111 protein-coding genes, 1 tRNA gene, 1 other RNA gene and 1 pseudogene (1 of these 114 only partly in view) are annotated in these 109,653 nt (G+C 64.7%); 52 read left to right on the top strand and 62 right to left on the bottom strand.

Features of this window, described 5'->3' with window-relative positions:
* The first annotated feature begins 268 nt into the window (after positions 1 to 268).
* The 4 genes from GGQ64_RS11875 (at position 269) to GGQ64_RS11890 (ending at position 3,623) form a co-directional block, all read left to right on the top strand.
* Entirely contained in the window at positions 269 to 682 is a 414-nt protein-coding gene (locus tag GGQ64_RS11875) for a hypothetical protein (protein ID WP_183804324.1), read from the top strand.
* A gap of 2 nt (positions 683 to 684) precedes the next feature.
* Entirely contained in the window at positions 685 to 1,494 is an 810-nt protein-coding gene (locus tag GGQ64_RS11880) for a hypothetical protein (RefSeq protein ID WP_183804327.1), read from the top strand.
* 183 nt (positions 1,495 to 1,677) lie between these two features.
* On the top strand, positions 1,678 to 2,475 hold the full coding sequence (locus tag GGQ64_RS11885) for a DNA adenine methylase (RefSeq protein WP_183804330.1): 798 nt from the start codon (positions 1,678 to 1,680) through the stop codon (positions 2,473 to 2,475).
* Positions 2,476 to 2,624: 149 nt separating this feature from the next.
* Entirely contained in the window at positions 2,625 to 3,623 is a 999-nt protein-coding gene (locus GGQ64_RS11890) for a DUF2806 domain-containing protein (RefSeq protein ID WP_183804333.1), read from the top strand.
* A 932-nt stretch (positions 3,624 to 4,555) separates the two neighbouring features.
* Here the strand turns inward: GGQ64_RS11890 and GGQ64_RS11895 are convergent.
* The 3 genes from GGQ64_RS11895 to GGQ64_RS11905 all read right to left on the bottom strand — a co-directional run bounded on the left by GGQ64_RS11895 (position 4,556) and on the right by GGQ64_RS11905 (position 6,942).
* A tRNA-Met gene (locus tag GGQ64_RS11895) sits at positions 4,556 to 4,632 on the bottom strand.
* Between the two features lie 135 nt (positions 4,633 to 4,767).
* The gene (gene mnmA, locus GGQ64_RS11900; RefSeq protein ID WP_183805412.1) at positions 4,768 to 5,964 is read right to left on the bottom strand and encodes a tRNA 2-thiouridine(34) synthase MnmA; all 1,197 of its coding nucleotides are present in this window, start codon (positions 5,962 to 5,964) and stop codon (positions 4,768 to 4,770) included.
* A gap of 231 nt (positions 5,965 to 6,195) precedes the next feature.
* Positions 6,196 to 6,942 (bottom strand): helix-turn-helix transcriptional regulator, encoded by a 747-nt coding sequence (locus GGQ64_RS11905; RefSeq protein WP_183804336.1) that lies wholly within the window; start codon positions 6,940 to 6,942, stop codon positions 6,196 to 6,198.
* A gap of 426 nt (positions 6,943 to 7,368) precedes the next feature.
* On the opposite strand from GGQ64_RS11905, the gene sciP reads away from it, so the two are divergent.
* Complete coding sequence (sciP, locus tag GGQ64_RS11910) at positions 7,369 to 7,644, top strand: CtrA inhibitor SciP (RefSeq protein ID WP_183804339.1); 276 nt, start codon at positions 7,369 to 7,371, stop codon at positions 7,642 to 7,644.
* A 39-nt stretch (positions 7,645 to 7,683) separates the two neighbouring features.
* Here the strand turns inward: sciP and GGQ64_RS11915 are convergent, their stop codons facing one another.
* Positions 7,684 to 8,136 carry a paraquat-inducible protein A gene (locus tag GGQ64_RS11915; protein WP_183804342.1) on the bottom strand — a complete coding sequence of 151 codons (453 nt, stop codon included), beginning with the start codon at positions 8,134 to 8,136 and terminating at the stop codon, positions 7,684 to 7,686.
* A gap of 193 nt (positions 8,137 to 8,329) precedes the next feature.
* Here GGQ64_RS11915 and GGQ64_RS11920 point away from each other — a divergent pair, with 193 nt between their 5' ends.
* Positions 8,330 to 8,611, top strand: a complete 282-nt coding sequence (locus tag GGQ64_RS11920) for a GNAT family N-acetyltransferase (protein ID WP_183805414.1) — start codon at positions 8,330 to 8,332, stop codon at positions 8,609 to 8,611.
* 148 nt (positions 8,612 to 8,759) lie between these two features.
* Here the strand turns inward: GGQ64_RS11920 and GGQ64_RS11925 are convergent, their stop codons facing one another.
* Positions 8,760 to 9,110, bottom strand: a complete 351-nt coding sequence (locus GGQ64_RS11925) for a flagellar export protein FliJ (protein WP_183804345.1) — start codon at positions 9,108 to 9,110, stop codon at positions 8,760 to 8,762.
* Between the two features lie 525 nt (positions 9,111 to 9,635).
* Here GGQ64_RS11925 and ctrA point away from each other — a divergent pair.
* Positions 9,636 to 10,334 (top strand): response regulator transcription factor CtrA, encoded by a 699-nt coding sequence (gene ctrA / locus GGQ64_RS11930; protein ID WP_183804348.1) that lies wholly within the window; start codon positions 9,636 to 9,638, stop codon positions 10,332 to 10,334.
* A gap of 171 nt (positions 10,335 to 10,505) precedes the next feature.
* Here ctrA and GGQ64_RS11935 read toward each other — a convergent pair whose 3' ends face one another.
* Both GGQ64_RS11935 and chpT read right to left on the bottom strand, forming a co-directional pair.
* On the bottom strand, positions 10,506 to 10,868 hold the full coding sequence (locus tag GGQ64_RS11935; RefSeq protein ID WP_183804351.1) for a response regulator: 363 nt from the start codon (positions 10,866 to 10,868) through the stop codon (positions 10,506 to 10,508).
* Between the two features lie 106 nt (positions 10,869 to 10,974).
* Positions 10,975 to 11,619, bottom strand: coding sequence for a histidine phosphotransferase ChpT (gene chpT, locus GGQ64_RS11940; protein ID WP_183804354.1), 645 nt, complete (start codon positions 11,617 to 11,619; stop codon positions 10,975 to 10,977).
* Positions 11,620 to 11,831: 212 nt separating this feature from the next.
* Here chpT and GGQ64_RS11945 point away from each other — a divergent pair, with 212 nt between their 5' ends.
* Both GGQ64_RS11945 and GGQ64_RS11950 read left to right on the top strand, forming a co-directional pair.
* A complete protein-coding gene (locus tag GGQ64_RS11945; RefSeq protein WP_183804357.1) occupies positions 11,832 to 12,419 on the top strand; it encodes a DUF1134 domain-containing protein in 588 nt (195 codons plus the stop codon).
* A 239-nt stretch (positions 12,420 to 12,658) separates the two neighbouring features.
* Positions 12,659 to 13,819 (top strand): hypothetical protein, encoded by a 1,161-nt coding sequence (locus GGQ64_RS11950; protein WP_183804360.1) that lies wholly within the window; start codon positions 12,659 to 12,661, stop codon positions 13,817 to 13,819.
* Between the two features lie 37 nt (positions 13,820 to 13,856).
* Here the strand turns inward: GGQ64_RS11950 and GGQ64_RS11955 are convergent, their stop codons facing one another.
* The gene (locus GGQ64_RS11955; protein ID WP_183805416.1) at positions 13,857 to 14,690 is read right to left on the bottom strand and encodes a TrmH family RNA methyltransferase; all 834 of its coding nucleotides are present in this window, start codon (positions 14,688 to 14,690) and stop codon (positions 13,857 to 13,859) included.
* Positions 14,691 to 14,695: 5 nt separating this feature from the next.
* On the bottom strand, positions 14,696 to 15,082 hold the full coding sequence (locus GGQ64_RS11960; protein ID WP_183804362.1) for a hypothetical protein: 387 nt from the start codon (positions 15,080 to 15,082) through the stop codon (positions 14,696 to 14,698).
* Positions 15,083 to 15,119: 37 nt separating this feature from the next.
* Between GGQ64_RS11960 and GGQ64_RS11965 the strand changes: the two genes are divergently transcribed.
* From GGQ64_RS11965 to rpoH, 3 genes are all read left to right on the top strand, one after another.
* Entirely contained in the window at positions 15,120 to 16,142 is a 1,023-nt protein-coding gene (locus GGQ64_RS11965) for an RluA family pseudouridine synthase (RefSeq protein WP_183804364.1), read from the top strand.
* 406 nt (positions 16,143 to 16,548) lie between these two features.
* Positions 16,549 to 17,334, top strand: a complete 786-nt coding sequence (locus tag GGQ64_RS11970) for a class I SAM-dependent methyltransferase (protein ID WP_183804366.1) — start codon at positions 16,549 to 16,551, stop codon at positions 17,332 to 17,334.
* Positions 17,335 to 17,529: 195 nt separating this feature from the next.
* Positions 17,530 to 18,435 (top strand): RNA polymerase sigma factor RpoH, encoded by a 906-nt coding sequence (gene rpoH, locus GGQ64_RS11975; RefSeq protein WP_183804368.1) that lies wholly within the window; start codon positions 17,530 to 17,532, stop codon positions 18,433 to 18,435.
* 212 nt (positions 18,436 to 18,647) lie between these two features.
* Here the strand turns inward: rpoH and GGQ64_RS11980 are convergent, their stop codons facing one another.
* The gene (locus tag GGQ64_RS11980) at positions 18,648 to 20,924 is read right to left on the bottom strand and encodes a hypothetical protein (RefSeq protein WP_246422610.1); all 2,277 of its coding nucleotides are present in this window, start codon (positions 20,922 to 20,924) and stop codon (positions 18,648 to 18,650) included.
* A gap of 132 nt (positions 20,925 to 21,056) precedes the next feature.
* Positions 21,057 to 22,361 (bottom strand): adenylosuccinate synthase, encoded by a 1,305-nt coding sequence (locus tag GGQ64_RS11985; protein WP_183804372.1) that lies wholly within the window; start codon positions 22,359 to 22,361, stop codon positions 21,057 to 21,059.
* Positions 22,362 to 22,558: 197 nt separating this feature from the next.
* On the opposite strand from GGQ64_RS11985, the gene GGQ64_RS11990 reads away from it, so the two are divergent.
* Positions 22,559 to 23,446: an EamA family transporter gene (locus tag GGQ64_RS11990; RefSeq protein WP_183805418.1), complete on the top strand. Its 888-nt coding sequence runs from the start codon at positions 22,559 to 22,561 to the stop codon at positions 23,444 to 23,446.
* A 32-nt stretch (positions 23,447 to 23,478) separates the two neighbouring features.
* Here the strand turns inward: GGQ64_RS11990 and GGQ64_RS11995 are convergent, their stop codons facing one another.
* Positions 23,479 to 24,381, bottom strand: coding sequence for a LysR substrate-binding domain-containing protein (locus tag GGQ64_RS11995; protein WP_183804374.1), 903 nt, complete (start codon positions 24,379 to 24,381; stop codon positions 23,479 to 23,481).
* 309 nt (positions 24,382 to 24,690) lie between these two features.
* On the opposite strand from GGQ64_RS11995, the gene GGQ64_RS12000 reads away from it, so the two are divergent.
* Both GGQ64_RS12000 and GGQ64_RS12005 read left to right on the top strand, forming a co-directional pair.
* Positions 24,691 to 26,025, top strand: coding sequence for an MFS transporter (locus tag GGQ64_RS12000; RefSeq protein ID WP_246422612.1), 1,335 nt, complete (start codon positions 24,691 to 24,693; stop codon positions 26,023 to 26,025).
* 203 nt (positions 26,026 to 26,228) lie between these two features.
* Positions 26,229 to 26,648 (top strand): GlcG/HbpS family heme-binding protein, encoded by a 420-nt coding sequence (locus tag GGQ64_RS12005; RefSeq protein WP_183804377.1) that lies wholly within the window; start codon positions 26,229 to 26,231, stop codon positions 26,646 to 26,648.
* 303 nt (positions 26,649 to 26,951) lie between these two features.
* On the opposite strand, the gene serA is transcribed toward GGQ64_RS12005, so the two are convergent.
* The 14 genes from serA to ybgC all read right to left on the bottom strand — a co-directional run bounded on the left by serA (position 26,952) and on the right by ybgC (position 43,845).
* Entirely contained in the window at positions 26,952 to 28,547 is a 1,596-nt protein-coding gene (gene serA / locus GGQ64_RS12010; RefSeq protein ID WP_183804380.1) for a phosphoglycerate dehydrogenase, read from the bottom strand.
* Positions 28,548 to 28,633: 86 nt separating this feature from the next.
* Positions 28,634 to 29,815 carry a phosphoserine transaminase gene (locus tag GGQ64_RS12015; protein WP_183804383.1) on the bottom strand — a complete coding sequence of 394 codons (1,182 nt, stop codon included), beginning with the start codon at positions 29,813 to 29,815 and terminating at the stop codon, positions 28,634 to 28,636.
* Between the two features lie 378 nt (positions 29,816 to 30,193).
* Entirely contained in the window at positions 30,194 to 31,039 is an 846-nt protein-coding gene (locus tag GGQ64_RS12020; protein ID WP_183804386.1) for an outer membrane protein, read from the bottom strand.
* Between the two features lie 194 nt (positions 31,040 to 31,233).
* Complete coding sequence (locus GGQ64_RS12025) at positions 31,234 to 32,058, bottom strand: outer membrane protein (RefSeq protein ID WP_183804389.1); 825 nt, start codon at positions 32,056 to 32,058, stop codon at positions 31,234 to 31,236.
* Between the two features lie 250 nt (positions 32,059 to 32,308).
* On the bottom strand, positions 32,309 to 33,661 hold the full coding sequence (gene glmM / locus GGQ64_RS12030) for a phosphoglucosamine mutase (RefSeq protein ID WP_183804393.1): 1,353 nt from the start codon (positions 33,659 to 33,661) through the stop codon (positions 32,309 to 32,311).
* A 215-nt stretch (positions 33,662 to 33,876) separates the two neighbouring features.
* Positions 33,877 to 35,799 carry an ATP-dependent zinc metalloprotease FtsH gene (ftsH, locus tag GGQ64_RS12035; RefSeq protein WP_183804396.1) on the bottom strand — a complete coding sequence of 641 codons (1,923 nt, stop codon included), beginning with the start codon at positions 35,797 to 35,799 and terminating at the stop codon, positions 33,877 to 33,879.
* A 193-nt stretch (positions 35,800 to 35,992) separates the two neighbouring features.
* The gene (tilS, locus tag GGQ64_RS12040; protein WP_183804411.1) at positions 35,993 to 37,357 is read right to left on the bottom strand and encodes a tRNA lysidine(34) synthetase TilS; all 1,365 of its coding nucleotides are present in this window, start codon (positions 37,355 to 37,357) and stop codon (positions 35,993 to 35,995) included.
* 23 nt (positions 37,358 to 37,380) lie between these two features.
* Positions 37,381 to 38,364, bottom strand: a complete 984-nt coding sequence (gene ybgF, locus GGQ64_RS12045; protein ID WP_183804414.1) for a tol-pal system protein YbgF — start codon at positions 38,362 to 38,364, stop codon at positions 37,381 to 37,383.
* 216 nt (positions 38,365 to 38,580) lie between these two features.
* On the bottom strand, positions 38,581 to 39,105 hold the full coding sequence (gene pal / locus GGQ64_RS12050) for a peptidoglycan-associated lipoprotein Pal (protein ID WP_183804417.1): 525 nt from the start codon (positions 39,103 to 39,105) through the stop codon (positions 38,581 to 38,583).
* 258 nt (positions 39,106 to 39,363) lie between these two features.
* Entirely contained in the window at positions 39,364 to 40,668 is a 1,305-nt protein-coding gene (tolB, locus tag GGQ64_RS12055; protein WP_183804420.1) for a Tol-Pal system beta propeller repeat protein TolB, read from the bottom strand.
* Positions 40,669 to 40,717: 49 nt separating this feature from the next.
* Positions 40,718 to 41,785, bottom strand: coding sequence for a cell envelope integrity TolA family protein (locus tag GGQ64_RS12060; RefSeq protein WP_183804423.1), 1,068 nt, complete (start codon positions 41,783 to 41,785; stop codon positions 40,718 to 40,720).
* Positions 41,786 to 41,793: 8 nt separating this feature from the next.
* Positions 41,794 to 42,240 (bottom strand): protein TolR, encoded by a 447-nt coding sequence (gene tolR, locus GGQ64_RS12065; RefSeq protein WP_183804426.1) that lies wholly within the window; start codon positions 42,238 to 42,240, stop codon positions 41,794 to 41,796.
* Between the two features lie 30 nt (positions 42,241 to 42,270).
* Positions 42,271 to 42,987: a protein TolQ gene (gene tolQ, locus GGQ64_RS12070; RefSeq protein ID WP_183804429.1), complete on the bottom strand. Its 717-nt coding sequence runs from the start codon at positions 42,985 to 42,987 to the stop codon at positions 42,271 to 42,273.
* A gap of 399 nt (positions 42,988 to 43,386) precedes the next feature.
* Positions 43,387 to 43,845 (bottom strand): tol-pal system-associated acyl-CoA thioesterase, encoded by a 459-nt coding sequence (ybgC, locus tag GGQ64_RS12075; protein ID WP_183804432.1) that lies wholly within the window; start codon positions 43,843 to 43,845, stop codon positions 43,387 to 43,389.
* 134 nt (positions 43,846 to 43,979) lie between these two features.
* Between ybgC and GGQ64_RS12080 the strand changes: the two genes are divergently transcribed.
* The 3 genes from GGQ64_RS12080 to GGQ64_RS12090 are packed head-to-tail and all read left to right on the top strand — an operon-like array spanning position 43,980 to position 46,983.
* Positions 43,980 to 45,200 (top strand): NAD-dependent epimerase/dehydratase family protein, encoded by a 1,221-nt coding sequence (locus tag GGQ64_RS12080; protein ID WP_183805422.1) that lies wholly within the window; start codon positions 43,980 to 43,982, stop codon positions 45,198 to 45,200.
* Positions 45,197 to 46,090, top strand: a complete 894-nt coding sequence (locus GGQ64_RS12085) for a glycosyltransferase (RefSeq protein ID WP_183804435.1) — start codon at positions 45,197 to 45,199, stop codon at positions 46,088 to 46,090. The genes GGQ64_RS12080 and GGQ64_RS12085 overlap by 4 nt, the downstream gene beginning before the upstream one ends.
* Positions 46,087 to 46,983, top strand: coding sequence for an NAD-dependent epimerase/dehydratase family protein (locus tag GGQ64_RS12090; RefSeq protein ID WP_183804438.1), 897 nt, complete (start codon positions 46,087 to 46,089; stop codon positions 46,981 to 46,983). The genes GGQ64_RS12085 and GGQ64_RS12090 overlap by 4 nt, the downstream gene beginning before the upstream one ends.
* Positions 46,984 to 47,035: 52 nt before the next feature.
* Here GGQ64_RS12090 and ruvB read toward each other — a convergent pair whose 3' ends face one another.
* Genes ruvB through ruvC form a run of 7 tightly spaced genes read right to left on the bottom strand, consistent with a single transcriptional unit; the run spans position 47,036 to position 50,682 of the window.
* Positions 47,036 to 48,076 carry a Holliday junction branch migration DNA helicase RuvB gene (gene ruvB, locus GGQ64_RS12095; protein ID WP_183804442.1) on the bottom strand — a complete coding sequence of 347 codons (1,041 nt, stop codon included), beginning with the start codon at positions 48,074 to 48,076 and terminating at the stop codon, positions 47,036 to 47,038.
* On the bottom strand, positions 48,073 to 48,471 hold the full coding sequence (locus tag GGQ64_RS12100) for a type II toxin-antitoxin system VapC family toxin (RefSeq protein ID WP_183804458.1): 399 nt from the start codon (positions 48,469 to 48,471) through the stop codon (positions 48,073 to 48,075). The genes ruvB and GGQ64_RS12100 overlap by 4 nt, the downstream gene beginning before the upstream one ends.
* On the bottom strand, positions 48,468 to 48,755 hold the full coding sequence (locus GGQ64_RS12105; RefSeq protein ID WP_183804461.1) for an AbrB/MazE/SpoVT family DNA-binding domain-containing protein: 288 nt from the start codon (positions 48,753 to 48,755) through the stop codon (positions 48,468 to 48,470). Before GGQ64_RS12105 ends, GGQ64_RS12100 begins: the two co-directional genes overlap by 4 nt.
* A 56-nt stretch (positions 48,756 to 48,811) precedes the next feature.
* Positions 48,812 to 49,429: a Holliday junction branch migration protein RuvA gene (gene ruvA / locus GGQ64_RS12110; RefSeq protein ID WP_183804464.1), complete on the bottom strand. Its 618-nt coding sequence runs from the start codon at positions 49,427 to 49,429 to the stop codon at positions 48,812 to 48,814.
* A 13-nt stretch (positions 49,430 to 49,442) separates the two neighbouring features.
* Positions 49,443 to 49,856 carry a type II toxin-antitoxin system VapC family toxin gene (locus GGQ64_RS12115; RefSeq protein WP_183804467.1) on the bottom strand — a complete coding sequence of 138 codons (414 nt, stop codon included), beginning with the start codon at positions 49,854 to 49,856 and terminating at the stop codon, positions 49,443 to 49,445.
* Complete coding sequence (locus GGQ64_RS12120; RefSeq protein WP_183804470.1) at positions 49,856 to 50,110, bottom strand: AbrB/MazE/SpoVT family DNA-binding domain-containing protein; 255 nt, start codon at positions 50,108 to 50,110, stop codon at positions 49,856 to 49,858. The genes GGQ64_RS12115 and GGQ64_RS12120 overlap by 1 nt, the downstream gene beginning before the upstream one ends.
* A 59-nt stretch (positions 50,111 to 50,169) precedes the next feature.
* Positions 50,170 to 50,682 carry a crossover junction endodeoxyribonuclease RuvC gene (ruvC, locus tag GGQ64_RS12125; protein WP_183804473.1) on the bottom strand — a complete coding sequence of 171 codons (513 nt, stop codon included), beginning with the start codon at positions 50,680 to 50,682 and terminating at the stop codon, positions 50,170 to 50,172.
* 158 nt (positions 50,683 to 50,840) lie between these two features.
* On the opposite strand from ruvC, the gene GGQ64_RS12130 reads away from it, so the two are divergent.
* Positions 50,841 to 51,836, top strand: a complete 996-nt coding sequence (locus tag GGQ64_RS12130) for an LLM class flavin-dependent oxidoreductase (protein ID WP_183804476.1) — start codon at positions 50,841 to 50,843, stop codon at positions 51,834 to 51,836.
* Between the two features lie 121 nt (positions 51,837 to 51,957).
* On the opposite strand, the gene GGQ64_RS12135 is transcribed toward GGQ64_RS12130, so the two are convergent.
* Both GGQ64_RS12135 and GGQ64_RS12140 read right to left on the bottom strand, forming a co-directional pair.
* On the bottom strand, positions 51,958 to 52,704 hold the full coding sequence (locus tag GGQ64_RS12135; protein WP_183804479.1) for a YebC/PmpR family DNA-binding transcriptional regulator: 747 nt from the start codon (positions 52,702 to 52,704) through the stop codon (positions 51,958 to 51,960).
* A gap of 226 nt (positions 52,705 to 52,930) precedes the next feature.
* Positions 52,931 to 53,767 carry an MBL fold metallo-hydrolase gene (locus GGQ64_RS12140; RefSeq protein WP_183804482.1) on the bottom strand — a complete coding sequence of 279 codons (837 nt, stop codon included), beginning with the start codon at positions 53,765 to 53,767 and terminating at the stop codon, positions 52,931 to 52,933.
* A 168-nt stretch (positions 53,768 to 53,935) separates the two neighbouring features.
* Between GGQ64_RS12140 and GGQ64_RS12145 the strand changes: the two genes are divergently transcribed.
* A complete protein-coding gene (locus GGQ64_RS12145) occupies positions 53,936 to 54,475 on the top strand; it encodes a pyridoxamine 5'-phosphate oxidase family protein (protein WP_183804485.1) in 540 nt (179 codons plus the stop codon).
* 27 nt (positions 54,476 to 54,502) lie between these two features.
* Here GGQ64_RS12145 and GGQ64_RS12150 read toward each other — a convergent pair whose 3' ends face one another.
* The 4 genes from GGQ64_RS12150 to GGQ64_RS12165 form a co-directional block, all read right to left on the bottom strand.
* Complete coding sequence (locus GGQ64_RS12150) at positions 54,503 to 54,811, bottom strand: BrnA antitoxin family protein (protein ID WP_183804488.1); 309 nt, start codon at positions 54,809 to 54,811, stop codon at positions 54,503 to 54,505.
* Positions 54,798 to 55,052, bottom strand: coding sequence for a BrnT family toxin (locus tag GGQ64_RS12155; RefSeq protein ID WP_183804491.1), 255 nt, complete (start codon positions 55,050 to 55,052; stop codon positions 54,798 to 54,800). The genes GGQ64_RS12150 and GGQ64_RS12155 overlap by 14 nt, the downstream gene beginning before the upstream one ends.
* Before the next feature lie 84 nt (positions 55,053 to 55,136).
* The gene (locus GGQ64_RS12160) at positions 55,137 to 55,961 is read right to left on the bottom strand and encodes a TIGR00282 family metallophosphoesterase (RefSeq protein WP_183804505.1); all 825 of its coding nucleotides are present in this window, start codon (positions 55,959 to 55,961) and stop codon (positions 55,137 to 55,139) included.
* Entirely contained in the window at positions 55,961 to 56,563 is a 603-nt protein-coding gene (locus tag GGQ64_RS12165; protein ID WP_183804507.1) for a 5-formyltetrahydrofolate cyclo-ligase, read from the bottom strand. The genes GGQ64_RS12160 and GGQ64_RS12165 overlap by 1 nt, the downstream gene beginning before the upstream one ends.
* A gap of 307 nt (positions 56,564 to 56,870) precedes the next feature.
* Between GGQ64_RS12165 and GGQ64_RS12170 the strand changes: the two genes are divergently transcribed.
* Complete coding sequence (locus GGQ64_RS12170; protein WP_246422614.1) at positions 56,871 to 57,110, top strand: helix-turn-helix domain-containing protein; 240 nt, start codon at positions 56,871 to 56,873, stop codon at positions 57,108 to 57,110.
* A gap of 44 nt (positions 57,111 to 57,154) precedes the next feature.
* Here GGQ64_RS12170 and GGQ64_RS12175 read toward each other — a convergent pair whose 3' ends face one another.
* The gene (locus GGQ64_RS12175) at positions 57,155 to 58,138 is read right to left on the bottom strand and encodes a sugar-binding transcriptional regulator (RefSeq protein WP_183804510.1); all 984 of its coding nucleotides are present in this window, start codon (positions 58,136 to 58,138) and stop codon (positions 57,155 to 57,157) included.
* A 318-nt stretch (positions 58,139 to 58,456) separates the two neighbouring features.
* On the opposite strand from GGQ64_RS12175, the gene tal reads away from it, so the two are divergent.
* Positions 58,457 to 59,419: a transaldolase gene (gene tal, locus GGQ64_RS12180; RefSeq protein WP_183804514.1), complete on the top strand. Its 963-nt coding sequence runs from the start codon at positions 58,457 to 58,459 to the stop codon at positions 59,417 to 59,419.
* Between the two features lie 136 nt (positions 59,420 to 59,555).
* Here tal and GGQ64_RS12185 read toward each other — a convergent pair whose 3' ends face one another.
* Together GGQ64_RS12185 and GGQ64_RS12190 are read right to left on the bottom strand one after the other, a co-directional pair.
* Positions 59,556 to 60,701 (bottom strand): GumK N-terminal domain-containing glycosyltransferase, encoded by a 1,146-nt coding sequence (locus GGQ64_RS12185; protein ID WP_425488508.1) that lies wholly within the window; start codon positions 60,699 to 60,701, stop codon positions 59,556 to 59,558.
* 53 nt (positions 60,702 to 60,754) lie between these two features.
* A complete protein-coding gene (locus GGQ64_RS12190) occupies positions 60,755 to 61,669 on the bottom strand; it encodes an ATP-grasp fold amidoligase family protein (protein WP_183804520.1) in 915 nt (304 codons plus the stop codon).
* A 194-nt stretch (positions 61,670 to 61,863) separates the two neighbouring features.
* Between GGQ64_RS12190 and GGQ64_RS12195 the strand changes: the two genes are divergently transcribed.
* Positions 61,864 to 63,345: a lipopolysaccharide biosynthesis protein gene (locus GGQ64_RS12195; RefSeq protein WP_183804523.1), complete on the top strand. Its 1,482-nt coding sequence runs from the start codon at positions 61,864 to 61,866 to the stop codon at positions 63,343 to 63,345.
* Between the two features lie 144 nt (positions 63,346 to 63,489).
* On the opposite strand, the gene GGQ64_RS12200 is transcribed toward GGQ64_RS12195, so the two are convergent.
* The 4 genes from GGQ64_RS12200 to GGQ64_RS12215 all read right to left on the bottom strand — a co-directional run bounded on the left by GGQ64_RS12200 (position 63,490) and on the right by GGQ64_RS12215 (position 64,865).
* Positions 63,490 to 63,819, bottom strand: coding sequence for a hypothetical protein (locus GGQ64_RS12200; protein WP_183804526.1), 330 nt, complete (start codon positions 63,817 to 63,819; stop codon positions 63,490 to 63,492).
* Positions 63,820 to 63,971: 152 nt separating this feature from the next.
* Positions 63,972 to 64,130, bottom strand: a non-coding RNA gene (gene ssrS / locus GGQ64_RS12205) — 6S RNA.
* Positions 64,131 to 64,178: 48 nt separating this feature from the next.
* Positions 64,179 to 64,550, bottom strand: a complete 372-nt coding sequence (locus GGQ64_RS12210) for a cell division protein ZapA (RefSeq protein ID WP_183804529.1) — start codon at positions 64,548 to 64,550, stop codon at positions 64,179 to 64,181.
* A 42-nt stretch (positions 64,551 to 64,592) separates the two neighbouring features.
* Entirely contained in the window at positions 64,593 to 64,865 is a 273-nt protein-coding gene (locus tag GGQ64_RS12215; RefSeq protein WP_183804532.1) for a DUF4164 domain-containing protein, read from the bottom strand.
* 327 nt (positions 64,866 to 65,192) lie between these two features.
* Here GGQ64_RS12215 and tkt point away from each other — a divergent pair, with 327 nt between their 5' ends.
* From tkt to GGQ64_RS12240, 5 genes are all read left to right on the top strand, one after another.
* Positions 65,193 to 67,175, top strand: a complete 1,983-nt coding sequence (gene tkt, locus GGQ64_RS12220) for a transketolase (RefSeq protein ID WP_183804535.1) — start codon at positions 65,193 to 65,195, stop codon at positions 67,173 to 67,175.
* A 66-nt stretch (positions 67,176 to 67,241) separates the two neighbouring features.
* Positions 67,242 to 68,252 (top strand): type I glyceraldehyde-3-phosphate dehydrogenase, encoded by a 1,011-nt coding sequence (gene gap, locus GGQ64_RS12225; protein ID WP_183804552.1) that lies wholly within the window; start codon positions 67,242 to 67,244, stop codon positions 68,250 to 68,252.
* 340 nt (positions 68,253 to 68,592) lie between these two features.
* Entirely contained in the window at positions 68,593 to 69,789 is a 1,197-nt protein-coding gene (locus GGQ64_RS12230) for a phosphoglycerate kinase (RefSeq protein ID WP_183804555.1), read from the top strand.
* A 170-nt stretch (positions 69,790 to 69,959) separates the two neighbouring features.
* Entirely contained in the window at positions 69,960 to 70,985 is a 1,026-nt protein-coding gene (locus GGQ64_RS12235; RefSeq protein WP_183804558.1) for a class I fructose-bisphosphate aldolase, read from the top strand.
* Positions 70,986 to 71,437: 452 nt separating this feature from the next.
* Positions 71,438 to 72,430 carry an endonuclease/exonuclease/phosphatase family protein gene (locus GGQ64_RS12240; RefSeq protein ID WP_183804560.1) on the top strand — a complete coding sequence of 331 codons (993 nt, stop codon included), beginning with the start codon at positions 71,438 to 71,440 and terminating at the stop codon, positions 72,428 to 72,430.
* Between the two features lie 17 nt (positions 72,431 to 72,447).
* Here the strand turns inward: GGQ64_RS12240 and GGQ64_RS12245 are convergent, their stop codons facing one another.
* Positions 72,448 to 72,603: a hypothetical protein gene (locus GGQ64_RS12245; RefSeq protein ID WP_183804562.1), complete on the bottom strand. Its 156-nt coding sequence runs from the start codon at positions 72,601 to 72,603 to the stop codon at positions 72,448 to 72,450.
* A gap of 159 nt (positions 72,604 to 72,762) precedes the next feature.
* Between GGQ64_RS12245 and GGQ64_RS12250 the strand changes: the two genes are divergently transcribed.
* The 3 genes from GGQ64_RS12250 (at position 72,763) to rcdA (ending at position 75,156) form a co-directional block, all read left to right on the top strand.
* Entirely contained in the window at positions 72,763 to 74,073 is a 1,311-nt protein-coding gene (locus GGQ64_RS12250; RefSeq protein ID WP_183804564.1) for an MFS transporter, read from the top strand.
* Entirely contained in the window at positions 74,070 to 74,258 is a 189-nt protein-coding gene (locus tag GGQ64_RS12255) for a DUF1192 domain-containing protein (protein WP_183804566.1), read from the top strand. Before GGQ64_RS12250 ends, GGQ64_RS12255 begins: the two co-directional genes overlap by 4 nt.
* A gap of 379 nt (positions 74,259 to 74,637) precedes the next feature.
* The gene (gene rcdA / locus GGQ64_RS12260; protein ID WP_183804568.1) at positions 74,638 to 75,156 is read left to right on the top strand and encodes a protease adaptor protein RcdA; all 519 of its coding nucleotides are present in this window, start codon (positions 74,638 to 74,640) and stop codon (positions 75,154 to 75,156) included.
* 129 nt (positions 75,157 to 75,285) lie between these two features.
* On the opposite strand, the gene rpmE is transcribed toward rcdA, so the two are convergent.
* The gene (gene rpmE / locus GGQ64_RS12265; RefSeq protein ID WP_183804571.1) at positions 75,286 to 75,507 is read right to left on the bottom strand and encodes a 50S ribosomal protein L31; all 222 of its coding nucleotides are present in this window, start codon (positions 75,505 to 75,507) and stop codon (positions 75,286 to 75,288) included.
* A gap of 197 nt (positions 75,508 to 75,704) precedes the next feature.
* Between rpmE and GGQ64_RS12270 the strand changes: the two genes are divergently transcribed.
* Positions 75,705 to 77,528 (top strand): ABC transporter transmembrane domain-containing protein, encoded by a 1,824-nt coding sequence (locus GGQ64_RS12270; RefSeq protein ID WP_183804579.1) that lies wholly within the window; start codon positions 75,705 to 75,707, stop codon positions 77,526 to 77,528.
* Between the two features lie 36 nt (positions 77,529 to 77,564).
* Here the strand turns inward: GGQ64_RS12270 and GGQ64_RS12275 are convergent, their stop codons facing one another.
* From GGQ64_RS12275 to GGQ64_RS12305, 7 genes are all read right to left on the bottom strand, one after another.
* On the bottom strand, positions 77,565 to 79,208 hold the full coding sequence (locus GGQ64_RS12275; RefSeq protein ID WP_183804581.1) for an FAD-binding dehydrogenase: 1,644 nt from the start codon (positions 79,206 to 79,208) through the stop codon (positions 77,565 to 77,567).
* 370 nt (positions 79,209 to 79,578) lie between these two features.
* A complete protein-coding gene (locus GGQ64_RS12280; protein WP_183804583.1) occupies positions 79,579 to 80,610 on the bottom strand; it encodes a peptidoglycan -binding protein in 1,032 nt (343 codons plus the stop codon).
* 3 nt (positions 80,611 to 80,613) lie between these two features.
* Positions 80,614 to 81,696, bottom strand: coding sequence for a MotA/TolQ/ExbB proton channel family protein (locus GGQ64_RS12285; protein ID WP_183804585.1), 1,083 nt, complete (start codon positions 81,694 to 81,696; stop codon positions 80,614 to 80,616).
* A gap of 144 nt (positions 81,697 to 81,840) precedes the next feature.
* Entirely contained in the window at positions 81,841 to 82,641 is an 801-nt protein-coding gene (locus GGQ64_RS12290) for an inositol monophosphatase family protein (protein WP_183804587.1), read from the bottom strand.
* Positions 82,642 to 82,719: 78 nt separating this feature from the next.
* Entirely contained in the window at positions 82,720 to 83,283 is a 564-nt protein-coding gene (efp, locus tag GGQ64_RS12295) for an elongation factor P (protein WP_183804589.1), read from the bottom strand.
* A gap of 152 nt (positions 83,284 to 83,435) precedes the next feature.
* Positions 83,436 to 84,749 carry a sel1 repeat family protein gene (locus tag GGQ64_RS12300; RefSeq protein WP_343059467.1) on the bottom strand — a complete coding sequence of 438 codons (1,314 nt, stop codon included), beginning with the start codon at positions 84,747 to 84,749 and terminating at the stop codon, positions 83,436 to 83,438.
* Between the two features lie 4 nt (positions 84,750 to 84,753).
* Positions 84,754 to 85,407 (bottom strand): thiamine phosphate synthase, encoded by a 654-nt coding sequence (locus GGQ64_RS12305; protein WP_183804591.1) that lies wholly within the window; start codon positions 85,405 to 85,407, stop codon positions 84,754 to 84,756.
* 103 nt (positions 85,408 to 85,510) lie between these two features.
* Between GGQ64_RS12305 and GGQ64_RS12310 the strand changes: the two genes are divergently transcribed.
* Both GGQ64_RS12310 and GGQ64_RS12315 read left to right on the top strand, forming a co-directional pair.
* Positions 85,511 to 86,281 (top strand): sulfite exporter TauE/SafE family protein, encoded by a 771-nt coding sequence (locus tag GGQ64_RS12310; RefSeq protein ID WP_183804593.1) that lies wholly within the window; start codon positions 85,511 to 85,513, stop codon positions 86,279 to 86,281.
* 90 nt (positions 86,282 to 86,371) lie between these two features.
* Positions 86,372 to 86,632: an ArsR/SmtB family transcription factor gene (locus GGQ64_RS12315; RefSeq protein ID WP_183804595.1), complete on the top strand. Its 261-nt coding sequence runs from the start codon at positions 86,372 to 86,374 to the stop codon at positions 86,630 to 86,632.
* A 149-nt stretch (positions 86,633 to 86,781) separates the two neighbouring features.
* Here the strand turns inward: GGQ64_RS12315 and GGQ64_RS12320 are convergent, their stop codons facing one another.
* Positions 86,782 to 86,955: a YdcH family protein gene (locus tag GGQ64_RS12320; RefSeq protein WP_183805429.1), complete on the bottom strand. Its 174-nt coding sequence runs from the start codon at positions 86,953 to 86,955 to the stop codon at positions 86,782 to 86,784.
* 216 nt (positions 86,956 to 87,171) lie between these two features.
* On the opposite strand from GGQ64_RS12320, the gene GGQ64_RS12325 reads away from it, so the two are divergent.
* The 5 genes from GGQ64_RS12325 to GGQ64_RS12345 all read left to right on the top strand — a co-directional run bounded on the left by GGQ64_RS12325 (position 87,172) and on the right by GGQ64_RS12345 (position 89,963).
* Positions 87,172 to 87,375 (top strand): YdcH family protein, encoded by a 204-nt coding sequence (locus GGQ64_RS12325; protein ID WP_183804597.1) that lies wholly within the window; start codon positions 87,172 to 87,174, stop codon positions 87,373 to 87,375.
* 49 nt (positions 87,376 to 87,424) lie between these two features.
* Entirely contained in the window at positions 87,425 to 87,892 is a 468-nt protein-coding gene (purE, locus tag GGQ64_RS12330; protein WP_183805430.1) for a 5-(carboxyamino)imidazole ribonucleotide mutase, read from the top strand.
* Positions 87,889 to 88,944 (top strand): 5-(carboxyamino)imidazole ribonucleotide synthase, encoded by a 1,056-nt coding sequence (locus tag GGQ64_RS12335; RefSeq protein WP_183804599.1) that lies wholly within the window; start codon positions 87,889 to 87,891, stop codon positions 88,942 to 88,944. The genes purE and GGQ64_RS12335 overlap by 4 nt, the downstream gene beginning before the upstream one ends.
* 216 nt (positions 88,945 to 89,160) lie before the next feature.
* Complete coding sequence (gene ykgO / locus GGQ64_RS12340) at positions 89,161 to 89,286, top strand: type B 50S ribosomal protein L36 (RefSeq protein WP_034806120.1); 126 nt, start codon at positions 89,161 to 89,163, stop codon at positions 89,284 to 89,286.
* Between the two features lie 77 nt (positions 89,287 to 89,363).
* Positions 89,364 to 89,963, top strand: a complete 600-nt coding sequence (locus GGQ64_RS12345) for a tetratricopeptide repeat protein (protein ID WP_183804601.1) — start codon at positions 89,364 to 89,366, stop codon at positions 89,961 to 89,963.
* 234 nt (positions 89,964 to 90,197) lie between these two features.
* Here the strand turns inward: GGQ64_RS12345 and pyk are convergent, their stop codons facing one another.
* The gene (pyk, locus tag GGQ64_RS12350; RefSeq protein ID WP_183804603.1) at positions 90,198 to 91,637 is read right to left on the bottom strand and encodes a pyruvate kinase; all 1,440 of its coding nucleotides are present in this window, start codon (positions 91,635 to 91,637) and stop codon (positions 90,198 to 90,200) included.
* Positions 91,637 to 92,053, bottom strand: coding sequence for a DUF1036 domain-containing protein (locus GGQ64_RS12355; RefSeq protein ID WP_183805432.1), 417 nt, complete (start codon positions 92,051 to 92,053; stop codon positions 91,637 to 91,639). Before GGQ64_RS12355 ends, pyk begins: the two co-directional genes overlap by 1 nt.
* Positions 92,054 to 92,318: 265 nt before the next feature.
* On the opposite strand from GGQ64_RS12355, the gene GGQ64_RS12360 reads away from it, so the two are divergent.
* The 3 genes from GGQ64_RS12360 (at position 92,319) to GGQ64_RS12370 (ending at position 93,914) form a co-directional block, all read left to right on the top strand.
* Positions 92,319 to 93,119 (top strand): N-formylglutamate amidohydrolase, encoded by an 801-nt coding sequence (locus GGQ64_RS12360; RefSeq protein WP_183804605.1) that lies wholly within the window; start codon positions 92,319 to 92,321, stop codon positions 93,117 to 93,119.
* Between the two features lie 65 nt (positions 93,120 to 93,184).
* Positions 93,185 to 93,490: a DUF1244 domain-containing protein gene (locus GGQ64_RS12365; RefSeq protein ID WP_183804607.1), complete on the top strand. Its 306-nt coding sequence runs from the start codon at positions 93,185 to 93,187 to the stop codon at positions 93,488 to 93,490.
* Positions 93,491 to 93,650: 160 nt separating this feature from the next.
* Complete coding sequence (locus tag GGQ64_RS12370) at positions 93,651 to 93,914, top strand: DUF2312 domain-containing protein (protein ID WP_183804609.1); 264 nt, start codon at positions 93,651 to 93,653, stop codon at positions 93,912 to 93,914.
* Between the two features lie 67 nt (positions 93,915 to 93,981).
* On the opposite strand, the gene GGQ64_RS12375 is transcribed toward GGQ64_RS12370, so the two are convergent.
* Both GGQ64_RS12375 and GGQ64_RS12380 read right to left on the bottom strand, forming a co-directional pair.
* On the bottom strand, positions 93,982 to 95,856 hold the full coding sequence (locus GGQ64_RS12375) for a peptidoglycan L,D-endopeptidase MepK (protein ID WP_425488509.1): 1,875 nt from the start codon (positions 95,854 to 95,856) through the stop codon (positions 93,982 to 93,984).
* Positions 95,857 to 96,034: 178 nt separating this feature from the next.
* A complete protein-coding gene (locus GGQ64_RS12380; RefSeq protein WP_183804611.1) occupies positions 96,035 to 97,573 on the bottom strand; it encodes a sigma-54-dependent transcriptional regulator in 1,539 nt (512 codons plus the stop codon).
* A gap of 161 nt (positions 97,574 to 97,734) precedes the next feature.
* Between GGQ64_RS12380 and GGQ64_RS12385 the strand changes: the two genes are divergently transcribed.
* From GGQ64_RS12385 to GGQ64_RS12395, 3 genes are all read left to right on the top strand, one after another.
* Positions 97,735 to 99,588, top strand: coding sequence for a M3 family oligoendopeptidase (locus tag GGQ64_RS12385; protein ID WP_183804613.1), 1,854 nt, complete (start codon positions 97,735 to 97,737; stop codon positions 99,586 to 99,588).
* Positions 99,589 to 99,662: 74 nt separating this feature from the next.
* The gene (locus GGQ64_RS12390; RefSeq protein WP_183805436.1) at positions 99,663 to 100,820 is read left to right on the top strand and encodes an aminodeoxychorismate synthase component I; all 1,158 of its coding nucleotides are present in this window, start codon (positions 99,663 to 99,665) and stop codon (positions 100,818 to 100,820) included.
* Positions 100,805 to 101,461 carry an aminotransferase class IV family protein gene (locus GGQ64_RS12395; protein ID WP_183804616.1) on the top strand — a complete coding sequence of 219 codons (657 nt, stop codon included), beginning with the start codon at positions 100,805 to 100,807 and terminating at the stop codon, positions 101,459 to 101,461. The genes GGQ64_RS12390 and GGQ64_RS12395 overlap by 16 nt, the downstream gene beginning before the upstream one ends.
* A 26-nt stretch (positions 101,462 to 101,487) precedes the next feature.
* On the opposite strand, the gene GGQ64_RS12400 is transcribed toward GGQ64_RS12395, so the two are convergent.
* Together GGQ64_RS12400 and GGQ64_RS12405 are read right to left on the bottom strand one after the other, a co-directional pair.
* Entirely contained in the window at positions 101,488 to 101,793 is a 306-nt protein-coding gene (locus GGQ64_RS12400; protein ID WP_183804618.1) for a type II toxin-antitoxin system RelE/ParE family toxin, read from the bottom strand.
* Positions 101,790 to 102,074, bottom strand: coding sequence for a CopG family ribbon-helix-helix protein (locus tag GGQ64_RS12405; protein ID WP_183804620.1), 285 nt, complete (start codon positions 102,072 to 102,074; stop codon positions 101,790 to 101,792). The genes GGQ64_RS12400 and GGQ64_RS12405 overlap by 4 nt, the downstream gene beginning before the upstream one ends.
* 93 nt (positions 102,075 to 102,167) lie before the next feature.
* On the opposite strand from GGQ64_RS12405, the gene GGQ64_RS12410 reads away from it, so the two are divergent.
* The 7 genes and pseudogenes from GGQ64_RS12410 to GGQ64_RS12435 all read left to right on the top strand — a co-directional run.
* Complete coding sequence (locus GGQ64_RS12410) at positions 102,168 to 103,088, top strand: heme-dependent oxidative N-demethylase family protein (RefSeq protein ID WP_183804622.1); 921 nt, start codon at positions 102,168 to 102,170, stop codon at positions 103,086 to 103,088.
* 134 nt (positions 103,089 to 103,222) lie between these two features.
* A complete protein-coding gene (locus tag GGQ64_RS12415; protein WP_183804624.1) occupies positions 103,223 to 104,674 on the top strand; it encodes a homospermidine synthase in 1,452 nt (483 codons plus the stop codon).
* Positions 104,675 to 104,853: 179 nt separating this feature from the next.
* The gene (gene omp10 / locus GGQ64_RS12420) at positions 104,854 to 105,222 is read left to right on the top strand and encodes an outer membrane lipoprotein Omp10 (protein ID WP_183804626.1); all 369 of its coding nucleotides are present in this window, start codon (positions 104,854 to 104,856) and stop codon (positions 105,220 to 105,222) included.
* Between the two features lie 7 nt (positions 105,223 to 105,229).
* Positions 105,230 to 105,446, top strand: a pseudogene (locus GGQ64_RS27590) (PhzF family phenazine biosynthesis protein); the annotation flags it as partial.
* A 167-nt stretch (positions 105,447 to 105,613) separates the two neighbouring features.
* Positions 105,614 to 107,479: a bifunctional metallophosphatase/5'-nucleotidase gene (locus tag GGQ64_RS12425; protein WP_183804628.1), complete on the top strand. Its 1,866-nt coding sequence runs from the start codon at positions 105,614 to 105,616 to the stop codon at positions 107,477 to 107,479.
* Positions 107,480 to 107,605: 126 nt separating this feature from the next.
* Positions 107,606 to 108,637 carry a ferrochelatase gene (hemH, locus tag GGQ64_RS12430; RefSeq protein ID WP_183804630.1) on the top strand — a complete coding sequence of 344 codons (1,032 nt, stop codon included), beginning with the start codon at positions 107,606 to 107,608 and terminating at the stop codon, positions 108,635 to 108,637.
* 173 nt (positions 108,638 to 108,810) lie between these two features.
* Positions 108,811 to 109,653 carry the 5' portion of an SPFH domain-containing protein gene (locus GGQ64_RS12435; RefSeq protein ID WP_183804632.1) on the top strand. 171 nt of this gene lie beyond the right edge of the window, so 843 of the gene's 1,014 nt are visible here — the first part of the coding sequence; its start codon is at positions 108,811 to 108,813; its stop codon lies off the right edge, out of view.

Genomic DNA, 109,653 nt, shown 5'->3' on the forward strand with positions numbered 1-109,653 from the left:
CATCTTATGGGTGGTGATAGTCATAATACCAACATTACTCCTACCCACTTAGCTAAGTGGGGGAGCATGTCCGGGCCTTTCGGGGGCCAATTCACGATCTCCCAACAAGATCATCCTGCTCGATCCGAACTACGCCTGCGAGCACACGGGCGTAGACACGCACCCGACCGTCTCCGGTTATCGCCGGCTCGGCCGTTATTGCGCGAAGGCGACTTTGGGGGCGGTCTACGGCGTAGACTACCGACCGATGCTGCCGCGGCGCTCCTGGATGCATGACGCGACACATTTCCGTGTCGAAGTGGAGTTGCCGAAGGCCGCGGCCCTGGTCAAGGACACGAGCGACGCCCTTGTGCAAACCACGGGACTGGGGGCCGGTGCCGGCTTCCGAGCGTGGGACGCATCGGGCGAAGTGACGGTTACAGGTGCTGCGATCGCGGCGGATCATCCCGCTTCGAACGCCGCTTACTCGGGCACGATCGAACTGACCTTCAGCAGCGCGCCCGACGAGGCATCGCTTAGGGTCGTCTATGCCACACGTGCCCCGGATGGTTCCGGCCCTGGGCAAGGCGGTCTAGGCGGCTCGGTCTTTGGCCCGCGCGGCCTGTTCCGCGCCGACGACGGGGTATCCGTCCCCGGTCTGACGGCCCCTACTCATTCCTGGCTCCAGCCTTTCGAGGTCTAAACATGGCAACCATGCGTTATCGCGCAGCAGTCGGCGCGACATTCACCGATACCGTCCCGTACACAGCGGCGGAGCTCGCCTTCTTCAACCACGACAAGACACGGCAGTGGTGGGAAGCGGGCAAGGACAATGGCGATCTTATCGCGTCTACCGATCGCTGGCGTTGCCGGAAGTCCGATCGCGCCATGTGGGCCTATGCTGCGCTCAAGCCGCTGTCGCTCGTCAACGGCGGCCCTGACGGAAAGCCTATTGTAAAGGGGAACGCCACCGGGCTTCCGCCGGACGGCTTGATGTCCGACACCGGGTCATTGGTGGTCAACACCAGTTTCTGCCTGTGGGCGCTCGCAAAGGCCGGAACGAGCGCAGGGGCCGTGCTGATGTCCGCCATAGGGGACGGCGGCGGCGGGCTCGCGCTTCGCTTGCGCTCGGGCAATCTGGTCGAGGCCCGAGCAAGGGTCAACGATACGACGGCGTTCACGCGGATCAGCCAGACGCTGTCGTCGGCGGCGTATCACCTGGTGCAGTTGAACTACGATCACGCCGCAGGGCAGATCTCCGTCTGGGGCGATGGTGCGCTGCTGACAGGTGGCACTCCGTCCAATGGCTTGTTCAGTTACACGCATTCCTTCGCGACGACGCGGGTTTCGGCTTTCGTGGAATACGACACGATCTATGGCGACCTTGATACCCCGGCGCGCAATCTCGAAATCGCATGCATGGGGACGGCGACAGCCACGGCTGCAGATAGCAGCTGGCAGAGCGCATTGCTTGCGATGCTCGATGAGAAATACCCGTCACTGAACCTGCTGTAAGGCTCTTTGAAGTCTTGCAGATGAAAGGATGCCGCACGGATATCACCGGGCGGCCGGGGCGTGGGGACGCCTCGGCGACGGGGATCAACCAGCAAGAAGAATCCCGTCCGACAGCAACAGTACTTAACTGCCGCACCCAGACCCTTTCGGGCGGGAAAGCTATTAGGTAGTGAGTTTTTAAAAATGGTGAATTTGAAGCCGGTCTCGCCGGTCAATCCTGCCGCACCCTATATTGGCGGCAAACGCATTCTCTCGAAGACCATCATCCGCAAGATCAACGCCACACCGCATGACGGCTATGCCGAGCCCTTCGTCGGCATGGGCGGTGTCTTCCTTCGCCGCACGATGCAGCCACGCATGGAGGCGATCAACGACATCAGCGGCGACGTTGCGAACCTGTTTCGCATCCTCCAGCGGCACTACCCGCAGTTCATGGAGACGCTGCGCTTCCAGATAACCAGCCGGCGTGAATACGAGCGCCTGGTCAAAACCGATCCGACCACGCTCACCGATCTGGAACGCGCAGCGCGCTTCCTCTACCTGCAGCGCTTGGCCTTCGGCGGGAAGGTCTCAGGCCGCAACTTCGGCGTCGATAAAATCAACGGCGGGCGCTTCAACCTCCTGAAGCTCGCCCCGTTGCTGGAAGACATCCATGAGCGACTTGCCGGCGTCGTGATCGAATGCTTGCCCTGGCAGGCCTTCATCGAGCGGTACGACCGTCCCGGCATGCTGTTCTATCTCGACCCGCCCTATTGGGGTAACGAGGGCGACTACGGCAGCAACGTCTTCGGCCGGCAGGAGTTCGCGGAGATGGCACAGGTGTTGAAGCGTCTGAAAGGCACGTTCATCGTGTCCTTGAACGCGGCTCAAGGCGTCTTCGAGACCTTCAAGGACTTTAACATTGAGGAAGTCGATTGCACCTATTCGGTGAGCGGCCAGGGTAAGAGCAAGGCGGTGAAGGAGGTGCTCATAATCCCGTAAGACTGAGCTAAGCCAAAAAGCGAGATGGGTGACCTGATCTGTCTCCACACTATGGAAAACATAGGAAAGCGCGGGTAGCCCAGTCATCCCTCTTGACCGATCGATACTCGTCCCATGCAATCGTATCCGAACACTGGAGGGAGAATGCTATGGGATCTGATGAAATTGGAGCCTCATTGGGGCTATCGGAAAACAAAGTTTCGGTGAGCGTCAAAAGCCGTTGGCTGTCCGCATACGATCATTTTCTCGGCAGAAAGGTGGAGAAGAAGGGTCTCGAGACTGAAAGGGAAGTCACGACTCACAGAGTGGTAAACACTGCGTTGAACGACGTTATCGCCAAAGCTGCCGCTGTCGCCGGTGACACAATCAATAGAGAGCTGAGCGAGAACCCCGAAGCAGCGCGGCGGATGCTTTCGGGTCTTGCTCGCGCCGTCCGAGGCGTTGATAACCTTGAGAGTGTTCTAAACTATGGCTTGGAGGATTTGTCCCATCGACAGATCCAGAACAACGCTGAAATGGACGTTACGCTCAATGCTGATTTCCTAGAGAGGTTCGAATCTTACGCCGAGCGCGCGAGTACGGAGGAGGCCCGCCTGAAGTGGGGAAGTATTCTCTCCTCCGAAATCCGGAACCCCGGGACCTTCTCCAACCGGGCAATGCGCGTCTTAGACGAAATTGATAAGAGTGATGCTGAACTATTTCAGCAGTTTTGCGCGCACCGACTCGGCGACAACGTGCCTCACTTACTAACGGCATTGACGTCGCACGAGCAAGTCCGTTTGGAACGGGCTGATCTTTTGATCTCGTCGGAACTCTCTTACTATCAAACTTTCAGGGAAGAAAAGCTGCAAGGAAAGAAGATCTGGTTTGCTAATTTCGGCGATTTCGGTCTCAGCATTCCATTTGACATAGATCTGCCGTTCACCAAAAGACGTTTCGATGACAGCCCTCATTTTTTAGACCATGAGGGCGCGCCAAACTTCCGGATCTATTGGCTGTCCCCTGTGGGTCGTGCAGTCGCCTCTCTTATCGATGTGGACGAGCTGACAACCGCAGAGCGGTTCCGATCACTGATTGCGGCGCAAGTGGGTTCGGAAGAGGTTCACTTGCTCAGACGAAATTCAGCTGGGAACGTGTTTGTCTTGTGATCGCGGCGTGGGACGTCGTCGGATGGGACCTTCAAGGAATTCAGGATCGAGGAAGTCGACTGCACCTATTCGGTCAGCGGCCGCGGTCAGAGCAAGGCGGTGAAGGTGGTTTTGATCTCCGCTTGATCGAGGAGCCCAGACAGAGAGAAGCCCCGCTGGGGGAGCGGGGCCCTGTCTCACCAACTTGTCGCAAGGCGTTGCCAGCGTCTCCCGAGTGCAACATGCCGGCGTGTCTTCAGTTTACCTTTTTCCGCGTCTAGGCTCTACCGCGCGGCGGTTGTCCTAGGCGTTCAAGGGTCTGCAGATAGTTCGGCCACCCGCCCTGATGTGTTGTGATGCCGCCTTTGGCCGGCAGCGACAGTCCTCGAAACGCTCGCATCCTCGGTACATGCTGACCGTGCTGCATATGCGACAGGGCGGATTTCGCCCTAGGGAGTGCACTATGTTTCCAATTGGCAAACCCTCAAACTATGGCGCCAACGAGCAAGGCAACTTCACGCCTGAGGGACTTCAAGAGGTTCAAGACGTCTTCGATGCGCTGTTAGAGGAGTGCGGATTGCCTCCGGGATCCGAGGAGGCCACGCGCATGGCCAAGGCGGTGTTCCACTTTTACCAGAGTGGGCAGAGCAACCCGACGGTTATTCGGGAGATGCTCGCACCGGCGTTCAGACGGCCTGGACGGGTCCGGGGGAAGTACGGCCGAAAGAGCAAAGCGCGCCGGGGCCTGTCGGGGAGATTTTGACACCTGTTCCGGAATTTCCATTTTTCCGGTTTCTGCTGTCAAAATTCCGGATTTTCGCGTCCGGCTACAGCGGCTTTGAGAACTATTGAAAACTGTGACTGCGCCTTACTCTGGGAGGAGCTACAGGTGAGTGAATTCAATTTTGTAGAAACCGTCCCAGAAGACCGCATCGGTTTGAATCGACCGAAACTGGTAGCGGAGGAGGGATTCGAACCCCCGACACAAGGATTATGATTCCTCTGCTCTAACCTACTGAGCTACTCCGCCGCCGGGCGAAACGGGAAACTTTGCTTGCGTTTTCCGTTCGGGACGGGCGGCTTATAGGGTGCCTGTCCCCAAAGTGTCAAGCACCGTGTCCGGCAAAAGTGCGCGCCTGCGCAGCGGCTTGTGAATTGGCCCGCCTCAGGCCGCGACCGGGCTGGACAGGATGCGCTTCAGCGCCGCTTCGGCAGAGGATTCGCGCTCCGAACGGGCGATGAAGCCGCCGCCGTAGACGCGCGCGTCCTCGCCCTCGCCCGAATAGAGCGCGCAGGCCTGGCCCGGGGCGACGCCGGCCTCGCCCTCTTCCAGCTCCACGTAGAGGCCACCGTCGTCCCGATGCAGCATCGCCGGGCGCGGCGGGCGGGTCGAGCGCACCTTGGCAAAGCAGGAAAAGCCGTCGGCTGCGACGGCCATGAGCTCGCCGTCGCCGAGCCAGTTGACGTCGCGCAGATAGAGCCGGCGCGTCTCCAGCGCCTCCTTCGGGCCGACGATGACCCGGCGCGAGCGCGCGTCGAGATAGACGACATAGAGCGGCTCGCCGGTGGCAATGCCGATGCCGCGCCGTTGGCCGATCGTATAGTGCAGGATGCCCTCGTGCCGGCCGAGCACGCGGCCGTCGATATGGACGATGTCGCCGCTAAGCGCCGCATTCGGCTTCAGCTTGGCGACGATGTCGGAATACTTGCCCTGCGGGACGAAACAGATGTCCTGGCTGTCGGCCTTCTTGGCGACGACGAGGCCCATCTCCGCGGCGAGCGCGCGCGTCTCGGCCTTGGACAGGTGGCCGAGCGGGAAGCGCAGGTAGTCGATCTGCTCCTGCGTGGTGGCGAAGAGGAAATAGCTCTGGTCGCGCTCGGCATCGACCGGGCGATAGAGCGCACGTCGCGCAGGATCCCGCGATGTCGGATTGGGCCGCGAGCGAATGTAATGGCCGGTCGCCAGCGCATCGGCCCCGAGCTCCTTCGCGGTGGCGAGGAGATCGGCGAACTTGACCGTCTGGTTGCAGGCGACGCAGGGGATCGGCGTCTCGCCGGCGATGTAGCTCTCGGCAAACGGGTTGATCACCGTCTCCCGGAACCGCTTCTCATAGTCGAGCACGTAGTGGGGAATGCCGAGCGTCTCGCAGACGCGGCGCGCATCCTCGATGTCCTGGCCGGCGCAGCACGAACCGGCGCGGTGAACGGCCGCGCCGTGGTCATAGAGCTGCAGCGTGATGCCGAGAACGTCGTAGCCCTCGCGCTTGAGCAGGCCGGCGACGACGGACGAATCCACCCCGCCCGACATGGCGACGACGACGCGCGTATCTTCTGGCTTCCTGTCGAAATCGAGACTGTTCACGCTGTCCATCCGGGGTTGTCCAAGGGGTCATGCCGGGACGCTCAAAAGGCGATCGCTTGCGGCCTACCCTGCCCGCCTGCGGGCACTTGCCGGCGACATATAGAAACTTGCGCCGCCGGGGGCAAGAGAAGGCTTGATTTCGATCGCTCCGGCGGCGCGCGGCAGCGTGATGCGGGGCCTGTGGAAGACAGCTCCGGGCGTCTTCTCGGCGTTGCCCCAGACCAGGTCAGATCAGATCAGCTTCATCCGCATTGCGGACGCAATTGCCTGCATCCGGTTGACCGCACCCAGCTTCTTTGCCGCCGACTTGAAATAGCTTGAGACGGTGTAGGCGGAGATGCCGAGGATGATGGCAATCTCGTCACTGCTCTTGCCCGCGGCGGCCCACCGCAGGCATTCGATCTCGCGGCCCGACAGCTTGTCCTTCACGGCGGGATGGCGGACGAAGGTCTGCTCCAGGCACGCAAACAGCTGTACGGCGGTGAAATAGAGCTGCGCCAGATCGTCCTGGCCGCGCGGCGCCTTCTTGCCGGAAAAGACCATGGCGAAAGGCTCGCCGGCCGTGGCATGCAGCAGGAACGCCAGCGACACGGCAAGCTCGTGCCGGCCGGCGAGCGCGGCTGCGGCGTCCGCCGCCGGGCCCGGCTCCTTCGGCGCCATCAGCGAGTGGTCGCCGAGGAAAGGGCGCTTGGTCTGCGCCACCTCGGCCACCAGCCGGCTCGTGTGATAGATGCCGAGGCCGTCATAGCCGTGTACCAGCTCGGCCGGCCAGCTGCTGATCACGAGGCGTTCGGAAAATCGCCGGCGGTCTCCGTCGGGCAGGCGGGCCACCAGGAAATGGCTGAACCCGAAATGGCTGGCGCAGCGTCGCAGCAGTTGAAGGACCTCGTATTCGGTCCTGACGTCCTCCAGCTGCGCACCCGCAAGGAAGGCGGGCGACCACTGCGGAAATGTTGTTACCTCGTCAGGCTGTCGCATCTCGTGTTTCCAATTGCCACCGCGGTCACAAAGCCGCCTCGACCGCTGCCCGGCCGCAGCCGATGCGTGCGCGGTATCAATCATATGCATGGAAGACTGTGCATTCCCCGAAGACGAAGACACGGATCGACACGACGCATGCATATTTTGCAAGGGCTCTGTGGTCGGATCGAACGGATACCACCCCTGCCTTGCGCGGGGTCTACCAGAAGCAGCAGGAAAATGAAAATAGTCAATTCTCATGGCTGCCCTGCATCCGCGCACCGCCGGCGGCGATGCGGGCCTGTCCTTCGGGTATGTGCCCGAAGCACCTCCGCTACGATGACCGCTCCAATTCTTAGCAAATTGTTACAATGTGCTTAGGCAAATTTTAAATGTGGCGAACTAGAGTCGGTCCATATGGTCTTGTGTGTAGTAGAGAGTCCTATGACCGAATTGATACGACCCCGCGTAAAGTATGTCATCGGCCCCGATGGCAGCCCGCTGACGATCGCCGACCTGCCGCCCGCGAACACGCGGCGCTGGGTGATCCGCCGGAAGGCTGAAGTGGTCGCCGCTGTCCGCGGTGGCTTGCTGAGCCTCGAGGAAGCCTGCGACCGCTATACGCTGACGGTCGAAGAATTCCTGTCCTGGCAGTCCTCGATCAACGATCACGGCCTGGCCGGCCTGCGCACCACGCGCATCCAGCAATACAGACACTGATCCGCCTTTACCGGCAATGAGACTACCCTGCGGCCGCACTCAATGCGGCCGCAGCCGCATTTGCAGGATCCCCGTCATGATGGCCGAGGCTGCATAGAACCAGAGCCCCGGCTGCGTGAACGCCGCGGCCACGCCGGTAGTCTTGGCCGAAAAGATCACGAGCGCCACCAGCACGACATCCATCATCGACCAGCGGGACAGAAGCGGCAGCAGGCGGGCAAGCAGCCGGTCGCGCGCCGCGTTCCCCGGAGGCGTCGTCGCCTCGAAGGCGACCCCGATCAGCTTGACCACCGGGAAGACCACCGACAGCAGGCCGACGAGCACGGCGAGCATCCGGTTTTCCTGCAACCAGAGCGAAGCGATGATGCCGAGCAGCGAGGGTGCCTCGGTGAAGAAATAGAGCTTCTCGAACAGCACCAGCGGCAAAACCATCCCGAATCCGAGCGATACGGCGGAGAGGACAAGGAGTGCGGGAACGACCAGTGCAGCCATGCGTTGCCTCGTTTCGGTTCACGCATCCATAGCATCGCCCGCCCGTCCGTACAGCCGCCGAAGGCGGCAGCCTCCGGATGAAGGTTTGCGCGCCAACAGATTTTTCGGACGAAAGGCTTTGAGCGGCGGCGGAAAGGTCCTACTTCCTCTTCAGATCGTAGGCACGACCGGAGAAGGAACGAAGATGGCAGACATGGACATTCTGGGCGCAGAGAACGGCTCGCACGGGCGCTACTCCGTCACCGTCGACGGCCACGAGGCGGAGATGACCTATTCCCGCGCCTCGCCGCATCTCGTCATCGTCGACCACACCGCCGTTCCCGACGCGCTGCGGGGACGCGGGGTCGGCCAGGCGCTCGCCCTTCACGCCGTGGAACAGGCGCGCGCCGGCGGCTGGAAGATCATCCCGCTCTGCCCGTTCATGCGCGCCCAGGCCGTGCGGCACCCGGAATGGAACGACGTCGTCAACGTCTGACGACGCGCCCTCCGGAGCGAAGACGCAAAAGAAGAGCCCTCATGACCGGCCGATATCGCGGTCATGAGGGCTCTTCCTGCAAGCGGCATCGCCGGCGCTCAAGGCGCGGCGTCCATCCTGTGTTCCGGCCCCTGCGTTCCGGCGCCAGTCAGGCGCGGATACGAATCGCGTTGTCGCGCTCTTCCAGGGCGGCTGCCTTGGAGAATTCGGCCTCGGCTTCCTCCAGGGAGAGTTCGGCTGCGTCCTGCTGTACCTTCAGCTCGCGAATGGAGACCAGAAGGTTGTCGGCACGCTGCCGCGCGGCCTTGGCGAAGGTCGGATAGGCGAAATGGTGGGGGTCTGAGATCCCCGACTTCTTTTCTTCGATGGCGATCTGGCTTTCCAGTTCCTTCGACATCCGTTCAAACTCGGACATCATCATCTGTAACTGGCTCAGCTGCCGCCTCTTTTCTTTCACCTGGAATTCCTTCAGGCGAACAAGGCTCTCACGTGACTTCATACGCAATACTCCCGTGGATAGCGAGACCCCGGTATCGGGCGGGCAGCACGCGACATGCGCGACGCCCGACCACACAAGCTAAAGGCATGCTTCGCGTGATACCCATGCGCGAAGCAGGCCGACATATTCGCCCCTGACCGGCTGAACGAGCCGGTCCTTACAAAAAATTCCTGCGATATTAACGAATCCCTACCGCTGGTAACCTTTCGTTTACGGGCATCGTTAATCATAGGCGTCATGATTTAAGGGTCGGTAAATGCAAAACCCAAAATGCCGTAAGCCTTGTAATCACGAGTCGAAAGAGTCGCTTAGCGCAATTTCCTCACAATGAACGTGAGGTGTGGGCTTTGAAATTTCGATACGAATTCAGGGAGCTGCCAAAATTATTTAACAACTTCGATCCATCTTGCCAGAGTGAATCAGAATTTGTTAACCATTCGATGGCAGCCTCAAATCAGGCAACGACTGGATCCGTATCGCGTAGAGGGGCCAGGACACCTTTGAGCGGCGGAAAAGGGGACATAAATGCGCGTACTACTCATTGAAGACGACAGCGCCACAGCGCAGAGCATCGAACTGATGCTCAAATCGGAAAGTTTCAATGTCTATACGACCGATCTGGGCGAAGAAGGCGTCGATCTCGGCAAGCTGTACGACTACGACATCATCCTTCTCGACCTGAACCTTCCGGACATGTCCGGCTATGAAGTTCTTCGCACGTTGCGGCTGGCCAAGGTGAAGACGCCGATCCTGATCCTCTCCGGCATGGCCGGCATCGAGGACAAGGTGCGCGGCCTCGGTTTCGGCGCCGACGACTACATGACCAAGCCCTTCCACAAGGACGAACTCGTGGCCCGCATCCACGCCATCGTCCGCCGCTCCAAGGGCCACGCCCAGTCGGTCATCTCCACCGGTGAACTGATCGTCAACCTCGACGCCAAGACGGTCGAAGTCGGCGGCCAGCGGGTCCACCTGACCGGCAAGGAATACCAGATGCTCGAGCTGCTCTCGCTGCGCAAGGGCACGACGCTGACGAAGGAAATGTTCCTCAACCACCTCTATGGCGGCATGGACGAACCGGAACTGAAGATCATCGACGTCTTCATCTGCAAGCTTCGCAAGAAGCTCGCAAATGCAGCCGGCGGCGCCAACTACATCGAGACGGTCTGGGGCCGCGGCTACGTGTTGCGCGAGCCCGAAGGCGACTACGCCGAAAGCGCCTGATAACGGCCTGCCCTTTCCACCGCCCACCGACGAAACCCGCCCTTGCCGGCGGGTTTTTCTTTGCCTGGCCATCGTGGGAGGATAGGGATACCGACAAAAACGAAAAACGCGACAGCGAGGGCGCTGCCGCGTCGTGGATCTGAAAACTCTGTCGCCAGGCCGGTCGGCGCGTCAGGCGGCGATCGAGAGGTTGGCGAACACGTTAGTGAGGATCTTGCGATCGAACGGCTTCAGCAGGAAGTCGTCCGCCCCTGCCCGCTTGCCCATCATCATCTTCCGCAGGTCGGCCTCGACCACGCAATAGAAGATGCGGACGGTGTCGCCCTTGGGCAGCATGCGGATGTTGCCGATGAGTTCGAGCGCGCCGTCCATCGTCGAATCCACGATCACGACATTGGGAAGGTCGGCCTCGCAGCGGACGAGCGCTTCGAGCGAGTTCGATGCTTCGAGCACGAGATAGTCGAGGCCCGACAGGATCCTCTTTCCGACCTTGCGGACGACATCCGAGCCATCCGCAATCATGATGCGACGCATGACCTGCTCCAGTTCCCCGGCCACACGAGCGGCCGATTATGAAGCAAGTGTAGCCTTGCCTGGCAAACAAATGGTTACCGTTCGGCCGTCAGTGTCTTTCAAGAGTTCAGGCGGCCATCTTGGCAACGAAGGTGATCTCTTCTGCCGAGGCGATCACGTCCAGCTTCATCCCCGCTTCGTCCGCAAGCAGCACGGTGTAGTAGGGCTGGATGGAATGGGCGTCGACGGCTTCCTCGAGCTGGCCGGAGAGCATTTCGGCGAACTTCGGCGGAACGCGCAGCATGCGGCCCTTCGCCGTCAGGCGGAACTCGGCGTCGAGGTCGGGCCGCTCCAGCGTGATGTCAACCGAGCCGCCGCGCGGGATGGCGCTATAGGCGACGAGAAACAGGTTCAGGAGCAGCTTCACGCGGTTCTTGGCGACGATCGCCCTCGGACCGCTCCATGTGATCTCGGTCTTCTTTTCGGCAATGGCGAAATCACGGGCGGCCTTCTCGGCCTCTCCCGTGTCGATCGAGGCACCCACCGAACCCGAGGCGCCGAAGGCGAGCCGGGCGAACTTCAGCCTGACCGAGGCGTTCAGCGCGCTGGTGCGGATAAGGTCCATAGCGTCCTCGTCGGCGCCACCCTCGTCAAGCAGTTCCAGTCCGTTGTTGATCGCACCGACCGGGGAAATCACATCGTGGCAGACCCGGCTGCAGAGCAGCGCCGCGAGGTCGGGGCCACTCAGGGTGAGGTTCGGATTCTTCGTCATAAAGTTCTCCAAGGACCGCAACCACCGGCATTCCGTTTGCGACCGGCGGGGCGCGCATGTTTCCAATTGCCACTTAGCACGCGTAGGTTGCGCGGAGCAGTTTGAATTAGAAGTCAGCCATAAAGACACCACATTTGGTAAACCGATTGTTAACACGATCCGGTCAAATTGAAATCCATGACAGCGTCCCGAACCATGACGAGGGAAGAGACATGCGTGTTTCGAATTTGACCAGGAGGACGGTCCTGCGCGGTGCGTTCAGCGGCCTCGTTCTAGCCCATCCCGCGCTCTCCTACGCGGCCCAGCCGGCCGGCAGTTCCACCTATTCGGCCCAGGAGATCGTCGACGCCGGCCACGGCTTCTTCGGCTCGACCACCGGCGGCCTCGCCAAGGTGGTGGAGCGGGCCTTCGAGTCCTACGGGCTGCCGAACGGCTACATCCTCGGCCAGGAAGGTTCCGGCGCCTTCGTCGCCGGCCTGACCTATGGCGAAGGCGAGATGAACACGAAGAACGCCGGCAGCCACGCGGTATTCTGGCAGGGCCCGTCGCTCGGCCTCGACTGGGGTGGGCAAGGCAGCCGCACGATGATGCTCGTCTACAATCTGCCCGACGTGAACGCCCTCTACACCCGCTTTGCCGGCGTCTCCGGCGCGGCCTATGTCGTGGCAGGCGTCGGCATGACGGTGCTGACCGAGCAGAACATGGTGATCGTGCCGATCCGGACCGGCATCGGCGCCCGCCTCGGCATCAATGCCGGCTATCTCAAGCTCACCCGCAACCCCACCTGGAATCCGTTCTGAGAGGAGCAAGGCGCGCCATCGGCGCGCCGTCTTGCCACGACAGTCGAAATTGCGCGAGGCCCCTGTGCAACGGGGCCTCGTCGGCTATAGTGACGCTAAAGCATGTCGCGCAAAAGTGTGCTGCGGTTTTGCGACTATGACATGCGCAAAATTAAAGATCTAAAGCGCAGGAGCGAATCTGAAAGATCGCGACGCGCTTTAGGTGATGGGGATGACGGAAGAACGGGACAGGCGTCGTCGTGATTGAATATGCGCTGCTATTCGCCCTCGGCTTTCTTGCGGCCACGCTCGTCGGGCTGATCGTGGCCCCTGCGATCCAGCGTCGCATCGTCGCCTACACGGAAAACCGAATGAAGGCGACCACGCCGCTCAGCCCGCAGGAAGTGCGCGCGCAGACCGACATGGCGCGCGCCGCCTTTGCCGCCGAGAACGCGCGCATGTCGCAGAATCTGGTTCGCGAGCGCGAGAAGGGCACGAGGCTCGCGGTGCAGCACGAGGCGCTCAAGCAGGACATCAGCCGCCTCGCCGCCGAGAATGCCGATCTCAGGACGCAGATCGACGCGATGAGTGTCGATGCCGGCGACCTGCGCTCGGCCATGCGCCACGACGACGAGAAGTATCTTCAGCTCAAGGCACAGCTGGACGCCGCCGCACGGGAGATCCTGCACAAGAAGCGGGAAATCGAGATCCTCAACGCCAATCGCGACCTGATCCAGTCCGATCTCAACGACAACATGATCTCCCTGGCCGCGCGCGAGACCGAAATCGACAACCTCAACAGTCATGTCCAGACCCTGCGCCGCGAGCGCGAGAAGCTGCTTGCCGGACTGCAGGCCGCGCAGGTGAGCCTCAAGGAGACGACGCAGAGGCTTTCGCGCGAGGAGGGCCGCTCCCGCCAGCTAGAAGAGAAGCTGGCGCGCGATCAGAGCCAGAGCGCCGGCAAGCTCGCAACGCTCGAGCGTCGCCTCGCCGAGACCGGCCGGCCGCGCGAAAAGGCGAAGAGCGCCCCGTCCGGGACGCGGATGCCCCCACGGACCGGCCAGACGGCCGAGATGACGCCGCTGCTTGCCTCCCGGCCAGAAACGCCGCTGCTCGCCCACGCAAACGGCCACGAGCCCGCACCGGCCGAGCGTGACATCGACATTCATGCCATCGAGGCGGATGTGCGCGACCGGAGCGCTGCGATCACCCAGCGCCTGTCGGATGCACCCACCCTGGAGACGGACGCGGCGCTGCGCGAGGAAATGGCTGACGTCGCGGCAAAAATGATCGTTCTGACCGATGCACGCGAGGGTGCCGCCTCGCCGATCCGCAGCCTGCTGGACCAGGCGCCTCCATCCGATCCCCGCCGGCTCAGCCTCGCCCAGCGCGCCAAGGACATGTTGCCGCCGCGGGAATGAGCAGGCGCCGGCCGCTGCCGCGATCCCGCGCGGCAAGTCAGCCGATCCGCCCCTTGGCGAGCGCCATCTGGTAGAGCGCCACGCCGCTTGCGGTCGCGACGTTGAGGCTGTCGAGCCCCGGCTTCTGCGGCACGCGCGCGGTGTGGAACCGCGACAGGATCGCCGCCGGCAGGCCTTCGCCCTCCGTGCCCGCCACCAGCGCCAGCCGCTCCGACGGCACGATACTTCCGATCGCCGCCTCGCCCCGCGGCGACAGCGCCCAGATCTCGAAGCCTGCGCCGGAGAGCCCTTCCAGCATGCCCTGCGCGCTTCCCCCTCGTGTAAAGGGAACGCTGAGGACGGCGCCGACCGAGACCCGTATCGCCTTGCGGTAGAGCGGGTCGCAGCAGGTCTCGTCGAGCAGGATCGCATCCACGCCGAAAGCCGCCGCGTTGCGGAAGAGCGAGCCCATGTTGTCGTGGTTGGAGATGCCGCAGCCCGCCAGCACGAGGCTGTCCGAAGGCAGCGACGCGATCAGCGCGCCGGCGGCCTGAGCCGCCTCGCGCCGCCCGATGGCGACGACGCCCCGGTGCATGTCGAAGCCCGCGATCGTGTTGAACACCGCCCTGTCGGCCACATGCACGGGAACGTCCGCGGGCAGGCTGTCGAGAATTCCGGCGATGCCCGCAAGACGGTTTTCCAGGACCAGCACCGATTCCGCCCGAAAGCGCCCGTCCGCTGCATGCGACGCAGCCAGCATCCTGAGCACCACCGTTCCCTCGGCGACGAAGCGCCCTTCCCGTCCCACCAGGTCGCGCTCCCGGATCGAGCGGAACGCGGCAATCCGCGGGTCGTCGGCATCGGCAATCCGGATCGGTGCGCCGGCCACCAGGCGCCCTACCGGCCGTTGACGTCGATGTCGGCCACGATACGGCCGGCAGCGATATCGAACAGGATCGCCTTGCGCGCGCCGTCGGCGAGCACGCCGTAGAACAGGATCTGGCCGCCGGATTGCGAGACGGAAGCGACGGTGAAACCGTCCGGCAGCGTCACCACGCCGGCAAGCGGCGCATCGCTCGGAACCGCAAGGCCGGCAGACAGCGTGCTTTCGGGCTTGCCATCCGTCCGCGTCACCTTATAGACAATGGCCGCAAGCACCGCCATGAACATGACGAGCATGATGCCACCGGAGACGAGCTGCAGGCGAACCATCTTGCGCCGGACGTTCTCCATCGCGGGATCGAGCGGCTTGTCTTCCTGTTCATCTGCATCGAATTTCGACATGGGCGGTAGCGTCTCCGACAATCAGGACAATCTTTGAATGAGCGCCCCCTTTAAACAAGCAGACGACACAAGGAAAGTCCTGACCGCCGGCGAGGACGCAACAGGCCGGCTGGACGCCTGGCTGGCCGACGCGCTCGGCGGCGAACATTCGCGCAGCCGCCTCAAGGCGCTGATCGAGCAGGGCGCCGTCAGCGTCAACGGCACGGCCATTACCGAGCCGAAGAAGAAGGTGCATCCCGGCGACGAAATCGTCATCGAACTGCCACAGCCGGAGGATCCGGAGCCGCAGGGCGAGGATATCCCGCTCGAAGTCCTCCACGAGGACGAGGACCTGATCGTCATCCTCAAGCCGGCCGGCCTCGTTGTGCATCCCGGCGCCGGCAACTGGACGGGCACGCTCGTCAACGCCCTGATCCACCATTGCGGCACGAGCCTTTCGGGGATCGGCGGGGTGAAGCGCCCCGGCATCGTCCACCGCCTCGACAAGGAGACGAGCGGCGTCATGGTCGCCGCCAAGAACGACGCCGCCCATCGCCATCTCTCCGCCCAGTTCGCCGACCATGGCCGCAGCGGCCCGCTGGAACGCGCCTACAAGGCCGTCGTCTGGGGTCGCCCGCGCCATCTGCGCGGCACGATCGACGCCCCGCTCGGCCGCGCCGGCGACCGCACCAAGCGGGCGGTGAAGCGCGAGGAGAGCGAAGACGCCCGCGAGGCGATCACGCATTACGAGGTGGTCGAGCGCTATGGCGAAAAGCCGGACGCGACCTGCCTCGCCTCGCTGGTCGAGTGCCAGCTGGAAACCGGGCGTACCCACCAGATCCGCGTGCACATGGCCCATATCGGCCACCCGCTGATCGGCGACCCCGAATACGGCGCCGCCTTCAAGACCAAGGCCAACCTCCTGCCGGAGGAGGCGCGCGCGGTGGTCAACGCGTTCCACCGCCAGGCGCTGCACGCCCACCTGCTGGCCTTCGAGCACCCGCGCACCGGCGAGGTGATGGAGTTCGAGGCGCCCATGCCGGCCGACCTGCAGCACCTGGTCGAAGCCCTGCGCAAATAGGCCAGCCTCCCGCAACGGCAACGCTGCCCTCGCCCGCCGGTGGGGACTGCTCGTCGTGCATTGCCCGGAGCCGCCGCGGCCTGCAGTAGTCCTCTCGCGTCCCCTCCTTCGCGCCGAAATATGTTCGGTAACGTTCGCAACAGAACGAGGAGATCCGTAGAGCATCCAAAAATATTCTGTGTCGAATCAATCGAATAGAAGAGTATCTCTATTCATGATTGCAGTTGTATTCGACAACTAAGAAGAGAAACAAACTTTTGCTTTATTTTTTGACTTTGCTGCATCGCAATATTCAATGGTTGAAATCAGGGTGCGAGGTGTTTTCGAACACCTTTTGGCGACGATTGCCTGGACAAGCAGTTGTCGGCGCCTGAACACCGCAACGGATACGGGTGACTGGCAAGAAATGAACGCGCTGCTCCGCAAATTCATTTTCAACGATCTGCAGACCGTCGAAGGTTATATCGACCCGCCCGATGCGCTCGTCTTTCTCTCCCTGCTGCAGGCGCAGAAAAACGGAGGCATGGGTGGTGGCATTGCCGAGATCGGCGTGTTCTACGGCCGCTCCTACTACCTGATGAAGAAGATCGTCGGCGATGCCGACAGGATCCTCGCCATCGATCTCTTCGACCTGGGCGAAGATTCCATCGGCAAGCCGACGCAGTACCAGCGCTTTCTCGACTACGGCAGGCGCCTGGGGCTCTCGGTCGACGAGGACCTGATCATCAAGGGCGACAGCACCGGCTTGAGGCCCTCCGACATCACCGACAGGATCGGCCGGACGCGCTTCTTCAGCATCGACGGCGGCCACATGCTCGAACATGTCGTCTCCGACACGGCACTTGCGACCGACACGCTCGAAGAGCACGGCATCATCGCCTTCGACGACACCTTCAACCCCGCCTGGCCGGAGGTGACGGTGGGCGTCGCCGACTTCCTGCGCGAAAGGAAGGACACGTTTACGGCCTTCTGCATGACCAAGTACAAGACCTATGTCTGCCGCCGGGAATACCACGACTTCTACTACCGTGCGATCAGCGACGCACCGGACCTTGCCGCCTTCCGTCACGTCGATACGCAGTTCCTCGGCTCGAAGACGGCGCGATTGCACAATCCGATGGGCCGGCGCATGGTCTATGAACTGATGGTGCATGCCGGCATGCGCGGTCTTTCCGAGCGCGTCTACCGTTGAACGAGGCGGCTTGCATCATTACGCATTTGTAATGTTGTAACGCCATCGTGATGCCTTGAATCACCCTTTCGCCGCACTTATTTGATAGCTGGGTTGGTGCGGGGTCGGAGAAGGCCCGCGCCATTTCGGCTTGCCTTTCAGCATGCTTCGCAAGATCCTCAGAGGGAGCCGACTAAGATCGGAAAGGGGTGCTCTATGGCCCGCAATACATTGCCGTCTATTACCGCCGGAGAAGGCGGTCTCAATCGATATCTCGACGAAATCCGTAAGTTTCCGATGCTTGAGCCGCAGCAGGAGTATATGCTCGCCAAGCGCTACCAGGAACATGACGACCGCGGTGCCGCGCACCAGTTGGTGACGAGCCATCTGCGCCTCGTGGCCAAGATTGCCATGGGCTATCGCGGCTATGGCCTGCCGATCGGCGAAGTCATCTCCGAGGGCAATGTCGGCCTGATGCAGGCGGTCAAGAAGTTCGACCCCGAGCGCGGCTTCCGGCTGGCCACCTATGCGATGTGGTGGATCAAGGCTTCGATCCAGGAATATATCCTGCGGTCCTGGTCGCTGGTGAAGATGGGCACGACCGCAAACCAGAAGCGGCTGTTCTTCAACCTCCGCCGCATGAAGGGCAAGATCCAGGCCATCGAGGATGGCGACCTGCGACCCGACCAGGTCGCCGAGATCGCTACCAAGCTGCAGGTGTCCGAAGCGGAAGTCGTGTCGATGAACCGGCGCCTGTCCGGCGACGCCTCGCTGAACGCGCCGATCAAGGCCAGCGAAGGCGACTCCGGCCAATGGCAGGATTGGCTCGTCGACGACCGCGAAAGCCAGGAAGAGACGCTGATCGAGCAGGACGAACTGGAAACCCGCCGCGCGATGCTGTCACGCGCCATGGGCGTCCTGAACGACCGCGAACGGCGCATCTTCGAGGCTCGGCGACTGTCCGAGGATCCGGTCACGCTGGAAGAGCTCTCCACCGAGTTCGACATCAGCCGCGAGCGCGTCCGCCAGATCGAGGTCCGCGCCTTCGAGAAGGTGCAGGAAGCCGTGGTCAAGTTCGCCGCCGAACAGGCCAACGCCGTCCGCGTGATCGAGCAGGCCTGACAAAGGCCCACGCCGACGCCGCATAATTTCCGGCCCGCCCGATCCCGCATCGGGCGGGCCGATCCGTTTTGGGGATGACGCGCCTCCCATCCTCCCGGCAGCCTCGGCCTGATCCAGGGAAATGCAGGCATGCTCGCATCAGGACTAAGAAAGGAAGAAGGCCCCGCACGCCGTGTGGGGCCTTCTCTCCATGCAATCGGGGAACGCGTGCGTTACTGGCTGTCGGCAGCCGGCCCCAGGGCGGCCCAGGCGTTCATCACATTGTTGAATACCTCCGCACCCGAAGCACCCTTTTCCAGCGTGATCAGCGCACGCCGGCCGTTGCGATAGGTGATCGGAATGTCGATCCAGTCGCGCGTCTTCAGAAGCTCGGTGTTCCGTATGATCGCGTCCGGGAAATCGTTGAGCGCGATCATGTGGAAGTCCTCGGTGATCTTGGCCGGAACGGCGATCAGCGGATCGCCCCGGTCCTGCTCCGTCCGCTTCATCGCCACGCGCTGGACGCTGTCGATGTTGCCGCCCTCGAAGGTCGGCGGCAGGGCAAAGACGATCTCCACCAGATGGCTCGCCGGCAGTGACCGGTCGGCGTTGCGGCGGATCGTCACCTGGGCGGTCAAGCCGTTCGAAGGCGCGTTCAGCTGCGCGCGGATGACTGGCTCCGCCTTGGCGTCGCCGCCGGGCGAATCTTCCCCCTGCGACCAGACGACGGTGCCGTCGATCGCGGTCGGCGCGGACTGGCCGAGGCGCTCCTCGTAGATGAACATCTTCTGCGTGACACCGATCGGCGCCTGCTCGGCGGCAGCCCCCGTTGCAGCCCCCGGTGCAGGCGGCGTGCCGGCGGCCGGCGGCGTGGCCCCTTGCGCAAGGTCGCCCGGCGTAGTTGCCGCCGGGGGCGTTCCGGTCGTAGCCGTCCCGTCTGCCGCCGCGCCGGCGTCCGGACCGGGCCCGCTCACCGGAGCGGTGGAGGCGACCTCGGTCGACTGTTCGGCAACCGACTTGCCCTCCTCGCTTGCGGCCTGGCCCACGACCGGCGCAGGCCCGTCGTCGGCTTCGGTGCCGTCGGGCAGGAGGCGCTGGGTAAATTTGGTGCTGGTGGCGTCAGCGGATGCAACCTGCGTGTCCGGCGTTTGTGCCTGCCCGTCTTCGCCGGCATCGGTATTGCCTGCGGCAGGGGCCGCAGCACCCGGCGCAGGCGCTGGCGGCGCGGTCAGGTCGGCGACCATCCCGTCGACCGCATCCTTGTTCAGCCAGTAGGCGGCACCCGCGCCACCGATCACGGCAAGGGCGGCGACGACGGCGGCAATCCTGCCGACGCTGATGCGACGCTTGCGCGGCTCCGCGCGGAACGACCGCTGGCCGCTGCGAACAGCCGCCGGCGCTGGATCGGTCGTGGCGACGCCGTCCTCGGCCGGCTGCGGGCCGGTCGCTTCATCGGCCTTGGGCTGGTAGCCGATCAGGTCCTCCAGATCGCCCCAGGCGCTGTCTGCGGGCTTCTTTGGCTCGCGGGCCGGGTCCGCGGCCGGCTCGGGCGAGCGGGCATCCTCCGGCCACGTCCATTCCGGCGACAGCTCGGCGGAGACGTCGGGCGTGGCGGCCTTCGTGGGCTCGCCGAGGTCCGGCTCGTTGCCGAGCCCGTCCTCCTTCTCGGGTGGAATCTGCGTGTCCGTCCACTCCCACTCGGGCGACGTGGCCGGCATGCCGAGCGAGGCCTCGATCGGCGCAGGCGGGTCCACCCGCTCCGGGTGCCATGAGGCTTCGTCCTCCTGCGCAGGGGTCTGCGCGTGCTCGACGAAGGCCGTGTGGTCGTAGGCGGGATCGTCCACCGGCTCCAGGCCGATGAAAGGGGGATTGTCGGCCGGGACCGGCTCGTCCGCGGCATCCGGATGGGAGCCCTCGTCGCTCGAAGCGAACGCCGGCGAGGCTTCGCTCTCTACCTGTTGCGGCGACCACGCATGCTCGGGCTCAGACTCAGGCTCGACCGTCGGGGACACTGGCTCGTCTGCGTCCCGGTGATAATCGGATTCGGCCGCGACAGGCTCAGGCGCCTCGTCGACGAAGCCGGTTTCGCCTGCCGAATGCCCGACCACGGGCTCTTCTTCGACAGGTGCCTCGACCGGAGGCTCCTCGACGGCTGGCTCAGGGGCGACGGGCTCCTCGGCCCAGCGCTCTTCCGCAGCGGCATCGTCGCGCGCGTACGCGACGGGCTCTTCGACCGACGGCTCCGGAGCCAGCTCTTGCGACTCGGGCTCAGGCTCTGGCTCGGGGAATGGAACCGTAGCCGCAGCCTCGGCGGGCTCCTCGACCAGCAGATCCTCGACCAGCGGCTCCTCCGCCGGCAGCGCTTCGGCGTGTTCGTCCTCCACCGAGGAAATCGCGGCCTCGAGCTTGTCGAGCTGGCGCTGGACGAGGTCGTCCGACGGGCGCGGGTTCATGGCCTCGAGCTGCCTGCGGACGGCGCCGCGAGCCTTCTCGTAGACCTTGACCCGCATGTCCGGGGAATTGTCCGTGAGGCCATCAACGGCCCTACGAATGACTGCTACAAAATCCGCCATAAGAACTTTCTCGTGATCTCCGGCCTTTCGTGGTCGCGAATCCAGCCCGGAACTGTGTCAAATCAAATCTTAGTCCTCGAAGGGATCGGTCACAAGTATGGTGTCGTCGCGTTCCGGGCTGGTGGAAAGCAGCGCCACCGGTGCGCCGATCAGCTCTTCGACCTGGCGGACATACTTGATCGCCTGCGCCGGCAGATCGGCCCACTTGCGCGCGCCGACTGTCGATTCCTTCCATCCTTCCAGGGTGATGTACTTCGCCACGACCCGCGCCTGCTGGCCCTGGCTCGCCGGCAGGTGGTCGATCTCCTCGCCGTCGAGCGTATAGCCGACGCAGATCTTCAGTTCGTCCAGGCCGTCGAGGACGTCGAGCTTGGTGAGCGCAATCCCGGTGATGCCGTTCGTGGCGACCGACTGGCGCACGAGGGCAGCGTCGAACCAGCCGCAGCGGCGCTTGCGGCCCGTCACCGTGCCGAACTCGCGGCCGCGCTCGCCGAGGAACTGGCCGATCTCGTCGGTCAGCTCGGTCGGGAACGGCCCCTCGCCGACGCGCGTCGTATAGGCCTTGGTGATGCCGAGCACGTAGCCGAGCGCCCCCGGACCCATGCCCGAACCCGCAGCCGCCTGGCCCGCGACCGTGTTGGAGGAGGTGACGAAGGGGTAGGTGCCGTGGTCGATATCGAGCAGCGAGCCCTGCGCGCCCTCGAACAGGATGCGTGCGCCGCGACGGCGCTCCTTGTCGAGCATCAGCCAGACGGTATCGCGGAACGGCAGCACGCGATCGGAGACCGACGTCAGCTCCTGCATGATCGTCTCGTGGCTGACCTCGGCCTCACCGAGCCCGCGGCGCAGGGCGTTGTGGTGCGTCAGCAGCCGGTCGACCTTGGCCGACAGCGTTTCCAGGTCGGCGAGATCCATGACGCGGATCGCGCGGCGGCCGACCTTGTCCTCGTAGGCGGGGCCGATGCCGCGGCGGGTCGTGCCGATCTTCACGCCGCCGTTGGACTTGCCGGCCGCATCCTCGCGGATGCCGTCGAGCTCGCGGTGCAGCGACAGGATCAGCGTGGCATTGTCGGCAATGCGCAGGTTTTCCGGGGTGACCGTGACGCCCTGCGCGGCCAGCCTGTCGATCTCCGCGCAAAGCGCATGCGGGTCGACGACGACACCGTTACCGATCACGGCCATCTTGCCCGGGCGGACGACGCCCGAGGGAAGCAGCGACAGCTTGTAGCTGGTCCCGTCGATCACCAGCGTATGCCCGGCATTGTGACCGCCCTGAAAGCGGACCACGATGTCGGCGCGCTCCGAGAGCCAGTCGACAATCTTGCCCTTGCCTTCGTCACCCCATTGGGACCCGATCACCACGACATTGGTCATTTCGCTTATCCTGCCTCTTGCGCGCTTTTCGCGGCACGCACTCTGAAAACCCGCGCATCTATACTGTGTAGTTTTCGTGAAAGCGACCCTGTTGTATCGGCGCAACCTGCTTTTTGCATGGCAGAATCGGCAAATAGCCCCTATTTGTCCGCTCGCCCCGACCGACGCGGGGAGCGAGAGTATCCCCGATGACGGCAGTGAATCGAAGAGCCTATTTCTACCTCTGCGTAACCACGTTTCTCTGGGGCGGCAATTCGGTCGCCGGCAAGCTCGCCATCGGCCATGTCAGCCCGATGATGCTGACGACACTGCGCTGGCTGATCGCCGTCGTCATCATCATCGCCTTCATGACCCCGCAGATAAGGCGCGACTGGGCGCAGATCAAAGCCCACTGGCTGCTCCTCTTCCTCTATGGCGCCGCCGGCTTCACCCTGTTCAACGCCCTGCTCTATACGGCTGTAGGCTATACCAGCGTCATCAATGTGGTGCTCGAGCAGGCCGGCATCCCGATGCTGATCTTCGTCATGAACTTTGCCCTGTTCCGCACCCCTGCCTCGCCGGCCCAACTCGTGGGGTTCGGCGTGACGCTGCTGGGCGTGCTGGTGACTTCGGCGCACGGCGACCTGACGTCGCTGCTGGAACTGGAGTTCAACTTCGGCGACACGCTGATGCTGATGGCCTGCCTCGTCTATGCGGTCTACACGGTCGCCCTGCGCTGGAAGCCGGTGATGCACTGGCAGAGCTTCATCGCCGCCCCGGCCCTCGGCGCGCTGATCAGCTCGCTGCCGCTCCTGTGGTGGGAGGCATCCGCCGGACGGGCGATCCTGCCCGATGCCACCGGCTGGGCCATCGTCCTCTATGCGGCGATCTTCCCGTCGCTGATGTCGCAGGTGCTGTGGGTGCGCGGCGTGGAACTGATCGGCCCGAACCGCGCCGGCCTCTTCATCAATGCCATCCCCGTCTTTGGCATGCTGCTGTCGATCGTGCTGGTCGGCGAGACCTTCCAGCCGTTCCACTTCGTCGCCATCGGCCTGGTCCTCAGCGGCATCGCGATCGCGGAATGGGGCCGGCCGAAACCGGTCTGAACGCCCTCGCCCGGGTCGTCTCGCGATCGATCTCACGAGCGGCCGGCGTCGGCCCGCTCCAGACTTGCCGGGATCGTCTCGGTCAGCCAGCGCTCCAGCGCAAGCGTATCCGGCCGTGTCGCGACGTGCGGCGAGATCCACAGCACCAGTCGTCGCGGCCCCTTGGCAAACCCGAAGGGCGCCACGAGCCTTCCCGAGGCGAGGTCGTCGAGGACCAGCATCTTGGGAACGACCGCAAAGCCCAGCCCGAATCCCGCCGCCTGGATCAGCAGGTAGAAGTGGTCGAAGCTGCTGCGGATCGGCGCCGCCTTCAGCGCGACGCCCGAGGCGGCGATCCAGTCCTGCCAGGCCTCCGGGCGCGTGTTGGTCGCAAGCAGCGCCGCCTCCGCCAGATCGGTCGGCGCGCCTATGGGATTGGCCGAAAAGTAGGCGGGCGAACAGACCGGGCCGATCCACTCGGCCGCAAGATCGCGCATCAGCGCGTCCGGCGGCGGGGCGATCGTGCTGCTGCGGATCGCCACGCTGATCTTGTCGCGCATGAAGTCGATCCGATCGTAGTTCATGTTGAACTGAAGCTCGATCTCCGGGTGAAGCTCGTGAAACTGCGAGATGTGCGGGATGATCCAGCGCATCATGATCGACGACGAGCAGGAAAGCGTCAGCGGCCGCGGCTTTACCCGCTCGATGCTGGTCTGGATCAGGCGGAACGCCGTGCCCAGCCCCTCGGCAAGCTGGATTCCCTCCGGCGTCGGGTCGGTCGACTTGGCGTTCCGGTTCAGCAGCAGCACGCCGAGCAGCGTCTCCAGCCCCTTGATATGCCGGCTCACCGCCCCGTGCGTGACGAAGAGCTCCTCGGCGGCAAGCGTCATGCTCCTGTGGCGTACGGTCGCCTCGAAGGCCTTCAGCGCCGTCAGGGACGGCAGGGGCTGGCTCACTGTTTCGCTCTCCAGGCTTCGCACAATGCTGTGATCTGAAGTCACAGCGCAGCGGACATTAAATCGATTGCGGAGTTTGTCCAGCGGCCAATATTATCAGCCGAGGAGCTGCCGGGCAGGTAGAACTGGGTGGAGCGCGCATTCTTCCGGACATTGCGAGGGGCGGCCAGAGTGAGTTTTAGACAACTCATCGGGGTGGTCTGCAACGGAAAATCCGATCTACCCGACTGCCTGTCCGTGCGGGCTCGGATTCCGTTTCATCTTCTCTGGCGGTGAACGGGGCATTGTAACAGCACAGGGGAGGACGCCTTGCACACAATCAATCCAGCCGCCCAGGCCGACCGGGTGGAGCAATCCGCCATCAGCAAGATCTCGTGGCGGCTCGTACCCTTCATCGCGCTGATGTTCTTCATCAATTTCCTCGACCGCACGGCGATCTCGTTTGCCGGTCCGAACGGGATGACGGAGGACCTCGGCCTGACGGCCGCCCAGTTCGGCTTTGCCGCCGGCATCTTCTTCTTCGGCTACATCGTGCTCGAGATTCCGAGCAACCTTGCCCTGCACAAGTTCGGCGCGCGTAAGTGGCTGGCCCGCATCATGGTGAGCTGGGGCATCGTCTCGCTGCTGTTCACCTGGGTGAGCAGTTCCACCGAGCTCTACATCCTGCGCTTCCTGCTCGGCATCGCCGAGGCCGGCTTCTTCCCCGGCGCCATCCTGTTCCTCAGCACGTGGGTCCCTTCGCGCCACCGCGCCAAGATCCTGGCACTGTTCTACCTCGCCCAGCCGCTGACCACCGTGATCGGCGCGCCGATCGCCTCGGCGCTCATCCAGGCGCATGGCGCCTTCGGCCTCGAAGGCTGGCGGATCATGTTCTTCGGCGTCTCCGTTCCGGCCATCATCGTCGGCATCGTCACATGGTTCTACCTGCCCGACAGGCCCAATGACGCCAAGTGGCTGAGCCAGGACGAGAAGGACTGGCTGAACGGCGAACTGGCCAAGGAAGACAAGGTCAAGGCTGGCGGGGGCCACGGCCGCATGACCGGCGCCGCATTGAAGGACGGCCGCGTCTGGCTGCTGTCGGCGATCTACTTCGGCCTGATCTACGGCCTCTATGCGCTCGCCTTCTTCCTGCCGACGATCATCGGTGGCTTCGAGGAGAAGTTCGGCACCAAATTCGACGTGTTCGACAAGGGCCTGATCACTGCGGTGCCATATCTGCCCGCGGCAATTGCGCTGTACTTCTGGAGCCGCGACGCGAGCAAGCGCGGCGTCCGGGTCTGGCACATCGGCATCCCGGCGCTGGTCGGCGCGCTCAGCATCCCGCTGGCGCTCTCGATGAATTCGCCCGAGGCGACGATCGCTGTCATCACCATCACGGCGTGCTCGATCTTCTCCGCACTGCCGAACTTCTGGTCGATCCCCGGCCGCTTCCTGTCGGGTGCGGGCGCTGCCGCCGGCATCGCGCTGATCAACACGATCGGCAACCTCGCCGGCTTCGCCGCCCCCTACATCACCGGCGCGGTCCGGGACGCGACGGGGCTGTTCGAACTGCCGATGTACATCGTCGGCGGCCTGATGTTCGTCTCGGCGATCCTCGCCTTCTCGATCGGCGGAAAGATCAAGGAACCGCTTCCGACGGCATGAAAATGCTAAATCTCCGCGCCGGCAGCCGCCGGCGCGGAGACACGCCCTGACCGGGCCTCGACCCCGCCTGCCAGACCGGCAGCCTGCCCCGCCCCGCCCGCGCCTGCCGATTTTTTCCCGTGCGGCAAAAGTCATTCTGCATCGCGCCGGCTGCCTTTGCGTCTCCTGCCACGCTATCCTGCGGCGAAACACAGGAGACAGCCATGACCAGCTACCGGGAAACGATCGCACTCAGCCACAAGGGCGCCATGGACCTGCTCACGGCAGCCGTCGCCCATGCCGAGAAGATCGGCGTGCCGCAGTGCATCTTCGTCATCGACGCCAGCGGCGAGACGATTGCCAGCCTCCGCATGGACGGCGCCAAATATCTCAGCATGCACACCGCCCGCGCGAAGGCCCGCACCGCAGCCTCGATCAACAACCCGACCGGCGCCATGCCGGTTGAATTCGGCGTGGCCGCCGGCATCGCCTCCCAGGGTGGCGTCACGCACCTTCCCGGGGGGCTGCCGATCCGCTTCGGCGGCAGGCTCGCCGGCGCGATCGGCGTCGGCTCCGGCACCGGCGACCAGGATTTCGAGGTCGGCCGCGCGGCATTGAAGGCGGTCGGCGCGGACGCGGTCTGACCGTACGCTGGAAGGGCTGGCGGTGTCCCAAGGCACCGCGCGGCGCTCTTCATCATCAGATCGGATCGACGCGCCAATCCTCAAGTCACAAGCAATAGCCCCTCACCCCAACCCTCTCCCCGCAAGCGGGGAGAGGGGGTTTGAAACGTCGCGGCAGGTGTCCTTCTCCCCGCCTGCGGGGAGAAGGTGCCGGCAGGCGGATGAGGGGCGATCGTGGACCAGAAGCCCCCCACCCCCCACAAGAAAGCCCGCCCCGGATCACTCCGGCGCGGGCCTCTTCACGCGTCCTGGGAGGAGACGAAATCAGTCGATGTTGAAGACCAGCGGTTTGGCCTGGCGGATCGCCGGGTTGGCGCGCAGCTTGTCGAGCACCTCGTCGGAGACCGGACCATCGACATAGAGCAGCGCGATCGCATCGCCCGCTTCCTTCTCGCGGCCGAGCTGGAAGTTGGCGATATTGACCTTCGCCTCGCCGAGCGTCATGCCGATGAAGCCGATCATGCCGGGAACGTCGGTATTGGTGATATAGACCATGTGGTTGCCGACGTCGGCGTCGAGGTTGATCCCCTTGATCTGGATGAACCGCGGCTTGCCATCGGAGAACACCGTGCCGGCGACCGAGCGGGTCTGGTTCTCGGTCTTGACCGTCAGCTTGATGTAGCCGTCGAACACGCCCGACTTGTCGCGCTTGACCTCGGAGAGGATGATGCCCTTTTCCTTGATCATGATCGGGGCCGAGACCATGTTGACGTCGGCCACCTGCGGGCGGATCAACCCGGCGAGCACGGCGCTCGTCAGCGCCTTGGTGTTCATCGTCGCCGTCTGGCCGTCATAGAGGATCTCGATCTCCTTGATCGCGCTCTCGGTGACCTGGCCGACGAAGGCACCGAGCACGTCGGCAAGCCGGATGAAGGGCTTCAGGATCGGTGCTTCCTCGGCGGTGATCGAGGGCATGTTGATGGCGTTGGAGACGGCACCCTTGACCAGGTAGTCCGACATCTGCTCGGCCACCTGCAGCGCGACGTTCTCTTGGGCTTCCGTGGTCGAGGCGCCGAGATGCGGCGTGCAGACGACGTTCGGCAGGCCGAACAGCGGGCTCTCGGTGGCGGGCTCGACCTCGAACACGTCGAAGCCGGCGCCAGCGACATGACCGGACTTGAGCGCGTCCGCCAGCGCCTTTTCGTCGACGAGGCCGCCGCGGGCGCAGTTGATGATACGCACGCCCTTCTTCGTCTTGGCGAGTGCTGCGGCATTGAGGATGCCGCGTGTCTTGTCGGTCATCGGCACGTGCAGGGTGATGAAGTCGGCCTGGGCCAGCAGCTCGTCGAGCTCGACCTTGGTCACGCCCATCTCCTCGGCGCGTTCCTTCGACAGGAACGGGTCATAGGCGAGCACGTGCATGCCGAGACCGATCGCCTTCTTGCAGACGATGCCGCCGATATTGCCGGCGCCGATGACGCCGAGCGTCTTGCCGGTGATCTCGACGCCCATGAACTTCGACTTCTCCCACTTGCCGGCCTGGGTGGAGGTGTCCGCGGCGGGCAGCTGGCGGGCGACGGCGAACATCAGCGCGATCGCGTGCTCGGCCGTCGTGATCGAGTTGCCGAACGGCGTGTTCATGACGATGATGCCGCGGCGCGAGGCGGCCGGGATGTCGACGTTATCGACGCCGATGCCGGCGCGGCCGATCACCTTGAGGTTGGCGGCAGCCGCGATCAGCTTCTCCGTCGCCTTGGTGGCGGAGCGGATGGCAAGGCCGTCATAGTTGCCGATGATCTCGGCGAGCTTTTCCTTGTCCTTGCCGAGTTGCGGCTGGAAATCGACTTCGACGCCGCGGTCGCGGAAGATCTGGACAGCGGTTTCCGACAGTTCGTCGGATACGAGTACGCGAGGTGCCATGATGGCCTCCTTGGAAGATCAAATCTGGAAGGGAATGCGAATTAACGGCCCCGCCCCTCGATGAGGCGAGGCAAGTCACGCAAAGATCAGGCCGCAGCCTTGGATAGCGTCGCCTTCTGGGTCTCGTAGGCCCAGGTCAGCCACGGCATCAGCGCCTGCATGTCGGCGGTGTCGATGGTGGCACCGGCCCAGATGCGAAGCCCGGACGGCGCGTCGCGGTAGGCGCCGATGTCATAGGCGACGCCTTCCTTCTCGAGGAGCGCCACGACCCCCTTGGCGAAAGCGGCCTGGGCGTCGGCATCGAGCGCCAGCACGTCCTGGTCGGCGATCGTCAGGCAGACCGAGGTGTTGGAGCGGGTTTCATCGACCTTGGCGAGGTTGGCGATCCAGCCGTTCTCCTCGACGAAATCGAAGATCACCTGGGCGTTGGCGTCGGCGCGCGCCATCAGGCCCTTCAGGCCGCCGACGGACTTGGCCCACAGAAGCGCGTCGATATAGTCCTCGACACAGAGCATCGACGGCGTGTTGATCGTCTCGCCGGTGAAGATGCCCTCGATCAGCTTGCCGCCCGAGGTCATGCGGAAGATCTTCGGCAGCGGCCAGGCCGGCTGGTAGGACAGGAGCCGTTCGACAGCGCGGGGGCTGAGGATGATGACGCCATGCGCGCCCTCGCCGCCCAGCACCTTCTGCCAGGAGAAGGTGACAACGTCGAGCTTGGCGAAGTCGAGGTTCTGTGCGAATGCGGCCGAGGTGGCATCGCAGATCGTCAGGCCCTTGCGGTCGGCGGGGATGAAATCGGCGTTCGGGACGCGCACGCCGGAGGTCGTGCCGTTCCAGGTGAAGACCACGTCGTGGTCGAAATCAATGGTGGAAAGGTCCGGAAGCTCGCCATAGGGAGCCTCGATCTTGCGGGCGTCCTTGAGCTTAAGCTGCTTGACCACGTCGGTGACCCAGCCGGCGCCGAAGCTTTCCCAGGCGACCATGTCGACCGGACGTTCGCCGAGCAGCGACCACAGCGCCATCTCGACGGCGCCGGTATCGGACGCGGGCACGATGCCGATGCGGTAGTCGGCCGGCACGTCCAGGATTTCGCGGGTGAGATCGATGGCCTGCTTGAGCTTGGCCTTGCCGACCTTGGCGCGGTGCGAGCGACCGAGCGAGGCATCGGAAAGCGCTTCGAGCGACCAACCGGGGCGCTTCGAGCAGGGGCCAGAAGAGAAATGGGTATTGTTCGGACGCACGTCCGGCGCGGTGACGGTCTTCGTCATGATGGCTATCCTTCCAGATAGAAAGCCCTTCGTTGGGGAAGGGTGTCCCGCCGCCGGAAATATGGGAGGAGCCGATTCAAGTCAAGCCGAATATGTCGCGTGGGGGAAAATTTCCGGCGCATCGGGGATGGTTGCGGAGCGGTTTGCACACGGCGTTCTGGCGAGCGAGTGGCTGGCGGTGATGGTCGCAACCACACTTCCCCGTCACACCGGCCCCCGAGCCGGGGTCCAGCAGCGCCGCGCCCGCGGCGCGGAAAGTGCTTTATCGCGCAAGGACTTGCGCAACTGGATGCCGGCTCAAGGCCGGCAAGACGGTGACACTGGCTTTGCGCCAAAGAAACAGGCGCGCGGCTTCAAGCCTCTTCCGCCGCTCCCTCCCTACCAGGTCGTGACGCGGATGCCGGCGCGGATCTCGTGGCGCTGGAAACCGTCGTCGCTGGCCTTGGTGCCGGAAGCGCCAAGCGCCTTTTCGGCGTCGCTGTAGCCGAACATCTTGCCGCCGTCGATGTCGGAGTAGCGGTAGCCCACGTCGAGCTTCACGCGGTTGGTCAGGTCATAGGACGCGCCGGCCATCAGCGCGTAGGTGAAGCGCCAGCTTTCCTCGCCGGGGCTGCGGACCGGATCGCCCTGCGCGGTGCTGCCGCAGACGCTGGCGCCGTCGACGCAGGTCGCGCGCGTCTTCAGGTCGTCCCACTGGACGTTCGTCGCGCCGACGCCGGCGCCGATATAGGGCGTGAAGCCCGCATAGGTGCCGAGGTCGACATAGCCGTTGGCCAGGACGCTGATGGCGTTGTAGCCGCTGTCATGGGTGAAATCGCAACCCGTCCCGGCGTTCTCGCCCGGGCAGGCCCGGCCGATCGACGAATCCGCATCGAAGCTCGAATTGAAGAAGTCGGTCGTAAGATCCGTGCGCAGGAAGTTGTTGAACTGGTAGCCCATGCCGAAGCCGTAGGAGAACGGCTTGGAGAAGCGGCTGTCGTCGAACCGCTCGCGGCTCTCGTCCGCCCCGCCCTCGCCGATGTAGTTGTAGTCGATGTCGCCGCCCTTGATCGAGGCGGCATAGCCGATGTCGCCGCGGATATACCAGCCCTGCGCGACCGCGACCGTCGACATGTCGACCTCCGGCGCTTCGACCACCGGGTAGATCTCGCCGCCGGCGAGCGCCGTGCCTGCCGAAAGGCCTGCGATGATGGCGGCACCGAGAATTGTCTTTCGCACGATCATGTCTCGCCCCCGAAACGACGGCCGCGATTGCGGCCGGTTAACTGAGGGCCAGTATTTCAGGGAGAGGTTAAGGGCCGGTTAAGTATGTTTGTTAACCACGTCCGCGCGCCGCTTCCGCCGGCTTCGAAAGCACGGGAAACGAAAAGCCGCCCGGCGGGATACCGGACGGCTTTTGATGGAAACAGGAGGGTGTCTTACTTGTAGACGATCGGCTCTGCCGGCGGGACGTAGGGCACTTCGCAGCTGTTGAAGCTGTAGCGCAGACCGACGCGGGCTTCGTGGACGAAGAAGCCGTCGTCCTCGCCCGGGCCGCCATTCAGCGCATAGCCGAACATGTCGCCGCCGGCGATCTGGCGGAAGCGGTAGCCGGCATCGGCCTTCCAGTTGCAGGTCAGGTCGACCGAGGCGCCGGCCATCAGCGCGTACGTGAAGCGCCAGCTGTCCTTGCCGCTGTGCGTGACGGTGTCGTCGCAATTGCTCGGATCGTCGACGGAGCACGAGGTGTTGCGCAGGTTGCCCCAGTTGACCCGGGTGGCACCGATACCGGCGCCGACATAGGGTGTCACGCCGTAGTAGGTGCCGAGGTCGACATAGGCGTTGGCGAGCAGGCTGAGCGCCGACCACGAGGCACGGTCGGAAGAGACGCAGTCGTCGGACACGCCGCAACTGCCGCTGGTCGATCCGTTGAAGTCGCCGTCGAAGAGATAGTCGAGCGTGACGTCGGTGCGGAAATAGTCGTTCCACTGGTAGCCGACGCCACCGCCGAGGACGACGCCGCCGTCGAGATCGGTATTGTCGAAGTCCGTCTTGGTGCCGTCGGGACCTCCCTGGTAGTAGCTGGCGCCGCGCATGTGGGTCCAGCCGTAGCCGACATCGCCGCGCAGGTACCAGCCGCCGGTCGACAGCGCGACCGCCTCCACAGGCATCGGCTGCACCGGTTCCGGTTGAAAGGCGTCCGCCGCAAAGGCCGATGAGCTCACCACCAGAGCTGCAACGGCGCTACCAAGATACTTCATCATGCCCCAACTCCATGGACCTGTGCTCGGCGCTGCGAAGGCCGCAGCACCGACGTTCATCGATTTGGGATGGATAATGGAGTGCAAAGGTTAAGTTGCAATTAACTACGACGCTTTACTCTGGTTGTTAACGTCCGGGTAAGTTTTGCGCCGGCAGTGCACGAAAAAGACCGCGGTGCATGGCATGAGATTTCACTCTCGCCATGCACCGCGGTCCGCCAGCATGCCCCATTTAAACTTGAAACGACCCGCCTCAGGCGGCGTTGCGAACCGAGCCGATGACCCCTACCAGCTCGTCGACGATCCGTTCGACCATCGCATGATCGTCGCCTTCCGCCATGACGCGGATCAGCGGCTCGGTGCCCGACGGCCGGATCAAGAGCCGCCCGCTCTTGGCGAGCGCGTTCTCGGCCTCCGCGATCGCCGCGATCACCTGCGTGTCCTCCAGCGGCTTGCCGCCCGAATAGCGCACGTTCTTCAGCACCTGCGGCACCGGCTCGAAGCGGTGGCAGATCTCGCTGACCGAACGCCCGCTGCGCTTGACGCAGGCGAGCACCTGCAGGGCCGCGACGAGGCCGTCGCCGGTGGTGCCGAAATCGGACAGCACGATATGGCCCGACTGTTCGCCGCCGACATTGAAATCGTGCTGGCGCATGTGCTCGACGACGTAGCGGTCGCCGACCTGGGTGCGTTCCAGCCCGAGCTTCTTGCTTTTCAGGAATCGCTCCAGCCCCAGGTTCGACATGACGGTAGCCACCAGTCCGCCGCCCTTCAGCATGCCGTCGGCCGCCCAGGTCTCGGCGATCACCGCCATCAGCTGATCGCCATCGACCAGCCTGCCGTTCTCGTCGACGATCTGCACCCGGTCGGCGTCGCCGTCGAGCGCGATGCCGATGTCAGCGCGAACCTCGTCGACCTTGCGCTTCAGCGCCTCGGGATGGGTCGAGCCGCATTCGAGGTTGATGTTGGTGCCGTTCGGTTCCGCACCGATCGTCACCACGTCCGCTCCGAGTTCCCACAGCGCCGCCGGCGCCACGCGATAGGCGGCACCGTTGGCACAGTCGACCACCACCCTCAGGCCATGCAGCGTCACGTCGCGCGGCAGTGTGCGCTTGGCATGCTCGATATAGCGGTCGTGCACGCCGTCGATGCGCTTGGCCCGGCCGATCTCGCCCGCCCTCGCCAGCTGCGGCACGATGTCGTCGTCCAGCATCGCCTCGATCTGCGCCTCGAGCTCATCGGAAAGCTTATAGCCGTCCGGCCCGAACAGCTTGATGCCGTTGTCCTGGAACGGATTGTGGGAGGCCGAGATCATCACGCCAATGTCGGCGCGCAGCGAGCGTGTCAGCATGGCCACGGCCGGGGTCGGGATCGGGCCGAGAACGAAGGCGTCCACGCCGGCCGCAGTGAAGCCGGCGACCATGGCGTTCTCCAGCATGTAACCGGAAAGCCGCGTGTCCTTGCCGATCACGACGCGGTTGCGATGCGTGCCGCGGCGGAAGATGGTGCCCACCGCGATGCCCACCCGCATGGCGAGGTCCGGCGTCATGGGGAAAACGTTGGACTGGCCTCTGATGCCATCAGTGCCGAAATAGCGACGCTTCATCTGCGCTCCTGAAATCGTTGGACCGGACTACGCGCCGCCGGACACCATCCCGTGTCGCTGCCGCATCGCCTGTCCGTTTCTGTGCACTCTTTGCCATAGAACGGAACGGAGAGCATCTGAAATTCAATTCTCTCCCGTTACAGCCCGTTACCGTGGCGAACGAAAAAGGCCGGCCGCAAAAGCGGCCGGCCTTGTCTGTTTCCGCGAAGACCTGGCTACTGCGGCTGCGGCTCGAGACCGCCTTCCGCTTCGCCGCCCTTCTTCTGCCCTGCCTTCGGCACGGCCGAGCCGCGGTGCGGCGGGCTGTCGTCGCCGAGGTCGCGGGCCGGCTTTTCGCCGCGGATCAGCGCCTTGATCTCCTCGCCGGTCAGCGTCTCGTATTCGAGCAGGCCCTCGGCCAGCGCCACGAATTCGTGATGCTTCTCGGTGATGATGCGCTTGGCCTCGGAATAGGCCTCGTCGATCAGGCGGCGGATCTCGTTGTCGATCTTCTGGGCGGTCGATTCGGAGACGTTCTTCGACTGCGCCACCGAATGACCGAGGAAGACCTCCTGCTGGTTCTCGCCATAGGCGACCTGGCCGAGCTGGTCGGAGAAGCCCCACTGGGTCACCATGGCGCGCGCAAGCTTCGTCGCCTGCTCGATGTCGGAAGAGGCACCGGACGTGATGTTTTCCTTGCCGAAGGTGATCTCTTCAGCGACACGCCCGCCCATCATGATGGCAAGGCGCGACACCATCCACTTGTAGCTCATCGAATAGCGGTCGCCTTCCGGAAGCTGCATGACCATGCCGAGCGCGCGGCCGCGCGGGATGATCGTCGCCTTGTGCAGCGGATCGGCCATCGGCACGTTCAGCGCCATGATCGCATGGCCCGCCTCGTGGTAGGCCGTCAGCTTCTTCTCGGCTTCGGTCATGGCGGAGGAGCGGCGTTCCGCGCCCATCATGATCTTGTCCTTGGCGTCTTCGAATTCCTGCATGGTGACGAGACGCTTGTTGCGCCGTGCCGCCATCAGCGCGGACTCGTTGACAAGGTTCATCAGATCGGCACCGGAGAAGCCGGGCGTGCCGCGTGCCAGCACCTTGAGGTCGACGTTCGGTGCCAGCGGCACGTTGCGGACGTGCACCTTGAGGATGCGCTCGCGGCCGACGATATCCGGGTTCGGAACGACGACCTGGCGGTCAAAGCGGCCCGGGCGCAACAGCGCCGGGTCCAGCACGTCGGGACGGTTGGTGGCGGCGATCAGGATGACGCCCTCATTCGCCTCGAAGCCGTCCATCTCGACCAGCAACTGGTTCAGCGTCTGCTCGCGCTCGTCGTTGCCGCCGCCGAGACCGGCGCCACGGTGACGACCGACCGCGTCGATTTCGTCGATGAAGATGATGCAAGGCGCGTTCTTCTTGGCCTGCTCGAACATGTCGCGGACGCGCGAAGCGCCCACACCGACGAACATTTCGACGAAGTCGGATCCGGAAATGGTGAAGAAGGGCACGTTGGCCTCGCCGGCGACCGAGCGTGCCAGCAGCGTCTTGCCGGTGCCCGGAGGCCCGACGAGCAGCACGCCGCGCGGAATGCGGCCGCCGAGGCGCTGGAACTTCTGCGGGTCACGCAGGAACTCGACGATTTCCTCCAGATCCTGCTTGGCCTCGTCCACGCCGGCAACATCGGCGAAGGTCACCCGGCCATGCGCTTCGGTCAGAAGCTTGGCCTTGGACTTGCCGAAGCCCATGGCCCCGCGCGATCCGCCCTGCATCTGGCGCATGAAGAAGAGCCAGACGCCGAGGATCAGCAGCATCGGCAGCAACGTGCCGACATAGCTGAGGAAGCTGTTGGAGCCGTCCGTCTCCGGACGGGCGTTGATCACGACGTTCTTGGCTTCAAGCCGCTCCGTCAGCGCATCGTCGATCGAGGGCGCGTAGGTCTGGAACGTCGTGCCGGTTTCCACATAGCTGCCGACGATCTTGTTGCCCGTGATCACGACCTCCTTGACCCTGCTGCTGTCCACCTCTTTCAGGAACTGCGAATAGGGTATGTCCCGCGAGCCGGTCTGGGCCGGGCTCGTCTGGAACATGCTGAAGAGAGCGATCAGCAGGAGCGCTATGATGGCCCACAGGGCGACATTGCGGAAGTTTGGATTCATCGGCTTTCCGGGCACTTTCTCGGCTACAGGGGTTGCGCCGTCTCATTAGCTCCTAACATAGGGTCGTGGCGCCGCCTTGCCAAGGCAATCCGAACGACCCCCGGACCTTTTCTCGGATCATCGTTGACGCTTATGGCGGTTTTTGGGGTGCGCTCGATTGCCGCCGGCGCCCGCGCGCGGCGCCGCGCGCCTTTCAGGCCGGATCGTTTCCCATGGCGAGCGGCAGCGGCGGCAACCGTGGAAGCCCGAACAGCCCGGCGAGCGCCTCGGCGAGCGGCAGGTCGAAGACCGGCAGGTAGCGGTCATAAGGCGCGAGCACCGGCTCCACGTCATGGGTCGCGCCAGCCGCCCTCGCCTCGCCGGCGAGCACCATCGGCCGGGTCCTCCCGACACGCCGAACAACGCCTGCCGGGACGTCCGGCAGGGGGGACAGGTCCTCGTCGCCCGCCGCAGCGGCGGAGTGGACGAGAAGCGAGGCCCCGCCGAGGTTGCGCACCCGAAAGCGGCCGTCCCAGACGGCACTCTCCCCCGGCGCTATCCGCAGGCTGCCGATGCCACGATGCTCGCGATAGAGAAAGAGCCCCTCCCGACGACGATCGAAGACCGCCCGCCCGGCGGTGAACCGGGAGAGATCGCCCTTGTCGAGAAAGGCCGAGAGACGATCTGCCGCAGCCCTCTCCAGCCGGTGCACGCGCCCGCCAAGGACGGCGCAGAGCGCAAGCAGCGCCTGGAACGCGGCGCTGGAGGACAGCACGGTCGCGATCGCCGGTGCAGACAGAAACGCAAGCGCGGCATCGAAGATGCGCACGTTCCCCCCAAGGAACGCGGCACCTTCCCGCGCTGCTATTAGCCTCGCGCTCGCAGCCTCGGTCCAGCCTGCGCTATCGATGTCCGCGGTCCGGGCGGCGCTCGCTACCCCCGGTCCATCAATGGCATCGAGCCTCACGCGCACCCGTTCGAATGTCCTGTTGGCATTGCTCGGATCGTCCAGCCAGTCCTGTCCGCGATGCCGGAGATAACTACGGATCGCCTCGCGCGGTACGCCGAGCAGCGGTCGCAGCAGCCAGATGGTGTTTTGGACCAGCGTTGCCGGCGCGATCCCCGCGAGGCCGGCCCCGTCGCTGCTGCGCGCGGCGCGCATCGCCACCGTCTCCTGCTGGTCGTCGCGATTGTGGGCCGTCACGATCGCCGTTGCCGCCGCGTCGCCGGCGGCCTCGACCAGAAGCGCATGACGCGCCTCGCGCGCCGCGGCCTGTACGCCTCTCTGCGGTTTCTGTCCGCTCCAGCAACGCGTGACATGGGATATGCCACGGCCGGCACACAGCGCCGCTACCCAGTGTGCTTCCGCCACCGAGCCCGCGCGCAGCCCATGGTCGATCGTGCAGGCATACAGGGAAAATCCGGGAAAGCGGCCCGACCGCAGCGCTTCGTCGAGCGCGATCAGCAGGCCGACGGAATCGCCGCCGCCGGAAACGGCAACGAGCAGGCGGGCGGGCTTGAAAAAGCTGTTCAGAAATCGGGCGACGGCAGCATCGACGGGCTCGGGTTCGGCACGCATCGCGGCGTCACTCCGCAAGCGGCTCAGCAGGAGAGCCGGCCCTGTTCGCTGGTGACCTTGGTCTTCACCGCCTTGGAGGCGTTCGGATAGCGCTTGCCCACTTCGCGCAGCGTCGCGCATGCGGTTTCGCGGTTATCGAGCGCGGCAAGCGACATGCCGAGCTTCAGCAGCATTTCCGGCGCCTTCTTGGAGGTGCCGTAGGTCTGGTGCGCATTCAGGAACGTCTTGGCCGAGTCGTTGAAATTGCCCTGCGAATACTGTGCCTCGCCCAGCCAGAAGCTGGCGTCCGCCGCCTTCTCGCCTTCGGGGAAGACCTCGAGATAGTCGCGGAACTCCTTCTCGGCGAGCTGATAGTCGCCCGACAGCACGTGGCCATAGGCCGCGTTGTAGATGTCGTCCGGCTTGTCGAGCGCGGCCGTCGATTGGTTGTCCACCCGCGGCAGTCCGCCTTCGACGTCGGGCACCGAACCGCTGCCGATCGAGGCGCTCTCGCTCATGTCGGTGCCGACGGGGTTGCCCTGCTCGTCGAAGCGGATGCTGCCGAGCGCCTGAGGCGGCTTGGCCGTCGAGCCGGCCGATGCAGCCTCATCGTTGCCCGCGGCGGAGGGATCCGCCGGGGGTTCGGTTGTCGCCGTCTGGCTGCCGGCCTGCGCATCCGCGCCTGACGGCCGTTCCAGCGCACCGCTCTTGCCGGTGCCCTTGCCGCTTTCCAGGTCCTGGAAGCGATACTCGTTGTCTTCCTGGGTCTTGCGCAGTTGCTCCTGCATCTGCAGAAGCTGGAAGCTCATTTCCTCGATCCGGCCGTTGAGCGTGCGGATCTGCTCCTCGAGCTGGCCGATGCGCATGATCGATTCGTCGGCCTGCGCGAGCACGACCTCCTTGTCCGCCTTGCCGCCCCCCGGCAATAGGCGGTTCGCCAGCGCCTGGAGCGGAGACGCGTGCAACGCTTCCACCGGCCCTGCGAAGGCTGCCAGGCCGATTAGACCTGCCGCGACGATTTTCTTCATATTGTGCGTGTCCTGTTGGTCCGAATTCGCGCATTCCCGCGCAGCCGCAGGTTTTTCCAAATGCTGTCAAAAAGCAACGGAGTTCGGCCAAAGTGTGTTAAAAAACTCCGCCCCGCGGGGCAACGGTTCATTTCTGCGTGCGCTGTGGCGCAAACGCAAAGGCCCGCCATCGCTGGCGGGCCTTTCCTGGACGGCGCTCCTGCACCGATCCGTCGATTACATGCCGGCGCCACCGAGCACGGTGACGGCGCGACGGTTCTGCGACCAGCAGGAGATGTCGTCGCAGACGGCGACCGGCTTTTCCTTGCCGTAGGAGATCGTCTTCATCCGGCCGGCCGGAACGCCGCGGCTGGCGAGGTACTGCTTGGTCGCGGTGGCGCGGCGTGCGCCGAGCGCCAGGTTATACTCGCGCGTGCCGCGCTCGTCGGCATGGCCTTCGATCGTGATCGCGTAGTTCGAGTAGCGCTGCAGCCACTGCGCCTGCTTGTCCAGGGTGGCTGCTGCATCGGCACGGATCGAGGTCGAATCGGTATCGAAGAAGATGCGGTCGCCGACATTGACGGTGAAGTCCTGGGTCGAGCCCGGGGTCGCATTGTTCAGGCCGAGTTCGCCGGCGCTGTTGGGCATATTCTTTTTGTTGGCGCAGCCGGCAAGGGCCAGCCCCATGAACAGGGCGAGGATTGCGGGGTTGCGGGCGAGGGTCTGCATGCGGCCAGCGGCCGGGACTTCAGTGCGGCTCATGAGCCGGTCTCCTTAGCATCAGTTCAAACAGGGCTTGGGTTTCAATCAGGGTTGCCAGACTGTAACCGCACGCGGTTAATCGGCATTCAACGATTATGGTTAACAATCGATTACGCAAATACTCCCCCGGCGTCCGGCTAAGAACGACGAACGCCGCCGAATCCCTCGCCTTCAAGCCCTTGGTTTAGCGGACTTTGAGGCGAGAAAGCGGCGGCGGCGTCACGATTGGTTGCAGCTGTTTACACTGGCTGCCGCAGGTCACTCCAGCAGCGGCGACCAGGCCGGGTCCGAAGCGTAGCCGGCCGTCTGCACCTGCTGCTCGTTGTAGCCGGTCAGGTCGATCGAGTAGAGCTGGGGCCCGCCGGAGCCGGCCGGCTGGCGGAAGAACATCAGCACGCGCCCGTTCGGCGCCCAGGTCGGCCCTTCGTTGTGGAAGCCCGTCGTCAGGATGCGCTCGCCCGAACCGTCCGGCTTCATCACGCCGATCGAGAACTTGCCGCCCGACTGCTTGGTGAACGCGATCAGGTCGCCGCGCGGCGACCACACCGGCGTCGAATAGGAACCGTCGCCGAAGGAGATTCGGTTCTGGCCGGAGCCATCGGCCCCCATGACATAGAGCTGCTGGCGTCCGCCACGATCGCTTTCGAAGACGATCTGGCTGCCGTCCGGCGAATAGGAGGGGCCGGTGTCGATCGCAGCCGTCGAGGTCAGCCGCGTGGTCGTGCGCGAGCGCAGGTCCATCGTGTAGATGTTGGCGTTACCGTCCTGCTGCAGGCTCATGATGACGCGCTGGCCATCGGGCGAGAAGCGCGGCGCGAACGTCATGCCGGGGAAGTTGCCGACCACCTCGCGCTGCCCGGTTTCCAGCTGCAGCAGGTAGACCCGCGGCTGCTGGCCCTCGAACGACATGTAGGTGATTTCCTGCCGGCTCGGCGAGAAGCGCGGCGTCAGCACGATGTCGTTGGAGTTGGTCAGCGCGCGCGCGTTGGCCCCGTCCTGGTCCATGATGGCGAGTTGGCGCTTGCGGGCGTTCTTCGGGCCGCTCTCGGCGACATAGACGACGCGGGTGTCGAAATAGCCCTTCTCGCCGGTGATGCGCTCATAGATCGCGTCCGCGATGATATGGGCGACGCGGCGCCAGTTTTCCGGCTGGGTGTAGAACTGCTGGCCGGTCATCTGCTGGCCGGCGAAGGTGTCCCACAGGCGAAATTCGGCGCGCAGCCGGCCGTCGCCTTCCTGCGTGACGCGGCCGGTGACCAGCGCCTGCGCATTGATGACCTTCCAGTCCTCGAAGCGCGGCGGCTGGTCGGGATTGGAGATCTTCTCGATGAAGGCCTGCTTGCTGACCGGCGCGAACAGGCCGGACCGCTTGAGGTCGGCCGCGATCACATCGGTGATCTTCGTGCCGAGATCGCCGCTGGAGACGAAATCGGTCACGGCGATCGGCAGCGGCTCGACATTGCCCTTGTTGACGTTGATCTCGACGAGCGCCCATGCCGGCGTCGCAGCGGCCGCAAGGCCGGTCAAGCCGGCTGCAGAATGAAGAAAAGTGCGTCTCAGCATGCGATCTAGGCCTTCCTAGTTTCTGTGCCAGTGTTCGTGCCTGTCGGCATCACATCATCTCGCTGGGGTCGAAGTTCACGACGACTTCGTTCCAGGCATCGTATTTGTCCTTCGGCAGCTTATCGAACGGTGCCGATTTCAGGATCGCCCGGCGCGCACCGCCGGCAAGCGCCCGGCGTGCGGCGTCCGAGCCGCCGGTGGCAACCACGTCCGGTTCACCGACGATGTTGCCGTCCGGGTCGAGTTGCATCGTCACCTTGATGCGCACCTCGCTGGCGTCCGCCATCCCGGGGATGATCGACCAGTTATTCTGGATGATCCCGCGCAGCGCGTCCATTTCGCTCATCGACAGCTTCGAGCCACCGGTCGTCTTCTTGCCGCCGAGTGCCGCGGTTTCGGTCGAGCGCTTGGCGCCGCCGCCCTTGGCCTCGGTCTTGTTCAGGAGTGCCGCCACCTCGTCGGCGTTGAAGTCGCTCTCCTTGGCGGAAGCGGCCTTCTTCTTCTCCTGCTTCTTTTCCTCGTTCTTGCGGTCCGGGGTCTTGGCCGTCTGCGGCTGCGGCGGCTGCGGCTTGATTTCGGGCACGGGAACGTTGTCCGGCATGGCTTCCGCCTCGGCGACCTCGGCCGGCGCTTCTTCCGCCGGCTTTTCTTCCGGCGTCGCCTCGGCCGTCACCTCCTGCTTCGGCTCCGCCTCGGCGGCCACTTCGGTCGCCGGTGTCGAGGCCGGTTCGCTCGGCTGCACCTGCTCCACCGGTTCTTCGGCCGGATCTGGCGTGGGCATGGTCTGCTCGGCCTTCGGCGGGGCGGCGGCGGTTTCGGTGCTCTGCGGCTTCTCGTTCGGCGTCGGCGGCGTCTTCAGGTCGACGTCGTTGTCGCCGGAATTCTCGGCGTTCTCCACCTGGTCCTGGCGCTTGGTCGGGACCGGCGCGGCCTTCTCCGCCATCGGCGCCTTCTTGTCGCCCTGCTGGATCTGCGTCAGTTCCTCGATCGGCACGATATCCACCGGCATCGCCTCGACATTGGCCACGTCGAAACTCTCCGGACTGCCGATCGACACCAGCGCCCAGGTGAGCACCAGCGCGTGCAATGCGGCGGATGTGGCGAGGCTGACCTTCATCGCAGTCTTCAGTTGTCCGGTTTCTGCTCGGTCACGAGGCCGATATTGGTAAAGCCGGCCTGCTGGATGCGCGACATGACGTCTGCAATGACGCCGTACGGCGCCGCACCGTCACCGCGCACGAAGATCCGCTCGGTATAGCCCGTCGTCGCGACGGCCTCGAGCTTGGCGGCGATCTCCTCGGCCGGGATTTCGGTCTCCTGCAGGAACACTGCGCCGTCAGCCTTCACCGATACGGTGATCGGCTGGGTCTCGGCGTTGAGCGCCTTGGCGGAGGTCTTCGGCAGGTCGAGCGGTACGCCGACCGTCATCATCGGGGCGGCCACCATGAAGATGATCAGGAGCACCAGCATGACGTCGACGAACGGCGTCACGTTGATCTCGCTCATGACGGCCTTGCGGCCGCGCCTGCGGCGACCACCGCCGCCCTTGCCCCCACCGACTGACATGCCCATGGCTTCGTCTCCTGCTTGGCAGCCGCAGCGTTACTGCGCCGCCTGGCGCGGCTGCAGCTTCTCGTCGATCTGGCGCGAAAGGATGGCCGAGAACTCGTCGGCGAACCCCTCCATGCGCGACGTGATCTTGCCGGCGTCTGCGGTGAATTTGTTGTAGGCGATGACGGCGGGGATGGCGGCCAGAAGGCCGATCGCGGTCGCAAGCAGCGCCTCGGCGATACCCGGTGCCACGACGGCGAGATTGGTCGACTTGGACCCCGCGATCGCCTGGAACGACGTCATGATGCCGACGACGGTGCCGAAGAGGCCGATGAACGGGCCGGCCGAACCGATGGTCGCCAGCGAGCCGAGACGGGCCTCGAGCGCTTCGGATTCGCGCGCCAGCGTCACGTCCATGGCCCGATCGATGCGCATCTGCAGCCCGATCGGCGAGCGCGCGCCGCGCTCGAAGCTCTTCTTCCACTCGCGCATGGCGGCGACGAACATGGCGCTCATGCCGCTGGTCTGCCGGTCGGACAGGGTGCGGTAGAGTTCCTCGAGCGATTGCCCGGACCAGAACACCTGCTCGAAGCTGTCGAGCTGCCGGCGGGCCTTGGAGAAGGCCAGCGTCTTGTCGACGACGATCGCCCATGTCCAGATCGACGCCGCGATCAGACCGACCATGACCAGCTTCACCACGAAGCCGGCCTGCATGAAGAGCGACCAGAGGCTCACATCGGTCGTTGCTGCCAAACCTACCTGTTCCATAGACTTCCGTCCCCGAATCCAAACACCCGGCACGGGCTTTCGGCCATCGCACCGGGTCTTCATCCCTTTGCCGGACCGGCATCCGAACGATCTCGGAAACCAGCGCCGGCTTTTCGCAAACTTCAGGGAAACCGCGGCCTGATTCGTCCGCAGCCGTCCCGCCTGTTCGTCAAGATGTCCGGTTGATGTTGCCGGCTGCCACGCCGATCAAACGCTTTCAACTGCCTTCTTGCCGTCAATTTTGGTTAAAGGATGACGTGCAGCGCACAAAATCCAGTGCTTTGAGTAAGACATCATTGTGGTTAATGGAGTCTTACCGCACCCGCGAATAATCCACAGCCGGCCCTTCGGCCCTGTGGGCGCGGCGACAACTGGCCCCGAATCGATGCCCGCTGGAGATCAGCCTGCCGCTGCGGCACCGAGGAATTGCGCTGCCAGCCCGTCCGGCAGGCGCCGCGGCCGACCCTTTCCATTGATCACCGCGATGACGACCTTTGCGGCAATGAGAAGCTGCTCGCCGCGCCGGACCTCCTGCTGCAGGACCATCTTCGCCCCACCGGCCTTCTCCGTATGTGTCAGGATGGTCAGGATATCGTCCATCCGTGCGGGAGCCTTGAAATCGATCTCCATGCGGTGGACCACGAACATCAGGCCTTCGCTGTCGCCCTCGATCGACAGCGCCCCCTGTTCCACGCCGAGACAGCGCAGATAATCCGTTCGGCCGCGCTCCATGAAATGCAGGTAGCGCGCGTGGTAGACGAAGCCGGAGAAGTCGGTGTCTTCATAATAGACGCGCTGCACGAGACGATGCCCATCTGCCGTCAGTTCGCCCGAGAGCGCATGCTGGTCGTTGGTCATTTCCGGCTCCGCCGTGGGGAGATCGAAGTCTCTGTGGAGGAAATATGGAACAAAATCAAGGATTGCACTCTTGTCACATTCGGCCACTATGCAGGGGACAGGCAAACGCAAGGGAGTGTCCGATGGTATCGGCTATCAAGGTTGCAGTCCTGGGTGGAGATGGTTTCGTAGGCTGGCCCACCGCCCTGCATCTGTCCAACGCCGGCCATGAAGTTCACATCCTCGACAACCTTTCACGCCGCTGGATCGATACCGAGCTGGGCGTCCAGTCGCTGACGCCGATGGACTCGATCCAGGAACGCACCCGCGTCTGGCACGCCGAAACCGGCCGCCGGATCCACTTCCATCTGATCGATCTCGCCCGCGACTACGAGCTTCTCAAGAACTGGCTGCGCGACGAGCGGCCGGACGCCGTCATCCATTTCGCCGAGCAGCGCGCCGCCCCCTATTCGATGAAGAGCGACCGGCACAAGAACTACACGGTCAACAACAACGTCAACGCGACGCACAACCTCCTGAACGCGCTCGTCGAAACCGGCGTCGATGCCCACCTCGTCCACCTCGGGACCATGGGCGTCTACGGCTACTCGACCGTGGGCGCGGCGATCCCCGAGGGTTACCTTCCGGTGGGGATCGAGACCATGGACGGCGCGACCGCCAGCCAGGAGATCCTCTACCCCGCCAATCCCGGCTCGATCTATCACATGACCAAGTGCCTGGACCAGTTGCTGTTCCAGTTCTACGCCAAAAACGACGGCCTTCGCATCACCGACCTGCACCAGGGCATCGTCTGGGGCACGCATACGCGCGAGACCCGGCTTCACCCGCAGCTCGTCAACCGGTTCGACTATGACGGCGACTACGGCACCGTGCTGAACCGCTTCCTGATCCAGGCCGCGATCGGCTATCCGCTGACCGTGCACGGCACCGGCGGCCAGACCCGCGCCTTCATCCACATCCAGGATTCGGTGCGCTGCATCGAGATCGCGCTGGAAAATCCCCCCGCCCGCGGTGCGCGCGTCGAGATCTTCAACCAGATGACCGAGACCCATCGCGTGCGCGACCTCGCCAAGCTCATATCCGGACTGGCGGGAAGCGAGATCGCCTGGCTGCCGAACCCGCGCAAGGAGGCGGCCGAAAACGACCTCGTCGTCAGGAACGAGAAGTTCCGCGAACTGGGACTCGACCCGATCACGCTGGCCGACGGTCTGCTTTCGGAGATCGTCGACGTCGCGAAGAAATTCGCCTATCGCGTCGATCGCAGCCGTGTCCCGGCCGTCTCGGCCTGGACCCGCGACATCGCCGCCACCATCAACCACGACCCCGAAGGCCGGAGACTGAAATCGGTATCATGACGGCAAGCCTGGAAGCCAAGGCAGGGATCCGCCGCCATGCACCGGCGGCAAGCCGCCACGCCTATGTGACGCTGGTGACGAATGACGACTATGCCCGCGGCGCAACCGCGCTCACCCATTCGCTCCGCCACAGCGGCACGCAGGCCGATATCATCGTCCTCCATACGCCGGCGCTGGGCGAAGCCAGCCGGGAAGCGCTCGCAGCACTCGGCTGCCGGCTGGTCGAGGCCGACCTGCTGCCGCTGTCGGATGCCTTCAACGCCCGCCATGCGCGCCGCGCCCTGCACGGCGCGGCACCCTTCACCAAGGGGCGCAAGCCGGATTTCCACACCCCCCTCGACAATTTCGTCAAGCTGCGGCTGTGGCAGTTGGTGGAATACGAATCCTGCATCTTCGTCGATGCCGACGCGATCGTGCTGAAGAACATCGACCGCCTGTTCGCCTATCCCGAGTTTTCGGCAGCACCCAACGTGTACGAGAGCCTGCGCGACTTCCAGCGGCTGAATTCAGGCGTCTTCGTCGCCCGCCCTGCATTGGCGACGTTTGCGGCGATGCAGGAGCGGCTGGACGTGGCCGACGCCTTCTGGCCGCGCACCGACCAGACCTTCCTGCAGACCTTCTTCCCGCAATGGCACGGCCTGCCGGTCACCTTCAACATGCTGCAGTACGTCTGGTTCACCATGCCCGACCTTTGGGATTGGAAGAGCATCCAGGTGCTCCATTTTCAGTACGAGAAGCCCTGGGAAACGAATCACCCGAAATCGGAGGTGCTGATGCCCCTGATCGCGCTCTGGCAGGCCTTTCACGACGGCGGACCGATCCCCGATATCGCTGCGCTCCCCGGTCCTTCGGGACCGGCTGCCGCCCTTTCCCCATCGGCCGGCGCATGACACGTGTGCTCGTCTCCGGCGGCACCGGCACTGTCGGGCGCTTCGTCGTCGAGCACCTTCTTGGACATGGCTACAAGGTGACGGTCGGCGGGCGTCAGCCACCGGCCGCCGACCTCTTCTCCAAAGACGTCGCCTACGTGCCGCTTCACCTCGATCCCGACCTCGACCAGATCGATGCCTTTCAGAACATCTACTACTTCGTCCACGCCGCCTTCGCCCATGTGCCGGGAAAATACCGTGGCGGCGAAGGCGACGATCCGGAGGGCTTTCGCCGCGCCAATCTGAACGGCTCGGTGCGCCTGTTCGAGGCTGCGAGGGATGCCGGCGTGCGCCGCTGCGTCTTCCTCTCCAGCCGCGCCGTCTATGGGCAGCAGCCACCAGGCACCGTGCTTTCCGAGGGTCTGCTTCCGAAGCCCGACACGCTCTACGGCCGGGTGAAGCTCGATGCCGAGCGCAGCTTGCAGGCGCTCTGCGCCCACGATTTCATCACTGCCAGCCTGCGCGTCACCGGCGTCTACGGCGACGCCGGCCCGGGCCGGGGCCATAAATGGCAGGGGCTGTTCGACGACTACCGCGCCGGCCGGCCGATATCTCCCAGGGCCGGCACCGAGGTCCATGGCGGCGACGTCGCCACGGCCGTGCGGCTGATGCTGGAGGCAGATCCGATGCGTATCAACGGCGAGGTCTTCAACGTCTCCGACGTCCTCGTCGACACCCGCGCGATCCTCTCCGTCGTCCGGGATGCCACCGCCTGTCCGCATCCGCTGCCGGAACCGGCCGGGACCGATGCCTTCAACCCGATGTCGACCGAGCGGATCCGCATGCTCGGCTGGCGGCCGGGTGGCATGGAGCGGCTGAGGGCAACGGTCACGGAACTCGCGACGGGCACTTAGTCACGCCGTCCCGGCTAACCGCCGGACGCATGGCATCCGCCGCAGCCGGTCCTCAATCGTCTTCCGAGAACAGCCGGAACTGCGACGCCTCGAGATCCTTCGGCGGCTGCAGCCCGAGGTGCTTCCAGGCGTTCGCCGTCAGCACGCGCCCGCGCGGCGTGCGCTGGATGAAGCCCTGCTGGATCATGTAGGGCTCGATGATGTCCTCGATCGCGTCGCGCGGCTCCGAAAGGCCGGCGGCAATCGTCTCGATCCCGACCGGGCCGCCGCCGAAATTATGCGCGATCATCGAGAGATAGCGACGATCCAGTTGGTCGAGGCCCATGTTGTCGACGAGCAGCCGTGTCAGCGCCTCGTCGGCGATCTGCCTGTTCACGGCATCGGCACGGGCAACTTCCGCGAAGTCGCGCACCCGCCGCAGCAGCCTGCCTGCGATGCGCGGCGTGCCGCGGGCACGCCTGGCGATCTCGCGCGCGCCCTCGTCGGTCATGCCGAGCCCCATCAGCCGTGCGCCGCGCCGCACGATCGATTCCAGTTCCTCCACCGTGTAGAAATTCAGCCGGACCGGGATGCCGAAGCGGTCGCGCAGCGGCGTGGTCAGGAGGCCGAGGCGGGTCGTCGCTGCGACCAGCGTGAACTTCGACAGGTCGATCTTGACCGAGCGCGCCGCCGGCCCCTCGCCGATGATCAGGTCGAGCTGGAAGTCCTCCATCGCCGGATAGAGGATTTCCTCGACCGCCGGGTTGAGCCGGTGGATCTCGTCGATGAACAGCACGTCGCGCTCTTCGAGATTGGTGAGGAGTGCTGCCAGATCGCCGGCCTTGGCGATCACGGGACCGGAGGTGGAGCGGAAATTAACCCCCAGTTCCTTGGCCATGATCTGCGCCAGCGTCGTCTTGCCGAGGCCGGGCGGGCCGACGAACAGGACGTGGTCCAGCGCCTCGCCACGGTTCTTCGCCGCCTCGATGAAGATCTTCAGGTTGGCGCGCGCCTCGGCCTGGCCGGTGAAATCGTCCAGCGTCTGCGGCCGCAGCGTCGCATCCACGTCCTCGCCGCGCTTGTCCGGGGTGATCAGTCGGGCGGCATCGGTCATGAGAGAAGTTCCATTCCGGGGATCGCCCTTGCTGCTTTGCGATCAAACGTTACCACTTTGCTGCAGCCTGCTTTGAGCGCCGCCCATGCGACGAGACAATCGGCTAGGTCGGAAATCGTCGCCTCCGTCTCAAGCAGCGTCACCTCCAACTCCCCGGCGTACTCGACGACCACTTCGACGGACACGAGAAGCTGGCGCAGCATCTCCGTAATTTGCCTCTGTGAGTAACCCAGTCTCCGCCGTAGCACCCACACTGTCTCGGCCAGGACGACTGCGCTCAGATAGACAGGGTCGTCTTCGGTGCGCTCCGCCATGAACCGTCGCGCCCTGTCGTTCTGCGCCACATCGTCATCGACAAGAAAACGCAACAGCACGTTCGTGTCGATACCGATCATTTTGAACCGTCGTGCCATTCACGGACGATGCGCGCGTCGTCCTCTGCCACCGCATCCATGATCGCGTCATCGATTTCGTCGATGGACAAACTTGCGCCATTCGGCGGCTTCCCCAACGCCCCGGCAAGATCGGCCAGCCGAACATTCTTCACCCGCAGGTAGACCCTGTCACCGCTGACGACGTAGCGGATCTTGTCGCCGGGCTTGAGGTTCAGCGCCTCGCGGATCTCTGCCGGAATGGTCGTCTGCCCCTTCGAAGTCAAGGTACTGTCATAGACACCCATGGCACATTCTCCTTACTTATCTCATCATAGTAAGGAATATCCGTGAAAACAAGGAATCACCGCGCAAGCTCCTTCAAGCCCAGTCGGATCAGCTTCGCGCTGTCCGCCCCCTCGCCGCCGTTCTTCAGGGCCGCAGAAACGGCGTTCGCCGCCTGGTCGCGCGAATAGCCGAGGTTGGTGAGGGCCGAGACGGCATCGGTAACCGGCGCCGGCGCCACGCCCTCGCCGATCTCCTGCTTCAGCCCGATCGTTGCCCCTGCTTCGCCGGCAAAGGCAGGCGCCTTGTTCTTCAATTCGGTGACGATGCGCACGGCGACCTTCGGGCCGACGCCCGACGCCCGCGAGACCGAGGTCTTGTCCTGCAGCGCAATCGCATTGGCAAGTTCCCCCGGCGTCAACGTCGAAAGTACCGCCAGCGCCACCTTCGAGCCGACCCCCTGCACGCCCTGCAGCAGCCGGAACCATTCCCGCTCCAGCGCCGTCAGGAAGCCGAACAGCTTCAACTGGTCCTCGCGCACATAGGTCTCGATGAACAGCACCGCCGCCTCGCCCGCCGAGCCGAGCTTCGACAGCGTCCGCGCCGAGCAGAAGGCGACGTAGCCGACGCCGTGCACGTCGAGCACGACATGGTCCTCGCCGATCTCGTCAATGGTGCCCTTCAGCTTGCCGATCATTGGATGTGCCTCGTCATGGGTGGGTCTCCGGCGTGATCAGGTCGACGGTCGGAAAATAGCTGCGGTATCCCGTGGGATCCCGAGTCAAGATCGTATAACCGCGCACGACCGCATGCGCACCGATGAGAAAATCCGGCAGGACCTTCTCCTTGCGGCCGCCGCCTGCGCGGTAGACCCGGAAGGCCTGGGCCGCGGCGAAAGCGGCTGGCCACGGGAGCCCCTCGCGCAAAAATTCCGGTTCGGGCAGGAGCGCGTCCACCTCTTCCGGCCTGTCGTAGCGGAAGGAAAATTCCGAATACACGATCTGGTTGATCACGACGTTCCCGCGCCGGCCGGCTGCGACCAACTGCGCCAAAGACCAGTCGTGCCAAACAGGATCGCGGACGGCGAGATCGACCAGAACATTCGTATCGACGAGCGTCGTCATCAGTCGCGATCTCTGGTGATGCGCGCAAGCGCATCGGCATCCATCGCCTGGTCGCCCGTTCCACCCAGCCGCCGCAGCACGTCCAGGAACCGATCAAGCCGCGCGCGCTCTTCGGCCTCGCGCTTGCCGTCCTTGGGAACGATCGTCAACTTGCCGCCCTCGATCGCGAAGACGACCTCGCTGTTCGGCTGGATGCCGACGAGTTCACGCATGTCGCGGGGGATCGTCACCTGTCCTTTTGATGTCACGCGCATGAAACGATCTCCTTACGATGTAAGGATTATTCTGACATACGGAACAAGTCAAGAACAAACTACCCCGCCAACGCCGCCAGCCGCCCGTTGATGCTCTGGCGGTTATGGGCGTGGCAGATAGCGATCGCGAGCGCGTCCGCCGCGTCGTTGCCCTTGAACTCGGCTTTGGGCATCAGCACCTTCAGCATCAAGTGGATCTGCTGCTTCTCACCGTGGCCGACGCCGATCACCGCCTTCTTCACCGCGTTCGGCGCATATTCGGCAACGCGCAGGCCCGCCCGTGCCGGCACCAGCATGGCGATGCCGCGCGCCTGTCCTAGCTTCAGCGTCGCCGTCGCGTCCTTGTTGACGAAGGTCTGCTCGACCGCCGCTTCGTCCGGCTGGTAGGAATGGACGACCTCGGCGAGCCCGTCATGGAGCTGGCACAGCCTGGAGGCGAGGTCCATCTCGCCGTCCGACGTCACAGTGCCCGATCCGACGAAGCGCAGCGAATTTCCAAGCGTCTCGATGATGCCCCAGCCGGTGCGGCGAAGCCCCGGATCGATACCGATGATGCGAATCGTGCCCTGCATGGTCGAACCCTATTCCCGATGCGGCGACCCTGCCAGCGAAATGTGAACAGAACAAAAACATCCACAAGGTGGCCCGGCATCGCCAACGACCTTCTTGGATTTCAAGAAATTGAACCTACATGCAGGGGCATTCAAATCCATTCATGCAGAGGTCCGCCATGGTGCCCTTTTCGATCCTCGATCTCTCCCCGGTCGTCGAAGGCGGCACCGTCGCCCAGTCGCTCGCCAATTCGAGGCGCCTGGCGCAGGAGGCCGAAAAAGAAGGCTACCGCCGCTTCTGGCTGGCCGAACACCACGGCATGCGCGGCATCGCCAGCGCAGCCACATCCCTCGTCATCCAGCACGTCGCGGCCGGAACCGAGACGATCCGCGTCGGCTCCGGCGGCATCATGCTGCCGAACCATTCGCCGCTGGTGATCGCCGAGCAATTCGGCACGCTGGAAGCGCTCTTTCCCGGCCGTATCGACCTGGGCCTCGGCCGTGCGCCGGGCACCGACATGAACACCGCCCGCGCGCTCCGCCGCAACCTGGAGACCTCCGCCAACAATTTCCCCCAGGACGTGGTCGAACTGATGGCGCTGATGGGGCCGCTGCAGCCGAACCAGCAGATCATCGCCGTCCCCGGTGCGGGCAGCAACGTGCCCGTCTGGCTGCTCGGCTCCAGCCACTACTCCGCCCATCTCGCCGGCATGCTCGGCCTGCCCTTCGCCTTCGCCTCGCATTTCGCACCCGACATGCTGCTGTCGGCGCTCGAGATTTATCGCGAGCGCTTCACCCCGTCGCAGTATCTCGAAAAGCCGCACGCGATGGTGGGCGCCATGGGTGTGGCGGCGGATACCGACGCCGAGGCCGCCCGCCTCTTCACCTCCATGCAGCAATCCTTCGTCTCGCTGCGCCGCGGCGCGCCGACCGCCTTCCCGCCGCCGGTCGAAAGCATGGACGCTTTCTGGAGCGACCATGAGAAGATCATGGTCGAGCACACGCTGCAATATGCGGTGGTCGGCGGACCGCAGACCGTCAAGGACAAGATTGCCGACTTCCTCGAGCAGACCAGGGCGGACGAGTTCATCGTCTCCATGCCCGTCTACGACATGGAGGCGCGGCTCAAATCCGTCCGCCTGTTCGCGCAGGCGCAGCGGGCGCTGTCCGCCTAGGCTCGGCTGTCGTTGAGGGCGGAGTCTGGTCCTGATGGGCCATGAACCGGATACCACGCACAAGATGGGCCCGCGCCTTGACGGCACGGGCCCTTTGCAATTCCCGGGGCGCCGTCGGCGATCAGGCCGAGAGTTTCGCCATGACTTCGTCGGAGACTTCGAAGTTCGAATAAACGTTCTGCACGTCGTCGTCGTCTTCCAGCGTGTCGATGAGCTTCATCAGCGACTGCGCCTTCTCCTCATCGACCGGCACCGTGTTCTGTGCCTTCCAGATCGCGTTGACGGTCTCGGCCTCGCCAATCGTCGCTTCCAGCGCCTTGGAGACCTCGCCGATATTCTCGAAGGCACAATAGATGGTGTGGACCTCGTCGTCGGTCTCGACATCATCGGCCCCGGCCTCGATCGCAGCGTCCATCACTGCGTCGGCGTCGCCGGCCGCAAGCTTGTAGGTGATCTCGCCGACCCGGTCGAAGGAGAAGGAGACAGAGCCGGTTTCGCCAAGCGCACCGCCGGCCTTGGTGAAGGTCGAGCGGACGGAGGATGCGGTGCGGTTGCGGTTGTCGGTCAGCGCCTCGACGATGACGGCGACGCCGCCCGGGCCATAGCCCTCGTAGCGGATTTCCTCGTAGTTCTCCGCGTCCCCGCCGGAAGCCTTCTTGATGGCGCGGTCGATATTGTCCTTCGGCATCGACTGCGCCTTGGCGTTCTGGATTGCCAGGCGCAGGCGCGCGTTCATCGCCGGATCGGCCATGCCGGCCTTCGCGGCGACGGTGATTTCGCGTGCGAGCTTGGAGAACATTTTCGACCGCACTGCGTCCTGGCGGCCCTTGCGATGCATGATGTTCTTGAACTGTGAATGGCCTGCCATGGCACCCCTGCGCTGTTTGGCGCGACGGCTACGTCTTCTCCGTTGGAAACGACCGCGCGCTGTCTTCGGTTCGGGAGCGCACCCGTCCGCGTCCAGTCCGGCCAGGCGAGCTCCGATTTTGGAAATTGGGCGCGTTATAGTTTTATTGTCGCGCGCCGTCCAGCAGGGGCGGAAAAATCTGCTTTGCACAATGCTGGCCCGAGATAGCAAAGTCCCGGAGGACGGCTCACACGCCCTTGAGAACGAGGATCGTCGGCCGCCGCGGCAGCGAGCGTATCGACACCTCGACGCTCGCCGTATCGGCAAACGATACGTCGAAATCTTCATCGAACATAGTCAGGAAGCGGTCGATCGGCGGCCCGCGCCGGTGCATGGGCAGGATCAGCGCCGAGCGAAGCCGCTCGACCACGCGGCTCATGCTCTCCGCACCCATCGTCAGCCCCCCATCGACCGGCACCATCAGGATGTCCAGCCGGCCGATCTCGGCATATTGCTTTTCGGTCAACTCGTGGTGCAGGTGGCCGAGATGGCCGATGCAGAGCCCCGCAATCTCGAAGATGAAGATCGAGTTGCCGTTCTCCTCCATCGCCCCGCCCCAACTGCGGATGTCCGTCGGCACATTGCGGATGTAGGCGTCACCGGCGACGACATCATGGTCGGCCGGCGCGCCATCGTCCCGCCAGCCGTGCAGCACGTGCTCGATGCCGGGCTGCGGGCTCAGCGTATAGTGGTTGGAATGCGCCTTGTTCATGGTCACCACCGTCGGCAGCGACGGCGGCTTGTACCAGCCGTTGTAGTCGGTCGCGATCCTGATGCCGCCTGGCGTCTCGATGAAGAAGGTGGAGTGCCCGATATAGGTGATCCTGACCGTTCCGTCGGCCTGCGCCTGCGCCAGTTCCGCAGCCGGTAGCGCGAAGCGCGCAAAGACGACCTCGGGCAGGGCCTGCGCGATCATCTGGCACTGGCTGGCCGGCTTCGCTGTCTCCTGCGCCAGCGCCGGCAGTAAGCCCGACAAGAGAAGAACGAACGGCAGGAAAAGAAGTGAGAACCGAATGGACTGCATGGGCGGCGGCTCCGTTCGATGGACGCCGAAACTATGCCAACGCACCTTCACACGGTCGAGCGCAACCTCGCCTGCCGCGTTCACAATCCCGTCAGCCCCGGCGCCGGAACAACCGGCCGCAGCGAGGCGTTTGACCTGCATCGACCGATGCGAGAAAGGACGAAAGCCATGGTGAGTCTGGCAGAAACCCGCGAAAACCCGAAGGAACAGCTCTACGACGAGATCGACCGGATCCACGCCGGCATGCTCGGACTGGAGAACGACCGCATGCACATGCAGCCGATGGCCCCGCAGCTCGACCGGCGGGCGGCAACGATCTGGTTCTTCACCAAGACCGACACGGATCTGGTGGAGGCGACCGGCCAGGGCGCACGGGCCCATTTCTGCGTCGTCGGCAAGGACCACGACTATCACGCCTGCCTCGTCGGCCGCATCACGGTGGAGAAGAACCCGGCAAAGATCGACGCGTACTGGAACTCGGTCGTCGAGGCCTGGTACGACCACGGCAAGCACGATCCGATGCTGACCATGCTGGCGCTGCGGCTGGACGATGCCGCCATCTGGGCTTCGACAGGCAGCACACTCAAATTCGGCTGGGAGATCGCCAAAGCCAACTTCAACCCGGACGAAGAGCCGCATGTCGGCATACGCACCCACGTCGTGTTCGGCGACACGCCGGACGAAATCCGCCGCCAGTGGGCGAGCTGACGCTACGCGTTCTCTTCCCGAAAATCCTCAAACCTTGGCGCGCTTCAACACCTCGTTGATGCGCGCCTGCCAACCTTTCCCGGTCGCCTTGAACTTGTCGATGACCTCCGGATCGAGCCGCAGCGAAACCTGCTGCTTCGGCCGCGGCACGGCCGGCCGGCCACGCGATCGCCGGATACTCTCCATCAGTTCGGGAAAAACCTCGGCGAACGGGCGGGCGTTCGCCAATTCCTCCTCCGTCGCCTCCGGATTGTCGGGGTCAGATGCAATCTGGCGTTGGATCCTGGCTTCTTCCTCGTCGGTCAGCGGCGGGATGTGCAGTCTAGGCGTAGCCATGGGCGCTCCTTTCCTTCCGGCTCGCGGGACGCATGGAGATGATTGAGAGCCCCTGCGATCCCAACGTTACGAAAACGACGGCAATTACCCCACGGTGCAGCACGCCGATCGCCATCAGACGTTCACGTTGTACCGCCACGATCGTCGAACGCGCAAAGAATTCGAGCGTCAGATCCGCAAAGTCGTATCCATGCTTTTCGAAGTTGGATCGGCGTTTGCGTTCATCATAGACGATCTGCATGATTTTTGTATCACTTTAAATCGCGATGCCCAAATCATGCCGAAGCTGTAAATATACGCAAGGACAATCTTTACGGGAATTCGATCACCCCCAGAAGCTGGGGATCGTTTCCTGCAGGCGCGGGCCCAACCGCAGCGGCGCGATTTTCTCCGCCAGTCCCGTCCTGTCGGAAATCTCCACACCCAGCCCGCAGATCGTGGCGGGTCCGTTCGCGGCCTCGAAGCGCCCCTTGGGCATCTTGGAGATGAAGCGGTTGAGCGGCTCCTCCTTGTCCATGCCGAGCGAGCTGTCGTAGTCGCCGCACATGCCGGCATCCGACATGTATCCGGTGCCGCCGTTCAGGATCTGGCAATCGGCGGTGGGCACATGCGTATGCGTGCCGACGACGAGGCTGGCGCGGCCGTCGACGAAATGGCCGAAGCATTGCTTCTCGCTCGTCGCCTCGGCGTGAAAGTCGAAGATGACCGCGTCCGCCTGCTCGCCGAGCGGGCAGGAGGCGAGGATCGCCTCGCCGGTCGTGAAGGGATCGTCCAGCTCGGGATGCATGAACACGCGCCCCATGATGTTCGCCACCAGCACGCGTGCGCCGTTGCGAGCAAGGAACAAGTTCGATCCGCGCCCGGGCGTGCCGGCCGGATAGTTTGCCGGTCGCAGGAACTGGTCGTGCCGGCCGGCGAAGGTCACGGCCTCCTTCTGGTCCCAGACGTGGTTGCCTGTGGTCACGACATCGGCGCCGGCGTTGATCGTCTCCTGGAAGATGTCCTCGGTAATGCCGAACCCGCCGGCGGCGTTCTCGCCGTTGACCACGACGAAATCAAGCTTGAGGTCGGAGATCAGCCCCGGCAGCCGTTCCCAGACGGCGGTTCGCCCGCTCTTGCCCACCATGTCACCGAGAAAGAGAAACCGCATCAGCCCTGTCCATCCTGTCCACTCTGTTCCTTGAATACGCGAAAGCCGGTCTCGGTCAAAATCGCATCGAGCGCCACGTCGTGCGCCTCCGCCGGCACGGCCGGCACCTCCTGGCAATCGAAGGCGATGCCGATCAGCCGCGGCGTGAGCCCCTTGGCGTGCAGCCGGCTGATCGCGCGATCGTAGTGCCCCGCGCCATAGCCGATGCGGTGGCCGCCGGCATCGAAGGCCGAAATCGGAACCAGCAGGATTTCCGGATCCAGGGGTTCTGCCTCCGGCCCCGGTCCCGTCGTGCCGAATCCCGTCTTGACTAACGGCGCGCCGCGCACGAGTTCGCGGAAGACGATCGTTTCGCGGTCGAGCACGACCGGAAGGCAGAGCCGCGCGCCGCGCTCGGCGAGCCGCGCCATCAGCGGCCGGATATCGGCCTCCGAGCGGATCGGCGAGAAACCGGAAATGACCGCGCCCGGCTCGAAGGCGATGATGTCGCCGGCATGGTCTGCCATCGCGAGGCTCGCCTCTATGCGTTCCTGCACGGGCATCGCATCCCGCAATGCCAGCTTCTGGTTTCGAAGCTCGGCCTTCTGTTCCTTCGGCGTCACGCGTCCCATCCCCTGGCTGATCCAGCCCCTCCCTTACCGCCATAGGCCGCCTGCCCGCAACCTCCGCCGAAAGATGGCGTTTCCGCGGGCGATCGACCCGGCGAAACGGCCGCAGGAACGACGACACCTGCGACTGTATCGATATGCAACACCGTCCCCAAGGGTGGTGGAAGGAGCCCGAAGCGCCGTAAACCCGGAGCACAGGGTCGAGGATGGCTGGAGCCGGTCGACATCTGCATAAGATTTAATAAAGCATTTCAGAGAGTTCGGCTGGGCTCGGGCCCGCTCGCCCTCTATCAAGCCCGCCATGTCACCCACCGATTCACAGTTCCGTCACCGGCGCAACAGCGCTGCGCCCGATCTCTCCGCCATCGAACTGCGTTGCCTGGCGCTTGCCGCCGAAGGCAGGACGCCGGGGCAGATCGTGCTGGAAACGGACCTGCCCCTGCCCCGTGTCGCCGAAGCGCTTTCGGGCGCCATGGAGAAGCTCGAGGCGCGCAACATCACTGGCGCGGTCTCGCGCGCAGCCCTGTTGAAACTCATTTAAGGCCCTCGTCTGCCGGCCCCGGTCCGCCAGTCCGCCTTCGACGATCAGGCAGCCTGCGCCTCGGCCAGTTTCAGCAAGGAAGCCGCAGCCCCCTCGTCGGTGATCAGCGTGTTGCAGCCGACGCGCCGGATCGTCGCGCGAATGGCCGGCGCCCGGTGCGCGCCGCCCGAGACGAGCACGATATGGTTCGCCTTCTTCACCGTATCGAGATCGATCGACATCACCCGGTCGCGGATCGGATGGTCGATCGTCCGCCCCTCGGCGTCGAGGAAGTTGCACATGGTGTCGCAGACGCAGCCCGCCGCCACCAGTTCCTTCAGCACCGTAGGCGGCAGGAAGCCGCGTGACAGCGACGTCGAATCCGGGCCGATGTCGCCGCAGCTGACGACGGCGATGTCCATGTTCTCCGCCAACTCGAACAGCGGCTTCAGGCCGCACTTCTCGATCAGGCTGCGCTTGGTCTCGCGGCTGTCCACGATGAGCGGCGCAAGAAAGAGATAGCACTCCGCGCCGAGCTGGCTGGCGATCCGCCAGCTGTATTCGATCGGGTTGATGTGATGCGCCTCGACCACTCCGCCGAGCAGGGAGACCACCTTCACCCGTTCCCGCCGCGCCGGGCGAAAACTGGCGAGCGAGGCAGTGAGCGTCCGCCCCCACCCGACACCCACCGTGCAGTCGTCGGGGATGACCTCGGTCAGGAACTGGCCGAGCGCGAGCCCTAACCCCTTGGCCGTCCCCTCCGCGGTCTCCGCCGCAGGCACCACGATCGCCTCGTCGAGCCCGTAGGCCCGCTCCAGGCGGGTCGCCAGTTCGATGCAGTCCCCCACGCCCTCGCCGATCCAGATCTGGACCTCGCCCCGCTTCAACGCCTCGTCCAGCATGCGGATCACGGTGGTTCGGCCGATGCCGAGCTTCTCGGCTACGTCCTTCTGCGTCAGGCCCTGATTATAGTACAGCCAGGCAGCCCGAAGACGCAGCGAGGCGCTCTCAGAATAGGCCGTGTGCGTTCCGCGCCTGAGCTTCGTCAATGTTTCGTCCCCGCCTCTGCGGCAAAACCCGCGGCTATCCTGTCGGCCTTTCCTAGCACGAAACGCAATTGATGCGACATATGTTTATCGGAATGCGCAAAAGTGCTTGACATCCGACCCATGCGCCACCGATATTCGCCTCGCACCCTCGGCGCGACAAAGTGCCGGCGGAGTGCTAGTGTGCGGTCACGGCGAAGCGGTCCCAGGAAGCCCGCAACGCCGTGCCGACACTTCAGAAATTGCGCAGCCTGCGCTTGCTGCGGACGGACGGCGCCTTGCTTGACGCCACGGATGACACCACGGAACGGGATCTCGAACATGACCTCCAAGCTTGAACAACTGCGTGCCATGACGACCGTTGTGGCCGATACCGGCGACATCGAAGCCGTGGCCCGCCTGAAGCCCGTAGACTGCACCACCAATCCGACCATCGTCCTAAAGGCACTGGGCACGCCGCTGTTCGCCGACACGGTCGCCGAGGCGCTGCGCTGGGGCCAGTCGCAGGGCGGCAACCGCGAAGGCGTCATCGCCGCGGTCGCCGATCGCCTGGCGATCTCCGTCGGTGCGGCGCTCTCCGAGCTCGTTCCCGGCCGCGTCTCGACCGAAGTCGACGCCGACCTGTCCTTCGACACCGAAGCCTCGATCGAAAAGGGTCGCGCCATCATCAAGGCCTATGAAGCCCGCGGCATCGGCCGCGAGCGCATCCTCATCAAGCTCGCCTCCACCTGGGAAGGCATCCGCGCCGCCGAAGTGCTGCAGAAGGAAGGCATCGACTGCAACCTGACGCTGCTCTTCAACAAGGCCCAGGCGATCGCCTGCGCCGACGCCGGCGCCTTCCTCATCTCGCCCTTCGTCGGCCGCATCCTCGACTGGCACGTCAAGGCCTCGGGCAAGACGTTCACCGCCGAAGAAGATCCGGGCGTGCTCTCGGTCCGCGCGATCTACGACTACTACAAGTCCAACGGCATCAAGACGATCGTCATGGGCGCCTCCTTCCGCAGCACCGGCGAGATCGAGGCCCTGGCCGGCTGCGACCGCCTGACGATCAGCCCGCAACTGCTGGAAGAACTCGACAAGGCCGAAGGCACGCTAGAACGCAAGCTTTCGCCCGAGACGGTCAACCGCGTCGCCCCGATCAAGGTCGACGAGAAAACCTTCCGCTGGATGCTGAACGAGGACGCCATGGCGACCGAGAAGCTCTCCGAAGGCATCCGCGCCTTCGCCAAGGACCTCGGCGCCCTGCGCGCAATGATCGACAAGGAATTGAAGGCGGCCGCCTGATAGCGGCTTTCCTCTCCTTGCAGGAACATGGCGGCCGCCCTCGGGCGGCCGTTTGCCGTTTTCGATGAGCCTCAGTGGCGGAACGGGGCGCTGCATTGTCCGCCCCCGCCTTGCCTGCGGTCCTAAATGGCCCCGCCTATTCGGCCGCGTCCCCTGCTAGAGCAGCATCGCCACGCATGCCGGCCAGTTCGTCCTCGATCCGTGCTGCGACCTCGTCCCAGGACAGGATGCCCTCGCGCCATGCCGGATCATGTGGCAGGGCGACGGCCATTTCGACCTTGCCGGCCCAGTCCGGTTCGCCTGCCGGCGCGTAGCCGACGAGGTTGCCGCGCCCGGCCCCCAGGATATCCGGCACGAGCACCGGCAGCAGGCAGTAGGCATATTGCTGGAGCTTGAGGCTGGACTCGGCGAGATAGCGCTCCCGCTCGGTCAGCCGGTAGGGCGCGATGCCGAAATCGGCGAACTTGATGTAGGGGACGATGTCAGCGAACGCCCGCTCGCCGTAGAGGCGCACGTTCGGCGGAAACGTGCCCGAAATCCCCGCGCCGAACAGGTGCAGGAAAACGTCCGGATCCGCCGCCGCCATCGCCCGCACCGCATCCGCGTCGAACAGCATGTTGCCGACGGAGACGCCGTTGCGCGATCCGGCCGCATAGGGCGATGTCGTGCAGGCGTCGAACGCGACCTTGTCGATGCCCTGCGGGACGGCGACGATGCGGCTTTCCTGCGGCAACCCTTCCGCCATGGCCGCCGACGGCACGATCACCCGGTCGAACAGCGGGGCGATCCGGCGCTCCAACTGCTGCAGATGGGTGGCGGCACCGACGGTATCGAGCCGGTCGCGCTTGAAATAGAGCGTGCGCGCAGCGGGATTGATGCGGCGAACCGCATCGAAGAACGCGATCGCCGTCCCGGATTCGATCGCGACCACGTCGGCGGCCCGGATCGCCGCCTTCATGAAGGCGGGCGGCAGGTTGCCGTAGAGCGGGAAGAATAGCGCGTTGATCCCGTTGAGGGCGGCGCTTCCCGAGCTGAACGGGTGCAGCGGCGGCAGGTAGCAGGCGGAGCGGCGGCGCGGCGCGGTCTGCACGAAGCGGTTTTTCTGGTCCGCCGAAAGCCCGGCATAGAGCTCGGGCCGCTTGAACGACGTCAGGGTGCTGAACCCGACGCTGATCGTATCGACCTCGTGGCCGCGGGCGGCAAGCGCCTCGGTCACGAAATGCACGCTGGCCTTGCGTGTTGTCGGCAAGAAGGCGTGCGTCGATAGAAATAGGAATCGCATCTCGTTCCGGTCCGTCGCCGCCAGCAAGCCTGTCGCCGCCGGCCTGTCTGTCCTCAGCGCAGCGCCTGCACCAGCTCCTGCTTCCACATCGACCCGAGCATCTCGTCGAACTGGTCCGGCACGCAGCCCTTGAAGCCGCCGCCCGGATAGAGCGTCAGTTCGCCGACATAGATGCGCCCGCCGCAGCGGTAGAGATCGACGCGCATGAAATCGCTGTCGCCGGCTATCTTGCGCACGACCTCCAGCATTTCGTCCAGATCGCCCGGCCGCGGCAAATCGCCCGCATAGGGTTCGTAGTAGAAGCTCTCGTGCTTCATCGGCTGCCAGTCCGGCGTGAAGTTGCACTCATAGCCGACGCCGTCGCGCCGAAGCCGCATCTCGATATGGGAGACACGACCCGAAAAGACGAAGAACCGGTAGTCGTCGGGCGCATCGCCATTGTCCACCAGCATCTCTTCGACGATGATCAGCGGCTCGAATTCGCCATAGGCCCATTCGCGGTTGATGCGGTGATGCTTGAGCTTCAGCCATTCCGGCCCCGGATCGGCGGCCAGCAGTTCATCGATGTCGCGCCGCTCGCGCAGGAACGCGCCGCAGCCGGAGGCATGCGTCGGCTTGACCACCGCCGGCAGCGGGATGGTCGACCAGTCGACTGCTTTCAGGTCGCGCCCGACCCAATAGGTCGGAATGACATACTGTTCGCCGGCGCGCTGCGCGATCAGCGCCTTGGCCCCGTGCTTGTCGACCATCTGCGCATAGATCGGCCGACGGTCGTAGAGCTTGCGCGCCTGCACCTTCTCGCTGAACAGGCGCGGCTGCTCGAAGTCGGGAAAGCGCCCTGCCATCGAGTAGTACTTCCAGCGCAGGTACGGTCGGTCGGGAAGGACCGCGATGAGACGCCAGAAGAGATGCTGCAGCTTCTGCTTCAGCCGGCTCTCATGGCGCGCGGAAAGCGAGATGTCCGGCATGGGATACACCTTAGGATGGAACTTACGCTGGTTCTGCCCTAAACCAGTTTTGTTAAGCCGGGGTTAGCGAAAAGCCCGGAAGCCCAGCTTTCGCACCACCGGACACTGAATCTTAAGCCCGCTGATCTAGGCGTTAGGGATGGCCTCCCGCCCACGCGGGCGGCAGAACGAAGACGGTCGCCACGATGCAATCCATGCTCGGCTCATCCCTGCTCAATGCCGCTGCCGGCCTGCTGTCGCTGTTTGCCGGCTTCGGCAGCAGCGTCGTCGTGGCGCGCATGCTGGGCGTGGAGGGCGCAGGGATCGTCGCCTACGCGCTCTGGATCATGACGGTGGCGACGCTGCTGTCTGATTTCGGCATGCCGCAGGCGGTGTTGCGGTTCGTCGGCCAAGCGGATGGCGGGGAAGGCGCCCGTCCGGGCCTCGTCCTCACGCTGACGAAGCGCTTCGTGCTGACCACGAGCACGCTTGCCGTCGGCATCGTCGGCTACGCGCTCTGGCTGGACTATACCGGCGAGGCCACCGCCACGCTGATCTGGATCGCGACGGCGGCCCTGTTCCTCTCCTATGCCTATTCGACGATGTCGCTGGGCGCAGCACAGGGGCTCGGCCGGTTTCGCGAAAGCAGCCTCAACACGGCGATCGGCTGCCTGGTGCAGCCTTTCCTCGTCGCCCTCGGCGCCTTCCTGCTGGGACCGGCGGGCGCGATCTTCGGCCATGTCTTCCGCCATCTTCCGCAGGCGCTGTCCCTGCCGAAATACCTGAAGCCGGCATCGAAGGACATCGAGCCGGTGACGCCACCGATGAAGGCCTATGCGCGCAATGCCTGGCTCTCCGGCGGCATGACCGCACTTCTGGGCTCGCGGGTGGAACTCGCCGTCATCGGCCTGTTCTTCAACCTGACCGCGGTCGGGCACTATGCGATCGCCTCGACCATGGCCGGCATGGTCGTGCAGCTCTCCTATTTCCTGGTGGCCCCGCTGGTGCCGCTGTTCTCCCACCACAGCGACCGCGGCGACCATGCCGCGCTGACGAAATCCTACCAGCGCAGCCTGCTCGGCCTGTCGCTGGTGGTCGCCCCGATCTGCCTTGGCGGTGCCGCCATATCGCCGGTGCTGATTCCGCTGCTGTTCGGCGAGGCCTTCCGCCCCTCGGTGGCGCTGTCCGTCGTCCTGCTCGGCTTCACCGTGTTCTCCGCCCTCATCACGGTGCCTTATCGCCTGATGCTGGCGCGCGAGAAAAGCGGCGCGGTGCTGCGCCTTTCGGCCTGGGAAGGCATTGCCTGCATCGGCCTGCTCTTTGCGGCCGTCCCTCTCTTCGGCACGATGGGTGCTGCCGTCGTCAAGGGCCTGACGCTGACAGGAAGCTGCCTCTTCTGCCTCTGGTACTGCCACCGCCGCCTCGGCATCGCCTGCGACCTTCCGGCGCTGGCGAAGGTCTTGCTGGCCGCAATCCTGTGCGCGGCGGCAGCCGGTGCCTGCATCTGGTGGATGCCGAACCTGGCGGGGATGGTCTTGGGCATCTTCGCCGGCGCGATCGCCTACGCTCTCGCCCTCGCCGTCCTCGGCGCAGTCCCCGCAGAGGAGCGACGGCTGGTCGCCGATCTGGCCAGGGCCAGGCTGCCCGCGCCGGTCGCCGGCATGCTCAGCCGCGCCATCCTGGCCGGCCGCGGGTGAAATCGGCCGTCAGGCCGGTGCTATAGAAATTTCTTTTCACAGAAACGAAGCAAATTAGGAAAGGCATCCAATTGCTTGTCAGTCATCTTCATGGGGCGACCTTTCGGTTTGCACCTACGTATGAACGTGCCTTTTATTTGGCAACTATGGCGAGGAGTTCCTCATGTCAACGGCGCGACCACCCTGCCATCCTGTATTTGAAATCTTTATAAAGTCCTCAAAACCGCAACTGTCGCAGTGAATCCTAAATGCAAGCGTAAATCCATTCTTGGCCACACTGTGACATTGATCATTGTAGGGGTTCACTGCTTGCTGAGCATGGATGCCATGTTCAAGAACTCGGACGATCTGGTCATCTGGACACTTCGGGCAAAAGAAATAAAAATAGTCGGTGTCGACTGTCGCGCCGCGCAACTTGCCGCCCTCTACGTCAGGCGAACCATGGTAGGGCTTCCCATTGTTGAACTGCTGCATTGCTGTTCATCCTCCAAGCCATCGGATAGTTGACCAAGGTGCACCCGATCCCAATGGCCATCAAACGGAGAGTCCATGTCTGCTGGCATGCGTGAGGTTCGCTGACATTTACGCCGAGGATCAGCCGAAAACATTGAAATTGAAGAGAAAGAGCGCGATCCGTGGCGACCGATGGCATTTTACGATCCCGGGTGCCTACAAAGTAGGTGGGCGCCGTGTGTCCGAACCCACGGGTCCGGCCAGGGACAGCTCCCTTGAGATCGTGTATGGCCCCGGGGAATGTTGTTGCCTGTCGGGAAGCACAGATCGCTAGGTAGATATAGGATGAAAGCGGGCGGTCCGCCAGTGGCTATCTTGCCTCAGTTCGCGGCCGGCTTACCGGAAAGCTTCGCGGTCATGCCCTGGATCTGGCTCGTCAGCTCGCCGATCGCGGCAGCGATCGCCTCTTCTTCACGCGAGACCTCGGCGACCGCGCTGTCGCGTCCCTTGCGCAGCTCCCCCACCTCGCCTTCGAGCGCCGCCAGCCGGCGGGTCATCTCGCTCAGTTCGTCCATGATCATGATGCCGGCCATGACCGTCAGGCGCAGGTCGCCGATTTCGCCGAACTGGCCCTTGAGGTGGCTGACATAGCGGTCGAAGCCGGCAGCGAGGTCGGTCAGGTGCTGCTCCTGTCCCTCCTCGCAGGCCATGCGATAGGCCTTGCCATCGATTAGAACCGTTACTTGCGCCATCGAAAACTCCCGCCCTGTCTCACGTGGTATCGGCGCGCATCGTCAGCGGTCGAGAACCGCCCTGATCGTTTCCATGGCCGTGACCAGCCGGCGGGAGACCTCGCGGTTGACCTCCTCGAGCCGGTTCGCCCGGAATTCCGCCTGGTCCAGTTCCTGGGCCAGGCGCGAGCGGTCGACATTGACGCGACGAACCTCGCCCTCGATCTCGCCGTGATCGCGCTCGCGGTCGAAACGCATGTCGAGGGCGTTGTCGAGGCTCGTCAAAGCCTTGCTCAACTCCTCGACCGCCGCTCTGATTGTTTCTCCTGCCGCCATGACGCCTTCACCGGCACATCAGTCACGGACGAATCGCCGTGTGAGCTGTTTGCTTCAAGGTCTTGACAGTATTCAACATCGAACTCCAGCGTCAACCGCCCGTCCGGACTGCGGCCGCTTCCGCTGTGGATGATGTTTTTGCGCTGCGAAGACACAGGTTTCCCGAGACGAAAATACCATGCAAATTCCGGCGGCAGATCGCCGCAAATTGGGGCAAAAGCGGCGCAATTCGTTGACTTGCGCAGTGCACCTGCTATGTGTCACCCGCTTCCTAACCGGTGACCCAACTGGCATCGGCCCTGACACCCCGATTGATTTGGAACAGTCATGATCTCTCGCGAAAAACACGACCGGATGGCGAATGCTATTCGCTTCCTTTCCATGGACGCCGTGGAAAAGGCAAACTCCGGCCATCCCGGCCTTCCGATGGGTGCCGCGGACATCGCAACGGTCCTTTTTACCCGCTTCATGACCTTCGACCCGAAGGCTCCGTCCTGGCCGAACCGCGACCGCTTCGTGCTGTCGGCCGGCCATGGCTCGATGCTGCTCTATTCGCTCCTCTACCTGACGGGCTATGAGGACATCACGATCGACGAGATCAAGAACTTCCGCCAGCTCGGCGCCAGGACCGCCGGCCACCCGGAATACGGCCATGCCGCCGGCATCGAGACGACCACGGGTCCGCTCGGCCAGGGCATCGCCAACTCGGTCGGCATGGCGATCGCCGAGCGCAAGCTGCGCGAGGAGTTCGGCTCCGACCTGATGGAGCACTACACCTACGTCCTCGTCGGCGACGGCTGCCTGATGGAAGGCATCAGCCAGGAGGCGATCGCCCTTGCCGGCCACCTGAAGCTCAACAAGCTGATCGTGTTCTGGGACGACAACAACATCTCGATCGACGGTCCGATCTCGATCGCCGACAGTACCGACCAGCACGCCCGCTTCCGCGCCAGCCAGTGGAACACGATCGCCGTCGACGGCCATGACCCGGACGCGATTGCAGCCGCGGTCGAACAGGCGCAGAAGTCCGACAAGCCGACCATGATCGCCTGCAAGACGACCATCGGTTTCGGCGCGCCGAACAAGGCCGGCACCCACAAGGTCCACGGCTCGCCGCTCGGCGCCGAGGAAATCGCCGCCACCCGCAAGGCGCTGAACTGGGAGGCTGAAGCCTTCTCCGTTCCCTCCGACGTGCTCGACGCCTGGCGCCTGGCCGGCCTGCGCTCCACCAAGGCGCACAGGGAATGGCAGGAGCGCCTGGAGAAGGCCGACCCGGAGAAGAAGGCACAGTTCGTCCGCCGCTTCGCCGGCGAACTGGAGAGCGGCCTCGATTCGGCCATCAGCGCCTACAAGAAGAAGCTGGCCGAGACCAAGCCGAACCCGGCGACCCGCAAGGCCTCCGAGGATGCGCTGGAAGTCATCAACGGCGTGCTGAAGGAAACGATCGGCGGCTCCGCCGACCTGACCGGCTCCAACAACACCAAGACCAGCCAGACCAAGTCGATCACGCCTGACGACTTCTCCGGCCGCTACATCCACTACGGCGTGCGCGAGCACGGCATGGCGGCGGCGATGAACGGCATGGCCCTGCACGGCGGCCTCATCCCCTACTCCGGCGGCTTCCTGATCTTCTCGGACTATTGCCGTCCGTCGATCCGACTTGCGGCCCTCATGGGCATCCGCGTCATCCACGTCCTGACCCACGATTCCATCGGTCTCGGCGAAGACGGCCCGACGCACCAGCCGGTCGAGCAGATGGCAGCACTCCGCGCCATCCCGAACCTGATGATGTTCCGCCCGGCCGATGCCACCGAGACGGTGGAGTGCTGGCAACTGGCGCTCGAGCACAAGCAGCGCCCCTCCGGCATCGCCCTGACACGCCAGAACCTCATGGCCGTCCGCACCGAGTTCGAGGAAGAGAACCTGTGCGCCAAGGGCGCCTATGACCTGATCTCCGCATCCGACGCCAAGGTGACGATCTTCGCCACCGGCTCGGAAGTCGAGATCGCGGTCAAGGCCTGCGAGGCGCTGACGGCCAAGGGCGTTTCCACCCGCGTCGTCTCCGTTCCCTGCTTCGAGCTGTTCTACGAGCAGCCGGAAGCCTACCAGAAGGCGATCATCGGCAACTCGCCGGTCAAGATCGCCGTCGAGGCCGGCATCCGCCAGGGCTGGGACCACATCATCGGCTCGGACGGCACCTTCATCGGCATGTCGTCCTTCGGCGCGTCGGGCCCCTACAAGGAGCTCTACAAGCACTTCGGCATCACGCCGGAGGCCGTCGTCGCCGCCGCCGAAAAGAAGCTCGGCTGATCCGTTCCGGCGCGCGGCTCAGCCGTGCGCCCTTCCACATATCATGTTGACAGGGAGAGACCCGAAATGACCGTGAAAGTTGCCATCAACGGATTTGGCCGCATCGGCCGCAACGTCCTGCGCGCGATCGTCGAATCCGGCCGCACCGACATCGAAGTCGTGGCGATCAACGACCTTGGTCCGGTCGAGACCAATGCCCACCTGCTGCGCTACGATTCGATCCACGGCAAGTTCCCGGCCGAGGTGAAGGTCGAGGGCGACACCATCACCGTCGGCGGCGGCAAGCCGATCAAGGTCACCGCAATCAAGGATCCGGCCACCCTTCCCCACAAGGAACTGGGTGTCGACATCGCCCTGGAATGCACCGGCATCTTCACGGCACGCGACAAGGCGGCCCTGCACCTGCAGGCCGGCGCCAAGCGCGTCATCGTCTCGGCCCCGGCCGACGGCGCCGACCTGACCGTCGTCTTCGGCGTCAACAACGACCAGTTGACCAAGGAGCACCTGGTCATCTCCAACGCGTCGTGCACCACCAACTGCCTGGTTCCGGTGGTCAAGGTTCTCGACGACGTGGTCGGCATCGACCACGGCTTCATGACCACGATCCACTCCTACACCGGCGACCAGCCGACGCTGGACACGATGCACAAGGATCTCTACCGCGCCCGCGCGGCAGCGCTGTCGATGATCCCGACCTCGACGGGTGCTGCCAAGGCCGTCGGCCTCGTGCTGCCGCACCTCAAGGGCAAGCTCGACGGCACCTCGATCCGCGTGCCGACCCCGAACGTCTCGGTCGTCGACTTCAAGTTCGTCGCCAAGCGCGACACCACGGTCCAGGAAATCAACGACGCCATCAAGGCCGCCGCCAACGGCGCCCTGAAGGGCATCCTCGGCTACACCGACGAGCCGCTGGTCTCGCGCGACTTCAACCATGACAGCCATTCGTCGATCTTCGCGATCGACCAGACCAAGGTCATGGAAGGCAAGTTCGTCCGTATCCTCTCCTGGTACGACAACGAATGGGGCTTCTCCAACCGCATGGCCGACACCGCCGTCGCCTTCGCCAAGCTGATCTGATCGAAATACCACGACACCCGGGCAGCGATGTCCGGGTGTCGACCTTTGAGGCCATCGTGACTGAGGTGCCCCCATACTTCCGTCACCCCGGACTTGATCCGGGGTCCAGCAGCGCCGCGTCGGCGGCGCGAAAGTGTCTATTGCGCTCAAGGACTTGAGCGCGCTGGATGCCGGATCAAGTCCGGCATGACGAAGATGGGTGCGTTCACGTCCGGGTGCCCGGAAATCTCCTGCCTTCTGGCGTGAAGGCGGGAAACGCACAATGCAAATCGCCAGCGCAGATACGTGCGTTCGTATCGAGGCGCGGCGCTTCAGGCCCAGAATACGAGGAGCGGTGCCCATGACCTTCAAGACCCTGGACGACCTCAACGACATCGCCGGCAAGCGCGTCCTTGTCCGCGTCGACCTCAACGTCCCCGTCAAGGACGGCAAGGTGACGGACGCGACCCGCATCGAGCGCGTCGCCCCCACCATCCTCGAACTGTCGAAGAAGGGCGCCAAGGTCGTCCTGCTCGCCCATTTCGGCCGCCCGAAGGGCGAGCCGGTCGCCGACCAGTCGCTAGGCCTGATCGTACCCGCCGTAAACGACGTGCTGGGCAAGCAGGTCGCCTTCGCGCAGGACTGCATCGGCGACAAGGCAAAGGCCGCCGTCGACGCGCTGAAAAACGGCGACATCCTGCTTCTCGAAAACACCCGCTTCCACAAGGGCGAGGAGAAGAACGACACCGACTTCGCCAAGGCGCTTGCGGCAAACGGCGACATTTACGTCAACGACGCCTTCTCCGCCGCCCACCGCGCCCATGCCTCGACGGAAGGCCTCGCCCATCTGCTGCCCGCCTATGCCGGCCGCACCATGCAGGCAGAGCTCGAAGCGCTCGAAAAGGGTCTCGGCAATCCGAAGCGCCCGGTCGTCGCCATCGTCGGCGGCGCCAAGGTTTCCACCAAGATCGATCTCCTGACGAACCTGGTGAAGAAGGTCGACGCGCTGGTCATCGGCGGCGGCATGGCCAACACCTTCCTCGCCGCCCGCGGCACCGACGTCGGCAAGTCGCTCTGCGAGCACGACCTTGCCGACACCGCCAAGCAGATCATGATCGAGGCCGCCACCGCCGGCTGCGCGATCATCCTCCCCGAGGACGGCGTCGTCGCCCGCGAGTTCAAGGCCGGTGCCGACAACCAGGTGGTGGCGATCGACAAGATCCCCGCCGACGCGATGGTGCTGGACGTCGGCCCGAAGTCGGTCGAGGCGGTCAACGCCTGGATCTCGCGCGCCGAAACGCTGGTCTGGAACGGCCCGCTCGGCGCCTTCGAGATCGCACCCTTCGACACCGCGACCGTCGCGGCGGCAGAGCATGCGGCAGCGCGCACGAAAGAAGGCGCGCTGGTCTCGGTTGCCGGCGGCGGCGACACGGTCGCAGCCCTCAACCATGCCGGTGTCGCCGACGACTTCACCTACGTCTCCACCGCCGGCGGCGCCTTCCTCGAATGGATGGAAGGAAAGCCGCTCCCGGGCGTCGATATCCTCCGGCAGAAGTAGGCCGGCCGGCATCGCCGAACCGACCGATGGCCCTCTCCATTCGCTGGAGAGGGCCATTTTCGTTGACGCGCCGGATGCCGCGGTCGAAGATATGGACAAGACGGCCACCAGATCGTCGTCGAAGACTGGCAGCGGGAAACGGAAACTAGCCCCACGGCAAGGAGAAGCGCATGAGCGAACGACTGGAAGACATCGCCGCCCGCATGATGACGGCCGGCAAGGGATTGCTTGCCGCGGACGAATCCACGGCCACCATCAAGAAGCGCTTCGACACGATCGGCCTGGAATCGACGGAGACATCGCGCCGCGACTATCGCCAGATGCTGCTCACCGCCGACGAGGCGATGCGCGAGTCGATATCCGGCGTCATCCTCTATGAGGAGACGCTGTTCCAGGCGGCGTCCGACGGCAGGACGCTTGCCGAGATCATCGTCGCGGCCGGAGCCGTGCCGGGCATCAAGGTCGATACCGGCGCCAAGCCGATGGCGCTCTTTCCCGGCGAGACCGTCACCGAAGGCCTCGACGGCCTGGCGGCCCGCCTTGCGAAATACTATGCGGCGGGCGCCCGCTTTGCCAAGTGGCGCGCAGCACTGGCGGTGTCCGACACGCTTCCGAGCTTCGGCGCCATCAAGGCCAATGCGCACGCGCTCGCCCGCTATGCCGCACTCTGCCAGCAGGCCGGCATCGTGCCGATCGTCGAGCCCGAGGTGCTGATGGACGGCGAACCGGGCAATCACACGATCGAGCGTTCCGAAGCGGTGACGGAAGAGACGCTGCGCATCACCTTCGAGGAACTGGCCGACCAGCGCGTCTCGCTCGAGGGCATGATCCTCAAGCCCTCCATGGTCATCGACGGCAGGAAGGCGCGCAGGGCATCGGTGCAGGAGGTGGCCGAGCGGACGCTGCGCGTGCTCAAGCGTACCGTGCCCGCAGCCGTCCCCGGCATCGCCTTCCTCTCCGGCGGCCAATCGACCGAGGAGGCGACCGCGCACCTTTCGGCGATGAACGCCATGGGACCGCTCCCCTGGGCGCTGACCTTCTCCTATGGCCGCGCCCTGCAGACCGAGGCGCTGGAAGCCTGGGGCGGAAGGCCGGAAAACATCGCCGCCGGCAAGCGCGCCTTCAGCCACCGCGCCAGGATGTGCAGCCTCGCGGCGCGGGGGAAATGGACCAAGGAATTGGAGAAGGCGGCCTGAGGCGTCCCGCGCTGCGTCAACAATAGCAGAAGAAAGCCCTTGCATGACCGCTGCAAGCACCTACATTGCTTTCATCATCAACGAACAGAAAGGAAGGTGGTCCAATGTCTAATGAGATTTCGGTCTTCGTGACGGCAGTGGGAAATGCGGTGGCAGAAGCGAGGCAGCCCTCGTTCTGACCCAACCTTCCTCGGCCCAATGGCCGCGGCCTGTCACAGGCCAAACCTCATGGAGGGCCGCCCAGTGCGGCCCTCTTCGATTCCGGCGCCAGACAATCGATGCATGGCCGCAATCGTCACAACCGCGTTGCTCACCTTGTTTACGAAGTCTGCAAGGAATAGTTGCCGGGGCACCGGCGGCAGGCTAATGCTCGCGCCGTCCCGCAACGCCGCACCGCCGAAGAGGCCTCCCCGGCGCGCAATCCCATCGCCTGAGCCGGAAGGTGGCAGCGCATGTCCACTGTCAGCCCCCGAACGATCGCCACGATGGCGCGCCTTCTCCTCTGGAGCGCGGCAATCGCCATCCTGTCGACGGCAACGCTGACCGTGGTTGCGGCGCGGACGTTCTGGCTCGCCGACCTCGCCACCTTCGCCTGGCCCTTTCTCGTGCTGCCGGCGGTCATCGTGTTCCTGTCGGCAATCCTCGCCCGGCGCCCTGCCCTTATTGCGATCTCGGCAACCGGTCTCGGCATCGCGCTTCTGCCGTCATTCGCGCTGCCCACCGCCCCACCGGCGACGGGTCAGCCGGGCCTGAGGGTCATCACCGCCAACCTGTTTGTGGAGAACGAGCGCACGCCGGCCGAGTTCATCGATTTCCTGCACCGCGAAAACCCGGACGTCGTCGTGCTGCAGGAAATCCGCGAGCATTGGCAGGAGGCGCTGGTCCAGTCCGGGCTGCTCCCCTACCAGAGCAGCAGCGACATCCTGTCGCGAGACCGGATGAAGGTCTTTTCGAAGCTTCCGATCCTGTCCGAAATGCCACTGGCCCCGTATTTCGACGGGGAACAGATCCGCAAGCGGCCCGTTCGCCTGGTCCTCGACAACGGTGGACGGCCGCTCGTGCTGTATGCGATCCACCCGGAAACGCCGCGAAGGCCGTGGAAGTGGCGCGACCGCAACAACTATCTGGCCCTGACGGCGCAGGCCGCGCGCGGGGACCTGCAGTCGTCGGACGTCATCGTCGCCGGCGACTGGAACACACCGCCCTGGTCTCCCTTCTTCGTGGATTTCCTCCGCAACAGCGGGCTGCAGGCGGCCATCGTCGACCTCCTGCCGACGATGACCCGCTTCAGCCTCAGGGCCGCCGGTCTCCTTGGCATCCACGCCGGCTCGCAGATCGACCACGTCGCGGTCTCCCCGGGGATATCGGTCGGCGGATGGCGCGCCGGCCCGGACTACGGCTCGAACCACCTACCCGTGATCGTCGACCTCGCCCTGCCGCGATAGCCGGATCAGGGACGTTTCTACGGCCGTACCAGCACCGTCAGCATCATCATCACGATCGCGCCGACGGCGATCTTCCAGAAATCCCGCCGCTGCCGCAGGCCCGGAAGGCCGAGCGGGCGGATGATGTGCAACACCATCGCAATCAGGAGCAGGATCGGAAGGACTTTCGACATGGCAGTTCCTCTTTCCCTGCGTTCCTGTCACAACGCCGACACTTTTCCAAGTCGAGGTCCGACTGGATGGCACGATTCTCCGATCGCCGAAATTCGGCTATGGAAATCAGGCGCTTGCCGACATAATTCATTGCGATTGCGAATTTCCAGGGATCACCGATGCGAAATAACCTCGTCTCCGTCTTCGCGCTTCTGCTCGGCACCCTGTTTCTGTTCCTCGGCAACGGCCTGCACGGCCTCTTGCTTCCCGTCCGCGGCGCGTTCGAAGGCTACCCGACGACCCTGCTCGGCCTGATCGGAACCTCCTGGGCCTCCGGCTTCGTACTCGGCTGCCTGCTGGCGCCGAAGGTGGTCAAGCGCATCGGCCATGTGCGCGCCTTTTCCGGCTTCGCCTCGCTGATCGCGATCATCGCACTTCTGACCGGCATCCTCGTCGATCCGTTCTGGTGGGTGGCGCTGCGCGCCGTCACCGGCTTCTCCATTGCCGGCACCTCGATGATCATCGAAAGCTGGCTGAACGAGCGGGCGTCGAACGAGAGCCGTGGCGTCGTCTTTTCGCTCTATATCGCCATCACCCTGTTCGGCGTCGTCGGCGGCCAGATGATGGTGACCCTCGGCGACATCGAAACGCCCATCCTCTTCATGGTCGCGGGCATCCTCTATTGCTTCGCCATGCTGCCGACGACGCTGTCGACCGCGGCCTCCCCCCAGCCGCTCAAGCAGGTCAGCCTCGACATCCCCACCCTCTTCCGCACCTCGCCCGTCGCCTGCGTCGGCATCGTGCTGATCGGGATCTCCAACGGCGCCTTCGGAACGCTGGGCGCCGTCTTCGGTGCCGAGGCCGGGTTGGCCTCCAGCACGATCGCGATGATGATGAGCGTGACGATCTTCGCCGGCGCCGTCATGCAACTGCCCGCCGGCCGCCTCTCCGACCGCGTCGACCGGCGCTATGTGCTGGCGGCGCTGGCGGCGGTGGCGGCCCTGGCCGGCCTGCTGATGTTCGTCCTGCAGCCGGTCTCGGTCATTCCGCTGCTGATCGTCGTCGCCATCTACGGCGCTGCGGCCAATGCGCTCTATCCGATCGCGGTCTCGCATGCGAACGACTTTGCAAGCTCGGAGGATTTCGTGAAGGTGTCCGGCGGCCTGCTGCTGCTCTATGGCGTCGGCACGATCATCGGGCCGACGCTCGGCGGCCCGGTCATGACCTCCGCGGGTCCCTATTCGCTGTTCGTCGTCACCTGCGTCTCCCACCTCCTGATCACCGCTTATGCGATGTTCCGCAGCAAGCGCCGCGCCGCCCTTCCCGCCAGCGAGCGCGAAAACTACACCACCATCAATCCCGGCACGCTGACGACACCGGAAAGCCTGCGCATGTCGCCGCGCGCCAGCCAGGCCGGGAGCGCGCCGGAAGCCGGCCCGCAAGTCGACCCACAGGGCGACCCACAGGCCACGACGGAGGAAGAGCGATGAGCATCAACGACGAAGACCGCGCCGCCCGCAAGGTGGCCCACGAGATCGGCTGCGACCTGTCGCTGCTTTCGGTGGACGAGTTGGCGCTACGCGTCGAACTCCTGAAGGCGGAGATCGCAAGGCTGGAGGAGGAGAAAGCCCGCAAGGGCGCCAGCCGGTCGGCCGCGGAGAAGCTGTTCCGCTGACCTGCGCGCCGGCCGCGTGGGCAAAAGCCGAGCGACGAAGAGCGATCCGGCATCACAGTTAACCGGGCGTTAAGCTTCATCAGCTATTAATCGCATGTCCGGATCCGTCCGGACTCAGACATTTTCGCCGCTTGGGGAATGGGTCTGATTTTCTCCCTGTTTTACCTTGAGAGCCGCTTTCCCGCGGCTCTTTTTTTGTGCCCTTCCCACCTGTCCCAAGCCGTTGTAAAGAATTGTGGAGATTAACCCTTTCTTAAGATCGTGCTTGCGCGAAATGGGCTATGCCTCCATCGTACCTGCATGAAACCCCGACCAGTGGAACCCTTCTCCACCGATGCGGGTTACCTGAATTGTGATGCGTTTAACGGGAAATGGGGCCATGTCCGAAAGAGGATTGAATACCGTCAGCTTCGCTGGCCACGTCGCCACCTCGTCGCAGTTCAAGAACCTCTATGCCGAGGGCATGGGTCTGGTCGAGGAAACGGCAACCTATCTCGACGGCCCCGGCCGCCAGGCCGCCAAGGTGCTGCCGCGCATGGCCTCCGTCCTCTACGCTGCCGAATCCATGCGGTTGACGACCCGCCTGATGCAGATGGCGTCCTGGCTGCTGCTGCAGCGCGCCGTCAACAACGGCGAGATGACCCGCGACCAGGTCCTTTCGGAGAAGAGCAAGGTCCGCCTCGACGGCTTCAATGTCGATCGCGCCGCGCCCGGCTGGAACGACCTGCCGGAATCCTTCCGCGACCTCGTCGAACGCTCGCTGCGCCTGCAGAACCGCGTCGCCCTGCTGGACCGCGAGATGTATCGCCCGCAGGAAACCCAGCCCTTCGTCCCGGACAACCAGAATAGCGTCCAGGCCCAGCTCAGCCTGCTGCAGACCGCCTTCAGCAACACTTGAGCCGTCGCTCCCTTGGAGGCAACGAGACCCGGCCAGGCGCCGGGTTTTTTTATTGCCGGCTGATGACCCTGCAAACGCAAAAAGCCCGGGCGGACCCGGGCTTCGTCATTATCGCAATCGGTGAAAAACTTAGAGGCCGAGGCCTTCGAAGCGCTTCTTGAACTTGGAGACGCGGCCGCCGCGGTCCAGCATCTGCTGGTTGCCGCCGGTCCAGGCCGGGTGCGAGGTCGGATCGATTTCGAGGTTCATGACCGCACCTTCGGAACCCCAGGTCGAACGGGTCTCGTATTCGGTGCCGTCGGTCATGACAACCTTGATGGTGTGGTATTCGGGATGGATATCAGCCTTCATGACAATCTTCCTGCGTGTTCCGGAGACCATTTGTCGCAAGCGGTTGCGGCAGCCGGGTCAAAGACGTAAATGAAGCCGCGACCCATCAGGCCAGCGGCTTCCCAATTCGATGGCGAGCCTATACATGAAGGCCGGCGGGATAACAAGAGCCGAAAGAGAATTCGGCGCCCGGGGTCCCGGTAACCGATGAGGTGGACGTGAGCACAGAGACACAAGTCGGCCCCGATGCCGGCCCTGCCCGCAAGGGCGAGCGCAAATCCTTGAAGCCGCTTGCGACGCTTGTGCCCTATCTCGCCCGTTATCGCGGCCTTGTCGCCGGCGCCGGGATCGCGCTCGTCACCGCCGCCGTCACCACGCTGGCTCTGCCGACCGCCGTGCGCCGGATGATCGACCATGGCTTCTCCGAGGCGGATGCCGGCTTCATCGACACCTATTTCGTGATGCTGTTCGCGCTGGCCATCCTGCTCGCGCTGGCCAGCGCCTTTCGCTACTATTTCGTCATCACCCTCGGCGAGAGGATCGTCTTTGACCTGCGCCGCGATGTCTTCGACCACGTCACCCGGCTGTCGCCCTCCTTCTTCGACCAGAACCAGTCCGGCGAGATCGTCTCGCGGCTGACGGCCGACACCACGCAGATCAAGTCCGCGGTCGGTGCGACCGCGTCCGTGGCCCTACGCAACCTGATTCTCTGTCTCGGCGCCATCGCCATGATGATCGTCACCAGCCCGAAGCTCTCCAGCCTCGTGCTCGCCGCCATCCCGATCATCGTCTTCCCGCTCGTCGCATTCGGCCGCTCCGTGCGCCGCCGGTCGCGTCAGGCGCAGGACACGCTGGCGTCCGCGTCGGCCTATGCCGGTGAGGTGATCGGCGCGGCGCGCACCGTGCAGGCCTTCAACGCCGAACCCGCCGCCCGCTCCCGCTTCGGCGAGGCCGTGGAGAGCGCCTTCGGGGCGGCGCGCGCGGCCGTTCTCGCCCGCGCCTTGCTGACCGGGTTTGCCATCGCCATGATCTTCGGCAGCGTCGTCGCCGTGCTCTGGTTCGGCGCCCAGGACGTGCTGTCGGGCAACATCACCGCCGGCACGCTCGGGCAGTTCCTGCTCTATTCCGTCTTTGCCGCCGGCAGCCTCGGCTCGCTGTCGGAGGTGTGGGGCGAGCTTTCGCAGGCCTCCGGCGCCGCCGAGCGGCTGACCGAACTGCTCGACGAGAAGCCCGCGATCGCCGCGCCCGCCAATCCTGTCGCGCTGCCCGAGCCCGGCCGCGGCGCGCTGGAGTTCGCAGACGTCCATTTTTCCTATCCCTCGCGGCCCGGCTATCGCAGCCTGAACGGCCTGTCGTTTTCGATCAAGCCCGGCGAGACGGTGGCCGTCGTCGGCCCCTCGGGCGCCGGCAAGAGCACGATCCTGTCGCTCGTGTTGCGCTATTACGATCCGACCAGCGGTGTCGTCCGGCTGGATGGCATCGACCTGCGCACGGCCGAGCCGCAAGGTGTCCGCAGCCGCATCGCGGTGGTCCCGCAGGACGTGACGATCTTTGCCTCCACCGTCGCCGACAACATCGCCTTCGGCATGCCCGGCGCCACGCGCGAGCGCGTGGTCGCTGCAGCCAGGGCCGCGCAGGCTGAAGAGTTCATCAACCGGCTCGACAACGGCTTCGACACCATGGTCGGCGAGCGCGGCATCACCCTTTCCGGCGGCCAGCGGCAGCGCATCGCAATTGCGCGGGCGATCCTGAAGGACGCCCCGCTGCTCCTGCTCGACGAGGCGACCTCCGCTCTCGACGCCGAAAGCGAGACGCTGGTGCAGAAGGCGCTGGAGGAACTGATCGGGCAGCGCACGACGATCGTCATCGCCCACAGGCTCGCAACCGTGCTGAAGGCGGACCGGATCCTCGTCATGGAACACGGCCGCATCGTCGAGGAAGGCACGCACCAGTCGCTCGTCCGCCAGGGCGGCCTCTATGCCAAGCTGGCCAGGCTGCAGTTCGACCATGCAACGGAAGAACGCGCAGCAGCGGCACTCTGACCGGGAAAGCGGCCGCCTGCGCTTCCCTTAGGGCGGCTAAGCGCAGACGCTGCGCCCCGCGACGCGTCCGGAAAAGATGCAGCCGCCGAGGAACGTCCCCTCCAGCGCATTGTAGCCGTGCACCCCACCACCGCCGAAGCCCGCCACCTCGCCGGCCGCATAGAGGCCCGGAACGGGCGCGCCCGACAATTCCAGCACCCGGCTCGACAGATCGGTCTGCAGCCCGCCGAGCGTCTTGCGCGTCAGCAAGTGGAGGCGCACCGCAATCAGCGGCCCGGCTTTCGGATCAAGGATGCGGTGCGGCCGCGCCGTGCGCATCAGCCGATCGCCCAGATAGCCGCGCGCGCCGCGGATCGCCGTCACCTGCGCGTCCTTGGAAAATGCGTTGGCCACCTCGCGGTCGCGCGCCTCGACCTGCGCGCGGATTTGGGCGGGATCGAGCCGCGCCGCACCGGCGAGCCTGTTCATCCCCTCGACAAGGTCTTCCAGGTTGTCACGGACGATGAAATCCTCGCCCTTGTCCATGAAGGCCTGCACCGGGCCCGGCGGGTTCCGACCCAGCCGCTTCAGCAGCAGGCGGATATCCTTGCCGGTCAGGTCCGGGTTCTGCTCCGACCCGGAGAGCGCGAACTCCTTCTTGATGATCGCCTTGGTCAGGATGAACCAGCTGTAGTCGTGGCCCGAAGCCTTGATTGCCTTCAGCGTCCCTAGCGTATCGTAGCCCGGCATGGCGGGTGCGGAAAAACGGTTGCCGTCCGCGTCGAACCAGAGGGACGACGGCCCGGGCAGGATGCGGATCCCGTGGTTCGGCCAGATCGGATCCCAGTTGCGCAGCCCCTCGGTATAGTGCCACATCCGGTCGCCATTGATGACGGAGCCGCCGGCCTCCTGCGAGATCGCCAGCATCCGGCCGTCGACATGATGCGGCACGCCGCTGACCATGGATGTTGGCGGCGGGCCGAGGCGACCGGTCGGCCAGTTCCGGCGCACCAGTTCGTGGTTGCCGCCGATGCCGCCGGAGGCGACGACGACCGCGTCCGCCGAGATCGAGAACGCCCCGACCGCCTCGCGCGAGCTCGTCCTTCCTCGCCCGGCCCCGTCGTCCTTGAGCACCGAGCCTTCCGCCCCGCGGACGGCGCCGTTGGTGACGATCAGCCGGTCGACCTGATGGCGGAAGCAGAACGACAGCCGCCCCTTGACCTCCGCCTCCCGCGCGCGCCGCACGAACGGCGCCAGCACGCCCGGCCCCGTCCCCCAGGTCACGTGGAAGCGCGGCACGGAATTGCCGTGGCCCGACGCAAGGCTGCCTCCGCGCTCGGCCCAGCCGACGACCGGGAACCAGCGCATGCCCTGCGCATGCAGCCAGGCACGCTTCTCGCCCGCGGCGAAATCGAGATAGGCGTCCGCCCACAGCCGCGGCCAATGATCCTCCGGACGATCGAACTGGGCCGAGCCCAGCCAATCCTGCCATGCGAGATCGCGGCTGTCGCGGATGCGCATGCGGCGCTGCTCGGGGCTGTCGACGAAGAAGAGACCGCCCAACGACCAGAACGCTTGGCCGCCGAGGTTCTGCTCCCCCTCCTGGTCGAGCACGGTGACCCGCAGCCCGCGGTCGACAGCCTCCGTCGCCGCGACGAGACCCGCAAGCCCCGCGCCGATCACCAGCACATCGCAATCCATGAATGCCCTCCCAAGCTGTCCCCGGCGGGAAGTTACGCGCACGTCAGCGTAAGGGCAATGCGGAAATGGCAGTGGCGGGAGGGCTGGGGAATGAATAGCGAAGATGCGGTTTGCGTCGCGGCCGCCGCAGCCCCCTCATCCGGCCCTTCGGGCCACCTTCTCCCCGGAGGGGAGAAGAGGGAGGGCTCGTTTGCCGGCCAGCCCAAAGGTTCACGCTGGATCTGCTGCGAACAACGGATCCGTCGCACGATGCCGGTGCGTCTTGCCTCTTCTCCCCCACCGGGGAGAAGTGCCGGAGCATAGCGAGGCGATGAGGGGGGACGCCGGGCGCGAAGTTGCAAGATCGGCTCTCTCCTGCCGAGAGGCCCGCCTACTTCTCCGTCAGCTTCAGTTCGATGCGGCGATTGGTGGCGCGCGCCTCCGGGCTTTCACCCGGCGCCAGCGGCTGGAATTCGCCGAAGCCGGCGGCGACCAGGCGGTCTGCCGGAACGCCGTTGGCGATCAGGAACTTCACAACCGAGGTCGCGCGCGCCGAGGAAAGCTCCCAGTTGTCGACGTAGCGCCCCGTGCCCGAAAGCGGGACATTGTCGGTATGCCCGTCGACGCGCAGCACCCAGTTGATCTCGGCCGGGATCTCCTTGGCGAGGTCGAGGAGCGCCGTGGCGAGCTTTTGCATTTCGACCTGCCCTTCCGGGTTCAGGTTGCTGCCGCCGGACGGAAACAGCACTTCCGACTGGAACACGAAGCGGTCGCCGACGATCCGGATGTTCTCCCGGTCGGACAGGATCTCGCGCAGGCGGCCGAAGAAGTCGGAGCGATACCGGTTCAACTCCTGGACCCGCTGGGCGAGCGCGACGTTGAGCCGGCGGCCGAGATCGGCGATCTTGGTCTGCGAGGACGCATCCTTCGCCTCGGATGCCTGGAGTGCGCCCTCGACCGCTGCGATCTGGCTGCGCAAGGCCGCGATCTGCTGGTTGAGCAGTTCGATCTGGCTCATCGCGCGCGCAGACACCTGCCGCTCGCTGTCGATCGTCTCGTTCAGCTCGGAAACTTTCGCATTGGCGGCGTCGGATGCGCCGGCACCCTGATTGAGGACCTGCTGCAGGCGCGAGCGCTCGCCTTCCGATTCGGCCAGCGAAGCCTGCAGGTTGACGAGCGAATCCTCCAGGTCCTGCTTGCCGCTCTTCTCTAGCGCCAGAAGCTGGGTCAGTTCGTTCACCTGGCTTGTCAGCCGGTCGAGCACCTCGTCCTTGCCGCTGATCTCGCGGCTCAGGAAGAACTGGGCAAGCACGAACACGCAGAGCAGGAACATGATCGCCAAAAGCAGCGTCGACAGCGCATCGACGAAGCCCGGCCAGTAATCGACCGCGCGTTGCGAACGGCGGGTGCGGGCAAGCGCCATGGGCTATTCGCCCCCTGCGGGATCGCGAAGCCGTTCGCGGCTGCGCTCCGAACTGCGCTCGCCGTTGAGGTCGCCTGAACGCGCGGCCAGCCGGTCGAGCGTGCGCCGCAGCGCCTTTGCCTCTTCCTGCTGCGCCTCGATCCAGTCGCGCAGCATCTGCTGCTCGTTGCGCATGTTCTTCACGAGCCCTTGGATGCCTTCGGCAAGGCTCGCCATGGCGGCGGTCGAGCGGCTGTGTCCGCCCTCCTGCGAAAGCTTCAGGATCTGCTCGGCCAGCGCCTTGACGTCGGCGGTCTCTCCGCTGTTTGCGGCAAGCGCCGGCGAAACGTCGGAGGAGACATCGGTCACCGACGAGAGCCAGTTTTCCAGCTCCATGTAGAAGCGGTTCTGCGCCCGGCCCGCCTGCAGGTCGAGAAAGCCGAGGATGAGCGAGCCGGAGAGGCCGAACAGCGAGGTCGAGAACGCCGTACCCATGCCCGAAAGCGGCGCGGACAGGCCCTCCTTCAAGGCGGACAGGACGTCGTTTGCCGTTCCCGCGCCGGCATCGAGCGACTGGATCACCGTGTTGATCGAACCGATCGTGCCAAGCAGGCCCCAGAAGGTTCCGAGCAGCCCGAGAAAGACGAGAAGGCCGATCAGGTAGCGCGAGGTGTCGCGCGATTCGTCGAGCCGGGTCGCGATCGAATCGAGGATGGAGCGAAGAGCCGCGGTCGAGATGGCGATCGAATGATGCTTGCCGATCAGCGCCCGCATCGGCGCCAGCAGCACCGGGTTCCGCCCGACCTTCTCCGCGCTGCCGGCGGCCCGGAAGGAATTGAACCACCGCACCTCGGGCCGCAGCGACAGCACATGGCTGAACACAAGGAGGATGCCGATCACAAGCACGCCGATGATCAGGCCGTTGAGGCCGGGATTGCTGGTGAAGGCCGCATGCGCCTGGCGAAACAAGATGGCGCCCACGAATCCGACGATGATCAGGAAGATCACCATCGTCCAGAAGAACGGCATCGGACTCGATAGCTTGTGGGGAAAATCCTCCCCGCCCTCGGCCGGCTCCTCCCACCCCGACAGCGCCAGCTTTGCCATGGTCTCCGCGTCTCCTGCTCTCAACTAAAGGCGGAGCCTAGAGGAAGATTGCGCCGAATTGAAGGGCCGAATTTTGGTGTACGTCCATTGACTTGCGGCAATCCGGGCACCGCTGGCCGGCCGTCGGGAGAAGGTCCGGCAGCCTCAGCGCGTGGGGACCGGACGGTGGACGACGTCTGACAGCGCCTTGCGGATGTATTCGTTGCCGGCCACCAACGTTCCCGTCTCCAGCATGGCATTACCGCCCTCGAGGTCGGTGACGAAACCGCCGGCCTCGCGGATCAAAAGAATGCCCGCCGCGATGTCCCAGGCCGAAAGGTCGCGCTCCCACATGCCGTCGAAGCGGCCGGCGGCGACGTAGCCGAGATCGAGCGAGGCGGCCCCCGTCCGGCGGACGCCGGCGACTTCGCCCATGACATGGCGCAGTTCCACCAGGAACTTGCCGTGGTTGCCTCGGCCGAGGTGCGGCACGCCGCAGCTGACGACGCTGTCGGACAGCTCCTTGCGGGCGGCCACGCGCAGTCGGCGATCGTTCAGGAACGCTCCGCCGCCCTTCTCAGCCGTGTAGAGCTCGTCCGTCGCCGGATTGAGCACGACGGCGGCAACGATCTCGCCGTTGCGCTCGAGCGCGATCGAGGAGGCGAAGCAGGGAATGCCGTGCAGGAAGTTGGTCGTGCCGTCGAGCGGATCGACGATCCAGCGGTGCGCGCCGTCGGTGCCCTTGATCTCCTCGGATTCCTCGCCGAGGAAACCATAGGTCGGGCGCGCCTTGAGCAGTTCCTCGCGGATCAGCTTCTCGGCCTTGCGGTCGGCCTGCGAGACGTAGTCACCAGGCCCCTTGAGCGAGACCTGGAGGTTCTGCACCTCGCCGAAATCGCGCGAGAGCGACTTGCCGGCCTTGAAGGCGGCCTGGACCATCACGTTGAGAAGAGCTGAGCGAGCCATCGGGGCCTGTCCTTGTCAGTTGTCCGGCGGGCGAACACGGTCGTGCTGCCCATCATCGAAGCCGGCGGATATATCCTATCAGTCGGCGCGGCGAAGATAGGTGATTTCGTTGGTGTCGACGAGAATGCGCTCGCCGGCCTCGATGAACGGCGGCACGAGCACGCGCACGCCGTTCTCCAGGATCGCCGGCTTGTAGGAAGAAGCCGCCGTCTGCCCCTTGATCACCGGATCCGCCTCGGCAATAGCAAGGACGACCTGGTCGGGCAGCGAAACGCCGATCGGCTTGTCGTCGTAGAGCTGGACCGTCACCATCATGCCGTCCTGCAGGAACGCGGCACGGTCGCCGACGAATTCCTTCTGCAGTTCGAGCTGGTCGTAGCTGTCGACATCCATGAAAACGAGGCCCTCGCCCTGCTCGAACAGGAACTGAAAGTCCTTCTTCTCGAGCTCGACGCGCTCGACCGTCTCCGACGAGCGGAAGCGCTCGTTGAGCTTGGTGCCGTCCATCAGGTTCTTCAGCTCGACCTGGTTGAAGGCGCCGCCCTTGCCCGGCTTCACCGCATTGCACTTCACCGCCGCCCAAAGGCCGCCGTTGTGCTCGATGAGATTGCCCGGCTTGATTTCACTGCCGTTGATTTTCATGAGAATTTCCGTAGAGATCTTTGCGGTTCCGCGCGATCGGAGCGATCGCGAACCCGTCTTGCGGCCTCAAGACCACAAATCCCTTCAAAGTTCAAGCCTTCGGCACGGAACGCAGCCATTCGCCCGGCGCAGGGCTCGAGCACATGGGCCCGCTATCGCACCCGGAACTTGTTTGCAGCCGAGATCGCGGCCTTCTGCTGTTCGTCGGTCAGGCCCAGGTAGAAGTCCTCGAGCCCCGCATCGTTCAGGCCGGCGCGCCGCGACAGCACGAACCACTTGCCGGCCTCGATCGGGTCCGGCTTCGTTCCGAGCGCGTTGATGTAGAGATAGGCGAGACGGTTCTGCGCCACGACGTTACCGCCGTCGGCCGCCCGCTTCAGCCACTTGAACCCGGCCTCGTAGTCCCGCTCGCCCGCCACGCCGTTGACGAGCCAGATGCCGAGATCGAGTTGCGCGGTGTCGAAGCCGGCGCGGGCGGCGCGCACCAGCCATTCGCGGGCGCGGCTCGTCTTCTCGGGCGGCAGGTCGGCCAGGTTGGTATAGAGCTGGGACAGGGCATACTGCGCGTCGGCGATGCCCTGTTCGGCCGATTTCTCGTAGTAGGGCAGCGCCGCGCGCAGCCCCGTATCACCTGCACCATCGGCCACGAGCATCTGGCCGTAGTTGAACTGCGCGGAAGGATTGCCGGCATCCGCGGCCTTCTTCATGAACTCGTCGGCCTTCTTGCGGTCCCGCTCGACCTGGCGCCCGTCCATCAGGAGCAACGCATACTTGAACATGCCGGCCGGGTCGCCGCCCTCGGCGGCCTGCTTGTACCAGAAGGCGGCCTGGCTGCGGTCGCGCTTGACCGCAAGCCCCTGTTCGAACAGTTCGGCCACCAGCGTCTGGGCGGCAGGGTCGCCGTTCTGGGCCCGCGGCAGAGCGCTGTCCATCGCCGTCAGGTAGAAGCCACGCTGGTATGCGCCATAGGCCTCGTCCACCTTGCCGGTGAAGGCCTTTTCCGCCGGCAGGTCGGGCAGCGGCGCGCCCATGCGATCGAGCACGCCGAGGCCGGCAGAAGGCGCGGGCTGGGCAGCCGCATCACCGTTCGGTGAAAGCCTGCCGACCGCGCCGTCGTTTGCTGGATCCAGCAGGCGCGAACTGCGTTCGTCCGGAGCCGGCCCGTCGAGCGCCGAGGCATTGCCTTCGCCGTCCTCGTCCGCAGCGCCGGGAAAATCGGCCGCGCCGGCAGCAGTGCCGGCAGGCGCGCCCGGTAGGCCGGGAAGCGTTACAGTCGGCCCCGCGCTAGCTGCCGGAGCCGCGTCGGGCGTGGTTGCCGGTGCCGTAACATTTCCGCCTTCGACCTTGGGCGCCGTCTCCGGACCGGGAGAATCCTGACCGAATGCCGGCGCCGCCGCGACGAGCGCGCAACAAAATAGCGTTGTCAGCCGCAATGGCCGGTGATCGAAAGCCCTCTTCATCCGCACGGCTTTAATCCTCGAACCGTGGCGCTTTTTCGTCAAGAAGCGCATTGACCGACGCGACCACCTGCGCGGCATTGGCCGGCTCGGCAAAGACGGCCTGGCAGAGCGCCACGAACTCGGCGCCCGTCTCGGCGACTGCGAGCACCGACTCAGGGTCGGTGCCACCCATCACGATGCAGGGGACTTCGACCATCGAGGCCCACCATTCGGCAAGCGCGAGGTTCTTCGGATGCGCCTCCGGCTTGATGTCGCCACCGATCTTTCCAAAGAGAATGTAGTCCGGTCCGACGTCGCCGATCTCCAGCGCCTGGTGCCGGTCCTTGGCATTGCCGCCGCCGACGATCAGCTTCGGGGAATGCTTCTCCATAGCCTCGGCGAGCACTTCCGCCCCGCCCGTGACGTGAATGCCGTCGGCCCTGGAGCGGCCGGCCACCCGCGTGTCACCGGCAACCAGCGCAGCCGCGCCGGCATCCTGGATCACCGGCACCAGGGCTTCCGCATGCTTCTGGAACTCGCCGTCGTCGAGCCCGTATTGCGGCACGATCACCGATGCGACGTCGCCGCCGCGCAGCGCATCCTCGAGCATCGTCTTTCGTGCGGAGACGTCATCGCCCTCCGGCACGACCAGGACGAGGCGGCAGCGATCTTCGATTGCAGTCATCGGACTTCCATTTCTTCCGCATTCGGGAGCGGGCCGTCTGCCCCTCTCGCAATATTGTTGCAAAGCCGATAGACCGCTTGCACCAAAGGATCAATCGCCCCGCATGTCCATCGACCCCAGCATATACCTCGCCGCCATCCCCGCCGTCATGCTCGTCGGCCTGACCAAGGGCGGCATGGGCGAGGCCCTGGCGCTGATGGGCGTGCCCATCCTTGCCATGGTGGTTTCGCCGGTGCAAGCCGCAGCCATCCTGCTGCCGATCCTGATCGTCAGCGACATCGTCTCGCTCTACATCTGGCGTCATCACAACGACCGCCGCACGCTGATCTTTCTCCTGCCCGGCGGCATCTTCGGCATCGCGCTCGGCTGGGCGACCTCGGCCTATGTCCCGCGCGACGCGCTGCGGTTGATCATCGGCCTGATCACCGTCTTCTTCGCCGCCCGCTACTTCTACAACCAGTGGCGCATCCGCAAGGGCATCGTGATTGCGGCAAAACCGCAGCGCATCGGCCCCGCCGCCTTCTTCGGCACCCTTTCGGGCTATGGCAGCTTCGTCGCCCATGCCGGCGGTGCGCCCTTCCAGGTTTACGCGCTGCCGCTGAAGCTCTCCCCGCGCGACTATACTGGAGCCGCCGTCCGCTTCTTCGCCACCATGAACGCGCTGAAGCTCATCCCCTATTTCGCGCTCGGCCAGCTCGACACGACGAACCTGACGATTTCGGCGACGCTGATGCCGCTCGCCATGGCGATGACCGCGCTCGGCGGCTACCTCGTCAAGCGCATGAAGCCGGACATCTTCTATCCCTTCATGTACGGCATGGCGCTGGCAGCGGGACTGAAGCTCGTCACCGACGGCATCGCCGCGCTCTCCTGAGTGCCAAGGCCCCGGTTTTCCGGGCCGCCGGCGATGCGGCACTGCACAAATCACTTGACCGTTTGCGCTGCGATGCCATAACTTTTCCGCATGGTGACGCCGGACCCCTTCGCCGCTATAGCCGATCCGAACCGCCGGTTCCTGCTGGAGGAGTTGCGGCGCGCGCCGAAGACGGTCAACGAGCTGTCGCAGGGCCTGCCGATCAGCCGCCCGGCCGTCTCCCAACACCTCAAGGCCCTGCTCGACTGCAACCTCGTCAGCGTCACCGCCCAGGGCACCCGCCGCATCTACGCGATCAATTCGGCCGGCTTCAATCGCCTGAACTTCTGGCTCGACCAGTTCTGGAACTGAGTGCCGGAGAAAGAAAAGTCCCGGCTGCATGGGACAACCGGGACATCGTAGTTACTGAATGGAATTAAGCCTTTCGGCCCGTTTCTGCCATCGATTGCGATGACGGGGCGGCCCCCTTCTTCGTTCCTCCTCGGAACCTATCGTTTCGATCAGTTCACGGACGAGCGAATCTTTTCGATCTCGTCCTTGATGCGCAACTTCCGCCGCTTGATGTCGGCAATGGCCTCGTCCTCGTATGACGGACGCGTCATTGCTTCGTGAAGCTCTTCCTCGAGGGCGAAGTGCTTCTTTTCAAGCGTGGCAAGATGAGCCTCAATCGACATGTGACAGTTCCTTCCTTTTGTTCGCTGCCGGACGATGGCGCGCCCGGAGGCAAGGTTGCAACAGACAAAGTCTGCCATGCTATTTTTCATTTGTCGAAGGCGAAATCGTGGCCGAGGATAACTTCCCGACAGGTTGCCTTTTGTGATAGGAGCAGCCTTCTTGCTGCATGCGAATGGCAGGCGCAGACCGCCATAGGTGAGGGACGGGGAATGAGAATGCCAGATCAGGACCAGGCGGAATTGCGGTTGGCGATGGCCAGACTGCGACAGGAGCACGAAGACTACGATGCTGCCATCAATGCCATGATCCAGGTCGGCTGCGACGCCCTCCGGGTACAGCGGATGAAGAAGAAGAAGCTCGTGATCAAGGACCGGATCTCCAAGATCGAGGACCAGATCATTCCCGACATCATCGCCTGAAACGGAAAACACGTTGAAGACACCTCAGACGCCCCCCGTCGCCATCGTCATGGGCAGCCAGTCCGACTGGGAGACGATGAAGAACGCCGCCGATACCCTCGACGCGCTTGAGGTCGACTACGAGGCGCGGATCGTCTCCGCCCACCGCACGCCGGAAAGGCTCTACGAGTTTGCCAGGACCGCGCGAACGGAAGGCTTCAAGATCATCATCGCCGGTGCCGGCGGCGCGGCCCATCTGCCCGGCATGATCGCAGCGCTGACTTCGCTGCCGGTCTTCGGCGTTCCCGTCCAGTCGAAGGCGCTGTCGGGCCAGGACAGCCTGCTGTCGATCGTGCAGATGCCGGCCGGCATTCCGGTCGGAACGCTGGCGATCGGCAAGGCCGGCGCCGTCAATGCCGCCCTGCTCGCCTCCGCCGTCCTTGCGCTCTCCGATCCGGAACTGGCGCTGCGCCTGGACGAATGGCGCGAGAACCAGAGCGCGTCGGTTGCCGACTATCCGGTGGATGGCCCGCTATGACGGCCAAGACCATCGGCATCATCGGCGGCGGCCAGCTCGGCCGCATGCTCGCCATGGCCGCGGCACGCCTCGGCATCAGGACGATCATCCTCGAACCGCAGCCCGAGTGCCCGGCAGACCAGGTTGCCAACGCCCAGATCGTCGCCGCCTATGACGATCCCGAGGCGCTGGCCGAACTCGCGCGGCGCTGCGACGTCGTCACCTACGAGTTCGAGAACGTTCCGGTATCCGCAGCCGAGCTTTTGGTGCAATCGGTCCCGGTGTTTCCGCCGCCGAAAGCATTGGAAGTCTCGCAGGACCGGTTGGTGGAAAAGCGCTTCATCAACGCCTGCGGCATCCCCACCGCTCCCTTCGAGGCCATCGACAGCCAGGCCGATCTCGACGCCGCCCTCGATGCGTTCGACGGCATCGGCGTCCTGAAGACCCGCCGCCTCGGCTATGACGGCAAGGGGCAGCGCATGTTCCGCTCGCCCGCCGAACGCCGCGAGGACGCCTTCGCCGAGCTCGGCTCGGTGCCGCAGCTCCTCGAAGGGCTGATCGCCTTCGAGCGGGAGATCTCCATTATCGCCGCGCGCGCACAGGACGGCACCATCGTCTGCTACGACCCGGCAGAGAATATCCATCGCAACGGCATTCTCCACACATCGACGGTTCCGGCCGCAATCAACGAATCGACCGCCGACCAGGCGCGGCGCGCGGCCCGTGCCATCCTCGATCGGCTCGACTATGTCGGCGTCATAGGGGTGGAGTTCTTCGTGCTCGGCGACGGCCAGCTCGTCGCCAACGAGATGGCGCCGCGCGTGCACAATTCCGGCCACTGGACGGAAGCGGCCTGCGTCATCTCGCAGTTCGAGCAGCACATCCGCGCCGTCGCAGGCCTCTGCCTCGGCGATCCGCGCCGGCATTCGGATTGCGTGATGCAGAACCTGATCGGCGACGATATCGAGGCGGTCCCCGCCTGGCTCAACACCCCGGACGTCCTCGTCCATCTCTACGGCAAGGAAGAATCGCGCCCCGGCCGCAAGATGGGCCACGTCACCGAATTGCGGTGAAGAACAGCGCCGCCTCCGGTGGACATCCCGGCATCCGGGCGCCAAAACACCCTCAAAACCGCCTCAAAACCCCCTCAAAGTCCCTGGCCGCGGTTGACAGGGCCCGGACGAACAGGTACACGAGCGCCAACCTGAGAGCGCGCCCGAAACGGCGCGTTTTTAATTGACAAGATTTCGGGCGGATAAGCTTCCTCCCCAGCATCGCGGATCAGAAACATGAAGATCAAGAATTCGCTCAAGTCTCTCAAGACGCGCCACCGCGAAAACCGTCTGGTTCGCCGCAAGGGCCGCATCTACATCATCAACAAGTCGAATCCGCGTTTCAAGGCCCGCCAGGGCTGAGACCGGCGCACAGGCTTTCTGCCTGCTGTAGCAAGATAGTGATTTGCTTTGAAGCGCACGCGGTTTAGCATAACCGCATGCGCTTCAAATCTGTTTTTGCCACTCTCCTCGTCCTCGCCGCGCCCTTCCCCGGCGCCCTGGCCCAGACCTCCGACACGGCTGCCGTTGCCGAGAGCGTTCCGGCCGAGACCAGTCCGGCCGCGCGGCTCGACGCCCTCTTCGACGAACTGAAGCATCAGGGCGACCAGGAGAAGGCCAAGGCGATCTCCGACAACATTCGGCTTGCATGGCGCGATTCGGGCAGCGCCACCGTCAACTTCCTGATGCTGCAGTCCGACAAGGCGATCGCGGAAGGCAAGGACACTGCCGCCTTCGACTACCTCGACGAGGTCATCCAGCTCGCCCCCACCTATGTCGAGGGCTGGAACCAGCGCGCCACGCTGCATTTCAAGGCCGGCAACTACAGAAAGTCGATGTCGGACATCAATCGCGTGCTGGCGCTCGAGCCGCGCCATTTCGGCGCCATCGCCGGCATGGCGGCGATCCTCACGAGCTATGGCCGCGACGAACGCGCCATGGAAGCCTGGCAGCGCTTCCTCGACATCTACCCGGCCGAACGCCGCGCCCAGAAGTCACTCGGCGACCTCGCCGACAAGCTTGCCGGCAGCCAGACCTGAGCCCCTCACGACCGTAGATGACAGTGGATGTGGCGAACTTTCGCCGGCCTCCCGCTGCCGGCCATTCTCAGCGCCATCATACCCGGCCCTGAGTCCATCATCTGAATACGCTTCCGATTGCAGACCGACCATTGTTGCGACCGCCCTGCCCTGCCGCGCCCGATAGCAAATCCCCGGCACAAGGCCGGGGATGACGTGGAGACAACGGTGGAATGGTGAAGTCCGGGCCCGCGTTTACAGGCCGCTGGCGCCGTCCGAGCCGATATAGGCGATGCGCAGCATGTTGGTCGCGCCGGGCGTGCCCAGCGGCACGCCGGCCGAGATGATGATGCGGTCGCCCGGCTTGCCGAAGCCTTCACTGACGGTGATGCGGCAGGCGCGATTGACCATGTCGTCGAGGTTCTCGGCATCGCCGGTGACGACGCAGTGCAGGCCCCAGACGACCGAGAGCCGGCGTGCCGTCTCGATGATCGGCGACAGCGCCAGGATCGGCACTTCCGGGCGCTCGCGGGCGGCCCGCAGGCCGGTGGTGCCCGACGAGGTGTAGGTCACGATGGCCGACAGGTTCAGCGTCTCGGCAATCTGGCGGGCGGCGAGCGAGATCGCATCCGCGCCGGTTGCTTCCGGCGGCGTGCGCTGGGCGTAGATTATGCCCGGATAGTGCGGGTCGCGCTCGACCTTGCTGGCGATCGAAGCCATCGTGGTGACGGCTTCGATCGGATAGTCGCCGGAGGCCGACTCGGCCGAGAGCATGATCGCGTCTGCGCCTTCGAACACGGCGGTGGCGACGTCGGAAACCTCCGCACGGGTCGGCACCGGCGCCGAGATCATCGATTCCAGCATCTGGGTGGCGACGACCACCGGCTTGCCAGCGCGGCGGCAGGCACGGATCAACTGCTTCTGCAGGCCCGGAACGGCCTCCAGCGGCATCTCGACGCCGAGGTCGCCGCGGGCGACCATCAGCGCATCCGACAGCTCGATGATCTCGTCGATGCGCTCGATCGCCTGCGGCTTCTCGATCTTCGACATCAGGCCGACGCGGCCGCGCGAGACCTTGCGGACCTCCGCCAGGTCTTCGGGGCGCTGGATGAAGGACAGCGCGACCCAGTCGACGCTGCCGGTCGCCAGCACCGCATCAAGGTCGGTGCGGTCCTTCTCTGTCAGGGCGCCGACGCCGAGCAGGGTGTCGGGAAGGCTGACGCCCTTGCGGTCGGAAATCTTGGTGCCGGCGATAACCGTACAGACGATCTTCTTGCCATCGGCCTGGTCGGCGCGCAGGTGCAGCTTGCCGTCGTCGATCAGCAGGCGATGGCCCGGCTTGACCGCTTCGAGGATTTCGGGATGCGGCAGGAAGACGCGCGTGGCATCGCCCGGCTCGTCACGGTTGTCGAGCGTGAAGGTCTGGCCGGGAACGAGATCGACCTTGCCGTCCTTGAACTTGCCGACGCGGAGCTTCGGGCCCTGCAGGTCGGCCAGTATGCCGATCGGCCGGCCGCAGCGCGCCTCGACGGCGCGGATCCGGCTGATCAGCGTGCGCATCACCTCGTGGCTGGCGTGGCTCATGTTGATGCGGAAAAGATCGGCCCCCGCCTCATGCAGCTTCTGGATCATCTCTTCTTCGGCCGACGCCGGTCCGAGCGTGGCGAGGATCTTTACTCTTCTGTTCCGCTTCATCAATTCTGGCTTTCCTGGGGGCCAGGCGTGTCGGAGAGCTGGACCATCCAGCTGCCCTGGCGCCCGGTATCATATTCCTTGAACCCGTTCTTCTGGAATCCGCGGGCGAAGCAGTCCTGGACGCCGGTGATCTTGAACTCGTTCTCGGCGACGCACATGTTCACTTCGCCGGTCCAGCGGCCGCCGCGGGCGGCGTCTTCGGCGTAGAGATAGTAGTAGCGCGACTGCAGCTCGCCCTCGATCAGCGTGGCGCAGGTCGTCGCCGGGATCTGCCACCAGCCTTCCGTCACCCAGCCTTCGGTGGCGCGGTAGCCGATCGCGACGCCGACCAGGTTCTGCGTTCCGTTGCAGACACGGAAGTCCGCACGCGCAGCCCCGGGAGCTGCGAGGGTGAAGAATGCGGCAGCGGCAAACAGTCCGAGGAAGGAAAGGCCGGACGCCGAACGGAGGGGGCGTGAGTGCGAATGATCTGGCACGGTTTCCAATGGGAACTCCGTTGATTTGGTCACGCGCTTTCTTGCGACGGCAAGCGTCGAATGTCAACGCAACTCTAATCGATTATATTGTGATCCAGCCCCTGCCCGCGCTCCGAAATCGCCCCGAATCCGCCGCGCAGCTGCGACTTGCGATTGCCGACCGCCCATGTCATCAAGCCTCGGACGTCCATGACGAAGAGATCGCATGAAAATGCCTCAACCGGATGACAGCCCATTCGAGATTCTCGACGGCGACAGGAGCCGCGGCCTCGTCCTTCTTGCCGACCACGCCACCAATCGCGTGCCTGCGGCCTATGGCCGGTTGGGTCTGCCGGGGGCCGCCTTCGAACGCCACATCGCCTATGACATCGGCATCGAGGGGCTGACGCGGGCGCTGGCGGAGCGGCTGGACGTGCCGGCGGTCATGAGCCGCTTCTCGCGCCTCCTGATCGATCCGAACCGCGCCGAGGACGACCCGACCCTGATCATGCGGATCTCCGACGGCGCGATCGTGCCCGGCAACCATCCGATCACCGCGGACGAGTGGCGCCACCGGCTGGAGACCTACCACCGGCCCTACCATGGCGCCGTGTCGGAAACGATCGGCAAGGTGGCGGAGGCAAGCGGCCGGGCGCCGCTGGTGGTCTCGCTGCATTCCTTCACGCCCTTCTGGAAAGGCACGCCGCGCCCCTGGCATATCACCGTGCTGTGGGACAGCGACCATCGCGCCGTCGACCCGCTGCTCGCAGAACTGGCCGCGATTCCCGGCGTCGTGACCGCAAGCAACGAGCCCTATGACGGCGCCTTGCGCGGCGACACCATGTTCCGCCATTGCATGAAGGCGGGCATCCCGCACGCCCTGATCGAGGTCCGCCAGGACGAGATCGGCGACGAGGCCGGCATCGCGCGATGGGCGGAACGCCTCGCCCCCGTCCTCGCCCGCTTGAATGCCGACGAAGCGCTTCACACCTATCTGACATTCCCCTCCCGCACCGGCCCCTACTGACCGGGATGGACGAGGATCGAAGCCGGGCGGCATGGACAGCATGGCCCGCCCATCGGAGGAACGACATGGACGAACTGAGCGAAGAACAACGTATCGCCTTCGAGGCCGCCGCCTTCCGGCGGCTCGTATCGCACCTGCGCGAGCGCCCCGACGTGCAGAACATCGACCTGATGAACCTTGCCGGCTTCTGCCGCAACTGCCTGTCGAACTGGTATCGCGAGGCGGCCAATGCCGCAGGCGTGGCGATGGACAAGGAGGCGTCCCGCGAGATCGTCTACGGAATGCCCTACGACGTCTGGCGCGACCTGCACCAGAAGGAGGCCAGCACCGAGCAGCAGGCCGCCTTCGAGGTCAACCGCCCGCACGAATGACCCATGCGGCTCCTGGCGAATGCCGGACGGGGATAGCGTGGGTATCTTGTATAAGCTGCGAAAAATCCGGCGGCCTTGCGGATAGGCCTTGATCTCGCCGGAACTTCGCGGCAGATCACCCCATCACGTCCATTCATTTTCCCTAGTCAAGGAGAAGACCATGTCCGATGCTCACGGCGTCGCCCGCGACCAGCTTCGTGCTTTCATCGAGCGGATCGAGCGCCTGGAAGAAGAAAAGAAGACCATCGCCGACGACATCAAGGATGTCTACGGCGAGGCCAAGGGCGTCGGCTTCGACACCAAGATCCTGCGCAAGGTGATCCAGATCCGCAAGCAGGACAAGGACGAGCGCATGGAGCAGGAAGCGATCCTGGATACCTACCTGCAGGCGCTGGGCATGGTCGAACTGCCGCCGGAAGAATGATCGGCTGACCGGAAGGTCGCAAGAAAGCCCGCCGAACCAGGTTCGGCGGGGTCCGCGACCGCGACGGTCAGTCGGTTTCGGAGAACTTCTGGACTTCCATGAAATTGACGGCCGTGCCGCTGAACCGGCCCGCGTCCATCCCGGCCGTCTCCGGCTGGAAGCCGGCCTTGTAGACGGTCGTCGGGGCTTCGCGCATCGACCGGCTGACGAAACGCGGTGCCTTCACCGGCTTCGACAGCGTCGCGACCCGGCCCTGCGTCAGGGCCCATTGCGAGATGATCTTCTGGGTCAGCTTCGGCTCGGTGCGGATGGCCCCGCGCGCAGCCGCTTCGGCATCCTGCTTCTTCGGACGGCCGCCCTTGGCGGGAACCTCGTTCATGGGAACGTCGAAGGCGGTCAGCGCTTCACGCGCAGCCCCCGAGGGGCGTGGCACGAAGGCGGCGAGCTCGACCGGCTCCTCGCCCGCGATCTCGTTGCTGGGCGCAGCAAGCGCGACACGCGTCGCAGCTTCTGCCGAGATCCCGCCGTCGGGCTTCGCCTCGGCGAAGGCCGCGACATCCGTGGCAGCGGTCAGGGTCGGGGCGCCGACGTCCGCTTCCGCCACGGCGAGCCATGCCGCGTCGTCGCCCGGGCGCGAGCCCGGAACGGGGATCAGGGCCGCAGTCATCGTGCCCTGCTCCGCTTCGCCCGGAAGCGTGCGCGGACCGAGCAGTTCGGGGACCGGAACCTTGTAGGCGCCGAGGTCGGCGAATTCGCTCTGCGGCAATGCGGCCACAGGCGTCGCCGGCGAAGCGGCATCGAGTGCTGCTGCCGCAGTGTTGGCCGCCGGCGAGACCAGCGCCAATTCGGAGGCTGCCGGCGCCGCGGGAGGCACGGCGGCGGGAACGGCGTTGTCGCGGAAGGCCGGACGAACCAGCGGAATGGGTGCGTTCAGCTCGGCGATTTCGGTTTCGGTGACGGTCGGCGCGGCGGCAGGCACTGCCTCTGCCGGCGCGGATCCGCCGACGCCCGGCAGCGCTTCGGCGGTTGCGGGTGCCGACGCGCTGGCCCTTGCGGCGGGCTTGGCTTCCTCCAGCGGCTCGGCGCTGGCGATTGCCGTGGGTTCTTCATCCTCATCCCCGCCGCCGCCGAAGAGGGCTGCGAAGAAATTCTTGCGCTTGGCGGACTTCTCGTCCGCCGATCCGCCGCCTGCGACCTGGACTGCATCGCCGCCGACGCGGCGCTTGTAGTCGGCAACCGCCTGCTGGTAGCCGGGCAGCGGCCTGCCGTCGGAGGGGACGTGCATCGTCTTGCCGTCGGGGAAGAGCGATACGAGTTCCTGCCGGTTCATGCGCGGCCAGGCGCGCACGCTGCCGACGTCCATGTGGACGAAGGGCGAACCGGACGTGGGATAGTAGCCGACGCCGCCGACCTGGAACTTCATGCCGATCTCGCGCAGCTTCTTCAGCTTCACGTCGGGCAGGTAGAAGTCCATCGCCTTGCCGAGCATGTGCTGGCTCTTCTTGGCCACGCCCTTGGAGCGCGAACGCAGCATCGAGTTGGTGGCGGGCGAGCGATAGGCGGAAACGACGTGGATATAACCGCGCGACCCGCTCTTCTGGTAGACTTCCCAGACGAGATCGAAGAGCCGCGGGTCCATCTTGGTTGGCTCGTTGCGGCGCCAGTCGCGCAGGAAACGGTTGAGCTGCTGGAGACCCTTCTGGTCATAGCGCCCGTTGCGCTTGAAGGTGATCTCCGCCTTTTCATTGGTGTGGACGAAATAGACTTTCAGCGTGCGCGTGCCGGACGCGGCGTCGGTCGCCGATGGGACCAGCGCCGGAACGACGAGCGAAACGGCCATGGCAGCGATGGTCAGAGCCTTCGGCGTCTTCGTGAGCGCCGCTTTGCACATGGCTAGCGCGCTGGCTCCCCGGAGCGTCATCGTTCCGATAAAATTTGCCAACTCTATCCCCGTCCTGCGGACAATGGTCGTCCCTGATAGATCAGATGACGACCAATTGCGGTAACAGCATGGCAAATCCGCCACAGTTGCCAATACAGTCCCCTTATAGTGAACGATCCACTAACAAGGCATGAACGGCAACCGGAAAAGCACGAGGCGTTTGAGAAATCAACTGAATTCAGGCTACTTCCCTTAATGGATTGTCTGGATCAATGCCATAATCCTTCAATTTTCGATACAAGGTCGACCTGCCGATGCCCAATTTGCGGGCAACCTGGCTCATCTGGCCATGATAGAACTTCAAGGCGAACCGGATCAGTTCCTCTTCTACATCCGCCAGGCGACGCACCTGCCCGCCCCCGTCGAGGCTCGGTATGCCGTTTTCGTTCCCGGCCGGCGTACGTGATTCGGCCTGTTCTTCGCTGCGAAACTCGGGATAGACGGATGGCAGACGGGACGGCGCCATCCGCGGCGCCGGCGGGGCGTTGGCGACGTCCCAAGACACGGTGCCCTCGGCCGAAATCGCATGCCCCGGCACCTGCGTTGCGATCTGCGGGAAATCGGAGGTGTGCAGTTCCGAGCCTTGAGCGAGCACGACGGCGCGGAAGATCGCGTTCTCCAGCTGGCGGATATTGCCCGGCCAGTCGAAGGCGGTAAGCAGCGCCAGGGCGGCCGCGGAGACCGTCAGCGGCGTCGACAGCTTCTGCTCGCCGGCAAAGCGCTCGACGAACGAGCGCACCAGCACCGGGATGTCCTCCTTGCGCCTGCGCAGCGCCGGGATCGTGATCGGGAAGACGTTGAGACGATAGTAGAGGTCCTCGCGGAAGCGCCCCTCCTTCACCTCGGTGATCAGGTCCTTGTTGGTGGCCGAGATCAGCCGGACGTTGACCTTCTGCGGTGAGCGCGCGCCGACCGTCTCGATCTCGCCCTGCTGGACCGCACGCAACAGCTTGACCTGAACCTCGAGCGGCAGGTCGCCGATCTCGTCGAGGAAGATCGTGCCGCCGTCGGCCTCGGCGAACTTGCCGATATGCCGCTCGGTCGCCCCGGTGAAGGCGCCCTTCTCGTGGCCGAACAGGATGCTTTCGACGAGGTTGTGCGGGATCGCGCCACAATTGACGGTGACGAACGGCTTGTTGGCCCGGTCGCTTGCCGCCTGGATGGCGCGGGCGATCATCTCCTTGCCGACGCCGGATTCGCCCTCGATCACCACGGGAATGTTCGACTGCGCGGCACGGCGAGCCAGCTCGATCACCCGCAGCATTTCCGGGCTCGCCGAAACGATATCGTCGAACTGGACCGCTTCGCTGCGGCCGCGGCGGCTGGTGCGGCCGCGATAGTCGCGCTGCTCGAGCTTCAGCGCATTGTCGATCGCCACGCCGAGCCGCTCGGGCGACACCGGCTTGACGACGAAGTCGAAGGCGCCGGCGCGCATCGCCATCACCACGGTCTCGAGCCCGCCCTGCCCGGTCTGGACGACGACGGGAATGCCGATTTCGCGCTCGGCGAGCGCCTCGAGGAAGGCGCTGCCGTTCATCTCCGGCATCATGAGATCCAGGAGGATGACGCTGATGAGACCGCCCTTGCGGTCGAGAACTTCCAGGCCCTGGCGGCCGTTTTCGGCCATGTGCGCGACATGGCCATTGCGTTCGATCATGTTCTTGAGAAGCCTGCGCTGGACAGGATCATCGTCGATGACAAGAATGTGGGCCGTCATTGGTACATCTCCTTGCCCTCCACACATCATGCGCGGAGTTGGCACAACAATACCGCCGGACCTTGGCACGAAGGGTTGAACATGCCGTTTTGAGAAAGGCTTGCATTTTAACCAACGACGCCGCAAGCAAACGCCAATCGCATCAGATACGAGGCCAACCGATGTCCCACCTGAAGAACTCGTCCGCCATCCACCATGCGACGGCCACCGCCGGCGCCCTTTCCGGAGATCTCGGCGACCTGCCGCGGTGGAACCTCGGCGACCTCTACGCCTCGCCCAAGGCGCCGGAGTTTGCGGCCGACCTGAAGCGCGGCGAGACGGACGCGCTCGCCTTCGAGGCCAGGTGGAAAGGCAAGCTCGACGAGGCGGCCGGCACGATCGGCGCCCACGGCATCGGCCAGGCGGTGAAGGAGTTCGAGGCGCTCGACGACCTGCTCGGCCGCATCTCCTCCTTCGCCGGGTTGACCTATTTCTCCGACACCACCGATCCGGCCAACGGCAAGCTCTATGGCGACGTCCAGTCGAAGATCACCGACATCTCCGCGCACCTTCTGTTTTTCGCCTTGGAATTGAACAGGATAGACGACGCGCGCCTTCAAGCCTGCCTGGAGAGGGACGAAGTCGCCGGCCACTACCGCCCGTGGATCGAGGACCTGCGCAAGGAAAAGCCGCACCAGTTGGACGACCGGACGGAGCAACTGTTCCTGGAGAAATCCATCACCGGCGCGGCCGCTTGGAACCGCCTGTTCGACGAGACCATGGCCTCGCTGCGCTACGAGATCGACGGCGAGGAGGTGCCGCTCGAGGTGGCGCTGAACCTGATGCAGGACGCCAATGGCGAGACGCGCCGCAAGGCTGCGATGGCGCTTGCCGAGACGTTCGAGGAGAACATCCGTACCTTCACGCTGATCACAAACACGCTGGCCAAGGACAAGGAAATCTCCGACCGCTGGCGCGGCTTCGATGACATCGCCGACAGCCGGCATCTGGCCAACCGCGTCGAGCGCGAGGTTGTCGATGCGCTTGCCGCCGCCGTCCGCGACGCCTATCCGCGGCTGTCGCACCGTTACTATGCGATGAAGGCGAAGTGGCTCGGAATGGAACAGCTGGAGTTCTGGGACCGCAACGCGCCGCTGCCGGAGACCCCCAACACGCTGATCCCCTGGGGCGATGCGAAGGACACCGTGCTGTCGGCCTATCGCGCCTTCGCACCCGAGATGGCCGCCATCGCCGGCCGCTTCTTCGACGAGAACTGGATCGATGCGCCGGTGCGCCCCGGCAAGGCACCCGGCGCCTTCGCCCATCCGACGGTGCCCTCGGCACACCCTTATGTGCTCGTCAACTACATGGGCAAGCCGCGCGACGTGATGACGCTGGCCCACGAGCTCGGCCACGGCGTCCACCAGGTGCTCGCCGCCGGCCAGGGCGCGCTGATGGCCTCCACGCCGCTGACGCTCGCCGAGACCGCCTCGGTGTTCGGCGAGATGCTGACCTTCCGCTCGCTGCTCGACCGGACGAAGGACAAGCGGGAGCGCAAGGCGATGCTCGCCCAGAAGGTGGAGGACATGATCAACACGGTCGTGCGCCAGATCGCCTTCTACGAATTCGAGCGCAAGGTCCACGCCGCGCGCAAGGAGGGCGAACTGACCGCCGAGCATATCGGCGAGCTGTGGCTGTCCGTCCAGGCCGACAGCCTCGGTCCGGCGATCCGGATCTCCGAGGGCTACGAGACCTACTGGGCCTATATCCCCCACTTCATCCATTCGCCGTTCTACGTCTACGCCTACGCCTTCGGCGACTGCCTGGTGAATTCGCTCTATGCCGTCTACCAGCAGGCCGAGAGCGGCTTCCAGGAGAAGTATTTCGAGATGCTCAAGGCCGGCGGCACCCGCCATCACTCCGACCTGCTGCGTCCCTTCGGCCTGAATGCCGCCGACCCGTCGTTCTGGAGCAAGGGCCTGTCGATGATCGAAGGACTCATCGACGAGCTGGAGGCGCTTGATAAGGCTGACTGATATGGATCGGCCGCGCCACGCTCCTTATGGGCGCCGGGCGCGGCAAGAGGGATGAATTGTCGAGTTCTGACGAGATGACCGACCGCCAACGCTTTGTACTCCTGCGCGACGACAGCGCGGACAGGACGACGGTCTTTGCCGATCCCTTGCGCATGGTGACGGTGCGCCGGCGCGCCGATTTCGAGCCGGCCTTCCGAACACTGCAGGCCGCCCACGACGAAGGCCGGTGGATCGTCGGCTTCATGAGCTACGAGGCCGGGCACCTGTTCGAGGACAAGCTCGCCCCCTTCGCGATCGAGGGACGCGAGACGCCGCTCTTGAGCTTCGGCATCTTCGACGCACCGGCGGAGGATCATCCACTCGCCACACCGCGGCAGCGCACGGAAAACGAGCCCTTCGTCACAGAACCGAGGGCGGATTGGGATCTCGCGGCCTACCGCAACCGCTTCGATCGCCTCCACCGGCATCTGCGCGAGGGCGACTGCTACCAGGCTAACCTGACCATGCCGATCCGCGCGCGCTGGAACGGCGATCCGGTGGCAGCCTTCTGGTCGCTGATCGAGCGCCAGCCCGTCAAATACGGCGCGCTCGTCTCGCTCGACGGCCCGGTTCTGCTCTCGCGCTCGCCGGAGCTGTTCTTCCGCGTGGGTACGGACGGCTGGATCGAGACGCATCCGATGAAGGGAACCGCGCCACGCGGGGCGAGCGCGGCTGAGGACGACGCGATCGTTGCCGCCATGCTGGCCGACCCCAAGTCGCAGGCGGAAAACCGCATGATCGTCGATCTGCTCCGCAATGATATTTCGAGGGTGAGCGAGGTCGGCACGCTGGAGGTGCCGAAGCTCTTTGAAGTCGAGACCTATCCGACCCTGCACCAGATGGTCAGCCACGTGCGCGCGCAGCTCGTTCCCGGTACATCGATCCGCGACATCTTCGCCGCCCTCTTCCCCTGCGGCTCCATCACCGGCGCGCCTAAAATGCGGGCGATGGAGATCCTGCACGACCTGGAAGTCGGCCCGCGCGATGCCTATTGCGGCGCGATCGGCATGATCGCCCCGGACGGCACCATGCAGTTCAACGTGGCGATTCGCACGATTTCCCTCTTTCCCGGCAGCGAGGCCGTCTTCAATGTCGGCGGCGGCATCGTCTTCGATTCGACCGCCGAGGCCGAGTACGAGGAATGTCTGCTGAAGGCGCGCTACGCGGTGGGGGACCAATGGATCTCTCGCTGATCGAGACCCTGCGCTGGGAGCCGCAAGCCGGCTTCGTCCGGCTGGAACGGCATCTGGCACGGCTGGCGCGCTCGGCCGCGGCCCTCGGGCTGCCGGGCGCGGAAGGCGCGCGGACGGCGCTGACGGAGGCGGTGGATGCGGCTTTCGGGCCGGCCGCAACCCCCTCTGCCACCCAGCCTACGCCCCTCCGCATCCGCCTCGAACTATTCGGCAACGGCCGGATCGAGGTGAAGACCGCAACCTTCGTGCCGCTTGCGGCCGGCACCGTCTGGACCGTCAGGATCGCCGCGACGACGCTCCGATCGGATGATCCGCTGCTCCGCCACAAGACGTCCCGTCGCGCAGCCTACGAGGCCGCCCGCGCCGAGTTCCCCGCAGGCGGGGTGGACGAGGTTGTTCTCCTCAACGAACGCGGCGAGGTCTGCGAGGGCACCATCACCTCCGTCTTCCTCGACGACGGCGGCGGCATCCTCAGGACGCCGCCGCTCGCCTGCGGCCTGCTGGCCGGCGTGCTGCGCGAGGAACTGTTCGAAAGCGGCCGGGCGCGGGAGACAGTGCTGCACGTGGACGACCTTGCCGCAGGCAGGCTGTTCGTCGGCAATTCCCTGCGTGGGTTGATCCCGGCAAGGCTGAGCCTTTGAGGAAAAGGACGACGACCTTGGCGCATTCAATCGCCCGGATTCGATTCCAGATCCGCGCGCGGAGCCCTTTGCCTGCCGTCGAAGACTTCGAGGATTTCGATGTCCCCTTCCTCCACGCGGTAGGGAAGGGAATAGAAGGTCCCGGCGACGATGAGGCGCCGGACATCCGTGCGATGCGTGGGAAGGCCGAGATGGGGTTGCTGTTGCAGCAGCTCGGCGGCATGCAGGATGCGTCGGGCGACACCGTTGACAGCGGCAGGATTATGCTCGGCGATATAGGCGCGGATGGCGACGAGGTCGGCAATGGCCAGGCGCGACCATATGACCTTCATCGCGCGCGCTTCGCCGGCCCGGCGACAGGTGGCTGTTTCTCGTTCTCGGTGCCCCAGCTGGAGAGCCAGTCTGCCACCGCCTCGTGCGAGGCGAACTGCCCGTCCCCGGCGGCCTCGACCGCTTCATCAATCGCCGCGACCTGCCAGCCGTGCCGGTCGAGATACTCGGCAAGCGCTTCCTGCGCCAGGAAGGATCGCGGCCGCCGCGTGGCCGCGGCAAGCTGGTCCAGGCGGTCCTTCATCTCGTCCGAGACCCGCAGCGAAATGACGTTTTGTGACATGGCGTCTACCCTTGACTACGATGTATACAGAATAACACGATACCGTGCCCCTTCACAATCGGATGGGTGCCACCGCAAACGAACGCGCCGCAGATGACCCTCCCGGCCTACACGCCCTATGACGGTTCCGCCCGCCTTTTCACGATCGGCCTCGGCCAGCTCGACCCGGATCGCTGGATCGAGCCGGATGACGACCTCGAACGCTATCTGGCCGAGAAGGAGCGCGTGCTGGCGCAGCATCGCGACCAGGTCTTCGTCGAAGAGGACGGCACGCGCGATGCCCAGGCCGAGGTCCTTGCCCTGGTCGCCGATTTCGTCACCCGGCATCATCCGGGGCGTTATCGCCGCGACGGCGAGGCGATCGCCGTCGCGCACGAAACCGCTACATGCCGTGTCCGGCTCGACGATCCGGAAACACCGCCGCTGCTGACCGCTGGCACCCTGATCCAGGACGATCTGGTGCTCATGCGCAGGCGCGAGACGGGCTGGCACCTCGTCGCGGGCTACGTCTCCTTCCCCTCCTCCTGGTCGCTGCCGGAAAAGTTCGGCCGGCGGATGGAGGATATCCATGCGCCCGTCCCGGATTTCGGCGACGGCACGCGCAACGCCGGCCTCATCAACCGCATGTTCGACAACCTGCCGGTGGAAAGACCCGTCTTCCGCTTCAACTGGTCGATCAATCCCGACGCCGACCTCTACTATCCGGCCTCGAAGGCGCATGGCGCGCTGCCGTCCCGCCACGACCTTGCGCTGGAGCGGACGTTTGCGAGGGTCGAGCGCCAGACGCTCCGCCGCCTGCCGCTTTCGGGCGACATTCTCTTCACGATCCGCATCTATAACGACCCGCTGGCCGCCATCCGCAGCCTGCCGAACGCCGCCGCAGTCGCCTCGACCTTTGCCGCCCAACTCGAGGAACTGACCGACCCGCAGGCCGCCTACAAGGGCCTGGTCGACAAGCGCGCATCGCTCGCCCGGCTGCTGCGGTCGCAGACCCCGGTTGACACAGCCGGCTGACAATGCCGGCGCGAACCGCTTTGCCCACTTTATTGTGACGGAATTCTATGCTCTAGGCTGTTTCCGGATTGAAAAAGGGCCCCGAGGCCCTCTTTTTGCGAGATCGGGACGCGTCCCGTCAGGAGAACGAGAGAATGGCAGAAACGAGCTATCCGGTTTACGGCGAAATCACGGGCCCGATCATCATGATCGGCTTCGGTTCCATCGGTCGCGGCACCCTGCCGCTGATCGAGCGTCACTTCAAGTACGACAAGAACCGCCTGATCGTCATCGAACCGCGCAAGGATGCTGCCGACGACGAGATCTTCGCCCGCCATGGCGTGCGCCACGTCACCGAATTCGTGACCAAGGACAATTACAAGGAACTGCTGAAGCCGCTTCTGACGGAGGGTGACGGCCAGGCCTTCGTCGTCAACCTCTCCGTCGACACCGGTTCCGTTGACCTGATCAAATTCTGCCGCAAGCACGACGCTCTCTACATCGACACGGTCATCGAGCCCTGGCTCGGCTTCTATTTCGACAAGAACATGAAGAATGCCGAGCGCACCAACTATGCGCTGCGCGAGACCCTACGCAAGGAGAAGGCAAAGAACCCCGGCGGCACGACGGCCGTTTCCACCTGTGGCGCCAACCCGGGCATGGTCTCGTGGTTCGTCAAGGAGGGCCTGGTCAATCTCGCAAACGACCTCGGCGTCAAGCACGAGGTGCCCGGGCAGGACGACCGCGAGGGCTGGGCCAAGCTGATGAAGAAGGTCGGCGTGAAGGGCATCCACATCGCCGAGCGCGACACCCAGCGCACCAAGCTGCCGAAGCCGCTCGACACTTTCTGGAACACATGGTCGGTCGAAGGCTTCATCTCCGAAGGCCTGCAGCCGGCCGAGCTCGGCTGGGGCACCCACGAGAACTGGATGCCGAAGAACGCCAAGAAGCACAAGAAGGGCTGCAAAGCGGCAATCTACCTGGAACAGCCCGGCGCCAATACGCGCGTGCGCACCTGGTGCCCGACGCCCGGCCCGCAGTATGGCTTCCTCGTCACCCACAACGAGTCGATCTCGATCGCCGACTTCTTCACCGTCCGCGACAAGGACGGCGACGTGACCTACCGCCCGACCTGCCACTACGCCTACCATCCGGCCAACGACGCGGTGCTGTCGCTTCATGAAATGTTCGGCAACGGCGGCAACGCCCAGCCGGTCCACCACGTCCTCGACGAGAACGAACTGGTCGACGGCGTCGACGAACTCGGCGTGCTGCTCTACGGCCACGACAAGAACGCCTACTGGTACGGCTCGCGCCTGTCGCTGAAAGAGACCCGCAAGATCGCCCCCTACCAGAATGCCACCGGCATGCAGGTAACCTCCGCCGTGCTCGCCGGCATGGTCTGGGCGCTCGAGAACCCCAAGGCCGGCATCGTCGAGGCCGACGAGATGGACTACCGCCGCTGCCTCGAGGTCCAGCGCCCCTATCTCGGCCCGGTCGAAGGCCACTATACCGACTGGACCCCGCTCGACGGACGTCCGGGCCTGTTTCCGGAAGACCTCGACACCAAGGACCCGTGGCAGTTCCGCAACATCCTCTTCCGATAAGCGCGGTTTAAGCAGATTCGCGCCTCAGACCAGGGAACGCCCGCCATCGTGCGGGCGTTTGCCTTTGCGGCGGATAACACCTCCCTTTCGGGGGCGTCTCTTGCTTTCACTGTCCGATCACGGCATGTTCGGGCGACTTTTTCAAAACCCGTACGCTGGGTAAGTCTGCGGAGTACCTGATGAAACCCTTGATCCTCGTTTCCCTGCTGGCCGGTGCCGCAACACTCGCTTCCTGCCAGAGTTCGGAGCGCGCGAACACATATGCGCCCGCTGCCCAGGCACCACGGGGCGTAGACGGATCCTGGGTGGATGCGAACGGCCTGGTCTCGACGTTCAACGGCGGCCAGTTCGCCACGCGGACGACCGACACCAACACGACGATGGCAACCGGCACCTATGTCCAGCAGCCGGGCGGGCTGATCGAGATCAGCCTCTTCTCCAACATTTCCAAGTCGGCTTCCAAGGCCAACTGCTCGCTCGTCTCCCAGCGCCAGCTGAACTGCACCTCGGGTTCCGGCGCGCAGTTCACGCTGAACCGCCAGGGCTGAGGCTGAGGCCGTCAACCCCTTCGCATCCGGCGGCGTCTACGAGGATCCGGTGACGGGGGCCGCTGCCGTTGCCGGATACCTGCGCGATCTCGGCTGGCCGCACCAAGGATCGATCGAGATCGTCCAGGGCCAAGGCATGCGCTCGCGCCTCCATGCTGGCATTCCACCGCAAACCGGGCAGCTCGATCCGCGTCAGCGGCACCGCACGGATCATGCAGGATTGAGGCGGCACGGCGGCGCTTAACCTTCTTCCACAAGCAGCACCGGCCCGTTCCGTTTTCCTCTTGAAGTTGCGCCTGCGCGGTGGAACCATCGGTTCCGTTCGGGAACCACGGCTGCCCGGCTGTTGCCTGAGAAGCGGCCTTCCCGTGGGAAACAGGAGAACCTGCCCATGAATTGCCTTCGCATCGGCCTCTTGGCCACGTCCCTGCTGGCCCTGTCCGGCGGCACGGCTTTCGCCGACTACGAACTGAACATCCTCCACATCAACGACCTGCACTCGCGCATCGAGCCCATCAACAAGTACGATTCCACCTGCTCGGCCGAGGAGGAAGGCAAGAACGAGTGCTTCGGCGGCATCGCCCGCGTGAAGGCCGCAATCGACGCGCGCCGCAAGACGTTGACCGATGCCGGCGCGAACGTGCTGGTGCTCGACGCCGGCGACCAGTTCCAGGGTTCGCTGTTCTACACGACCTACAAGAGCGGGGCCGTGGCCGATTTCATGAACGGCATCGGCTTCGACGCCATGGCGGTCGGCAATCACGAATTCGACAACGGCCCGGAGGAACTGGCGAAGTTCCTCGACAAGGCGAAATTCCCGATCATCTCCGGCAACACCGTCGCCGGCGCCGACACGCCGATCGCCAACCGCATTCCGGGCTATGTGATCAAGGATATCGGCGGCCAGAGGGTGGCGATCATCTCCGTGCTCGCGACCGATACCGGCGAGACCTCGTCCCCCGGCAAGAGCGTCTTCTTCGACGACGAGATCGCCTATCTGAAGGGCGTCATCCCGACGATACAGGCCGAGGGCGTCAACAAGATCGTGCTTCTCTCCCACGTCGGCTACCGGCGCGACCAGGAGATCGCCCGCGCCGTGGACGGCATCGACGTCATCGTCGGCGGTCACAGCCACACGCTTCTGTCTAACACCGACGAGAAGGCCACCGGCCCCTACCCGACCTTCGTCAGGAATCCCGCCGGCATCGACGTCCCGATCGTGCAGGCCTATGCCTATTCCAAGTATCTCGGCGATCTGAAGGTGGTCTTCGACGACGCCGGCAACGTCAAGTCGACGAGCGGCGCGCCGATCCTGCTCGATTCATCCTTCACGCCGGATGCCGGCTTCGTAGCGAAGGTCAAGGAGCTTGCAGGCCCGCTCGAGGAGATGAAGTCGAAGATCGTCGCCGAAACCGCCGCCCCGATCGACGGAAGGGGCGAAAGCTGCCGCGCCGGCGAGTGCGAGATGGGCAACCTCGTCGCCGATGCCTTGCTCGACCGGACGAAAGGACAAGGCGTGACCGCCGTGATCACCAACGGTGGCGGGCTGCGCGCCTCGATCAACGCCGGCCCGGTCTCCATGGGCGAGGTCATCACCGTGCTGCCCTTCCAGAACACCGTCTCGACCTTCGGGCTGAAGGGTTCCGACATCGTTGTGGCGCTGGAGAACGGACTGAGCGAGATCGAGGACGGAGCGGGCCGCTTCCCGCAGGTCGCCGGCATGAAGTTCACCTTCGACACGTCGAAGCCTGCAGGCCACCGCGTCGTCGCCGTGCAGATGCAGGAGGACGACGCCTTCGTCCCGCTCGACCCCGACAAGGTCTATACGCTGGCCTCCAACAACTACATGCGCGCCGGCGGCGACGGCTATGAGATTTTCGCCACGGCGGCGACGAACGCCTACGACTACGGGCCGACGCTCGACGAGGTGCTCGCCGACTACTTAGCCGCCCACCGGCCCTACAAGCCCTACACCGATGGCCGCATCGCCACCACCATCGGCACGGCCGTGGCTGCCCCTGCAACTGCGCCCGCAGCGCCGGACACTGCGACCGCGCCCACGACGGCTACTCCGGCAGCAGCACCCGCCCCGTCCACCGCCTCCAGGCACGTCATCGTGCGCGGCGACACGCTGTGGGATCTCGCCGAGGATGCCTATGGCGACGGATTCCAGTGGCGAAAGATTTCCGAAGCCAACGGCAATCCGGAACCGCGCGCGCTCACAATCGGTTCGGAGCTTGAGGTCCCAGCCCAATAAAAGGACAATTTGTCTCCACATTTCATGCCGGCTCGGGCTTTCCCGGGCCGGCTTTTCTTTTTAGAACAATTACAGAAGAGTTCCGGCCGGTACCGCCGCCGTCAGACCGAATGCACAGGACCCAAAATGCACGATGCCGCCACGAAGTCCGCCGACCATCCTTCCGTCCAGCACGGCCGGGTCGGCGTCCTGCTCGTCAATCTAGGCACCCCGGACGGCACCGACTATGCCTCGATGCGGCGCTACCTGAAGGAGTTCCTCACCGACAAGCGGGTGATCGAATGGCCGAAGATCGCCTGGTACCCGATCCTGTTCGGCATCGTTCTCAACACCCGGCCGGGCAAGGTGGGCAAGGCCTATGAGCTGATCTGGAACAAGGAGAAGAACGAGAGCTTCCTTCGCACCTACACGCGCAACCAGGCCGAACTGATGTCAGCAGCGCTTGCCGGCCATCCCGACGCCGTCGTCGACTGGGCGATGCGCTACGGCCAGCCGTCAATCGCCTCGCGGCTGGAGCATCTGCAGCAGCAGGGCTGCGAGCGCATCCTGCTCTTTCCCCTCTACCCGCAATACGCGGCCGCCACCACGGCGACGGTCAACGACAAGGCCTTCGAGGCGCTCCTGAAGATGCGCTGGCAGCCGGCGCTGCGCACGGTTCCGCCCTATCACGACGACCCGAGCTATATCGAGGCGCTCGCCAACTCCATCACCGGGCGTCTTTCCACGCTGGACTGGGAGCCGGAAGTGGTGCTCGCCTCGTTCCACGGCATTCCCAAATCCTATTTCGACAAGGGCGATCCCTATTACTGTCAATGCCAGAAGACCGCCCGCCTGCTGCGCGACAGGCTCGGCTGGTCGAAGGAAAAGCTGCAGGTGACCTTCCAGTCGCGATTCGGCCCGGAGGAATGGCTGCAGCCCTATACCGACAAGACGGTGGAAAGGCTGGCGCAGGAGGGCGTCAAGCGCATCGCCGTCCTCAATCCCGGCTTCGTCTCCGACTGCCTCGAGACGCTGGAGGAGATCGCCGTCCAGGCGGCCGAGAGCTTCCACCACAACGGCGGCGAGAAGTTCGCCCATATCCCCTGCCTGAACGACAGCCCCGATGGCATGGCGGTGCTGGAGAAGGTCGTCCGCCGCGAACTCGGCGGCTGGATCTGACCGCCCGAAGCCGTCCCCGATTTGCCGGAACAACGGCGGAGGGTCGCACCAAATTGCGCTGGCCTTGGGGCGCAGATTGCGTAGAGTGTCGCAGATAACGCGTTGAATCTGCGCACAATCCTGGCCGGGCACCTGCCTGGAGGAACGCCGTGCGCAAGCCGAGGGGTCGGGGCATGTCTTTGGACGGTTTGGATATTTTTGTCGTAGCACTGGTCATCCTGGTCCTGTGGCTGCTGTTTGCCGGGATCAAGACCGTGCCGCAGGGCTACCAGTACACTGTCGAACGATTCGGCCGTTATATCCGCACCCTGCAGCCGGGCCTCAACCTCATCATCCCCTTCTTCGACAAGATCGGTGCGCGGATGAACGTCATGGAGCAGGTTCTGGAGATCCCGACCCAGGAGGTCATCACCCGCGACAATGCCAGCGTCTCCGCCGACGCCGTCGCCTTCTTCCAGGTGTTGAACGCAGCCCAGGCCGCCTACCAGGTCTCCAATCTCGAGAATGCGGTCATGAACCTGACGATGACCAACATCCGCTCGGTCATGGGCTCGATGGATCTCGACGAACTGCTCTCCAACCGCGATGCGATCAACGAGCGGCTCCTGCACGTGGTCGATGACGCCGCCACCCCCTGGGGCTTGAAGATCACCCGTGTCGAGATCAAGGACATCGCGCCGCCGAAGGATCTCGTCGACGCCATGGCCCGGCAGATGAAGGCCGAGCGCGAGAAGCGGGCGCAGGTGCTGGAAGCCGAAGGCGCGCGCAATGCCCAGATCCTGCGGGCCGAGGGCGCGAAGCAGTCGGCGATCCTCCAGGCCGAGGGCCAGCGCGAAGCCGCCTTCCGCGATGCCGAGGCGCGCGAGCGCCTGGCCGAAGCCGAGGCCAAGGCGACGAAGATGGTGTCGGAGGCGATCGCCGCCGGCAACGTGCAGGCGATCAACTACTTCGTGGCGCAGAAATACACCGAGGCGCTGGCCACGGTCGGCGCGGCACCGAACTCCAAGATCGTGCTG

Source organism: Mycoplana azooxidifex (assembly GCF_014196765.1).
Taxonomy (GTDB): Bacteria; Pseudomonadota; Alphaproteobacteria; order Rhizobiales; family Rhizobiaceae; genus Mycoplana; species Mycoplana azooxidifex.

What these genes read in the sequence shown, in the direction of transcription:
- GGQ64_RS12085 (WP_183804435.1), top strand. Translation starts at nt 45,197, where the DNA reads ATGACGGCAAGCCTGGAAGCCAAGGCAGGGATCCGCCGCCATGCACCG.
- GGQ64_RS11880 (WP_183804327.1), top strand. Translation starts at nt 685, where the DNA reads ATGGCAACCATGCGTTATCGCGCAGCAGTCGGCGCGACATTCACCGAT.
- GGQ64_RS11875 (WP_183804324.1), top strand. Translation starts at nt 269, where the DNA reads ATGCATGACGCGACACATTTCCGTGTCGAAGTGGAGTTGCCGAAGGCC.
- GGQ64_RS12425 (WP_183804628.1), top strand. Translation starts at nt 105,614, where the DNA reads ATGAATTGCCTTCGCATCGGCCTCTTGGCCACGTCCCTGCTGGCCCTG.
- GGQ64_RS12020 (WP_183804386.1), bottom strand. Translation starts at nt 31,039, where the DNA reads ATGATCGTGCGAAAGACAATTCTCGGTGCCGCCATCATCGCAGGCCTT.
- GGQ64_RS12005 (WP_183804377.1), top strand. Translation starts at nt 26,229, where the DNA reads ATGACCAGCTACCGGGAAACGATCGCACTCAGCCACAAGGGCGCCATG.
- GGQ64_RS12415 (WP_183804624.1), top strand. Translation starts at nt 103,223, where the DNA reads ATGGCAGAAACGAGCTATCCGGTTTACGGCGAAATCACGGGCCCGATC.
- GGQ64_RS11970 (WP_183804366.1), top strand. Translation starts at nt 16,549, where the DNA reads ATGAACGCGCTGCTCCGCAAATTCATTTTCAACGATCTGCAGACCGTC.
- GGQ64_RS12345 (WP_183804601.1), top strand. Translation starts at nt 89,364, where the DNA reads ATGCGCTTCAAATCTGTTTTTGCCACTCTCCTCGTCCTCGCCGCGCCC.
- ykgO (WP_034806120.1), top strand. Translation starts at nt 89,161, where the DNA reads ATGAAGATCAAGAATTCGCTCAAGTCTCTCAAGACGCGCCACCGCGAA.
- GGQ64_RS12335 (WP_183804599.1), top strand. Translation starts at nt 87,889, where the DNA reads ATGACGGCCAAGACCATCGGCATCATCGGCGGCGGCCAGCTCGGCCGC.
- GGQ64_RS12155 (WP_183804491.1), bottom strand. Translation starts at nt 55,052, where the DNA reads ATGCAGATCGTCTATGATGAACGCAAACGCCGATCCAACTTCGAAAAG.
- hemH (WP_183804630.1), top strand. Translation starts at nt 107,606, where the DNA reads ATGCACGATGCCGCCACGAAGTCCGCCGACCATCCTTCCGTCCAGCAC.
- rcdA (WP_183804568.1), top strand. Translation starts at nt 74,638, where the DNA reads ATGTCCGAAAGAGGATTGAATACCGTCAGCTTCGCTGGCCACGTCGCC.
- GGQ64_RS12315 (WP_183804595.1), top strand. Translation starts at nt 86,372, where the DNA reads ATGGTGACGCCGGACCCCTTCGCCGCTATAGCCGATCCGAACCGCCGG.
- efp (WP_183804589.1), bottom strand. Translation starts at nt 83,283, where the DNA reads ATGAAAATCAACGGCAGTGAAATCAAGCCGGGCAATCTCATCGAGCAC.
- GGQ64_RS12325 (WP_183804597.1), top strand. Translation starts at nt 87,172, where the DNA reads ATGCCAGATCAGGACCAGGCGGAATTGCGGTTGGCGATGGCCAGACTG.
- GGQ64_RS12120 (WP_183804470.1), bottom strand. Translation starts at nt 50,110, where the DNA reads ATGCGCGTGACATCAAAAGGACAGGTGACGATCCCCCGCGACATGCGT.
- ybgF (WP_183804414.1), bottom strand. Translation starts at nt 38,364, where the DNA reads ATGAAGAAAATCGTCGCGGCAGGTCTAATCGGCCTGGCAGCCTTCGCA.
- GGQ64_RS12255 (WP_183804566.1), top strand. Translation starts at nt 74,070, where the DNA reads ATGAGCATCAACGACGAAGACCGCGCCGCCCGCAAGGTGGCCCACGAG.
- GGQ64_RS11935 (WP_183804351.1), bottom strand. Translation starts at nt 10,868, where the DNA reads ATGCGTCGCATCATGATTGCGGATGGCTCGGATGTCGTCCGCAAGGTC.
- GGQ64_RS12410 (WP_183804622.1), top strand. Translation starts at nt 102,168, where the DNA reads ATGACCCTCCCGGCCTACACGCCCTATGACGGTTCCGCCCGCCTTTTC.
- GGQ64_RS11885 (WP_183804330.1), top strand. Translation starts at nt 1,678, where the DNA reads ATGGTGAATTTGAAGCCGGTCTCGCCGGTCAATCCTGCCGCACCCTAT.
- GGQ64_RS12025 (WP_183804389.1), bottom strand. Translation starts at nt 32,058, where the DNA reads ATGATGAAGTATCTTGGTAGCGCCGTTGCAGCTCTGGTGGTGAGCTCA.
- GGQ64_RS12145 (WP_183804485.1), top strand. Translation starts at nt 53,936, where the DNA reads ATGGTGAGTCTGGCAGAAACCCGCGAAAACCCGAAGGAACAGCTCTAC.
- ybgC (WP_183804432.1), bottom strand. Translation starts at nt 43,845, where the DNA reads ATGACCAACGACCAGCATGCGCTCTCGGGCGAACTGACGGCAGATGGG.
- tal (WP_183804514.1), top strand. Translation starts at nt 58,457, where the DNA reads ATGACCTCCAAGCTTGAACAACTGCGTGCCATGACGACCGTTGTGGCC.
- GGQ64_RS12215 (WP_183804532.1), bottom strand. Translation starts at nt 64,865, where the DNA reads ATGGCGGCAGGAGAAACAATCAGAGCGGCGGTCGAGGAGTTGAGCAAG.
- tolQ (WP_183804429.1), bottom strand. Translation starts at nt 42,987, where the DNA reads ATGGAACAGGTAGGTTTGGCAGCAACGACCGATGTGAGCCTCTGGTCG.
- GGQ64_RS12310 (WP_183804593.1), top strand. Translation starts at nt 85,511, where the DNA reads ATGTCCATCGACCCCAGCATATACCTCGCCGCCATCCCCGCCGTCATG.
- GGQ64_RS12185 (WP_425488508.1), bottom strand. Translation starts at nt 60,701, where the DNA reads ATGCGATTCCTATTTCTATCGACGCACGCCTTCTTGCCGACAACACGC.
- GGQ64_RS12090 (WP_183804438.1), top strand. Translation starts at nt 46,087, where the DNA reads ATGACACGTGTGCTCGTCTCCGGCGGCACCGGCACTGTCGGGCGCTTC.
- GGQ64_RS12135 (WP_183804479.1), bottom strand. Translation starts at nt 52,704, where the DNA reads ATGGCAGGCCATTCACAGTTCAAGAACATCATGCATCGCAAGGGCCGC.
- GGQ64_RS12235 (WP_183804558.1), top strand. Translation starts at nt 69,960, where the DNA reads ATGAGCGAACGACTGGAAGACATCGCCGCCCGCATGATGACGGCCGGC.
- ruvB (WP_183804442.1), bottom strand. Translation starts at nt 48,076, where the DNA reads ATGACCGATGCCGCCCGACTGATCACCCCGGACAAGCGCGGCGAGGAC.
- tolR (WP_183804426.1), bottom strand. Translation starts at nt 42,240, where the DNA reads ATGGGCATGTCAGTCGGTGGGGGCAAGGGCGGCGGTGGTCGCCGCAGG.
- omp10 (WP_183804626.1), top strand. Translation starts at nt 104,854, where the DNA reads ATGAAACCCTTGATCCTCGTTTCCCTGCTGGCCGGTGCCGCAACACTC.
- sciP (WP_183804339.1), top strand. Translation starts at nt 7,369, where the DNA reads ATGACCGAATTGATACGACCCCGCGTAAAGTATGTCATCGGCCCCGAT.
- GGQ64_RS12400 (WP_183804618.1), bottom strand. Translation starts at nt 101,793, where the DNA reads ATGAAGGTCATATGGTCGCGCCTGGCCATTGCCGACCTCGTCGCCATC.
- GGQ64_RS12230 (WP_183804555.1), top strand. Translation starts at nt 68,593, where the DNA reads ATGACCTTCAAGACCCTGGACGACCTCAACGACATCGCCGGCAAGCGC.
- GGQ64_RS11890 (WP_183804333.1), top strand. Translation starts at nt 2,625, where the DNA reads ATGGGATCTGATGAAATTGGAGCCTCATTGGGGCTATCGGAAAACAAA.
- GGQ64_RS12305 (WP_183804591.1), bottom strand. Translation starts at nt 85,407, where the DNA reads ATGACTGCAATCGAAGATCGCTGCCGCCTCGTCCTGGTCGTGCCGGAG.
- GGQ64_RS11965 (WP_183804364.1), top strand. Translation starts at nt 15,120, where the DNA reads ATGAGCGCCCCCTTTAAACAAGCAGACGACACAAGGAAAGTCCTGACC.
- GGQ64_RS12275 (WP_183804581.1), bottom strand. Translation starts at nt 79,208, where the DNA reads ATGGATTGCGATGTGCTGGTGATCGGCGCGGGGCTTGCGGGTCTCGTC.
- GGQ64_RS12365 (WP_183804607.1), top strand. Translation starts at nt 93,185, where the DNA reads ATGGACGAACTGAGCGAAGAACAACGTATCGCCTTCGAGGCCGCCGCC.
- rpoH (WP_183804368.1), top strand. Translation starts at nt 17,530, where the DNA reads ATGGCCCGCAATACATTGCCGTCTATTACCGCCGGAGAAGGCGGTCTC.
- GGQ64_RS12170 (WP_246422614.1), top strand. Translation starts at nt 56,871, where the DNA reads ATGTCACCCACCGATTCACAGTTCCGTCACCGGCGCAACAGCGCTGCG.
- GGQ64_RS12405 (WP_183804620.1), bottom strand. Translation starts at nt 102,074, where the DNA reads ATGTCACAAAACGTCATTTCGCTGCGGGTCTCGGACGAGATGAAGGAC.
- tolB (WP_183804420.1), bottom strand. Translation starts at nt 40,668, where the DNA reads ATGCTGAGACGCACTTTTCTTCATTCTGCAGCCGGCTTGACCGGCCTT.
- GGQ64_RS12290 (WP_183804587.1), bottom strand. Translation starts at nt 82,641, where the DNA reads ATGGCTCGCTCAGCTCTTCTCAACGTGATGGTCCAGGCCGCCTTCAAG.
- GGQ64_RS12360 (WP_183804605.1), top strand. Translation starts at nt 92,319, where the DNA reads ATGAAAATGCCTCAACCGGATGACAGCCCATTCGAGATTCTCGACGGC.
- serA (WP_183804380.1), bottom strand. Translation starts at nt 28,547, where the DNA reads ATGGCACCTCGCGTACTCGTATCCGACGAACTGTCGGAAACCGCTGTC.
- GGQ64_RS12190 (WP_183804520.1), bottom strand. Translation starts at nt 61,669, where the DNA reads ATGCCGGACATCTCGCTTTCCGCGCGCCATGAGAGCCGGCTGAAGCAG.
- GGQ64_RS12195 (WP_183804523.1), top strand. Translation starts at nt 61,864, where the DNA reads ATGCTCGGCTCATCCCTGCTCAATGCCGCTGCCGGCCTGCTGTCGCTG.
- GGQ64_RS11915 (WP_183804342.1), bottom strand. Translation starts at nt 8,136, where the DNA reads ATGGCTGCACTGGTCGTTCCCGCACTCCTTGTCCTCTCCGCCGTATCG.
- tkt (WP_183804535.1), top strand. Translation starts at nt 65,193, where the DNA reads ATGATCTCTCGCGAAAAACACGACCGGATGGCGAATGCTATTCGCTTC.
- GGQ64_RS12250 (WP_183804564.1), top strand. Translation starts at nt 72,763, where the DNA reads ATGCGAAATAACCTCGTCTCCGTCTTCGCGCTTCTGCTCGGCACCCTG.
- tilS (WP_183804411.1), bottom strand. Translation starts at nt 37,357, where the DNA reads ATGCGTGCCGAACCCGAGCCCGTCGATGCTGCCGTCGCCCGATTTCTG.
- GGQ64_RS11985 (WP_183804372.1), bottom strand. Translation starts at nt 22,361, where the DNA reads ATGACCAATGTCGTGGTGATCGGGTCCCAATGGGGTGACGAAGGCAAG.
- GGQ64_RS12390 (WP_183805436.1), top strand. Translation starts at nt 99,663, where the DNA reads ATGACCGACCGCCAACGCTTTGTACTCCTGCGCGACGACAGCGCGGAC.
- ruvC (WP_183804473.1), bottom strand. Translation starts at nt 50,682, where the DNA reads ATGCAGGGCACGATTCGCATCATCGGTATCGATCCGGGGCTTCGCCGC.
- GGQ64_RS12200 (WP_183804526.1), bottom strand. Translation starts at nt 63,819, where the DNA reads ATGCAGCAGTTCAACAATGGGAAGCCCTACCATGGTTCGCCTGACGTA.
- GGQ64_RS12380 (WP_183804611.1), bottom strand. Translation starts at nt 97,573, where the DNA reads ATGACGGCCCACATTCTTGTCATCGACGATGATCCTGTCCAGCGCAGG.
- GGQ64_RS12130 (WP_183804476.1), top strand. Translation starts at nt 50,841, where the DNA reads ATGGTGCCCTTTTCGATCCTCGATCTCTCCCCGGTCGTCGAAGGCGGC.
- GGQ64_RS12385 (WP_183804613.1), top strand. Translation starts at nt 97,735, where the DNA reads ATGTCCCACCTGAAGAACTCGTCCGCCATCCACCATGCGACGGCCACC.
- pyk (WP_183804603.1), bottom strand. Translation starts at nt 91,637, where the DNA reads ATGAAGCGGAACAGAAGAGTAAAGATCCTCGCCACGCTCGGACCGGCG.
- ruvA (WP_183804464.1), bottom strand. Translation starts at nt 49,429, where the DNA reads ATGATCGGCAAGCTGAAGGGCACCATTGACGAGATCGGCGAGGACCAT.
- GGQ64_RS11905 (WP_183804336.1), bottom strand. Translation starts at nt 6,942, where the DNA reads ATGCGACAGCCTGACGAGGTAACAACATTTCCGCAGTGGTCGCCCGCC.
- GGQ64_RS12150 (WP_183804488.1), bottom strand. Translation starts at nt 54,811, where the DNA reads ATGGCTACGCCTAGACTGCACATCCCGCCGCTGACCGACGAGGAAGAA.
- GGQ64_RS12370 (WP_183804609.1), top strand. Translation starts at nt 93,651, where the DNA reads ATGTCCGATGCTCACGGCGTCGCCCGCGACCAGCTTCGTGCTTTCATC.
- GGQ64_RS12320 (WP_183805429.1), bottom strand. Translation starts at nt 86,955, where the DNA reads ATGTCGATTGAGGCTCATCTTGCCACGCTTGAAAAGAAGCACTTCGCC.
- purE (WP_183805430.1), top strand. Translation starts at nt 87,425, where the DNA reads ATGGGCAGCCAGTCCGACTGGGAGACGATGAAGAACGCCGCCGATACC.
- GGQ64_RS12395 (WP_183804616.1), top strand. Translation starts at nt 100,805, where the DNA reads ATGGATCTCTCGCTGATCGAGACCCTGCGCTGGGAGCCGCAAGCCGGC.
- GGQ64_RS11925 (WP_183804345.1), bottom strand. Translation starts at nt 9,110, where the DNA reads ATGAAGTCACGTGAGAGCCTTGTTCGCCTGAAGGAATTCCAGGTGAAA.
- GGQ64_RS12210 (WP_183804529.1), bottom strand. Translation starts at nt 64,550, where the DNA reads ATGGCGCAAGTAACGGTTCTAATCGATGGCAAGGCCTATCGCATGGCC.
- gap (WP_183804552.1), top strand. Translation starts at nt 67,242, where the DNA reads ATGACCGTGAAAGTTGCCATCAACGGATTTGGCCGCATCGGCCGCAAC.
- ctrA (WP_183804348.1), top strand. Translation starts at nt 9,636, where the DNA reads ATGCGCGTACTACTCATTGAAGACGACAGCGCCACAGCGCAGAGCATC.
- GGQ64_RS12105 (WP_183804461.1), bottom strand. Translation starts at nt 48,755, where the DNA reads ATGGGTGTCTATGACAGTACCTTGACTTCGAAGGGGCAGACGACCATT.
- GGQ64_RS12160 (WP_183804505.1), bottom strand. Translation starts at nt 55,961, where the DNA reads ATGCGGTTTCTCTTTCTCGGTGACATGGTGGGCAAGAGCGGGCGAACC.
- pal (WP_183804417.1), bottom strand. Translation starts at nt 39,105, where the DNA reads ATGAGCCGCACTGAAGTCCCGGCCGCTGGCCGCATGCAGACCCTCGCC.
- GGQ64_RS12100 (WP_183804458.1), bottom strand. Translation starts at nt 48,471, where the DNA reads ATGATCGGTATCGACACGAACGTGCTGTTGCGTTTTCTTGTCGATGAC.
- ftsH (WP_183804396.1), bottom strand. Translation starts at nt 35,799, where the DNA reads ATGAATCCAAACTTCCGCAATGTCGCCCTGTGGGCCATCATAGCGCTC.
- GGQ64_RS11945 (WP_183804357.1), top strand. Translation starts at nt 11,832, where the DNA reads ATGCGTGTTTCGAATTTGACCAGGAGGACGGTCCTGCGCGGTGCGTTC.
- GGQ64_RS11960 (WP_183804362.1), bottom strand. Translation starts at nt 15,082, where the DNA reads ATGTCGAAATTCGATGCAGATGAACAGGAAGACAAGCCGCTCGATCCC.
- GGQ64_RS12240 (WP_183804560.1), top strand. Translation starts at nt 71,438, where the DNA reads ATGTCCACTGTCAGCCCCCGAACGATCGCCACGATGGCGCGCCTTCTC.
- rpmE (WP_183804571.1), bottom strand. Translation starts at nt 75,507, where the DNA reads ATGAAGGCTGATATCCATCCCGAATACCACACCATCAAGGTTGTCATG.
- chpT (WP_183804354.1), bottom strand. Translation starts at nt 11,619, where the DNA reads ATGACGAAGAATCCGAACCTCACCCTGAGTGGCCCCGACCTCGCGGCG.
- GGQ64_RS12060 (WP_183804423.1), bottom strand. Translation starts at nt 41,785, where the DNA reads ATGAAGGTCAGCCTCGCCACATCCGCCGCATTGCACGCGCTGGTGCTC.
- glmM (WP_183804393.1), bottom strand. Translation starts at nt 33,661, where the DNA reads ATGAAGCGTCGCTATTTCGGCACTGATGGCATCAGAGGCCAGTCCAAC.
- GGQ64_RS12115 (WP_183804467.1), bottom strand. Translation starts at nt 49,856, where the DNA reads ATGACGACGCTCGTCGATACGAATGTTCTGGTCGATCTCGCCGTCCGC.
- GGQ64_RS12280 (WP_183804583.1), bottom strand. Translation starts at nt 80,610, where the DNA reads ATGGCGCTTGCCCGCACCCGCCGTTCGCAACGCGCGGTCGATTACTGG.
- GGQ64_RS12015 (WP_183804383.1), bottom strand. Translation starts at nt 29,815, where the DNA reads ATGACGAAGACCGTCACCGCGCCGGACGTGCGTCCGAACAATACCCAT.
- GGQ64_RS12285 (WP_183804585.1), bottom strand. Translation starts at nt 81,696, where the DNA reads ATGGCAAAGCTGGCGCTGTCGGGGTGGGAGGAGCCGGCCGAGGGCGGG.
- GGQ64_RS11920 (WP_183805414.1), top strand. Translation starts at nt 8,330, where the DNA reads ATGGACATTCTGGGCGCAGAGAACGGCTCGCACGGGCGCTACTCCGTC.
- GGQ64_RS12245 (WP_183804562.1), bottom strand. Translation starts at nt 72,603, where the DNA reads ATGTCGAAAGTCCTTCCGATCCTGCTCCTGATTGCGATGGTGTTGCAC.
- GGQ64_RS11980 (WP_246422610.1), bottom strand. Translation starts at nt 20,924, where the DNA reads ATGCGGGTCAAGGTCTACGAGAAGGCTCGCGGCGCCGTCCGCAGGCAG.
- GGQ64_RS12140 (WP_183804482.1), bottom strand. Translation starts at nt 53,767, where the DNA reads ATGCAGTCCATTCGGTTCTCACTTCTTTTCCTGCCGTTCGTTCTTCTC.